The sequence below is a fragment of the Bradyrhizobium sp. USDA 4510 genome (genome assembly GCF_054059095.1).
On record NZ_JBSSBT010000001.1, the window covers coordinates 623,430 to 738,772 of the forward strand.

Here is a 115,343-nt window from a genome sequence, read left to right on the forward strand (position 1 = left end):
TGCGCCTGATGCGGTCGGTTTACCCAATGCTACCCAGATGGTGAACTCGTACGCCGTGACCAATCCGACATCATCTGAATAATTGCGACCGGCGGCCAGAATTCCGTTCTGATCTCTTGGGTCCGCTGGCAGACCGGCTCGTCTGCTTTCTCCCGAGACTTGAGCCGCTGCCGGAGAAAGCCCGGCAGCGGTTTTTTTAACCTTCATCATTGCAGTCGACAGAGTGAGCTGATTGCAGCCAGGCAGATCGACGGGACAGCGTAACGATGGTCGTGCCTGAAACACCTGGCCGTTGCGCAATCGCATTTCAACGAAAAGAAGTGACGGCTGCGAACGAGATCATTTGGACAGGGCGGCACCGGAAACGATGTGACAAATGCGCCAGCGTGAGAATGGTTTATCAAGGTCAGACGAACCAGGCTTTTTCACGAAAAGGCGGCCAGTGTTGTGGTGGGTTTTTCAAGAAAAACCTCTCATCAGGAAGCTGCGGATCTTGGAGAGCAGTCCCGCTCGTCACTTTGCTCAAGTTGGCCGTGTCGAAGCCGTGCCATCCAAGAGCGCGAACATTGGCAGTGACGATCCATGTTGGCCAAGGCTTACCAGCTCCATCTGCCCGCTCATCGTCCGGGTAAGAGCCTCCGCTGGTAGATGGATGAGTCCGTCCAGATGGGAGCCAAGTCGCGTCTCCGCCGCGGTAATTTCGGAATCGCTCGCGATCGCAAACAACGCCTTGAAACCAAGGCTTGTGAACCATTCCATCCGCCGAAGTTCGAGCTCCTGTCCGGCATCAATAGGTACGCCCGCCGCCGACCGCTCGATCATGGATGCCGGCGGAAAATTTGCGACGCCGGTGATGCCGGCATCCTTCAACGATTCGGCAATATCCTCCCAGCACGCGAAGGGATCGATCATCAGGATCGCCGCATAGACATGAGGAGCGGACGTTGCCTTTTCGAGGGTACGCAAGTCTCGCATAAGACAGTCGTTCCAGTCGAGGATTGGCAGGGTCGCCATGACCAGCAGGGAGCCTTCCGGAAGGCTGCGCAAAGAGGGCGCGTAGACTTGCAATTGTGCGCATTTAGCTATGTCCGACATGCGGGTGGCAAGTTTGCCGGGAACTCTCGCTCTCACCGCTTCTACCCAATCTTACCCATTTGGAGGCCTCACCGATCTTATACCCGGGTATAGCCGGGTCTAGACCACCTGTTGTTAGGAATGGTTCTGGGAGGAAGATCGTGTCTCACCATTGTACGGACGGCCAGAGGTCGGCCCGGGATGGTAGCCTGTCCGAACTGGCGACTGGATCCGCGACTACGGACGCGGTCGCGATTGTGGCCACGCTGGATACCAAGGGCCGCGAGGCATCTCATCTCGCCGACATTATCGAGGCCTGTGGCCGCACGACCATCCTGATCGACGTCGGCACGAAGAGGGATGACGTCGACAAACAAGCCGATGCGAAGGCTCCGGCCGAACTCTTGAAGCGGATTGCTGAAAGGACACGCGTTAGGGTTGGTGACCTCCTGGGCTCAGGAACGATCAGCGCGATTGTCGGGGTTGCGGGGGGCAGGGGGAGCGCGGTTTTCGGCGAGGTTGTGTCCGAGCTGCCTTATGGCTTTCCGAAACTTCTGGTGAGCAGCGCTAGGCCTGCGCTACTCGCCGAATTGGCCACTCACAGCGACATCATCCTCTATCCGACGCTGGTCGATCTTTTCGGCGTCAACGCCTTTACCACAAGGGTGCTCGAGAATGCGGGGCGGGCCATTGCAGCCACGCGCTATGCTCCCGTCAAGCTTGGACGAGACAAGAAGATCGTTGCGATCACTGCCTTCGGCGTGACCACGCCAGCGGCCAACCAGTGCGCAGCGCGCCTTGCCGACGCCGGCGTAGATGCCATCGTCTTTCCGGCGAACGGGGCGGGCGGCCGTAAGATGGAACAGCTGATCGCGGCTGGCGAATTCGACGCCGTCATTGATTTGACCACAACGGAGCTCGCAGACGAAATCGTTGGAGGCACCGCAAGCGCCGGTCCGGATCGGCTCAAGGCAGCGTCGCGGCAAAACATTCCGCAAGTGATCGCGCCCGGTGCGGTCGATATGGTCAATTTTGGCCTGCCATCGAGCGTTCCTGATCAGTTTCGCGCTCGCCAGTTCTACGCCCACACGCCTTACACGACGCTCATGCGCACAACTGCATCTGAGAACGCGAGCATTGGCCGGTTCACGGCAGAGCGCCTATCGCAAGCAAAAGGACCCGCAATTGTCCTTTGGCCGGCGAAAGGGGTGTCCGATTACGACCGCCCAGGCGGCATCTTCTACGATCCCGTCGCTGACAAGGCTTGGCTGGATGCGGTCAAGGAACATCTCCCCGCGCACGTCAGGGTCCGCGACCTGAACTGTCACATTAACGATGGCGAGTTCGCCGAGGTTGCCGCGGCATGGATCCTGGAACAACTCACGCAAGGAGGTTCATCCCATGCGGATGTTTGAGCGAACCGAAATTCTTTCCAGGATCGAAGGACAGGTGGCGGAGCGAAAAGCAATTCTCGCGGCAGGTAGTAGCTGCGGCCTGGTCGCCAAATGTGCCGTTCTTGGAGGTGCCGACATGCTGGTGGTCTACTCGACCGGCCTGTCGCGCCTGATGGGGCTGCCCACGAGCCGGATTGGCGATTCCAACGCACGCACGCTCGAGCTTGCGGCTGAAATTCGTAATGTGGTGTCTAGCGTGCCCGTGGTTGGCGGCATCGAGGCTTGGGATCCTCTCCGGCTCGACCTCGATGCTCTTTTGGACAAGTTCTGGGCTGCTGGGTTCTCCGGCGTCATCAACTACCCAACGATCTCCACCATGGGTGACAACTGGCGTGACCGCCGCGGCCGCATCGGCATGGGCTTTGAACGTGAGGTCGAACTGATCGCTCTCGCGCGCAAGAAGAATATCTTTTCGCTCGCCTATGTCGCAAGCGCTCAAGACGCCAAAGCCATGGCAAGTGCGGGGGCCGACTGCATCGTCCCACATGTCGGCGCAACGCGCGGCGGCCTGGTTGGTCACGAGGACGGGCAATCCATAAAGGAGGCGATCGGGCGCATCAATGAGATCAACGCGGCGGCGCGAAGCGTCCGGTCGGACGTTCTCTCGCTTTGTCATGGCGGGGCAATTGCCGAGCCTGAAGATACGATCGAGGTCTATCGAACGACCGAGTGTGTCGGCTTTGTTGGCGCATCCTCAATCGAAAGAATTCCAATTGAGCGGGCAGTGAAGACAGCGGCGGCGGAATTCAAAGCTGTCCCGCTTCCGCAAACCCACTGATTTCACTGCAATACGTGCAGCGAGGCCGCATGACCACACCAAATGACCGAGCTAAACCTGACACGATCGCGTTCACCTCAAAAGGAGGAACGAGGCCGGATCAGGACTGGGAAACAGATGTCCTCGTGATCGGCAGCGGCGCGGCTGGATTGTCGGCGGCGCTCTATGCGGCAAAGGCGGGGCTGCGCGTCATTGTGTGCGAGAAATCTCCACGTCTTGGTGGAACGACGGCTCTGTCGAATGGCATGATCTGGGTTCCTTGTTCTGCTCAGGCGCGCGCGGCTAACATCGCTGACACCATCGCCAATGCGAAGACATATCTGCAGCACGAACTTGGCGTTCATTATCGCGCGCAATTCATTGATGCTTATCTTGAATACGGCCCAGCGGCGCTAACCGCCCTCGAGAACGGCACGAGCGTCAAATTTACCCTGGCCTCTACGCCTGATTATCACTCGAGCCAACGTGGCGGCGCTGATAGGGGGCGGGCACTGAGCCCGGCCGCTTATGATGGGCGGCTTCTAGGCAAGGATTTCGATTTGATCGGCGACCCCATTCGGGTTGTGCTCGGGGGCATGATGATCTCATCAAGTGAGGTGAGAAGCTTTCTCAACCCGCTCCAATCTGTTGCGTCGCTCAAACACGTCCTAACTCGCCTGAGCCGCTATGCGCGGGATCGGCTCAGCTTCAGGCGTGGTACTGAGCTCAGCGGAGGGAATGCCTTGATCGCGCGGCTGCTGGTGAGCCTGCGTGAGTACGGCGTGGAGATTTGGCCATCTTCTCCAGCGCTCGAACTCATCAAGGAAGGCGGGCGCGTCACGGGTGCCGTCGTCAAGCGGGTCAACCTCGATGTCCACGTGCGTGCCTCGCGTGGGGTTGTTCTCGCAACTGGCGGCTTTGCCCGGAACGCGCAGTTGAGGACGCACCTCAGTGGTGCACACCAGCATGATCTTACCTTGGCCCATACCGATGTTAACGGTGACGGCATTGGGCTTGCAACCGCGCTCGGGGCCGCCATCGACAAAGATGTTGCATCCGCCGGCTTCTGGACCCCAGTCTCAATTCTGAAACGCGGTAGAGGGGCGCGGGTCGTCCCATACGGCTGGCTCGACCGCGGCCGTCCTGGGGTCATTGCCGTCGGTCCAAATGGAAGACGTTTTGTCAACGAATCGAATTCGTACCACGATATTTGCCTGGCAATGTTTGAGAACGGATATCCAGCAGATAAGCGATTTTACTTCATCTGCGACCACCATTTCGTGCGATTGAGGGGCATGGGACACCTGCTGCCATGGCCCTGGACGTTGAGCATCGGCAAATATGTCCGGCTTGGCTACATCAAGACAGGTGAAACGATTTCGGAGCTCGCAAAGCAGCTGGGACTAGATTCCGCTGTGCTTCAAAAGACGATCGAGGAACACAACGCGCACGCTGCCCAAGGGCGGGATCCGATCTTTATGCGTGGGGAATCGGCTTTCAATCGCACCCTCGGCGATCCGGCCGTGGGAAAAAATCCAAATCTAGGACCAATCAAAGACGGGCCATTTGTCGCGTTGCCAATCGTTCCGGCAACGCTTGGCACGGCGACCGGATTGGCGACCGACAGTTACGGAAACGTCCTGGATGCACAAGGCAATACAATCCAGGGGCTTTACGCGTGCGGCAACGACATGACTTCGCCGATGCGCGGAGTGTATCCCGGGGCAGGCATAACAATCGGTCCCGCCATCGTATTCGCATATCGCGCCATCAACGCAATAATGCTTTCCGCAGATCAGGAGCAAAAAGCCGTCGCTTCGGGAGCTTGATCGTCAACCACATTCGTGCGTCGCGGGGGAATATGTGTTCGGGCCCGGGCGCGCATCGATAGAACCGGACTCGGACGGCCTTCTCATCAGCAGCTCTCGGCGGACGTGGGTCCTGGCGGCCGGGTTCGAGCGTGCTGAGCCCGGCGGACGGGAGATCGCCGCGCCAACTGTGTTCGATGTATCGCAAAGAGCTGGGGTCCCAATGGGTGTTCCAAGGCATATGACAGCGGAAATCGATCGTTCAACAGCTTGGCTGCGCGGTGACGAATCGAAAATGTCAGGACAACCCGCGCAGGCGTCCGTTTCCCCGGCGCGATCGCCATCAGCTGGCCGCGAGACAGCGATGCAACTCGACAAGATCGATTTTCGTCTTCTTGATCTCGTCCAACGAGACAATCGCCTCTGCAGCGAACAACTTGGAGCAAAGGTCGGCCTATCCGCATCCGGAGTGCAACGTCGGCTGAAGCGCCTTCGATCCAAGGGTATCATAGAGGCCGACGTTTCCATCATTTCTCCAAAAGCAATTGGGCGGAATGTGACGACAGTGGTCCTCATTTCCTTAGAGCGCGCGCGTGCCGACACTGTTGATCGCCTCAAGCGGCAAATTCGTAAGATGCCTGAAGTGATGAGCGCATTCTACGTTACAGGTCTGGCCGACGTTGTCTTGTTAGTTACCGTGAACGATATGGAAGATTACGAGCGGTTTGCCCGGCGCCTTACCGAAGAAAGTTCAGACATAAAGCGCATTGAAACTATGGTTGTCATGGATCGATTCAAAGCAGGATTCACCTTGCCGATAGCGTCCATCGCATGGTGTTGAGCGACTGACGAGGGGAGGGCATTGGGGTGCTCAACTGCCGTCAAACGCAGTCCGCAAGCGTCTGTTTTTGATTTTATCGCTAGATCGATCTCATTCTTTCAGATGGGGGATACGTTGCATCGCTCGCGTCACGCCAAGATCGTGGCAACCGTCGGTCCGGCAAGTGCCGAGCCTGAGAAGATACGTGCTCTCTATCTTTCCGGTGCAGATGTCTTTCGGCTAAACTTTAGTCACGGAAGCCATCAAGACCATGCCAAGGTCTATGCGTGTATCCGTGAACTCGAGCGAGAGTTCGGCCGGCCGATAGGCGTCCTGCAGGATCTACAAGGCCCAAAGCTTCGTATCGGCTCCCTCGAAGACGGCGGGCTGGTTTTGCGTGCTGGTGAAACGGTCCGCTTTGTGATCGATGGAGCTAAAGGAGCAAAGCAATCGATACCCTTGCCTCATCCGGAGATTTTTGCAGCCGCGCACCCCGGACAAGAACTTCTCATTGATGATGGCCGGGTGCGCTTGCGGATCACCGAGCCAGGAGACGCAGAAATCGTTGCGCAAGTGGCGGTTGGAGGCCGGATCTCGGACCACAAGGGGGTCAACGTACCGGGGGCGATGCTCGACCTATCTCCGCTCAGCAGGAAAGATCGCGCCGACCTCGCGTTCGGCATTGGGCTTGGGGTCGACTGGGTGGCCTTGTCCTTTGTTCAGAAACCGTCCGACCTGATCGAGGCACGCGCCCTGATTGGCGAGGCCGCAGGTTTGATTGCCAAAATCGAGACGCCGATGGCGCTCGATCGCATCGACGACATCATCAGCCTGTCAGACGGCATTATGGTAGCGCGCGGTGATCTTGGCGTCGAAATCCCGCCCGAGGAGGTGCCAGGCCGGCAAAAGGAGCTCCTACGCGCCTGTCGGCGTGCCGGAAAATTCGTCATCGTCGCAACGCAAATGTTGGATTCCATGGTGGCCGGGCCGACGCCGACGCGGGCCGAAACCTCAGATGTCGCGACCGCGATCTATGATGGAGCCGATGCTGTGATGCTGTCTGCTGAATCGGCAAGCGGGGCCTACCCGATTGAATCGGTGGCCATGATGGATCGCATCATCAAGAGCACTGAGCGGCATCATCTCTATCGGCCACTGATCGAGGCTTCTCGAGCCGACGTGGAGAGCACCCCCTCGCATGCCGTCGCGGCCGCGGGGGCAGATCTTGCCGCTACAATTGGCGCCGAGGTCATCATCGGCTTCACGGCGGGCGGGACGACGGCCGCGCGGATCTCGCGCAGCCGGCCGCCGGTGCCGATCCTTGCCCTTACTCCGGATGAAAGAGTGGCGCGGCGCATGAGCCTGTTGTGGGGGGTGCACAGTGCCGTGTCCAGCGATCCTTCTGGCTATGAGGAGATGACGCGGATCGCCTCGTCGACCGCGCAGCGCGAAGGCTATATTCGGCTGGGCGAGTTGGCTGTGGTCGTCTCTGGAGTGCCGTTTGGACTTAGAGGCGCGACAAACAATCTTCGCGTTGTCGTATGTTAAGACTGGTCCTTGAATGGCTCTGGCTGCTCATGATGCAGATCCGTGATGGGCACGCAGCAGAGCTTTGGTCGGGGCAATAGCTTGATTGCCCGTTTGGGAGGCGCCGCCGAAGCGATGAATCGTAAACCGCCCTTAATATGCTCAGCGTTCTGAACCTTCGCGGTGTCGGGCAAGACAGCGTCAAATGCCCCTCGAAATGTATGGCGGGTCCGGGTGCGCCGCGCTGATCCAGCGCGGATTATCGCGGCAGCTACGGCGCGGCGCGCTCATAGATCCTCAGCGCACGCTGCAGAAGAATGGCGGCCGCGTCTTGCCCTCGGCGGATTTGGCGCGGTACTCGATCTCGGTGAGCAGCTTCGGCTCAATCCAGATGGCGTTCTGTACTTGGATGGGCTTGGTAACCTGCACGGGCCTCTTTTCGCAATCGCTCCGTCTTCCTCACAGCAATGCTTGTCGAGAGGATCAATTTGCTTGGAAAGCAAGGAGCTCGCTCATGGCGCTCGCCTCCTATGTTGCGCAGGCGGGAGCACTACCGGGCTGTCTGCCACCGACGCCCACGGATTACCCACGGCCGATGATGATGGAACAATGATCCCTCCCGGAAATAGTTGGAAGGAGCTTTGCTCTCCCATGGAGAACTCCGGGCACAATCTAGGCAATTCGCTGCGGGGATTAGGACACTTGATGCCGTCTGACCTGTCCGGCCGTCATGTCCAACGCTGCGATGTGCTCAGCGCTCAATGGTCGTTGAACCAAGCCAACCGCCCATCCTTCCGGGACAACGTCCAGCACTCGGTCAAGGGCCTCCTGGCGTGGGGTCGCGGCAAGCCAAATCTGAACTTCGCCGTCATCGGTTGTCACGCGGACCAAATGAATTTCGCTAGCCGGCTGCATAACCGTAAAACCGTGTCTGAGCGGGTTGTCTCTAAGCAGAAACCAAGGCCTATTTTTGGTCAGTTAGGAACAGGACCCCGCTGGAGCGGTTTTGACCAAGTCCCGATGCTGTCCCCCACGGCATCCGGAACCAACGGAAGCTGAGCCCCAGCGACGTGCCCCCGCGCTGGGGCTACTTCTTTGAGCTCTCACGCGAAAGGATCCTTACCAGCCTGGGTCATTCTGACCAAGGTGCCGCTCTCGGGGCCACTTCTTCTCATCGACCGCGTCTTAGCCCGGCCCAGTATTGCGCCGGCGGCGCCGCGTCCTGGTGGATCATCGGGTAGCTGATCTTCTCAAACTAGATCCTGCCATCCCGCATCGGGTGGTCCGGCCAGCGCTTTCTCGGGACCGGCGTGATGCCCGTCATATTCAGCGGCCACCCATTTCCAGTCAGAGTGACTATAGAGCCCGGCCCAATGTTGGACTGGCTTTGGCGCACTGCTCGCATTTGAGGGCGCCTGAAATGATGGTAGCGCTGAGCAACGCTCTTGAGACGCCGTGATGACATGAAAACTGTACCATGATCATCTAACGACTACGTAGCGGTACGGCAGGGGCAGGCGTCTCAGAACCATTCGCCCGGAATATACTGGTCCAACAGCAATACGATCAGACCCGTCAGAAGGCCAACACCGCTGAAGATTGCAACGGAGACCAGCGACTCGATTTCTGCGATAGACCCTGACGACGCCCGGGGAAAAAATCTTGCAAGCACTGCAGCCATGTCAATCTCCGGTCACCGGAGCGGAGCTCCGACAAAAATCGCAGCAATCATTTTCAAAATCGGTCTGACTGTTACTTTCGTCGAATAAGAAGTCAAGCTACCTACCGTGGCTGCGCAAACTCACGACCTCAAAACTCATTCAGTCCGCTGCCTTGGCGCCGTTTCACTTCACTGGAATTTTCCTTTCGTCCTCGTCATGCTGTTCCCATCTTTGGGGTGCCACAACATGCGGCCCGACGTCGGCCCCGCGACGACCGCAGGGCTTACAGGCAAATGGAGATCGAGGCGGGAGAGCCCGGTGCGATCGGGCCACTGGCCGATCTTGGCTGGCGTGAGCTCGATCGAATGGCTACAGCCATAGCCCGAGTAGTAGGCGAGGAGACCGCGGGCGGCAAACTGGCGCGTCGCCCAGGGCGATCTTGCGCCAGCCATGACGGTCGCTGCCTATGACGGTGGGCCAAGAAGGGCGGCGCCGGCTCACTCATCTTGTGGATTTAGTACTGTCTCCGCGGATGAACTCACGGAGCTTTTGCACGATCTCGTTGGCTATTTGTTGATTAATCAGGAACTCGTAGTGCCCGACCGGGTGTCACCACGGTGAATATGCCAGTCTCGGAGTCATCGTCGATTGCCAGCACCCCCGAGGCATGAACTTGGATATCCTTCAAGTCCTCACTGGAGCTAAGCGCGGGATTGGTGTCTTCATTGCTTGCCATCTTTGCAGGCTAGCAGACCATCCTTGGCATGTCTCAGGTCTGCGGCCGACGAAATGGGACAACGTCGCCGTCAGCCGCGCGGATCGCCACGCGGGCCATCTCGAGCGGATCGAACCCGAGGTCAGCCACGGCTTCTGCCACACCCTGGCGGTTCAGTTCGGCGACGATTGCCTCCATCACCTTCATCAGTCGGGCTGTTTGGGCGGTGGTGTCCGTCATGAGGCTTGGCCTGTGGCCGCCGACCAGGAGGTTGGCGGCAGAAGAGGGTTAATTTTCCGCTATTTGGCTATGGACTAGGCGCTGACCCGAAAACATCACAGCGATGCCAAACCACAAGCGCCGCCCTGCGGTCTTGTCGTCAAAATGGCTCATATAAATAAGCTAGGTCAACAACTGCATCCTCGTTCCATATTGCGTTCCTTGGCCGCCAAAATACCTCGTTGAACGAAATCAGGAAGCAGCCGTTCTTTAGGCCGCCGCCTTGCTGTTTCCGATCAAGTGGCCAGAGGCGTTCGGGTTCGTCCTTGATCGAAGCGATGACGTGCGGAACGCCTGTGATTGCCTACCGAGCGGGCTCGGTGCCCGAAGTGGTGGACGGCATCACCGGCTTTATCGTGGATAACGAGGGGCAGGCGATCAGGGCGGTGAACGAATGGATCGGTTCAACAGAAGAGTGCTCCGCGCCCGGTGCGAGGAGCGCTTCGCTGCGAGCCGGATGGCGAAGGGGTAAGAACGCCGATATCGCGAGCTGCTCGATCGGGACGGCGCGAAGGGTTGGAGAAAGGGGCAGCCACATCTCGCCGGGCGGTCCGAACGGCTTCGTTGAGTTGCCGGACTCGCATGAAAACTATTTTTTCAGCCACGGCGACTTCGTTCTTCTCGCGACAGGCGCAATTGAGGCGAAGTGCTTCCTCTCCCAGCCGAAGGTCCAGCTAGCCCGGCGACTGCGCGAAGCAACCGAAAGACTGTTCGAAGCCGGTGGTCCGCGCTTCCGCCGGCTTGCCTCTGCTGCGAGGGCGAGGCAATTGCCGTCCGGCTCGTGAGCACCGAAAGTCGACGGCGGGCCTCAGTCCCGATCCTATGAAGTATGGAGCGAATCCTTTGCGGACGGCCGTTTCGACTGAAAGAGCGATCAGGAACTAGTGGCAATCGCGGGCGTTGGGGCCGTGCATCTGAAAGGTGCGGCTCACGTTGGAGGAGATAATCGATGAAAAGCTTTCTTGCCGTCGCTCTGCTCGGCACTGCCGTAATCGGCGGCGCTGCATTCGCGCAGTCCACTCAGCCGGCCGATCGCGGCGCGCCGGCGGCCACCGCCCAGCCGGCCGATGCGAAGATGGCGCTCAAGGGCAATTGGCGCGCCTCGAAGCTGATGGGCCTGAAGGTCTACAACGAGGCCAACGAGAAGCTCGGAGACATCAACGAACTGCTCGTCGACAAGAGCGGCAAGATCAACGCGGTGGTGATCGGCGTCGGCGGCTTCCTTGGGATGGGCGAGCACGACATCGCCGTCTCGATGGACAAGCTGAAGTTCGTCGAGGAGCCGGTCCGGACCAGCTCGAGCAGCACCTCGACCACCTCGACCGACACCACCACCGGGGCGGCTTCGACTAACACGACGAACCGCAATGCGAACGATTGGGTCCCGGACCACGCCGTCATGAGCGGCAACAAGGAGCAGTTGAAGGCACTCCCGCAGTTCAAATACTCGGACTACAATTAGGACGACGAGAGTTCACGGAAAAAGGGCCCCATGCTGGGGCCCTTTTTTCTGCCCGGCGGCCAGCGCCCAGTGGGTCCAGAAAAGCTCGCCTGGATTGCGGGCGAGCCTTTCATGCGAACGACCGTTCGCTCAGTGTATGTGAACTATCCAACAGCCGCCGCCGCCAACAACGAGCGCGACGGGAATGGCCCATAAGATCAGTACGGGCGTCTTCTCCTCCAGTGGCTGTCAGAATGTTTTCGCGAGGCCGGCTCGGCCCCGCGATAGCCGTTTACTGTTCGGTGCAGACCTTGGTGGTCTTCACGGCGGTCTCGGCTTCCGTCTTGGTCTTGTAGACGCCGTCGCCCACGACCGTCGTCGTGGTCGTCGTCGGCTTGGTGTCGACGACGGTGCATTTCTTGGTCGTCGCGTCGCGAACGATGTAGAACTCGGCGGCGCTGGCGGCCTGGGCGCCGAGGGCGAAGGCAGCGAGAGCGCCGCATACGATCAGCTTCTTCATGGTGTCTCCTCCAATGGCTTCTAAGTAGTCACTTCCAACGAGGAGGCGCGCGCGAAGTTCCGTTTCTCCCGGTAGCCGGAAGGCACGCCGCCGCGTCACTGGACCAATTTCTCGCGGCTCGAAGAACGTCTGGCTGCGCCCGTCCAGCTAATTTGCCGAAACTTCTCCAGCAGGAACCCGGCCCGTCGTCCGATGTTGTTCGGCGACCAATTAGGAGGATTTCAGATGAACAAGCGTTTATTGTTGGCTACGACCGCCGCAGTCGCGCTCGCGACTTCGGCTCTCGCACAATCTTCTCCGAGCACGTCGAGCTCCAATCCGCCAGCTGCGCAGCGTCAGCAGGATTCCACATCGGCACCGCCGTCGTCTTCGACGTCGACACCGACGTCCAACTCCGCTTCGGGATCGGCGCAAACCAATCCTTCGACGAATTCGGCCCAGACGCAGCCTCCGCCAGCGACCGGCCAGAGCGCTGCAGGCCAAACCTCCAACTCCGGTACGGGCACCAACACCACGCAGGCGCCCACGTCGAATAACTCTACCAACCAGGCGCAGACGAGCCAGCCCTCCAACCAGACTATTCCGCCTTCGAACCAGGCACAGACCAATCCGCCTGCGAACAATCAGACGCAGAGCGCGAACCCACCGGCTTCGGGCACCAGTCAGGCGCAGTCTCCGACGGGTAGCAATTCGACCACCACGGCCCAGCAGCCGAACAGCCAGCAGAACACGGCCGATCGCTCGTCGAACACGAACGTGAATGCGTCCGTGAACATCAACGATCAGCAGCGGACCCGGATCAGCACGTCGATTTCACACCTAAACGTGCAGCCGCTCAACAACGTGAACTTCTCACTGTCGGTCGGCACGGTCGTGCCGCGCGATGTACGGCTGCAGCCGCTGCCCGCGGAGGTCGTCGAGATCGTGCCCCAGTACCGGGGCTACGACTTCGTGCTGGTGAAGGATGAGATCGTGATCGTGGAGCCCTCCAGCTACAAGATCGTCGCGGTGCTGCCGTACTCGGGTCGCTCCACGGCCGCGGCGCCGGCGCGCACCGAGCAGCGCAAGACGACGTTCACCGATAGGGACCGCGAGGTGATCCGCAAGCACGCCAAGGCACGGCCGGTCGAGCGCGAGCGTCGCACCACCGGCAGCACGGTTCGTACCGAAATCCGCACCGGAGAGCGCGTGCCGGAAGACGTCGAGATCGAAGCGTTCCCCGAAGAGGTCTATCGGGATGCGCCGACCCTTCGCGAGTATCGGTACATCAACCGGGACAGCCGCACCTACATCGTCGAGCCCCATGAGCGCCGCATCATCGAAGAGATCGACTGACCTGGCTAGGGAAGGAGAACACCCCATGAAAACCATCATACTAGGAGCTTTCGTTGGTGCCCTGACGGCGTCGTCTGCGACCGCCGCCCCTCTGGCGCCTGCGGCCATCGCGTCGACGGAGGTCGCGGGCATCGAGCAGGTGCGACTGGTCTGCAATGAGTATGGCCGCTGCTACCGGACCCGCAGCCCCCGCTATGTCCAACGCTACTACGACGAAGACGACGGCTATGCGGTCCGCCGGAGCTACGGCTACTATAGCGGGCCGGGCTACTACGATCGCGGCTACGGCTACTACCGCGGCGGCCCAAGCATCGGTTTTAGCTTCGGCACAAGGAGCTGGTGATCTAGCAAGAGGGCCGCTCCCAGAGCGGCCCTTTCCACGGGATTGCGTTCCCGCGGGGACAAGATGTCTGCTGTTGCGAAGCTCCTGGGATAGAAGGACAGTCGCTGGCGCGGCTCGAAGGCGACCCCGTCCCGAAAGAGCGCGCCGAAATCCAGGCGCTCCTCGCCAAGATCGACCTGCGCTGAGTTGCTCGCTACCTCTCGGCACCCATGGTGGCGCCGCTGCACGCGATGATGAATAACCCTCTAGGGGAAGAGATCGAGGGCTGGATCTTCGCCTCGCGGATTATTTGGCGGATGGAGGCCCGATTCGGGGCGCTTGAGGCTGTGAGGCGGGGCCAGTTCGGGGTTCGCCCCTTGGGGCGGGGCAAACCCGGTGCTCGCGCCAGCGTTCCCCCTGCGCGCAGCGACGTTTTTATCGAGCAGCCCCGAAAGGGGGGCCGTGCGTGGCCGCCACGGCTGTCTTCCGCCCGGCGCTGGCAAGCAGCCCGGACGCAGGCGGGGGGGCAGTCCGCGAAAGCTCAAATTGGCTGCCAAGATGCATGCTCGCTCAGCACGGTGCTATGCTGCGCTCTGCAGGGAACAATAATGGCCATCTACCGAATACTTCAAAACTCGCCGCTGGGGCCGGAAGAGATCACCCGGCTTTCGAGAGCCTACGAACAGGCCCTGCGCACGATCGGCGTGCAGGATCGCAATGACCCGCTGACTGAACTGATTGCCAAGAAGATCATCGAGATCGGTCAGACCGGCCTCAAGGACCCCGCCGAGATCTGCGGTCGGGCCGTCGAGCAATTAGGCCTGCCGAAAGGATGATCGAGGGAAAGGGCGTGGTGATCAAAGCGACGGATCAGATCGCGGTCCAGGCTACGGCGATCGCGGCCAAGGCTCGGCGGTGAGGAGAGCGGCTAACCCGGCCGCGCCCCCTTTTCTGCGCCGAACTCCCTGATCATCCGAACAATCTCGTCCGGATGGAAGGGCTTATGCACGATGCGGCTGCCGGGGACGGGACGGGGTGTGGCAGGCGAGAAGCCCGTTGCGTAGATGACCGGCAGTTCCGGATCGTGCTCTTGGCAGCGTTCCGCGATCTGCCATCCATCGAGCTATCCGGGCAGCCGGACATCGGTGACCAGCACGTCCGCAACGTGGCGCTTGCACCACGCCAGTGCCTCCTCCCCGGTGCTCACGTGGATCACGTGGTAGCCTGCCTCGCGCAGCGCTTCGACGATCAATTCGCGGATCAGAGGGTCGTCCTCGATAAGAAGTACGCTCACTGGTAGCTCATATCCGATAGCTTTGTTACGCATGTCGAACGGCCAAAATGCGGAGCCGTTCCTGACGGATAGCCCCCGATTGGGCCTGTTCTGGCTTGCCTCGCGGCGCCGTCGGGGGGCCGCTTTCGTGCGTGGCGAAGGTGGCGGCGCGGATGGCTGCGGTGCACGGGCAGGCTGCTGGGGAAACGCGGCTGACGACTGATCGGCTCCGCCATGCGAGGCTCAGCAGCCATTGGCTGGAGGCTACATCCTTCGAATACTCACGTCGGCGGTGGACTTCTCTTCATTCGGCACGAGGCCGGTCGGCACGCTACAGCTTGGCCGCCGCCGCGGACGCATCCGTCGGTTTGGTGAAAGAGGGCAGCAAAGGCGGTGGCTGCTGCTGGGCACCGCCCGGCTGGAGATCCCGATTCCCGACGAGCCGTCATCCGAGGCGTCGGTGATCGGGCCTGGATCGAGCCGCTGTAGGAAACTACCCTGGTTCTTGTTTGGTTGAGGTTCTGATCGTTATGCCCTTCGGCCGCTGCAGCGTCCTGCTATCGTTCGAACCTACATGGTTTTGGAACATCAACTGCGGATCGCATCCTGTGTGCTGTTTCGTACACAAGGCGTCCGCCGCGTCGACAAGCACGTGCCGTCATGCCGGTTGCCTCGCTGTTCGAAAGCTGCAACATAAGAACGGAGGTGCGTGGCGCATGCGCGGTTGGGCAAGTCTGATCCTCCTGTTGCTGATCTGCGGGAGCGCTGCGGCTCAGGAGGACAAGAAGACCGACGATCTCAAGCCGAACGATCCCGACACGGGAGAGAGCACCGTCCAGGAGACGACGCTCGGCGTGTTGCCCAATCCGTTCGAAAAGCAGGGCGTCAAGTTCGCCGTCACCTACATCGGAGAGGTGCTCGGAAATCCATCCGGCGGCGCGAAGCCCGGCGCCGTCTACGAAGACCGCTTCAATTTCGCCGCCGACCTCGATTTCGAGAAACTCGTCGGCCTTCAGGGACTAACCTTTCATGCCAACGTGTTCCGCATCGACGGCGGAGGTCTGTCGCGCGGATCGCTCCTCAATTATCTCGATGTTAGCGGCATCGAAGCGCTGCCGACGACCCGTCTGTACGAGATGTGGTTCGAGAAGAAGTGGAACGACGATAAGATCGCCTTGCGAGCGGGCCAGCTCGCAGCCGACTCGGAGTTTGCCACCTCCAAATATACCGACGTCTTCACGAACGCGTCGCTCGGCTGGCCGGCGATATTCGCGCTGAACATGCCCAGTGGGGGTCCATCGCCGCCTCTCGCCGCTCTAGGCGCTCGCTTCCGCGCCGACGTGACCGACAACCTGACGCTCGTCGGAGCAGTCTTCGACGGCAACGCCGCGGGCCCTGGGCCCGACGACCCGCAGCTTCGCAATCGCTACGGCGTCAATTTCCGGATCAACGATCCGCCACTAACGCTGTACGAAGCCCAATTTCAGTGGAACGCCAAGAAAGGCGATCCTGGCCTGGCCGGCAAGCTGAAACTAGGCGGTTGGCGGCACTTCGGGAACTTCAACGACCAGAGGTTCGACACGTCCGGGCTATCTCTCGCTGATCCCAGCACTACGGGAATCCCCGCAACTTTCGCCGGCGACTATGGGCTTTATGCCGTCTTCGAGCAAAAGCTCTTCCGCGTAGGACACGATTACGAGCGTGGCATCGGCGTCTTCGCGCGAGCATCCTATAGTCCGCCCGCCCAGAACCTGATCGACTACTATGCGGATGGCGGCGTTGAGTTCATCGGTCTCGACGAGGCGCGTCCCCACGACAAGCTGGGGATCTCGGCAGCCTACGCACATGTCTCGCCTCGGGCGCAGGCTCTCGATCGCGACTTTCAGGCGGTCTACGGACCCGCCTGGCCCGTTCGGACTTCGGAGACGCTTTTAACGGCAGTCTATCAGTACGAAGTCCATGCCGGAGTCACGCTGCAGCCGAACTTTCAGTTCGTGCGCCGCCCCGGCGGCGGCGCAACGGATCCGCTCAGCAACATGAAAGGTCTCCGACTCAAGGACGCATCGGTCTTCGGTCTGCGGACCGTGGTGAAGTTCTGAAGGCGTTAGGGCCCGGTTCTGCCGCAGACGTCCACAAGGTTTGTTGCGCCAACCGAGGATTCAAAAAGAGCGTTCGTTACGGGCCGGTCGTTCCCGATTAGGAGGCGATGGGCGGAAGACCGTATCGAACAATCGAGGAGGGCTCCGCCTAAGCAAACCCAAGAAGCTTGATGACATTTCCCATGATACGTTGAAGGACATCTGTTTCGCAGAGAACAAGATCATCAAGACACTGCCGAAGATGGTGAGGGCCGTGCAATCGGCCGTCGTTAACCCGAGGAACGCCACGCGGTTGTTCGGCAGCATGGCAATCCATTCATAATGGCAAGTTCGTAGGGCATGATTCGAGCCCCAGTTTGGAAGCTTGAATCACAGGGGCTGGCCAAACGCAACGCTTCAACGCTTCCCCGCAGGCCCCGGTGCGACGCTTCCGGGAAAGAGGCGGACATCAGGCAGCCGACAAGCACCGCTGAAACCGTCGAAAATGACCGTCTCGGAAGTCGGCGACCAAGTTTTGCTGTGCTGCGATAGAGCCACTTCCGGTAAGCTGGCTTCACTGACTACAAAGGAGATATGTCCATGCTGGACCGCATTCTTGATGCAGCAACCGACAATTTCAGGTTCGCGAAGATTCTGGTCCAAATGGGTCTCGATCCAAACAACGTGACCTGGGACGCCATCTTCAACCGCCTGCTGGAAATCTTTCTGCACAACATCACGCTTGCCAATATGTTCGCCCTGGTCGGCGCGATCTTCTTTGTCGCTACATTGCTGACGCACACGATGGTGCCGCTGCGGGTCGCGAACATGATCGGTTGCGCATTCTTCGCCATCTTCGGTGCGCTCACCGGAGCCGTCACGACCTTTCTTCTTTATCTCCTGATGATTCCCATCAATGCCTACCGTCTCCGTCAAATGCTCGCTCTCGTGAAGAAGGCGCGCACCGCAACAAAGGGGGACATGTCGATGGAGTGGCTCAAGCCGTTCATGACCGACCGCAAGTATCGCAAGGGCGATATCTTGATGAAGAAGGGTGACCCAGCCAATGAAATGCTACTGACTGTGACCGGCAAATTCCGGGTCATCGAAATCAACGTTGAGGTTCCAGCGGGGCGTTTGATGGGCGAGCTTGGTTTCCTTACGCCCGACAACCGCCGGACTGCGACGATCGAATGTATCGAGGATGGCCGCGTCCTGACTATCAGCTATGAAAAGCTGCTCGAGATCTACTTCCAAAATCCGCAGTTCGGCTATTACTTCCTCGTTTTGACCAGCCAGCGTCTGCTGGAAAATCTCGCGCGTGCCGAAGCCATCATCGCGCAGAACAAGATCGCGCCGCATACGCCTTTCGCCAACTGACAGCGGTTCGGGGCGATGGATCTCGGCCGTCGGATACTCCGCCGCCGTCAGCGCGGCCACGACCTGAGCTTCGAAGAGCTTCATCCGCGCGGTCGCCCTTGCTTTTGTTGAGATCGTAACTGCGACGTCTGACAATCTGACGGGATCGAGAGGAGAGACGTTCATGGGGACCCGCCCGGTGATCTTCCCATTCGGCAATCCCTCACCGATCAGGCGATGGCGAATATCGAGAGTCTGAAAGTTGTTCACCTGCAGAGACGAACGGACGATGTTGCCGAGGCAAGGCGTAGCGAGCGGCGAAAGACAGCAGGCAAGCTTATTGGATCACCGTGTCGGCGGTCCGACAAGCTGTCGCGCATCGTCGCATGCCCGGTGACTATTTGACCCGGGCCTACTATGCGGTGCAGTTCTAGTCCGTCGGCCGGGGCATGTTCGAACTTGACGCGCTATTGCGCCCACCATTGGTTAAGGGTTCCTATCTCTCCACAGGGCCGAGCCTGCCCTGGCGGTAAACGGCCACGATCGGGAACGAATTTTTTCAAACGACGTTTGATGACGCGGAGCCATCGCCCGCCGTTCACAACGGCGCCTGTCGCGGATAGCCAAAGGTCATTTTGACCCGCTGTTATTCTCCACTAGCGCTCGCGCGGATAGCCAAAGGCGATGGCTGCCACTGCTCAGCCAATCGACGTGTCGGAATGCGATGGATGACCCATACGATCTAGTGCTGGCCATGTTCGGCGTGGTGGTCGCCGCCGTCATGCTGCTAGCCGGCGAGCTCTATCTTGTAACACGGCAGGACCCGCCAGAAAAAAACTTGAAGCCTCCCTCCATCGTCACATCCTCGATTGAACGGCAACGGCTGTAACGAGCTTCGGAATTGTTTTGGCGGTTGCGATCGGTTGGAAATTCGCGGTGCACGCTTCCTTCAAATCTCTTTGTCGAGCTTCGTCACGGTATTCGTTGCGATCGGACCGACCGAAACCGCTGTCATATACCGGTCTCCACCGCTGGAGACCAATTTCGGTGATCTCCTGGCGCGCATCAAATCCGGACGTTACATCGCGCCGCCGGTGCGACGGCACTACATCCCGAAGGCGGATGGGACCGAACGGCCACGCGGCATACCGACATTGGAAGACAAGGTGGCACAGCGGGCTGCTGCTGGAGCCGATCTATGAGACCGACATCTTGTCGTGCTCGTACGGCCTCCGACCGGAACCGATCGGCCCATAATGCCCTATAGCCCGCTATATGGCCAGTTTACTGAAGGGCTTGGGACACCAGCTCTGTCGGCTGCCAGCGCAATGCTTCGAGAGACCAGTGCCAGCTCCGAGCCGAGGCGGATCCCAATTCGAGCTTGGACAGGAAATCTCGCCGGTTTCAAGTAGTGACTCCGACCTCTGAATGGCGGCTCCAGGGCCAAGTAGAGACATGGCTCTAGCACATGGCTGGACTAGATCACGGGCAACGCCGTCCAACTCAGATGGCGGCTCCGGCCAGCAAGGAAGCGCCGCCAAGCGCGACCATCACAAGTCCAGGCCAGTTCGATTTGATGCCGAAGCCGCTACCCGGTCCTTCAGGTTCCAGCGTGTCGCGCCCAGAACGAAGCCATCTTCCACCGCTGAATCGGCCTCGCCAGATTGGCTGATACGCCATCTGGAGTACGCCGCCGAAAACAAGGAACACACCAAGCCATATCAGGGTCATGCTCTCCTCCTACGCACCAGTGAACGCCAACAAGGAACCGTGGTCCGTTCAACGTCTGCACGCTGCTCTCGGAATTAGAACGACCTTGAAAGCCGCCGGCCGAGCGCGCCGCGCGTAGATTGAGGATGGTCCCGGGCGAAGTGCAGGCTTACGTCAAACATAAGCATCCTGCTCAGTCTTCGTCCGGCTCGCGCACAACCGGCTGTTCGTCGGTTCGATTCTCTTCGTCGTCTTGCTCTTCGTCCTCTTCGTCGTCGTCGTCGGGATCTCCGGGGGGGCATCGTGTTGCCCACGATCGTGAAGACACGCCAGTCGATCCTGGTGGAAACTATCTCGGGGGTTTGCAAGGTCATGTTGCTGCTCCTCGATGTGACCCCGGGGCACTTTACCCCTTTGTCGGAGGGGCAGTTACGGAATTAGCCGGCGCGGCCGAGGTCCGATTTTATCTCCGTCAAGTGTCCCTAAGATAAGTGTTCGAGATCGTCGGATCCGGGGCCAAACTCCGACGGCAATCACCCTCCGTCCGGGCGAGCAGAACGACGGTCGAGCACAGCAGCCGCAGCCATTCCAGGAGCCGAAAGGGCCTTTCCAGGCTGGCGCCTTACTGTGGCCCGGCTTACAGGGTCTGCCATAGTTGCCGAGGTGCGTCACGGACACTGGCCCAAGTCCTGACTAGTGCTGGCCCTTGGCCGGTCCTTTTAATTGACGACACCAGTGCCGATCGCGGTGTCAGGTTTCGCCCGGCCGGATCATCCTTGCGGCGTGAGGCTGCGGTGTATCGCCCCGCCGCGAGCCTGTTTCGGGCTGCGCCCTTTGCAGCTCCACTCGCCGCTCCACGATGGCATGCCTCAACAATTCGAGCACAAGGCCAAAGGCTGCGAGTTCCTCCTCCTCGATCGCGCCGTCATCGTAACATTCGAGGGTTTCACTGATGATGGCATCGGCCTCTCCCTGCAAAGCCAGCAGTTGCTGATTTGACTCCGCGGCCCGCGCGCTGGAGACCATCGCCAGAATTCTATTGCGATGACCGGTATTTTCTTCCCTTTCGTCCCGATTCAAATAGCGACGCAACCAAGCTCCGGCCGAACCGATCCCGGAGAGAAGCAGGAGCGCGAACCAGAAGTAGTCGCCGTACCTGTCGAGGAAAGTGCGTTCGTTGCCGTCGATGACGGCCGCCGCTCCGCGATGTACCGGCAGCTCGGCGTCTTTCTCAGTGTCTGGCTTGGTGATGTGCGCAGCACCAGGCACTTGCCTGGCAATCGCCTGACGGATGGCGAATAGCTGCCGGAAAAAGGCCGCCACGGTCGCTTCAGACAGCGTCTTTCGCGCCACGACTAGGTGGCTGACGCTGACCGTCTCAACCTTGTCGTCCGGCCAAGCCGGCTTCGCATTAAAGACGCTGGGTGGAATTTCCTCGGATTCATAACGAGGGTGCTTTAAAGCGATGGCTTCCGAAGCGTCGATCGGGAGAAACTTCGGCTCACCTCGCGCGCGGGCCGTTGCGGCGATGGCCTCGGACGTGATTTTACTGTCGAGCGGACCGACCGCCATGAACGCATCGATGGTCAGGTCGCGCGCCAGCTCATCGATGTGGTCCGTGCCAAAGTGCGAAAGCCCGACCTTGTCCACCTCAACGCCGGAGGCGCTCAAGATGACCCGCAGCAGCGTCGCGTTCGCTGGTGTCCGGCCGATCACGCCGACGCGATGCCCTGCGAGGTCGGCAATCTCCTTGATCTTCGGTCCGTGCCTTCTCCTGGAGCTCTGGCCCGCAAGTCCGGAAGACGACCACAGCACGACGAAGTTCTTGCGTACCGTGGCAACTGTCTGCGCGTCGGCCGGCATCTCCAGATCACCACGGCCGACCGCAAGGTCGACCTTGCCAGCACCAAGCAGAGCGATGGCTTCGACTGCCCCCTCTGTCGCGATCGGAGATAACCTGATAGTTCGGCTTTCGCTCGCGAAAGCATCGGCCATCGCCTGAACTACCTTATGATCGTTGCTTCCCGGCGGTCCAACTGCAATCCGGAGAACTTCCGGCTGCAACGCATAATACAGAGCGCCCGCTGCGGCCCCAAAAAACAGAAATCCAACGACTAAGACCAGCAGTAAGGAATTGCTCCTTCTCCGCAATCGGCGGGCCGCCTCACTGGTTTTACTCGCATCGTTGGACGAGAACATTGCCGCTGCCAGTCGGGATCCAAAGCAATTCCTGCTTCCCAGATACTGCGTTTTTCCGAGAATAACGTCGTGGTGGATGCCTTGGTTCATGTTCATCCGGCGAACTGAATGGCTTTTTGGGGCGACTTGCCGGGCTGCGGAGCACTCCTGTGCTGCGGGAACGAGCGCAGTGGCCGGCGGCGGCCATTCCTGTCGATAGCCGTTTGGCTCCTGTCGCGCGGATCTTGGAATAAAGTCTGGCGATCGGCAGAAAGTGGCGCGACGCGATTTACCCGTGGGATTCTAGAAACTCGCGCTTACTCTGATGATTCGAAAAGTTCTTTAAACCGAGTTGGCCTTCGATCTTGCGGCAGCCCGCGGTCCCTGACGGCATAGGTGCCGTGCTTCCTCTTTCCCGCTCGGCCAAATGCCGGACGGTTGCGCCGAACATGTACTCCTGGGGGGCGCGCCCAATGAGGAGCAGGAATCGAAGAGTGGGCAAATCGTCAATAAGGTTGAGATACGGAACTGAGCAGGTCTATCGCAAGTCGGGGGTGTGGACAGGAATGACTCGGATTGTTCCTAACTGTCATCCAATTCGAGGTAGCTTTGATGCAGGCTAACCGGGGACTTCATTCCGTCAAATAGGACTCGAAATGCTAGTTTGCTTGCTTTGCCGGCGCCCACCACGCGTCCCGTCTTTGAGGGGGCTTTCCTGATCCGGTCGGCCCCGAGCTGGCTAAGACGCACTTTATCGCCAACTCGAAAAGTCGCTGCGTCGGCTTGCAAAAGATCGATCCCCTCTGCTGAGACAGCCGCAGCTTACGTGATTCTCACGCTCGGACCGCTATTTAGGATCGTTACTCGTAAGTGGCGGATTTCCGTCGGTAGGCGCCGAGCGCTCATCCCTTCGTGGCCGTGAGTCGAGAAGATCCGGTAGCGGAGGCAGTTGCTGACGCGGTTTAGCACTCGGAGCGCTGGCAGGATGCTTCTGGGCCATCTCCGTCTGCCTACGATTCATCGCAAGCCCAATTAGCCCGGCGATCACCAGTAATGCTCCCGCAGCGATGAGCCAGTGGGGTAGCTCCAACCATCCAATCGCGGTCTTGACTGCATCCATCTATTTTTGCCTTTAGACCGCCCTCCAGCCTCGTGTAGTCATCCCTTAATAATGAGACGACCCAGAAACGCATTGCAGGCACGCTCGGCTTCAGCGAACGTGCTAAAAGGCGATCCGGCTACTTGAGCCGCGGGCATATTCACAAAGTCGGGGCGGTATGACGCAACAAAGCCCGGTTCTCCGTGCAATCCCGCTCCACTTCGGCTCTCACTGCAGATAACGAATGAATAGTCATCGCTGCTTGCGATCCATATCTCCAGATCGCCGGTGTTGACGCGGCTGAAGTGCAGGGCCATTTCACCCTCCACCGGCTGGGCCAAACTTGGTCCTCCGTGACGCTTAATCTGTCTTGGTGCGGCCGGCGGCTTTGGCCTCCCGCGCCAGCCGCTCTGCCTTTAGGCGTTCTCGATTCTCGTGGAATGCCTTCTGCGCTTTAGCGTAATCGGTCAAAGCTTCCTTGGCTTCTGCCTGTCTGAATACCTTGCGGGCTTCTCTCTCTGCGCCTGTTGGTGTGCTCCTTCGCTCTCGAACGTTGACCATTGCGCTGAACTCCTTTCCAGGCTCAAAACAACGCGTGGCGCTAGCGTTCGATCCTATTGGTCAACTCATCTGACCTTAGTCTGCACACCCAACTCCACCAGCCGGCGGCCTCGAGTGGCCGGGGGCGTCTGGCCGCTGGGGGCACATGCGGTTACGGCGCCAATAGTCATCAGAGAGCCGCAAGGTGCGCGCGGGGGCGCGTCCCGTTGCGGGCGTACTGGACCAGCGGTGCGCCTCCATCCAGTGCGTCGGGGAGGAGACGGTAGACCACCCAAGGGCTCTCGCGGCAACCCGTCCTGCTACCGTTGCCCGCGTCGCCGTGTTCTCGCGTATATTAACGAAGTCGAGGACCCATGGCGCGGAACGGCCAGACACCGACCTCGCCGGCCGGAAAGGCTCGCACTGCCACCTAAGGAGGCGATCGCCGTTGATCAGCTTGGCTACTCTCTAAGCGGCGGCGGCAAAAAAGTACGCCGGCGGGCCCGAAATGGCGGCGGCGTCCCTGTCATTCCCAGTGCTGGGGCCCTGAAATTCCCAGTGTCATTTCCTTTAGCGGGTACGCGAAGAAACGGCAGTTGCCCACCTCACACAACTTTTAAAAGAGGAGCCGACGTCAGGGCCTACACGCCAGCTCCTCTGAAACGCGACCGTACTGCGTCCCCAACGGTCCCGTCCCTCAAAGGAGGGTGCGGTAGCTCCTAATGGCATTGCTCGGCCACGAACAAGAGGCAATATCCGCTCGTCGATGCCTGTGATCCACGACGCTGAGGCCGTCAGATGGCTCGTTCAAGTATTTGCGCGCAGCACACGCGCGGCCAGGCCTGGTTGCACCGTCTCGAGCTCGATGGCGACCGGAATTGCGGAGGCCGTCGGCCCATGACCTTTCGCCACGCACAAGCTCACCAATCGAACCGTACCGCATACCGCTGTTTCAGCCTCTTGGTGGTCAGGCTGACGGCATACTGGATGCGATCGAGATCGGCGCCGTCGCGGGCTATTGTCGTTATCGCCCAATCGCTGCCAGCCGGTTCGACTTCGACGTGGCAGACGTACTCTGCGCCGGGGAAGCTGCGGATTTCGCGCAGCGCGATAAGCTCAAGATCCTTCGCGGCTACCATTGTAACGGGCACCGGAGCATTCCTCGCCTTTTCAGAAGTCAACCGGGATCGATCGGTGCTGTTCCTAAGCTGAAGCGCAAGCGCGAAGCGGGAGCTGTCCGATGACACCGAAGCAGCAGCACTCCACCCTTAAGGGTGCGATCAACCGTGGGATCGTAGTGCTCGACGCGCTCGGCGACTCCGAGCTCAAGAGCGTCGCAGGTCTGGAATTGGACGGCAGCCGATGCTGTCTTGGCCTAGGTGTTCAGTCCCGAGGTCAAGTGGATGGGATCGATCCTGAAGCGGTTTGGTTCGTCGGCCCATGCTTTGCAGATAGCTTCATAGGGCGTGAGACCACGCAGGGTCTTAAGGCGTCTGGCGAAGTTGTAAGCATCAAGGAAGGCAGCGAGGTGATCTTCCAATTGCTCGTGGGTCTCGTAGTGGTATCGCCGGACGGTTGCCTCCTTGAGCGTGCGGTTCATTCTCTCGACCTGACCGTTAGTCCAAGGATGATTGGGCTTGGTCAGGCGATGCTCGATGCCGTGTCCCAGGCAGGCCCGGTCGAAGGGATGGCCGCGCCAGCTTGCAGTGGCGCCATCACGATTCTTAGGCAGGTCGGCGAACTGGATACCGTTGTCGGTCAGTACAGTGTGGATCCGGAAAGGGACGGCCGCCACCAGTTCTTCGAGGAAGGCCCTGGCTGCTGCACCCGTGGCCTTCTTCACCAGCCGGGCGAAGGCGTATTTGGCGGTCCGGTCCACCGCCACGAAGAGATAGAGTTTGCCTTCCTCGGTGCGGACCTCAGCGATATCGATGTGGAAGTAGCCAATGGCGTAGCGCTTGAAGGGGTGCCTGGCGGGCTTGTCGCCGGCGATCTCGGGTAAGCGGCTGATCCCGTGACGTTGCAGGCAGCGGTGCAAGGACGAGCGCGTGAGATGCGGGATCGTCGCCTGCAGCGCATAGAGACAGTCATCCAAAGGCAGGAGCGTGTGCTTGCGGAAGGCGACGACCATCGCCTCTTCCTCGGCAGAAAGCACGGTCGAGCGCACGGTCTTTGGCCCCATCGGCGCATCGTGGACAAAGGTGCGCTTACGCCACTTGGCGACCGTCTTTTGGTTGAGCCCGTGCTGGGCGGCTAGCTCTTTGAGCGGAGCCTTCGATCGCTGTATTGCCGCTCGGATCGCGTGCGTGGTCGTGGCGCTGCCATGGAGTATCTGGCCCATAGGTCCTCCCGGAATGAAGGACCAGTTTGGCTGATTCCCCCACACTCCGGGACCAGACACCTAGGGCTACAACGAGACCCGCGTCCGGATCGTGCCGAAGGCTGGTGAGATCGCCCAGGCCCAGACCGTGGCCGATTGGCTAGCTTGGCTAGGACACCACCACGGCGGCGTTCAGCGGCTCGTGGCATGGGCGCACGATGACCTATCTGGCCATGGCTGAGGGGAGCGATGCAGCGCGCGGACGGTCCACAACCGCATCGGCAAGTCGGTCGCGTGATCCTAGAGCATTTCGGCGGGGCGGAGCTCAGCATCGAGATGGTCGACGAGCCGGCCGGCCGGGCGCATCTGCAGAACTTCTTGACCGGACGGGCTATGGCCGGGGTTAACCGGGTCGTTATCTCACACGGCAAGATGTGGATCGGCGGCGTCGGCTGGATGAAGGTTGGGAAGCGCTGGAGCGACCGCCGCGATAGGGCGGCTGGATTTGAGGGGCGCCGATGATCGACCTTGCCGACTATACCAAGCCGATACGGGACCAGCTGAAGCGCGGTCGGTTCGGCTGTGTCTACGTCGCCGGCATGGAGAGCCCGAAGGCCTGCCGTATCGGCTACGCGGAAGATTTGGCGCCAGCCGTTGCAAGGCTGCGGCGCTCAGCGGCGGCAGCGGTCACCATTGAGAGCGCATTTTGGGCACCTGATCGCCGTATCAGCAGCCACCACAATCGCCAAGGCGGTTCAGTGCGACCTGGCCCACCATGCAAAGGCCGGCGGATGGTTCGTTGTTGAGCCTGAAACGGCCACAGCAGCCGTCGAGCTGGCCTCAGTGCTTATTTTGGCTCGCTCGCGGCCATGGCGTGGCACGATCAGCTGATACGGCAACACAGGGATAGGAACCATCCCCTAGCAGGTCAGTTGATGGCCTGTTCAGTGCCGACCGTCATCGGCGTTGAGCGAGGGATATGGACTCGGTCTCGGCACTTGCACCCCTCGTGCTGAGGCCTTTTCTTTGCGCTCAATTTCGCGACCGGAGAATCCGCATGACCCCCAGAGAACGCCGTGACATGCCATGGATTATTGGGGCCGCTGCATTGGCTTTTGTCCTATCGATCGTTGTCGGCGGCATGACGTACTTTCGGTAGCGGCCAGGGCTAGCCCGGGCGAATATCGGGACCATTCGCGAGTTGCTTCTCTAATTGGGAAGCGCGATTTTCCAAATCGTCCATCTCGAGCCGGATTTTGAGAGCTAAATCCGTGTCCTTGCTTTGCCGAGCCAGGGCGAGGTCCGTCTCCAACTCGCTGAGGTCCATCAAAACGCTGCCCAATTCCACGCTTGTTGCGTAGGTCGGATCATTTTCAAGGTGGGTGTACCGGCTGCCGAGCGCTGTAGGAGAGCGGGCCTCGTCACCGCGTTCGGGGGCGGCGATTGCGGATGGATGGTTTTGCGGGCCAGCGTTCGCGTCACGTTCATCGGGGATATGTTGTCTTTGGCTATTGCGCCCACGCCGGGTTTTGCTCACCAGCAGGTAAACGATCATCCCAGCGGCTAGGCCGATGACGAGCACAATGGCTAGACCGATGACGCTCATGTTACACACCCTATCGTTCTCCACAGGTCCGGACCACAAATTGACTTCTGCAGCGACGTAGCCGAATTCGGTCGCAAATCAGCTTGAGTGAATAGATGCGCCCGCCCGGCACCGCCGCGGCGGGTTTTCATTTGCCGTGTTTTCAAACGAGCACGGCAGAAGACGTTCCAAAGTAGAGAGAAATAGATGGCGCACGGGATCAAGACCAGCGGCTGGCAGAATGGCAAGCCGAACAAGCCGTCGGATCAGCCCGTTACTGATCCTGCAGAGAATGAACGACGCCCCGAGCGCTTGTTCAGGCCAGGCCAGTCTGGCAACCCGGCCGGCGGTGCGTGGCAAGCGTTTCAAATCGGAAGATCTGCCGAAGCTGCTACGCCGCGTTCGCGACGCTGGAGTCCGGATCGCGGTTGCTTCCTCGGCCAAGAAGAATGAAGTCGATGAGTATCTCGGCATCGCTCGCGTCGTTGATCTCGTGGACCTCACAACTTCTTCAGACGACATAGAAGAACAAAGCTGGCGCCGGACATCTTCAATGTCGTTCTCAAGAAGCTTAAGATTGAGGGCGCCGGCGCGATTTGTGATACGCGATACGATGCGGAAGCGGCTGGTAGGGCGGCAGTTCGCACGGTCGGCGTGTTCTGTGGAGGCTTGACGGAACACGAATTGCGGAAAGCCGGGTGCGCCGAGGTGTATCCGGGGCCCGCTGCGCTACTGGCCTGTTTCGAACGATCTTTGCTGTGCAATTTGCCAGTCGGCGCGCCTTTACTCGTCGCCTGCTCAGCTCTCGATTGCCCCGCAAATAGGAGCGATAGGCCTGCGGTGAAAAAGACTCTCAGGAGATCTGAGCGCGGGCATTCTCGCATACCGCAAGGGCGCTCGGGGTCTGCTCGTTCACCTCGGCGGTCCGTTCTGGCGTTAGAAGGATGATAACGCCTGGTCCATTCCAAAGGTGAAACCAATGCCGTGGCTGCCGCGATCTTTCTCGCCGCCGCAATAAAGCACGGCTTCGTGCTGCGATTCATGGTGCTCGATGATGTTGCTTCGAGCTTCGATGCAGGACATCAGTTCGCCTTGATGGACGCGTTAGGCACGTTATTGCGATACGCACGGCGGCTGACGGCTTGCATTTCTTCATCTTGAGTCACGACACAAGCCTGGAGAACTATTTTGACAAGCTCAACGGTACCGATTGGCATCATCAGAAACTGCAAGGATGCCGCCGAAGGGGCGCCTGATGGTATCGGCCCAGGAGGCGGACCGTCTCAAGCCCAAACGCAACAGCACCTCAATGCGGGCCAGGTCGATATTGGTTGCTCCGTCTCTGCCACGATCTCGAATACAAGCTCGGCCAACTCATCTCGAAACTCGAAGTTCCCGTGCCGCCCGATTATGCCACGCGCGGAGCCAGACGGACGCTCTGGACCTATATCGAGGCGATCACCGATGCCCTGAAACTGTACCAAGCGGCTAACCGATGCGTGATGTCATCACAGCAGATCAATGATCTGCCGAACCATCATGCTCCGTCGATTTTGGGCAACTTCGTGAGCCATTACGAGACCGGAGCTGGCACGCCGTTCAATGCCTATGCCCTGCTCGGCGTGCTTCAGAGCATCGACCATCTTGCCGACGCGGCAAACGGCCAGAAGTAATTATTCGTCGTCTCGATCGGCGTTGAAGGGAAGCATCACCCGAGCGGTCCACTTGGCGTAGAACTACTATATGTTCGAGGCCGGTAGCGTTGCATGCGGCTACTTTGTAAGATGGGTCATGAAGCCAACCGCCCGCTGTTGCAATTCGGGCTCTAGACTGGTTGCCTTGATTCTCTCAATAATCAGTTCGGAATTGAGGGGCCGAGCGGCGTGGTAGGCTTCGACGAACTCCGTGTCCTTATCCGACAACCGCGCGAGTTTGGACACAATCACGTCCTCAGGGCAGGGCGCAACCGCCAAAACCGTTCGATCGTCGACCTCTACCTCCCTATAGATCGCCCTCGTGTTCCAGTCAGACGGAAGACGGGCCGTATTTTCGTCCACCCCATCGATATAGAAGCCGTGATTCCGGTGAAAATCAGAGCCTTCGCCAAAGAGCGCGTTGATCTGTTCGGAAGCTTCCGGAGGGAAATCCGGATCTAGTTCTTTTTGAGTGATCTCCCACAACCTAGCATTCTCAGGATAGGCGTCGATTTCGCCAGATGTTCTCAAGATGACCGGAGCGTCCGGCCACGAGAGGAGAATGCTTTGACTGCCAATAATGAAGACCTTGTCGGTTTCAAACAGCCGGGCTATCGCCCTGACCGTCTCGATAAGGTCTTCAAAGGTTCGAACAATGATTGCTGCGTCACGCGACAATCCGCGCACCCGCGGGTTCATGCGCAGCCGATTTCACGGCGAGACGCTTCGCTGCCTGCCAGATACGACGCCTTAGCGCAACGTCGCTAAAGTCAATCCCATCGGCAATCACGAACGGGGACGACAGACGCAAACGAGTCATTTCCTCGTCGCGGCTCGTTAACCGGCGGCGTACCTTCGACGGCGGAAGGCGAAGCAAATCATCCCATTCGCTGACGAATGAATAGCCCGCGTAACGCTCCGAAGCGCTACGATCGTGCGAAATCTTCGCACTGTCGATCAACGAAGGGTCGCGACCGATCGCCCGCGCAATAAGCCGATGAATTATCAGCTTCGCGGTGTCGTTTACGTGCTCCTGGTTGACCCGAATGGTCATCGTTTCCGTTGCCTCTAGGGGAGCATAAGCATCAGCTAGTAAAAATCCAACTAGCCGCGCCGATCCTTGTTCCCTTTGCGTTCCTGTCAGTTCCACTCTACGTTACAACACCGCTCAAGGACCAGCCTTCAGCTCCTTTAGGCCTTCACTTTTTATGCCGGCCCCTTGAGGGTTCGTTACGTAAGATTATCTTACCAGATGTCGGAGGTCCGAAGGAGGCAAGCATGGACCCCGTTATCGTTAAAGAAACACTGATCAAGGTCCTCAGTCAGATCCAGACTGATAGCGGCCTGGAATGCCCGCCCCTTAGCGGGGCAATAAAGCCGGTCGAGAACATCCCCAAATTCGACAGTAATGTCTGGCCGGTCGCGACCAGAATCCTTGCGACCGAGATAAAGGCCGAGATTCCCAAAGACGTGAATATTTTCGTCGACGGGACGACCAAACTGGCCCGAACAATCGACGAGACGGCGAGCTTTATCTGCGACCTTCTCAAGAAGCAAAGCGAGCAAAAAGCCGCAGCAGCATGACCGAGGTTGATTCAATCAAGCGCCGCCAAATTGCTGAGCGCCTCAAGCAGGCACGTAAGCTCGCGGGCCTATCACAAGGTCATGTCGCAAAAATACTGGGCCTGCATCGTCCTTCCGTCACCGAAATGGAAGCCGGCAACCGCCGCGTTTCAGTTGACGAACTCGCTCGGCTTGCCGAGATCTATGACGTCAGCGTCGCTTTTCTGCTTGGCGAGGCGCCAGAAAAGCTCAATGCCCAGGACCCGCGGGTCGAGCTTGCCGCGCGCGAACTCTCCAAACTCAAGCCTGATGATCTGGAACGCCTGCTCAAACTGTTGGCCGCAATGCGCAGCGATCCGAACCCAAGCGGAGGCGATCGCTGATGAGCGTGACGCGCACCACCAAGTTCAGCTTCAACCGTCGTGCCTTGGCGACTGAGGGCATGCAAGCCGCCGCGGCCACACGGGCCAAGGCCAAGCTCGATCAGGCCGGCTGATCTGCATCTACGGATTGTGCGAGACGCTGGGCGTAGTGGTGCCCTTCAACAACATCAATATGGAAGGGATGTATCAGCGCGGCCTTCCTCCGCGCATCCACCTCTCAGCGCGACGGCCACTGCCCTGGCGCACTTACAATTGTGCGCAGGAGCTCGGCCATCACGTATTCGGTCATGTCTCGTCGATCGATGAACTGCGCGAGGATGCGAAAGCGCAACCCTGGGACGATCCAAAAGAGTTCTTGGCGGATACATTTGCAGGGTTCGCCCTCATGTCATCGGCTCGCGTCGCGCCTTTGCTGTGCGACGCTGGACGCCGGAAACGGCGACGCCAGCGCAGATATTCACTATCGCCTGCGGGTTCGGTCGGCTACGCGACACTTCTGCGCTTTTCGGCCAGGGCCGCAAGCAAGGTTTCAGATTGCAGCAGGTCATTGTCCGGCTCTGCAAACCTGCAAGCGCCTGCAAGATGATGAGATTGTGGGCGGCATAGCGCGCCGGGGCGGGACATGCACGGAGATGCGGGCGGCATGCAGGATGACCGCGGGCTCGGGGTCGCCGATCAAGAAATCGAGGACGCCGCGGCCGACCGCCGTGAGGGCGGGCAGCTTTTGGAGGCGGCCGGTCTCCTTTCCCCCTCGACGTGCAAGCCGCCTTTGGAGGCGTAGCTGGTCATGCACCGGCCGTCAGATCCGTGAGGAACGGCACGAGGGATTTATCGGCCTCCTTTAGCACGTCCAGAAGGGGCGGCGTTGAGTCGTCGACAGCCATCGAGACATCTTGAACTGGGCGATGTCGACGTCGCCGGTCTGTCGCGAGCCGGCGGAGCGGCGAACACCAAGCATGGCGGCATAGGTTTGGTGGGCGATCGCGCCAATGAGCATCCCGCGAAGGCGAAAACGCCGGTCTTGGCAAGCGCCGCGATGACATCGCCGATCCCACGTTGAGGCGGGGAAAGCTGAAAGATCAGAGCCGCGCGCTGCCAGCAATGTTGAAATGTTGGCTTTGTTATTTCCCATACCAGCTCGTCGCGCTTCAGACGGATTGTCGCGAAAACGCCAGCTCATTTGTTCGGACAGGGGATGCGGGAGCGCAAATCTCGACACGTGCGGGTTTGATCATCTGGTCAAATTGCTGAGCGCTGGGCGATGGTACGAAGCTTGCGTAAGAGCTGGTCCATCTCTTCGGATCGGCGGAGTACATCCGCCTTGTGACGGGCTCGGGACACGGGCGCTACATGAAGGTTGCCAGCATGTCAGGTATCGCTGCCGCTTTTCTATTGCCTTGGAGCAGCTCCCATCAGACGGTTTATGATCGGCTGAAGCACATGCTTCCGAAGCTCTCGCTTCGTGGACAGGCAGGCGTCGGGATCGCCGCCTTCATGCACAACAAAGGCGTTCGATATAAAACCGCGTCTCGGCCATCACACGAACTTCGTGCGATCGACAAGGACGAGCAGGATCTGGAGTTCATTCCCCATGTTGCAATCGCTCATGTTCGCGATCGTGTTTGCACGCAGGGTGAGAGTGACGATCGACCAACTTCCAATCGCAGGGCCGCCTCCCGCCAACTGACAATTTCGTTGGACGGAGCGTTAGTAAATGCTCGAGAGATTAGAGCAGAAGTGATTGCCCAAGGTCACACCTTTGAGGGTCGGACAGATGCCGAACTCTTGCTCAAGCTAGTTGAACACATTTGTGAAAGGGATTATTGGCGCCAAGGCCTGCGCGTCAACTATGAGCACGTATTTCGTGAGGTTGATGAGCGCATTGATGGTGCTATTAGTGCGCTTTTGCTGGACACCGAAGGAAATCTGGTTGCGTTCCGCAATAGGTATGGTTTGCGTCCTTTGGAGTTCATGCAGACGGACGATGGGTGCTTGCTCTTTGCGTCGGAAAATTGCGCCTTTGCCGGACTTCGGGGCAAGTCTGACCAAATCGTGCCGGGCTATATCAAATATGTGGACGGAAAAAACGGAGATTGCCTCGATCGTTCTGTCGGCGATTCTCGATGTGCCGCCAAGCTTTGCGCCTATGAAGCGCTTTACCTCGGAAGTCCAGATACATCGATCCAGGGGCGATCTCACCTCGAAACTCGTTACAGCATTGGCGTCTCGCTGGGGGACCTTGTTGCGCGTCAGCTTCCTGCAGAGCCGGGCGCCGCTCCAATCATCATCTCGTCCATGCCTGATACTGGAGGGCCCTACGCTGACGGCTTATTCGCATCTCTCGTAGCACGTGGGATTAGCGCCGAACGGCGTGAAGTCATCGAGACTCAAATCACTGAGCGAACTCTCATCGGCCCAAGTAGTGAGCGCAAGCGTCGTATCGCTCACAAATACCATCTGGCTTCGACTGACGTCGAAAAACGCACGATACTCATTGCCGATGAAGCCCTCATTCGTGGCGACACCAGTCGGACCGTAACGAATATACTTCTTGCTGCGGGCGTCGAAGCTGTCCATTGGGCAATCGGCTCACCGCCTATCGTGGCTCCGAATTACTACGGCGTGAATATTGAGACCATCGATGAACTGGCCTTCTGGCGGACATGGAAGAGGCTGTCCGCTCAACAGCGGAAGCAAAGTCTACTATTTAAAGATATCGAGCCGCACGTCCTCAAAACCATCGAAGCAAGAATCGCCGTTTCGATCAACGCCGCCACTGTGACCTACTTGCCCTTCCCGCGTCTCACATCGTTGCTGCCGCGGGAGAGCGAAGGAATAGATTTGTCGCCCTTTACATTCGAAATGCCAACTCCTGCGGGGCAAAGGCGCGCAAACAGAGACCTGCATAATCTTATGGCCGACCACTATAGCGCCGCCTGAGGCCCGAATCATGAAGCCAGCTCTCGTTTTTGATTGGAATGGTACGTTGCTTGACGATGCCCACGTGCTACTGCAAACGACCAACACTATCTTGGAGCGCTTCGGACGCCCGACGATCGATCTGGACACCTTTCGGGATCATTGCGATGTTCCACTATCCATTCTTTTCCGAAATGTCGGGATATCAGAAGCGGAAGTCGCAGCCGTAGATCGCGATGGCGGCGCAATCTTCCATGACACCTACGAGCCGCTAGCCGACAAAGCAGAGTTACGCGTAGGTGCGCGCACAATGCTGGAATTGGTGCGCCAAGAAGCGGCTTCGTCCATCATCGTGAGCAACCATATAGTCGCGCCCCTTACTGCTCAATTGCGAAGGCTCGGAATCGACCGCTACTTCAATGACGTCCTGGCTTTTGAAAGCCGTCTCACCCAGTATAAAACGATGAGCAAAGGGGAGCGGCTTCGGAGGTACATGGAGGAGAATGACCTAAAGCCTGACTCAACTTTCATCATCGGGGATATGCCAGTGGAAACCAACATTGCGCGAAGCCTCGGACTGATAAGTATATCCATCACCGGCGGATTTGTTTCCGAATCGCGCTTGCGAGCAGCGAAGCCGGACCACATCATCCACAACTATCACGAGCTGTTACCAATCGTTCAAGCGCATGGCTTTTTCTAAATGGATAGCTGGTGTGTGCGAAGTCGAGATGTCGCACTTAAGCCAGCGGTGGGAAGGAGTAGGCCTTGTCGGACTGGGGCCCATGGGAGGGTATTGGTATCAGCCTCTTGCGTCATCAGAATGAAGCTTACAAGGATCATTCTGCGACGGACCGTCCGAACATAATTCCATCGCCGAGTTGTCGTGGCCCGTAAAAGCCTGTCCTCTTGCCCTTGGCGCCGGCAGATTAATTTAGGCAGATCGATGTGTTCAATGGCCGCCGTGGACGCTGCTGAGAACGCCTGATCCGCGAGCAACTTGCGTGCTTCAGTGCTTCACGGTCGGCCAACCGGCCAACTGTTCTACTCGGCGCCACCGACGCGATCTCTGTGCTTGGCCAACAGCCAACAGCTGCTCGTTGAACCGGAACAAATGACGCTTGGTTGAACCCCACAAGGTTCTGGGACGCCGCGACGAAAATGGGTGGCCAGTATGCCGCAATTGTCCCGTTCTTCTTGCTGACGGACATCGTCAGCAATGAGTCCTCGAACTTCTTGGAGGACGAATTATCATGGGCCCGGATGGGGCAGCCCATGATGGAGTTTTTGATCGCGCCGATGCGCTTGGATGGGCTATGGCGCCCCGGACCGGTGTCGTCCGTCGCGAAAATCTTATTCAGCGTCGCTCATCAGCATCAAAGCAGCATCTCGCAGCCACCCCTGGCTACGCTATGATAGCCGAACTGATTCGGCGGCCCAGCCTGGCCTTGACCCCAAGTCCGGCTGCCGTAGCGCCCCAGCCGAAAGGGTGGGGCGCCTTTTTTGCATTGCCCTTGCTGGCCCTAGGGAGCATCAGATGGCGCACCACGCGCGCCGCAACATTAGCCCGCCCCCGATGCGAGCAAGCTTAGGAGGTGGTCCGACCGTCTTAAAAATTGCGATGCGCGTGGCAGTACGACAAAATTTGGGCAGATATGCGCGGATTCGGCTAGCTGGAATAATGCTCGTCAACTGACCGATTTTTGCCATTCGGCGGCTGGCGAATTCGACAATTTCAGTTTGCCTTGATGCAAAAGCGCTGGACCGGACTGATTGCCAGCTCGCGCTCTGCTTTTAGCATTTCTTTTGCTCATTCAGTGGCCGCAATACTCATCGGCGTTGCCAAGTCGCCCAGCAGAGCAAACCCCGCCAATTCAATGTCGGTGAGGCAGACTTTTGCGGCAGCGCCCCATGGTTTTACGGGGCGCGATTTGTGAACCATTTCACAAATGCAGGGCGCGATGACTGCTAGATCGTAACGCGCTGGGGGATTTCAGGGGTCCAGTGACGGGGCGCCGCCGGGACACCATATTTCGACCCCCACGGCGTAGCTTTTTTATCGGCATTGAAAACGGCGTTGGAAGCGCAAGGATGGTCCTTAGACTGGCAATCGGACCTCTCAAATCCCTTGCGATCGTCGTTGCTCTTCCATTGGGGATCGGTTTAGCGGTTCAAGTCGCCGTGTTCGCGCTGTTCGACCGGGATGTTGGCGGCGCGTTCGGTTCAGGTCTGGCCAGGATTGTTGCTGGCATATTTGGTTTGGTCATCACCATCGTGATCATTCTCAGGCGAATTGCCGATGTCGAGGATTGACTGGAGAGCCCGGATCACGCGCGTGTCACAAAGCCTTGGCGGAAAAGTGCCAATCTCGCCGAGCTGGAATTTCAGGATCCAGACTGGAATGCGTGGCGGGTGCCGCCGAGCGAATATACTCCGCTCGGCGGCGTTCAGCATCAATCTCCAATTGGAGGGAAACGCATGTTCGACGCCGAAACGACTGCGCTGCTAAGGGCAGTGCTAGAGGAAGTTTGCGAGAATATTTCAGTCTTTGAAATCGGCGCCAGGACGCATGTTGCTTCCAAGATCCTCGAAGCCGCGGCCAACGGGCGACTCTCAATAGATGAATTAAAAGCAGCGGGTCACAGCGCGCTGAACGCGCCTCCGGGGCGCTGAGTTTCGTCCCGGTCGGCCACGCTAGAAGATGTTGAACTTCACGGTGAGGCGCTGTTCAAGATGCCGCTCACTGGCACGCCCTTACAAGAACCGGCCCGCCACGCGCGTCTTCGCGATGGGCCGTTCCGGGCGGATGGCACGAAAACGAGGGGGAGCCAGCCGTTGCGCCACGGACCTTTCGTCTCGAACGGTATCTCGAACGTCGGATCGGAGATTTATTCCAACGGAGGCGGTCGAAGACAAAAGCAACGCCGCCCGTTTGAAGCTCCTACAGGCGCGACCTTCCAGCCGAGAGGTACTAACAAGCCTCCGGATATTGATCCATCTTGTCGTTGCGAGAAAAGATTCAGCCTTCAGACAGTATACGCTTGGAACGAAATGGAGCAGCGGGTATCGATTCAAAGCTTCCGGTCTCAAGCCCCCAAGCCCGCCGGGAGTAGCGGCCCTCGGCGCCATGAACCTCCGGCGCCGGGGGTCGTTGGTTGAGGAATCCTACATGGCGTCAGCCGTCTCTGCCGGTATCCATCATCGGCACCACTTAGTCGCGACGTGCCGACAGGTAGGGGCTTTAGGCCGGGCGAAGTCAGCCTTTCGTTTATGTGTGCTGCAGTTTCAGCCTGTCGCGCTGGGCGAATAAGATTGTCGCGCTCCACACCTGGTGTGATGCCACGAGCTTCTGTCCGCAGGCGCTCGGCCGTTTCTCCGAGCCGCTGGTCGAGGAGATAAAACTTGCTTGGTGCGGTTTGTCTGGGCGTCCGCGGCGCAGGTAAAAACGAAGAAAATAAAGACGAAGGATCGAAGCATTATTTCCTCCCTCAAAAGCGCTGATCAAAATTCATTTTGTCCATCGCGAAATGCGATGTGCAGCCAACCGCGTCTCCAGAGCCAGCGCAATGATCGGCCTGCCGACGCGTGAAAATTGAGGCGTCCATTGCCCGCTAGGCCTTCTGGGATTACGACACGGTCCTGGAGGCAGGACGCCGCAGAATTTACATCACGATAGCTTTCACCTTTTCCTTCCAACCCGCCGAATGAAGGAAGCGCGTCTTTTGAAGAGACGCCTCGAGGATTGCTTTTCAGATGAGCGAGAGGCGGCCTCCAATCGCTTTCAAATACGTAAATCGCATTGGTCACGATGCATGCTCTCCAGCACAACTAACCCTTGGCGCCCAATCATATGCGATGTAAGCGCCAAAGCCATTCACTGCGACGTATATGGTGGTGGTCCAAATGAAACGAGTGTGTCTAGGGTACTTTAGCTTTCAGAAGATCAATCCGCGTCGATCTGAGCCACGCTCGGGGACGAGGTAGGTCGGATTCTTGGAGCTATTCACCAACCTTTCGGACATGTCGCACTCGCCGATCGGTCGGCAGGTATGAAGAACCTCAACCTTGTCGTCTTGGCAATTTGGGCAGGGGTCATTCATTGGGGGTATGGAGACTGCCGCTGAGCGTTGGACGAGACTGGCCGGGTCGCGCTCAGCGCGCTCTCTGAGTTGCGTGATAGCGCGCTCGCGGTCGCTCTCATCATCCGAAATTAGGAGCGGGTACACTGTAGTATACATATCGAGCGGGACAATCACCTCGCCGAGATCGGGCACGTCCACGATCGCAGGGGCCGTTAGTCCAGCCAGGGAAGGGACTCCGATCATGCGACCGTGAAATCTTACGAACCGTTCGGGAGCTCGACGCACCGGATTGGCGTAGGTTGGGTTGCGTGACACGGAGATTAGGCGATGCACTGTCGACCTAGTGTAGATCGCCGGGACGTATCTGGGGTGAGCGTATTGCTGCCTGGGTACATAAAGCCGAGCCGCCGGCGGCGCCCGATAGCCAGGTGCGGAGCGCATGACAGGAGTGGCACGAAACGTTGCGGCAGATCTTGCGCCACCACCATAGGAATGAGCGCCGCCGCCGGCTCTCGCTAAACATGGCGATGAGGCTACCAACGCCACGGACAGCGCCGCAGCAAGAACCAAGAACTTTTTCATATTGATCGCCCTAAAAACAACTTTGCTCAAAGAGCGACAGTCTTCAGCAACCTGCGGGCGAGTTCAAGAGGTTATTTGGTCTTCACCGCAAGCCCGATCTCGACCAGCCGGCGGATAGCCTCAGGTCGGCCAGGCAGATCCCCCTGATGGCGCCGTCAATCATCAACATCTCGCGGGGCATATGAATCATTCGCGGTAACGGGCTCGTTTTGTACGGGAAGGCGCCCCCGCCTCGATTTCTGTCATTTATTCTTGATGGCACGTCATAAAGAGACAAGCCGAGCAAGTGCTGGAACACCCGCTCGGCTCTAGCCCAAGCCAAGGAGTGAGCATGGCCCAAGCAATCTAATACAAAGCCGGCTTCTTCGCTCTTCGGCGATCCAGTGCTCCGCGCTGCCTTCAAGGCGCTGAGGACGATGGGCAGACCGGTGAGCTGGTTGGGCCCGGCTGGATGGTGGCGCCGCCGAGTCCTTCCGCGTTCTCGAGAGGGCGTAACGGAGGGCGCGATGATGCTAAGCGCCGCTCGATGGCGGCCGCTTTTTGTACGTTACGAAAATTCGAATTCAAGTTTTGCCTTGGTCTTAGGCTTGGCGTCTGAAACCACGATACGCACGTTCTCTCCCAGCGCGTTGAGTAGATTAAATAGACGCTCATAGGAGAAGCCGTCGAAGTTCCCACGCATAAGTCGAGAGACATCGGGCTGCGCAATCCCGATCGTCTTCGCGGCTTGTGATTGTGTGAGCCCTTTTGATCGAATGATCGCGGCGATGCCGAGGACAAGGTCGGCCTTAGCAAGATGCATCTCTGCATCCGGCACGCCAATATCGGCGAAAACATTACCGCTGCCTTTTGTGCTTCTTGCTTTGCTCATTTTCCTTCTCCGCGTGTAACTCAATTGCCGCGTTCAACCGGGTGCGTATCAAGTCCTTGTCGTTCTGGGATGTCGTTTTCCCTTTAGTGGATTTCTTCTGAAAGGCGTGGAGTACGTATATGGCGCCTTTCAGCTGAACCGTGTAGACAGCCCGGAACGTATCTCCGTCAAAACTAGACTTGATTTGAAGGACGCTAGCTCCGCCAAAACCTTTCAGCGGCTTTACATTCTCTCCTTTTCCGCCCTTCTGGGCGGCACGGAGCGCAAAACCGATCTCCTTCTTGCACGGAAGGGGAAAAGCGGAAAGATCCTCAAGCGATGAGCCGACGAACTCGAGAGGCACATCCTCCTTGCGCTCAGACGACTTTATAGCAGATTTACTATTGGCCATGTCAACGAAAATATTGTGGTCTGGTTCCAGGAAATTGGACGGCGAATCTGGTTGTTTTGCGGGTCAGATACAATCTCAACGGGGGCGCGGCCGCAAGTGGGACTACACCTTCGCCTTCAGCCCGATCTCGACCGGCCGGCGGATGGCCTCGGCCCGGCCCGGCAGATGGGCTTGGTTGCGGCGCCAGTCGTCGAGCCTGCCCCAGCCCGCAGGGTGCCAAAGCAGCCGGCGATAGGGGGGACTCGTCTGTGTGATTGCGGGGCCGGCAATCCTTGCTGCCGCATGGAACCGCGCATGTACGGTGGAACCTTCGCGGGCATTCCCGATCGATTGGAATTTTGAGCCCGGAAGAATTCAGGAGAGTTATTATCCGATCTGTATTGGCTGCCGGATTGGTTGAATTCTTCTTATCAACGACGTTGGCCGGAAGCGCCTGTGCCCAGACCGCAAAGGCGAAGCCGAAAGAAAGTCAGGCGACCGGGCAAGTCATATGCTCATCATCTGGAGTAGGCCGGTCAAACCGGGCTGTCGCCTTGAGGCGGTCCGAACCGGGAAGGCCAGCATTACGTCTAACGTGGAAGTTTGCAAATAAACAAGGCGCGCAGCTCTGTCCGTCGCTGGGGCCCCTTTCTTTTTGGACAGGAACGGCCGACGCGCATTCCGGTTACCGGGAGGTACAAGTGCTGCCCCTGCCGAAAGCACTTGGACGATCCACTTGGAATGTCGGCCTCAGCGTCTCCCGGGCGCTGGGCGTTTCTTTTAGGAACGAAGCGCAAGCACTCGCATTGGTCGCCCTGTTCGGTGCCGCACCGCTACCGGCACTGCGACGCCCAGCTACATACTGGCTCCAGCATGTGCCTCGCTGGGGCCGTCTCTTTCTTTCGGTGCGTCTATTTCACGGGCTCCATCATGGGTTTGCCCTTATCGACGATATGCACCGTCAACATCTTCAGGGTCTTGTCGCCGGCGAGCTTGAATCCACCGTGGGGAACGTCGCGAATGTTGATCGTCGCTGCTCCCGTAAGAAATGGCACCTCTTCGCTGTCAGGTAGTGCCAACGTTGCACCCTCCAGAACATAAACGGCTTCCTCGCCATGGTGCGTGTGGCGAATGAGATTGTTTCCGGGCTGTACGTCGACGACGCTGACTACAATCTCCATATTTGTGCCGGTCAAATCGGCGCGCTTTAACTCGGTGCGGTTGGTTTGAGCATTGGCTGCCAGGTAAGGGCGAAAAAAATCAAAGCGAGATATCGAAGCATCATTATCTCCTTTAAAAAATAGATGAATGAATTCGGCACGTTGTTTGCCATCGCATATGGATGGGAATAGGTATTCAACCGCAACTCCGGGGCGAGTGTAACAATGGGGTTAGACACGCGGGAGGCCCGCGCCAACGCAAGTAAGGCCGGCAATCAGCAACGCGCCCGCGCACGTCTCCAAGACGATCGAGCGATGCTGACTTGCGTACAGGGCGAGCACAGATCCCATGATCGTGCTCACGATACCGAATTCCACGATCATTGATTCAAATCACTGAACTTTTGAAAATGGCTTTGACGAATTGAAAACGAATATCTCTCACGATGCCAACGCGGTCCTCGCGGCTCTGCTTAACGTTAAGGCCTCAGCCCGTGGTTTACGGATGCGCCGCCGGGGACGCGCCGTTAGTTCATCATCCGGTTTCGGCCCCTTGCATTTTGGGTAGGCGCGCCAGCGCCGCCGCATCGGCAAGTGCGATTGCCGGTCCAAAACGGCGGTCGTGTGCCGCAGAGCGGGCTCTATCGCCTGTGTTCAGGATGTTTGTCGACGCACCTCTTCGCTGCGGAAATCGCTTCCAGCGTGCTCTGATAGGTCATCGTCCTAACGGTTTGGCCGCCCCCGAGAGGCGTGATCTCGACCAGGAAACCGCCGCCAGGCTGTTCGATGACCACTAATCGGTGCGCCGAATATTCGAGTTCGTCTGCCACGTCCGCGGTTCCGACCCTGTTTCCAGACAAAACAGCTGTAAGGTCCTGGCGTTCCAATAGAGGAATGGCGACTTGACAGTATCACGGCTCCCATGGCCACTAGGTCGACTGACGGTTCAGGGCGAACACCCGTCCGCAGTTTCCATTGGAAGGCTCCCGAATTAATGTCACTCGCCAGCGATTGACCGGTTCATGTAGAAATTCCCTGTCCGGCTTGAGGGCGATCAGTGCCAAGAGCGCAGCCAAACTCAGAGCCGACGTGACCGCAAGCGTATAGCCGCCGAGCGGCGAAATCAGGAATCCGAATACAAGGGGCGCGAGGGCTTGAGACAGTCGCGACGGCGCGCCGAGCAGTCCCAGGCGGTAACCGTAATCCTTCGGACCGAATATCGCCAGCGGCAGCGTGCCGCGCGCGATGGTCAGGATGCCGTTTCCGGCACCGTGCAACAGCGCGAACACCCCCGCGAAGCCACCGCCGAACAGGCCGATGACGCAGGCGCCCAAGGGATGTGTGATGCAGGCCAGGCGCGCCGACCAGAGCGGGTGGAAGCGCTTCAGCAGGCTCGCTTCGACAATGCGCGCCGCCACCTGAGCCGGGCCGATCAGTGCGCCCGCCGCGATCGCCTGCGCCTGCGTCGCACCGAGCGACTCCAGAATTCGCGGCAGATGAACCGCCATCGCCGACGTCACGCTCCAGGCGGCGGCGAAGGCAAAGGCGAGTAACACCATGGCGCGGTCGATGGCGATGTGCGGCTTCGGCGTGTCGGCCGCGATCCGATGCTCCCGCTTTAGCCTGGGGATCAGGAGGCCGTTGAGCGGCAAGCAGATCAGGATGTGCGCCGCAGCCCAGCCGAAACAGGTCCAGCGCCAGCCGATGGTTGCCAGCCCCCACGCACTCAGCGGCCAGCCGATCGTGCTGGCAAAGCCCGCGATCAGCGTAATGCCGGTGATGGAGCGACGGGCGGCGTTGCCGTAAATGCGCCCGAGCGCCGCGAAGGCTGCATCATACAGGCCAAGACCCATGCCGACGCCGAGCAACAGCCAGCTCACCGCCATCAGCACGCCGCCCTGCGACAGCCCGAGCAGGATCAGACCGGACGCCAGGATGAGGTTGGACGCGCAGAGCACTTCGCGTCCGCCCATCCGGTCGATCTGGCGGCCGACGCGCGGACCGAGCAGCCCGGAGATCACCAGCGCCATCGAGAACGCGGCGAACAGCCAGTTGGTCGAGATGCCGAGGTCCCGCGCGATCGGGTCCGCGAGGATGGCGGGCAGATAATAGCTCGACGCCCAGGCAAGGGTTTGCGTGGTCCCGAGCGCAACAATCAGGACGTTGTCTGCACGGCGGCTCATCCGGCGCGCGCACCCGGCGTCCTGGGCGGGACCACTTCTCCGTCCTCCTTGACGAATTGGCCAATGTCAGTGGCGAGAAGTTCAAGCACAGCCTCGGACGGCCGGCACAGTTTCACGCCGTTCGGCGAGACCACGATCGGCCGATTGATCAGGATCGGATGCGCGATCATGAAATCGATCAACTCGTCGTCGCTCCATCTCGGATTGGCAAGGTCGAGCGCTGCATAAGGCGTGCCTTTCTCGCGGAGCAGCGCGCGGGGCGTCATGCCCATGGCCTTGATCAGCGCGATCAGCGTGTCGCGCGCGGGCGGCGTCTTGAGATACTCGACGATCTCCGGCTCCTCCCCGCTTTGGCGGATCATGGCCAGCGCGTTGCGCGACGTCCCGCAAGCGGGATTTTGGTAAATCGTGATCGTCATCGGATTGCTTCCATCTTCGTTTCGCTCTGCCGCAGGAGCCACGTCATCAGCGCCAGCGCGGCCATCGCCCCCAGAATCTCGGCGACGATGAATCCCGGCAGGTCCTGCGCGCGGATACCGGAAAACGTATCGGTGAATGATCGCGCGATGGCAACGGCCGGGTTGGCGAAAGACGTGGAGGCGGTGAACCAGTAGGCGGCGGTGATGTAGAGCCCGACCAGCCATGGGATAGCGGCCTCGCGAAACCGCACGCCACCGATGATCGTTGCGACCAGTCCGAACGCGGCAACGAATTCCGCAAACCACTGCGGGAACCCGGTCCTCGCCTTGGCGGAGAACACCAGGAGCGGCAGGCCGAACATGGCATGCGCGACCATCGCACCCAGGATTCCCCCGAGCACCTGCGCCGCGACGTACTGCGCGGCGTGCGGCGGGCGGAGCTCGCCCTTGAGCGTGAACACCAGCGTCACCGCCGGATTGAAATGCGCGCCGGATATCGGTCCAAGGATCGTGATCAGCACCACCAGGATGGCACCGGTCGGCAGCGTATTGCCGAGCAGCGCCAGGGCCACGTCCTTGGTCAGGGTTTCTGCCATGATGCCGGAGCCGACGACGGTCGCGACCAGAAGCAACGTGCCGAGACATTCCGCCACAAGGCGCCGTGGCAGATCGAAATCGCGCATCACGCACGCGCCTTCTTCTTGCTGGTGGAAGGCTTGCACTGGGCGGCGGCGAGCGCCGGCGCGCAGATCTCCGGGTGGCCCGCGCAGCAATCCTTCATCAGGAAGGCGATGAGGTCACGCAAACCGGTGAAATCCGCCGAGTAGATGATCGAGCGCGCCTCGCGGCGCGGCACGATCATGCCGGCGTGCTCGAGGTCCTTCAGATGGAACGACACGTTGGATGGCGACACCTCGACCGCCTCCGCAATCGCCCCCGCGGCCATCCCCTCGGGACCCGCCTGGACCAGCAGCCGCACGATCCGCAGCCGCGTTTCCTGCGACAACGCGGCGAAGGCGGTTCGGGCTTGACGCTCCTCCATCTTTCGATAATCCTACAATTCAACAATCGTTGAAATGAGGATAGCAGCCATGGACACGCTTGCCAATACCCGTTCGATCGTCGGCGCCCTGCTTCCGGTGGAAGAGCTGTCATCCGCGGCCCTCCTTTCCGGCCTTGAGGCGCACAAGGAGAAACCGCTGATCTTCAGCTACGACGGCCGGGACGTCTGCCCCAGCTACCACGTGACCGAAGTCAAGACCGGTTCGTTCAGGGCGCTCGACTGCGGCGCAAATCCTGAGAGCTGGAGTGAGACCTTCATCCAACTTTGGGACATTGAGGAGGAAAACCGGCACCACATGCTGTCCGGTAAATTCCTTGCCATCATCCGCAAAGTTGATGAGGCGGCCGGCTTCGATCCGCAAGCCAAGTTGACCTTTGAGGTGAGCGACGGTGCGCGGCCAATGCAAATCTAGGTGAAGACTTGCGGCTGACCTATGCGGAGCGACAGCTGCGCAAGATCCGAACTATCGGCAGCTTCGACATCGATAAGGTCGCGTAAGAAAATCGCCAAGACCAAACGGCGCGAGCGGGATCGTCTGCGTGCTGCAGCGAAGCGGTTGGCCAACGGCGTCGCACCAAGAGCCAACAGCCTCTCGCAGACCAAACCTTGGGTGCTCGAGGGGATCAGCCGTCGGACCTATGAACGGCGACGCAGAGCAAGTGAGACCAATGGTGTCGCAGTTTCGTCGCCCCATCCTTCTACTGACGGGCGACGAACTTGCGACGGCGCCTTGTCTCTCCAGTCTCAACCTTGGTTAGAGCTCGGAGTTAGCCGGGCAACTTACTATCGCCGGAGGTCAAAGGAGAAGGGCGCTTTTGGCATCGCCTTGGCGGCGCCCGAGGCCCGCGCGCTTTAAGCGCCGCGGGCCCTGCACGGGCCGGACATGCTCGCAGGCGAGAGACTGAGGGGCCGGCGTCGCCTTAGCTCCGCCCGCGGTCCGGAGGCTCGCCGGGGTCGCGGCATTCAACCGATGAGCGAAGGGAAGGCTGTTGGAAACGGCATGTCTTGTGGTACGTTTGCAACCTACTTTTTATTAGCAATTTCGAAGTCGATTTTTGCGCGAGGAGTTTTTGCCAATGTTCAAGCTTTGTCGTCGTCGCAACTTCATGTTTTTTACGATTTTGATGTTGGCCAATCTGGCAGGAGCAACTGCGCCGGTTCATGCGGCTTGCGACTTGCTACATCCCCAAGATTGCCTCCCAAAGGAGGTGCCGAGGCCGCCGATGCCGCCGACACCACCGATCCCGTCTCATATCCCTCCAACACCACCGTTCCCACCGGTCCCACCGATCCCAACTCATATCCCGCCGATTGATCCGCTGCATCCTCCAAGCCCGGGGCAAGTCATTCAGATTGTGGCTGACGCAATCAATGCGCTTCAGTCGCAAACCCTCACGGGCCCGCTTCTCGCAAATGCGATCCAAGCATCACGCGATAGCGCCTACGGGCAAGCGATGCCCATCCCCCAGGAGATGAGGTGGGCGCTAGTTGGCTACGCAAGTCAGGATTCGCTGGATCGTGTCCGCTACAAGATTGGCGACAATGGCTTCGCCAACCTAGCACGTCTGATAGAGCAGGGAGGGCAAGCCTCGGCCGTGACCTTAGTTGATGTCATCATCTTTAGAGGCCCTACCGAAGCAAATGATCCGTCGCTCTGGGCGCACGAACTGACCCACGTCGATCAGTACGCAAGCATGACTGTGCAGGGCTTCGCTGCTGCTTACACCCAAGATTATAGGGCACTAGAAGATCCGGCCTACGCGAAGCAGGCAGGATGGCAGGCGTGGTATGATGCCTCGCATCAACAGGCAAACACCCCGCCACCGCCACAGCCGTTAGGGGAATTTTGCATTACGCAAATGGGACGCTTCGGGCCCGGTCCCGCCCAACCTATAGGATCACCTTGCAGAGCAAACGTGGGCGGCGGCTTCATCATTGGGCAGATAGGTCTATAACTCGAGGTGCTCAGAGGAACGCCCCTGTCATGCTTGACCTTGTGACAGGTGGCCTACCGAACTGACGGGAACCGCGCGCCCTCAAGCGCGCGGGCTCATCATGAGAGGGGTGTTTGGGAGCGGGGCAACAGACGCGGCCCGACCAGATTTCTTTTTTGCGGCGGGCCGGTGCACAGCCGGGGATCGCCGCTTGGTCAGGGACGGCGGCGTTGTTCTTCGACCAGCCCCAAGTACTCAGCCTCAAGGTCACGAATAGTCTTGAGCGCGGTCTCGATATGCGCTTCTCGCGCGGCAGGCGGAAAATCTCCGGACTCAATCGAGTGCACGGACTTTTGAGCCTGCTCGACGGACCAACGGTTCTTCGTGATGACTTCCTGTAGCTGTTGGTCCGAAAGATGGCCGTACCTACTCATACCGATTATCCCTCGCCCAAAGTGTGTGTGGCTCGGCATATAATGCGAGCTGGACCACATTTGTAGCTGATGGGCTTGACCCTTGTGGCCGTTACGTCTAGATCAACTTTTGTTGATTGAAACGTAACAGGTGATGCCATGGCCGGTGGAAAGTGGATTTCCTACCTCCGAGTGTCGACCGGGCGGCAGGGAAGGTCCGATCTGGGCATCGAGGCCCAACGCAACGGCGTCTCCGAGTTTCTCAACGGTGGCGATTGGCGGTTGGTCAAGGAATACGTGGAGATCGAGAGCGGCAAGCGCACCGATCGGCCGCAGTTGGATGCAGCCATTGCTGCCTGCCGCGTGCATGGCGCCAAGCTGGTGATTGCGAAGCTAGATCGCCTGTCGCGCGATGCCCACTTCCTGCTCGGCCTGGACAAGGCCGGTGTTGAGTTCGTTGCAGCCGATATGCCGAGCGCCAACCGGCTCACCGTCGGCATCATGGCCATGGTCGCCGAGGAAGAGCGCCGGATGATCTCCAAGCGCACCAAGGAAGCGCTCGCCGCTGCCAAGCGGCGTGGCGTCAAGCTCGGCGGGGATCGTGGCGTGGTGCCGTCCAAGCGCACGCGCAAGCTCGCTGGCGAGGCCGTACAGGCGCGCGTCACCGAGCGGGCCGCTGATCTCGCGCCGATCATCGCAGAGCTGCGGGCGGGCGGCGCTACAAGCCTGAGGGAGATCGCAGACGGGTTGAACGGGCAGGGTATCCCGACGTCCCGGGGCGGCAGCTGGAGTGCAGTGCAGGTCGCCCGCGTGCTGGAGCGCATCGCGTAACCCTCTTTTGGGTCTCAGGATACAACTATCGCTTTGGTTGTTCTGGTCGCGCGCATGGTGCGACGCAACAATGCGCGCCCCCGGTTTTCACAGGATTCGGCCAACCCCCACAGCCACAATGGAAAAATTCGTGCTATTCACGCGCCCGTAAGGGGGCGCCATGGCCGATAATAGACGCATTGTTCTGCTTAATCGCTTGATCAGCCGATCCATTTCACACGCACCGAGAGAACATAAGCCGCCGCTGATTTCGGGTCGCGATCTGTTCGACATCATCCAGAAGCGTCAGCGGAAGGGATTTGCCGTCGAATACCTGGGTGCTGACGACGACAGCGACGACACTGCGCGCCTCAGGAAAGGCGAAGGACATGATTGCTTTCGGTTGAGCCAGCTTCGCGTCGACACCGATGGAAGCTCACGCTTCATAGTGATGCTGTTCGAGTTCATCGACGACTCTCAGGGCACCTTTCCGGTCGTCGATCTCGAAACGTTTGCCGGCCGAGAGATCTCCGGCAAGGACATGGAGCGCGGCGCGAGCAGTGCGCATGTCGTGGTGCGCCTCCCCAATGGGGAGGACTTCGACGATGGAAACTATCGCTGCGCTTTGGAGAACGTGCAGCCTATCACGCGGAAGGCTGTCGAACGGTTTCTCAACCGACAGATTCGGCGGGACGGGTCGCAGGTATACTCGGTCACTTCGATCGACAAGAAAACCAAGCGGTCCGGTTCAAAGGACTACAGCTATCACGGTAGGTTCGATCTGGTCAGCGATCTCGGTCGAAGCCTCACTCAGGGAGCCGGCGAGAAGCTCCTATCTCAGGTCGTCTTCACGCGCCGGCAGGAGAGGGTCGCGATTGGACAGCCGACCGCTGTTAACCACGAGGAGGTTATCGCCGATATGGAGGTTCGGATTTCTGGCAAACAAGCGCCAGCCGAACCTGAAGAGCGAATCGGATGGATCACCAGGCTGCGCAAGAAGTGGGAAGATCAAGGCTATCAGACGAAGCTCTATTTCCGGACCGTCGGTGGCGGAGTAATGGGCGGAGACATACATAGGGATGTCGAGAGTGCGACGGACCTGATGCTTTGCCCAAAAGAGTACGTTACACTGTCGAAGCCACCGAAGCGTTGGACGGAGCGGTTCAACCCAGAAATGGTGAACAAGCTCAAGGATATCCTCCGGAAGGAAGAGCTATGGCAGCGCCCTGGGTAGGTCTGCGAGATGTGACGCAGCGTCGCGGCAGTAGGCTTCGCCTGCTTGCCCCGTTGCGCTATCTCTCGATCCACCACCCTGAGAAAGCAACGTACGACATCATCGTGCCGTTGGGCGTGACTGCGATCGGCTGTCTGATCTACTTCGCTGTGCAGCCTCATCCGGCGATTTTCGGAGAAGCGGGTATTCTCAAAATCACCCGCGACCTGCTTATCATGGCTGTGCCGTTCATGGTGGGAGCGCTTGCGGCTGTAGCTATGGGATCGCCCGGGACGCATATCGACAAGCGGCCAGCGGGCGCCGATCTGCTGCTGGATGGCGAAGTGCTGACGCTCCGGCAGTTCGTTTGCTATCTGCTCGGTTACCTGAGCTTTGTGAGCCTCGTGGTGTTGCTTCTCGCGATACTTGCAACTGTGTTGCACGATCCCATGATGCTTTGGCTCTCGAAACACCCGAGCCTTCTCGAGCCCGTCAGGGTCGGTGGCGTCGTGGCCCTATGCTTTCTGTTGAGCAGTCTGACGGTGACCGTATTGTGGTCGCTCTACTTCCTCACCGATATCGTCAATCGCAAAATCTGATCTCCGGTGCACTGCCCGGGTACCTAAGCGTCTGAACGGCGCGCGCGTCGCGGCGGCGAAGAACGCCGCGCGAAATAAGCGCTGAACGCCGCGCGCCGATTAACTTTGGTTTTACTCGAAGCACGCAGCTTGATTATGTGATTTGGCGCCACCGGGGAAGGCCGCTTTGCGAAACTTCAAAGAGATCGACGATCGCGACGGTGCGCAGGTGGCTGCGCGAGTAGGATTGCGCCCACTGACATCGCGGAAGCTCCGGTCGCGCCGGAGCCACTCTTGCCCCGCTGCGCTAATTAGCGCGGCGCCGAAGGGATAATAGGGGAAGGTGATTGGCGTCCTCCCGGCCGTTCAACGCGTCGTGAGGCCGGCAGCCATAACTCCCCGAGGGTGGACACGAGGCAGGTAGGCCAATCCTCGATCCGTGTCTCCCCAATCCAACCGCACCAGCTTGGCCGCGGGCGCGCGAGCGCCCCGGCCGCCTCTTGGCCTGAACCAATGACGCTCGTCCGGGCGTCATCGGCCCATGCCTCGCCAACAGCCTCCGAGGAGGAGACGACTGTGACCTTTGAACCCGGTGACCCGAAAGCGAGCCGAGGCAATCGGCGCATGCGCGAGCTCGCCGAGCGCGATCAGGCCGATATCGGAGAGTTGACGAAAAGCCTGCTTGCGAGCCTGGGCCGTACTCCGACGCCCGTCGATACGATCGCTGCCGAAACTCTAGCGGCCGCTGCAGTCCGTGCTCGCCGTTTGCGCGAGAGCGGCAAAAACGATAGCGAGGAACGCAAGACGATCCTGCAAGCCATTCGCGCGACCGGACTGCGCCCGTCAGCTTGAACAACTCGAGCACGTCGGCAAGTCGGAGCTTCGTCCCCTTGGGCATGTGTTGCAGAAGGATGTGCCGGGTGTCAGCTGCGATCCCGTCGCGCTTAAGTGGATCGTGCTCGGCGTGAAACGCCTGCATCTTGGCGGCGAATTTTCGGGCCACCTCGGGCGGAATTTCGAGCGGCTTCCGGATGATGGGCATGGATTTAGCGGCTCTATTGCTTCGGCTTCTTCGGCCGCCGAAGCTCAGTCTGCCGCTGCTGCTTTTTGGCATGGCGCTCCTGATGGCGCCGTTGTTGTCTGTTCAAGCCCGGCGGTTGTTCAGAGCCAGACCGTGCCGAATCCGGATAGGGTTCTGCTCCGGTCCAGTAGGTATGGACCTGATCGATTAGAGTATTCAGATCCAGCGTGGCATTCACTGAACAACTGGCTAACAACGAACACAGCAAGCCGGCCAGGATCAGGGGGCCGCGCGACGAGACCTTGCCCTGAATGGCGCGGGCTAGTTCCGGGGAAGTTTCTTCGACTCGAGAAATGACCTCGGCGACTGGCTTAGCCTGCTCGGCTTTCCTCAGCGCATCTTGCAGGGCTGACAACAGCTCAATCGTGCGTGGCGGCGCATCCAAGACGCGAATTGCGTTGCCCACGAAGTCGAATGTACCGTCTATCCCTTCAGCGACGTGACGACAGCGCGGACACTGTGCGACATTCCCATGAGCCACAATTGGTCCGAGTGCCAAAAATCCAATCGGGGAAAATACAAGTCCGCAATGTCGGCAGTGAAATAACAGCATTCGTCGCTATTCCGTTGCGAGGCAAAATAATAGAGTAGCCACCATGTCAACCAAACGCGAGTCCCACTGTCGCGGACTGGGGTCCAACCTTCACGCTTTCCAATTCCTCGTGAACGGCACCGCCTGACCGACCCTGTCATGCCAATTCGGAAAGATGTGCACGGCGCCGGCCGTGCCACAGACCGTGCAAACTAGGCGCCAGCCGACGCGGGACCACGGTTGATCTTGGGGTAAAGCATCCAGCCTGAAGTCGACCATGCGGCCACATCCGCCATGGCACTGAATGTTGCAGGTTACGTGACCGTCCGCGAGCCAATCGGCAGGGCTGCCGGTGGGGAGGTGCCGGCCGGACCATTTTGTGTATCGCTGGCGCATGCCCAATTGATTCCGCGGCTGCGGAGCGCACGCAAATTATCAAGGCGTTGGGGGAGGGAAGGGCGGCCAGCCACTGCGCGTCGTGGGTGTGGAAATGTTGTGATAGTCGCCACGAACGAAGACGCTCCTTACATCGTCGTCGGCAAGTCTGATCCGCGCAACAGCACGCCGGGCGTGAGACGATCCTCACGCCCGGCGGTCGTTTTGGGGGAACGTCCGCTAGCGTAGTTGGACCCTTATTGCGGAAAGTATCAGCAACAAGGTCATCGGATCGACGTAGATATGAATCGAGAGCATGGGACTGGGCCTCATGTATCAATCCGAGCTGTGGTGTTGGTTTCGGTCAGCGCACTGACAGAAATCGCCTCCACCGCGCAGATCGCGGTTGAAGATGATTTCCGTCACCAAGGGCGCCTTGGACCCGGAAGCGTCTCTTGTTCAATAGGCCGGTCTGGCCATCAAGAGCGTTGAACCTGCTGTTGCTCTTAAGAACTCATGCTCCTAGTGCAGGCCACGAATCTTATAGCATGTCCGGGCCGAAAATGCACAGCAGAGACACGCGGGGGCGATAAAGTGAATACTAGATGGATGACGGCTGCTGCGCTTGCCGTCCTAACCGGGCTCGTAATTCATGTGCTGACTAAGCCGGTTGCGGTCTTGCCGACTAATCGAAACACCGCAGTGAGATTTGAGGAGCCAGTAGAAGACCCGGATAACCTTCTGCCACACGCTACGCCCGACCAAGGTTCTCAAGGTGGACGATGATCCAAAGCATGACAGGATAGGTCGCAAGCCAGCATCTGCCGAGTGACGGGACCGCTCCACAGCGATTTGGTGTGCATCGAGTCAGAGGTCACCGCTTCCTTTAGTTCCGATGAATGGCGCTATAGCGGGGAACACACCTCGATCTAGATCATCAACCGCTTGAAGAGCATCTTTTGTCGGCGGGAAAAAGATCGGTGTCGTTCTTTCGCCAAACCGATACGTAAAGTCATCATTCTCTGAAGCTAGATCATCTATGAAGCGGCGCGTTGTGTCAGTTATCACTAGACCAAGGTCGATGCTGGCGTGAAGCAATCCGCCGATGGAATGATTTCGCCAACCAGGCGTGTCCTTTGGTCCTTTTCCGTGTGCGGTCAAGAACGCTTTTAGCAGCAGTTCGGATGTGTGAGCTAAGCAATACATCAGCGGAAATTGAAGCTCGTAGAATTTGTAGTGCTCAGGCACGTCCTCGAGCCATATCACATCCTTTTTTGGCATCGGATGGAGATGAAGCGTTCGCCCAGCCTCGAGGTATTCGCGCGCAGTTTCGAGATAGGCCCATGCCGGGTGATAGTTGCGAACGGACATCGTTCCGTATCGCTTCCATTTATCGAGCTCGTCAGTCATATCGCGGCCCGCCATCTTGTTTTTCTGGTTTGATCAACCGCCTTTGGTCGTCGCCCAGACTTTCCAGCTGGATAAGGCACTCCCAGCGCTGGTCCCCTTGGCTTCTCGCGTTTCACCCATATAGGTGCCCACCGCGATCCAAACGGTTTTTGATTTTTGGTAGGTGGTCACCGAGCAAGTCTCGCTGCAAATCGTGACCTTGTGTTCGCGCTCTGCGCCAATCATGATTTCAGGCCGAGCAAAGTCTCTAAGTATTCAATTTCGCCAGCGAGCCGCACTGCATCCCACTTGAGGTTTGCGAGGCCCTGCTGTGATCCTCGCCGCTCAAGCTCGGTGCGTTCGGCGCGGACAAGGTCCAATTGTGCCCGGCAGTAGTTGAGCCGGGTGATCTCCGGAAAACGAAAGGCAAGGAAATCGTCTATCGATTCCCGATCTTTGACCGGATCTGGTTTGTGGTCATAAAGGCGGCGCAGCATGCGTGGACTCCGATGATTCCCTCAATTTACTCTCCTGGCTTCTGACTGGCGAGTAGGGCTGGGGTCTATTTGCCGTTAAATGCAACAGTGATTTTGCCGCCGATATCCTCAACCGCAAGGGGTGGGCGGCCCTATTTGCGGATTCCGATGATCTCGCCCGGGTGTACCGATTTGATCTCGCCCAGGATTCCGAGATGATCTCGCCCACCATTCCGATTTGATGTCGCCCGGGGCGCGAGGCGTTCTGGCTGTTTGGTTTCTGGCATCGGTGAAGCCGCGGGGTCAACCTTGAATCGCGGCTTGAGGCCCTTCTTCGTCTGCTGTTGGTCTGCTGTGGGCATGTGGCAACGCTCTTTGCGTTGTCCAAGCGCAGCGGCATGTCCACAGCGCCACTGGCTCAGGCCTTTCGTTCGGGTTTGCGGGTTCGCCGCAGGCTCTCGCCGTTGAGATCGATCCGGTGGGCGTTGTGGACCAGGCGGTCGAGGACGGCATCGGCGTAGGTGGGATCGCCGATCAGCGCGTGCCATTGATCGACGGGGAGCTGGCTGGTGACGGTGGTGGAGCGGCGGCCGTAGCGGTCCTCGAGGATCTCGAGGAGGTCGTGGCGGGCTGCGGCGTCGAGCGGCTCGAGGCCCCAGTCGTCGAGGATGAGCAGATCGATGCGGCCGAGCGCCCGCAGGAGCCGCGGGTGGCGGCCGTCGCCGCGCGCCAAAGCGAGATCGGTGAACAGCCGCGGGACACGCTGATAGAGCACGGAGCGATTGTCGCGGCAGGCCTTGTTGCCGAGCGCCGAGGCGAGCCAGCTCTTGCCGACGCCGGAGGGCCCGCAGATCAGCAGGTTGGCGTGGTCGTCGATCCATTGGCCTTCGACCAGCATCGTCAGGAGGCTGCGGTCGAGGCCGCGCGGGGTGCGATAGTCGATGTCCTCGACGCAAGCCTGCTGGCGCAGCTTGGCGTATTGCAGCCGCTTCGATAGCCGCTTGTCGCGTCGCAGCGAGGCTTCGCGTTCGAGCAGCAGCGCGAGCCATTCGGCATGGCCGAGGCTTGCGGCATCGCCGCCGGCTTCGATGTCGGCAAAGGCCTTGGCCATGCCATGAAGGCCGAGCGCGTGGAGTTGATCGAGGGTCGGATGCGTGAGCAAGGCGTGATCTCCTAGTTGTAGTAGCGCGGCCCGCGGATGTTGGGATGAAGGACCGGCGCGTTGTCCGCGGGGCGCTTGGGTGAAGGACGCCGATCGAGGTTGTTGGCAAGGATCGATTTGACCGAGCCGTAGGTGCGCGCGCCGATGTCGATCGCCCGCATGGCGGCAGCATCGAGCCGCTCTTGCCCGTAGGATTGGCCGAGCCGGATGATGCCGAGGCAAGCGCGGAAGCCCTGCTCGGGGTGCGCCCGCTCATCGAGGATCAGGTCGCACAGCGCCGCGGTGGCCGGCCCGATCGTGGCGGCCTCCTTGCGAATGCGCTCGATGGTCCAGCCGGCGTAGCGCCGATGACTGGACGCCATGTGTTCCGGCACGGTGGTGTGCTTGTGGTTGCCGCTCATGCGCTGATGCGCGGCGATCCGCTCGCCCTTGTGGAAAATCTCGACGGTGCGGGCGGTGAAGCGCACCTCGACCTCGGCGCGGACGAAGCGATGCGGGACGCTGTAGTAATGCGCCTCGACCTCGACGTGATAGTCGATGCTGACCCGGCAGATCCGCCACTCGGCGAACACGTAGGGGCTCTCCGGCAAGTCCTTGAGCGCCGGCCGGTCGATCTCCTCCAATAGCTTGCGGCGGGTCACGCCGAGCCGCCGGATCGGCCGCTCCTCGTTGAGCCGGGTCATTAGCTCGGTGATCGCCGCGTTGACCTCGGCGAGGCTGTGGAAGGTGCGGTGGCGCAGCCGCCCGAGCAGCCAGCGCTCGACCATGAGGACCGCCTGTTCGACCTTCGCCTTGTCCCGTGGCCGTCGCGGCCTCGCCGGCAGAATGGCGGTGCCGTAATGCGCCGCCATGTCGGCGTAGCTGCGGTTGATCTGCGGGTCGTAGAAGCAGGCCTTGATCACTGCGACCTTGGTATTGTCCGGCACCAGCAGCGCCGGCACGCCGCCGATCGCCTCGAAGGCGCCGACGTGGCCGCCGATCCAGTCGGCGAGCCCCTGCGTCCAGGTCGCCTGCGCGTAGGTGAAGCTCGATGCGCCGAGCACCGCGACGAAGATCTGCGCGGCGCGTCGCTCGCCGGTGAACCGGTCGATTACCACCGGCACGCCGTCGCCGGCATAGTCGACGAACAGCTTGTCGCCGGCCGTATGCGACTGGCGCATCGTCACCGACAGGCGGCCTTCCCAGGCGCGGTAGAGCTCGCAGAACCGCGAATAACGATATCCGCCGGGTTCGCCCGCGATGTACTCGTCCCACAGGATCGACAGCGTCACATGCTTGCGCCGGAGTTCGCGGTGTACCGCCGCCCAGTCCGGCTCGGCCTGCCGGCGATGGCCCCGCCGGGTGCCGGGACCGGCTCCCGCGCTGGCGAACAGCCGGGCTTCCAGCGCAGCGTCGGTGATGTCGTCGGGCAATGGCCAGGTCAGCCCCGCTGCCTCGAACCGGTGGATCGTCAACCGCACCGTCGAAGGGGCTGTCCCCACCCGCCGCGCAATCTCGCGGGTCGGCATCCCGGCCGACTTCAATCTGATCACATCGCGCACATGGCGCATCGCAAACCTCTCCGTCGGCATCCAGGTCCCCCTTCGCAAAGCCGAAAGGCGGGACCGTATCGGAGCCAGAAGAGGCCTCGTCACCCCGGGCGACATCATCCCGGAATGGTGGGCGAGATCATCTCGGAATGGCGGGCGACATCAAATCGGAACGGTGGGCGAGATCATTCCGGAATCGTGGGCGACATCGAGCGGAATCAGCACCCTATTTTTCGCTTATGCTCCCGGTGGCAGATTCTTTTGATCGAATCAGGGGGGCATCAGATGGCACGTGACGCAAAGGCCACTAAAGCAGGCCCGCGTAAGATGCTTGGTTGTGAGACAGGTGCTTGCGCTCGTGCCGTTCAGCCGTGCCACCCTCTACAACGAAATGACTGCGGGCCGTTTTCCTAAGGCGCATGAGATCGCGCCTCGCCGGATTGCCTGGTACACGGATGAAGTTAAGGCTTGGCAGGAAGGTTTGGGTAGGAAAGATACGCAGAGAGTGTGAACACGATGCATGACTTGTCGTCGCTGGAGGGGATGCTGCCGGCCCTGAACCGGCAGTTCTTGCAACAGCGCATGGCGATTGAGCCAAATCACCGACGATTCATGGCGCGCAAAAGAAGGTTTCCCAACCGTCGAGTAATTTGGGACTATCGCATGCCGGACGATGTGCCGCGTGAATGCCAATACTGTGGTGAGATATTTTTGCCCAATCTTGACAGACGAGTTGGGCTGATAGCTGCGCCGCCATCAGTGGAAGAGGCTCACCGTCGAGCGCACTGCGGCGCGATCTGTGACATGACGTACCTAGCAGGTCTGAGAAGCGTCAAGATCAATCGAGAGCGCATATTCGAGAGCGCGAATTGGCGTTGCTACCTTTGTGACCAGCTCACGCCGCCGGATCTACGCGGTTTTGCTTACAGACCTAACGCCCCGAGCATTGACCACGTAGTACCCAAGGGCTGCGGCACAGATGAGGCCGATAACCTGAGATGCTGCTGTAGACTTTGCAATCTCGAGAAAGGGACCGCTGCTCTATGGAATAAGATATCTATCTATGTGAGTCCGCCTGACGTTGATGTTTTACCAGAGGTGTTGGCCTCGATTTTGCCGAGGCAGCCAACGTTGGAAGATCTGGTTCAGCTATGGCGCACTAACTTTATGTTCGAAGGAAAGCGGGTCGACGTGTACGATCAGAACGCATTCTTGAAGTTCTACAATCTTCTCTCGAGCAAGACCTTATAAACACCTGCGCCGACAAGACAGCCAACAAACGAATAGATCGCAGCGGCGAAAATCCCCTTGCGAAATAGGGCAGAATGTCACCAGCGGCAGATCCCGTTGGATAACCCGCAATTGACACATCCACCGCGCCCGCGATGACGGCAATTGTGACGCTGCACGGCAAGATCCAACAAGCGGCAGTTAGGTTGATGCCCCGGTAAAAGGCTAACATCGTCAATGTCAGCACTACGCCTGAGGTGAAGGATAGCCGTTTGACCAGCGGGCTAAGCGCATAAAGGCTGTACATTGAATAGCCGATCGGTTGATGAATCTGCTGCCTGCTGCCGTCATGGCTGCACGCTCGTGAACATCATGCTTTGCTCATGCCCTTTAGATAGGCCTCTAGGTCTATCGGATGGATGAGATAGTGTTCCTGACCGTTGATAAGATTGAAGTAGAATGTCAGGAGGCCATTTCCGTCCCGGCCGAAGAGTTCGGCGGGAGTGCGGAAGGCCTGCTTGGCGGCAAACCAATTCCGGTCGAGAACACAAACGCCGTGCACGTGAGAGTGGTCATGCTGCGCCAAGAATTGTAGGCCATCGAGATAGATATTCTGGCTCGCTGAAGGCGGCGAGTCTGCGCGCCGACCGTCATGGCTAATCCGATTCATGAGTCCTTGCCCAGTTATTGGGATGGCTTCGGCAGTGACGTTGGGGCAAGAGCTTCGAGAGCAAGCTTCACGAAAGAGGGGGGAAGTGCACCCTGCTTAGCTTTGCTAGTGAGATAAGCCGGCATCTTGTCCTGCAAATAGACGTCTCGCATCCAGCGACGAAACTCACCGAGACAGCTATCAGGATAGCAGTATGCAGGCTGCGGGTTGGATGCGGCTTGCGGGAAGTAGCTTGGGTAATTGTGCTCATACTGGATGCGGGGCCCATGGATGATTTCTAATCCAGCATCCCGCCAGTGATTGGCCCAATGCTGACCGACGCTGATGTCCGGAATGAACTTGTCGTCTACGTTCGCGCCTTGTCGGATCAGCGTTACGATGATGTCGGACATTTCCTTGAAGACGCTGAAGTAGCCGTGAGGAACCGTGTGAAAGACCAGCGAAACACGGTCGTGAAATAGACTCCAGCTATCAGGAACTCGTGCGCTCGGACTATAGCCGAGCTGGGTATAGATGAACTCTCGCAATGCCATCCCGGCCAATTGCCGGAAGTTTTGTATCGCTTCGGTTTTGACATTGGCGCCAGCCTCGAAAGCGTAATATTCGAGGATCGCAAGACAGACATAATCCGGATAGGCGTAGACTTGCCGCCGCTCATCCGACATATCGAAATACGGAGCCGGCGGCGTTTGTCCTCGCGCCGAGAGTAGATTCTTAATTGTGGTGATGCGCGGCTTCTGGACTTGCTCGTCCCATTCGGCCCCGATGCTGCCGATATGCGCGTTTTGAACGCCACACAATCGCGCCAGCCCACGCTGGGTTAAGAACGGGGTGCCATCGCTAAGCACGCCCATTTCGATCCCTTGTATCTCCGTCTGCTTATCAACGTAAATGTCAAATGACCCCTGCGCGGGGTTGATTTCCTTCGGGCCTGTTTTAGTAGGTAAGTGCTTGATTTCTTTAGCCATGGGGCCGATTTCCTCAGAGGCGGGCTCGCGAATCAACGCAAGCAGGTTGCATTGAGGTATACCTCGATCATGAGAGCGTTGATCGAGTAGCGAAGAGAACCGCCGATCCACAGGACCGGCGGCCAAGTCAAGGGAGGAAACGCCCGTTAGGGCAGCGGTACCGAGAGTACCGCCTAGGCACCGCCAATCTGTTGGCGGATCTCGAATAAACGTTTTCGCTAAGAAGCCAGAAGATGATCCCGACTTGCCGAATGGAGGTGCTGCGAAGAGGCCGACGCGGCTCCAAGTACTTCAATTGAGGCGGCACCAAAAGAGAAAGTTGCGTACGTAGAGTACCAACTGAGCTATTTCCGCTTTCTCGTTAGATACGACGGCTCTGCCGAGCGTTTCACGAATACGCAGCTCGCCATTCGACGAAATCTCCGTTTTCACGTTTCGAAATTGGCCGCCAATCGCAAGAAGTTCATAAGCAACAAGTGCCCCAGTTGAGTAAGTACTGACTCCGGGTGGAATTGCACGCCATAGGTTGGGTGATGCCGATGTGACAAAGCCATAATCTCACCTTCATCTGAGCGGGCCGTCACCATGAGATCCGGTGCTTCTGATAGATCGAGTTCGACCGCTAAAGAATGGTACCGCCCAACGCAAAGTGGAGATGGGAGTCCCTTGAACAACCCACCACCGCCGTGCGTTATGGGTGAGGCTTGGCCGTGCATGGGACGATTTGCACGCACGACGCGTCCCCCGAAAACGCTCCCGATACACTGGTGACCGAGACAGATGCCAAGGACTGGGACACAACCCGAAAGTTCGCGGACAACCGCGGTGGATATACCGGCCTCCATGGGAGTGCAGGGGCCGGGAGATATGACGATTGCGCGCGGCTGGAGCGCAGCGAGTTCAGTGACGCTGATCGCATCACTTCGGATTACTTGCGTCTGTGCACCAAGCTTGCGGAAATAGCGCGCAATGTTGAATACGAAGGAATCGTAGTTGTCGATGATGACAATCAAAATGCACCATATGGATCGGCATCAAAGGCCTCGAACAATCGTTTTGCCTTGGCAAGGGTCTCCTCATATTCGGCTTCCGGATTCGACATCGCCGTTATTCCACCGCCTGCATGAAATATAGCCAGGCCGTCCTCGATCACGACGGTGCGGATCGCAATGTTCGTGTCCAGGTGTCCATTGAATCCGATGAAGCCGATCGCCCCGCAATACACCTCTCGGGCCACTTTCTCGATGTCCGCAATGATCTCCATTGCTCGCACCTTTGGAGCGCCAGTGACGGAGCCGCCGGGAAAGCAGGCGCGAAGTAGACTGACAGCGTCTTGGCCTGCAGCAAGCGCGCCTCTCACCGCCGAGACAAGATGGTGCACTGAGGCATAGGTTTCGAGGTTGCACAGTGCTGAAACTTCGACCGAATCGTCTGTGCAAACGCGTGACAGATCGTTGCGCAACAGGTCGACGATCATAATGTTCTCGGCGCGATCCTTCTCGGACGCGAGAAGGAGCTCGGCACGGTGCAGATCTTCCTTGGAATCAGCGGAGCGCGCGATTGTGCCCTTGATCGGTCGTGTTTCGACCTGCCGTCCGTCAAGTCTCAGAAATCGCTCAGGAGAGCTCGACGCGATCGTCAGCGTATCATAGTGCAGGAGAGCTGCAAACGGGGCCGGGTTCAAAGACCGAAGCTGGCAATAAAAGGTGAGCGGATCGAATAAGGGCGACACTTTGGCACTGAAGCGTTGCGCGATGTTTGCCTGGAATATATCTCCGGCCAGGATCAAATCGACGACGCGCTGAACGGCCGCTATGAAGTCTTCACGGCTAAAATTCGACTGCCATCGCCCTGCGGTGCTGGGTATTATGATCCGCGGCGGCTTTGGCCTGGCAAGCAGTGCCGCAAACTCGTCGGCGCGACGACGCGCGTGCTCGGCTCGTCGAGTGGGGTCCTGCTCCGGCCAGCCGGTCGAGACGATCCAGCACCTCTGGTCCCGGTGATCGAAGCTGACCACCAAGTCGTAAAAGTGCAATATTGATTGCGGCAACCGCAGACCCGCAACTGACGGTGCCGGCAGCCGCTCCAGTGTTCGATTTAGATCGTAGGCAAGGAAGCCGGCTGCGCCGCCTTGAAATGGGGGGAGATCGGGGCGATACGCTTCTTTGTATCTGGCAAGAAGGTCGCGGAGAACCTCCCATGGATCCCCTATAATTGTCTCTCCGTTCCAACTTGCCTGTCCATCCGCGACTAAGTAGGTGCTGAACGGCTCGCAGGCCAGATATGAGTAGCGGCCAAGCAGTTCGTGCCTTGCGGCGCTGTCGAGAAAGGTAAGCTGGGGCCGCTGCGCAAGACATCGCAGCGCCTTGACGGGCTCAATCCACTGCAACTCGCGGACGTGCATGGCTGTCTGCTACGACAACCGGCAGGTTGCGAGGCCTGCGCTGCGTGATGCGCTCCGAAGGAGAGTTATTTCCGTGCCGCACGTACGAGACATGCGGCTGATCATCAAGCTATTCACGGCGGGCCGGTCCACTACGCCGAGCGACTTGCGTTAGCCCTGCCGTTCCAGCGAAATGCACGTCTTTCGACAGCTCATAGTCAGCAGCAAAGCGCAACTCCCGGAGCGGGCGTACGCATCGGATCGCTTCTCGATACAAATCGTGCGTCTTGTACGCAGCGAGATCCGTCTCGCTGTCGAATTCACCATACACGACGACATCAATATCATTGCCGAGCTGGTCGCTCTTGCGGTTGCGGGCAATCTCGAGCCGGCGTGCATATGGGATTGAGGTGAGAACCGATAGACCTTCGACGACTTGGTCGATATCGGCCTTTTCCTTGGCTGTGAAGAAGACGATGTGACGGATCATGATGGCCGTAAACGTGACGCCGCAACTTGACCACTTGTTATATCGGGATCTAGCTCAAGGCAATGCCGAACGCATCGACAGCCGGAGCGGTCTTTGACGCTGTACGATGCCGCGACTATGCAGCAGACCTTCCTGATATATGTCAGCGGGATCTGACAATTGCCGTGCCGAATGCTCTGGATATGGCTTATGTAGGTGAGGCGAGATCGTCGGGCGCTCTAAGCGCTTGTAAAGGCGCTACTGGCCCTCAAATATCGAACATTGCCGGGGACCGGTGCCGTTCAGAAAGAGGCCACCGGAGCATACGAAGCCGCCAGCGAGGCGTCGACGTCTTGTTTGGCAGGGATCATCCAGATCGCTTATACGACATCGGCCGAGCCTGCTCGCGCTTCGGCGGAAGCTCGCGCAACGTCGAAAACGCAAAAATCACCCTCGCGGCAGCTAAAAAATCACCCTCGCGGCAGCTAATATGGCTCGATCGCTGTTTCCTGGCCGGAACGAATCCGCTCATTCGATCGACCACACCACGTGAAGTCAGTCATCAATCGTACAGCTTCGCTCGAATCGTACCGTTCTGCGTCTATTGGGATACATTCTACGGCACGTGAATGCCTCCGTCCGATCTGGACAGTATTTGCGCGCCGATAACAATCTTAACCTGCCACAAGGCATCAAACGCAACTCTGGGAGGACGCAATGGCGGGCGTCACAGCCGTCTATGGTTCAAGGTAACAGTCGGTATCCAGAACCCATTCAGAGCGGTGCAGCGGACACCTATCGCGACGGGTATCTTACGTGCTGCCGTTAGCCTCGAGGGAGCGATGCACGCAGCAGGATCGCTGAGCAGCCTTTGCTCTAACCGGGAGCGAGGGCACCATGCGTTCAACGTCTTACGAAGAGTAGGCGGTCCTGTCGACCGGCGTCCTCTTTGTGAGGTCGCTGCAAATGGAGAATGAGGTGCGTACAACGTCGGACAAGAGGTCAAGCTCGGCGAGCCGGCAGCGGATAGTGGTCGCGGGTACAGGGGTCGGCGTTGGAAAGACGGTGTTCTGCGCAGGGCTTGTCAATCTTCTGGGCGCGAAGTTTTGGAAGCCGATTCAAGCCGGCCTCGAAGGAGAAACGGACACACAGCGTGTCGCTCGGTTTGCAAGTCTTTCGCCAGATCGCATCGTGCCTGAGGCGTACCGACTGGAGACGGCCGCTTGGCCGCACTGTTCCGCGGAAGTTGACGAGGTCTACGTCAAAGCGGAATCGCTGGAGCTGCCGGACACTGAAGGACAGCCCCTTGTGATCGAGGGGACCGGAGGACTAATGGAGCCGCTCAATTGCGGCTTGCTTTACATTGATCTTTTGGAGAGATGGCGGCTTCCTGTAGTACTGTGCACTAGCACAACTTTGGGCACAATTAATTGTTCGCTGCTCTCTATAGAAGCGCTCCGCAGACGCCAGATCGACATCCTTGGAATCGCTTTCGTTGGCGAAAAGAATTCGGATGCGGTGAGAGCCATTTGCGAGATTGGACGGGTGCGGTGGTTAGGGCGGCTGCCCTGGATCGCGCCTCTGGCGGCGGATACGCTGCAAGCTGCGTTCAAAGCATCCTTCTGGCGGGATGATTTCAAGTCATGACACACAGGGCGCATCGTGTAAGGCGCCTTCTCGCAGGCTGCTGAGGCTTGGCCCCAGCAGGCATGAGAAGGTCCGGTTGCCTCTGCATAATCGTCGAGAGTAGCGGCAAGCCGAGATCATTGCATTCTTCGCAAACCCAGCAACTTGAGCTTGTTGAGGTTGGCCGTCCTCGGTAGTCACACCGGTTCGTAGTTGCTGCCCTGGTAACGGCATCGTTTCAGGTCGTATTCGGCTTCGTAACTGTGATCCTCGTTGTGCATTCTAGCGGGCATTGGACTGAAGCGCTGTACGTCGGCGGATCAAGATTGCAAGGGCAAATGTCCGCGGCCGCCTTTTGGGAAGATGTAGCTGCGCAGATTGTGGGAAAGCTAGAGAGATCGTCAAGTCGCAGACTGCCTGGCTTCAGAGTGGAGAAAGCGGGCGCATCTGCTGTGATTTCCCGAAGACGGTCAGCTTCTCGAAAGCAAAGCTTGCGACCATGCGAACGTGATCGCTCGATCACAATGCTGCCAGTGACCGGACTGGTTATGAACCGAGCGAAGAAACTGGCGGATGCGGCCTATATTCTCATAGGAGGAGACTATATGGATTTGAATCCGATCAACGGTGCCGGAGCGCATAGGTCCCCAGACCTCGAGGAATTGAATGAAGCGGATCAGGATATGCTCAGGCAATTCTTCAGTGAAGCCGGCTCATCATCGTCTGCAGCCCCAGAGGAGACGGTCTATGATGTCTCGCACGCTGCTCCGCGGGAATTCCGGCACCGCACCGAAGCACGACCTATGCCAGAGCGAATGGCTGATCGATTGAGCCATTTGGGTCTTGTTCCGGATGCAGACCAGCCGACCATGACCTACGATATTCGGGGACACCGGTACACAGCTGCCTTGGACCCGTCTGGCCATGTTCGCCTCATTCACAACCCGCCGGAGGCCCAAGTGCTTGGAGCCGGCCGAGCGGGAGCGCCAGATTTCGGAGCGTTCTTCATTGAGGCTCGGGACCATGGTGCTGTTGTCCCGGAGCAATGGGCCCCATTGGCCTTAATTGAAAAGCTGCGCGACGAAGGACTCATGCCTAGCCCAAACCACCCGACAACCATTTCTCTCAATGGCAAGCTCTACAATGCCGAGTTGGCGGAAGGAGGGTTCGTTAGGCTTACGCGGCGGCAAGTGTGAAACTGTTGGGCGATAGCTGAGCAAAGTCGGTGAGCTAGGGCGCGTCTGCTTGAACTACGTGGACAGTTCACCGCTTGTCGGTGAATTGTCCGCGTTTCAGAGGGGCTCGCAACCTTCCGGCCGCTGGCACATTCGAAGCATCAAAACTGCCTGACTTGAGGACACGACTGCAGAGCCTCCATGGCGGTCTGGCGGATGTCCTGGACCCAGCAGCGCCGCATAGCGATGCTGCGCTCGCGATCTGACATTCGCAACCGTGTTGAGCCGACCGCGGCCCCGGGCCACGGCCACGGCACAGGCCCGATATTCATTCTCAAAATTCATCTTTGAACGAGGTGATGTTCTCGAGCCTTCGTCCGGTCCGGCGCCGCAAGCGCACATCTAGCGGTCATTCGACTCATGGCGAACCGCCGCTCGACGGGTGGCCGCGGCAAGCGCGCCGTACGGAGCTTTAGCTCCGGGAACTTGACATCAAAGACATCAACGATACCGACGAGGCGCCGCTGCGAGTAGATCTGGCCTTCATCAAGGCCTCTGTCAAACGCGGTCCGGAACTGGCCCTTTGCCTCACGAACTATCCCCACCCGCGGTTCATGATGTCGCTTGAAACTTCGTCGGCGGCCGACGGGAAGGTCGGAGGCGAGCCGCCGAAGGGCCGTCAGCGGCCGGCGGCTGATGAGGCAGCTGTTTCGCTCGGCTCGGAGCCGGTAGTTGTCGCCGCGGATAGTCAGCACGTGACTTTAGTGCAAGAGCCGGTCGAAGATCGCAGGTGGCGGCCACCGGATCGGCGAACACGGTGCCCCATTCGGTAACGCTCGGTTCGGCGTGATCAACGTAGCGGCGGTTGATCAGCTAAAGGTGTTGCGCTGCGACGGAGCTTCGTTCTGTCTATTTGATTCCAGCTTTCGCCTTGGCCTGGCTGGTGGCGAACGCCGGAACTGCCGTGGCCCAGCCGGACGGCGGCCCAGCATACTGCTATAGTGGTTGTGCTTTGTAAGATGCTGCCTGTCGGGCAACTTGCCTCTAGCGCAGCCGAGCGGCTCCCCGTCGAGCGCCTCCCGCGGAGCGCCGACGACGCTACCACTTATTTCCGCCTTTCGATGGGGCCGGCGCGCTGGAAAAGACTTTGATAGGGCGGCCACACGGAGCGACATGGACCAGGGGAGGCCGGCATTGTCGAACATCATCAAGGAATTGCGGAACAGTACCCCGCGCAAGCGCGCCGGCGGACGCGTCTTTCCCTGCATTCGAGATCTCCTGGCCGACCATGCGCAACATGCGCCCGAGCGCCACGCCGTTCTAGCCCCGAAACGCCTCCCGATGACGTATGGCGCGCTGTGGATGCAGGCAAAGACCGTGGTTTTCGGCTTGCGAAACGTCGGCGTGCGCCGAACTGACAGGGTCGCGGTGGTTTTGCCCGACGGACCGGAGGTTGCAGTAGCGGCGATCACCGTTGCAGCCGGCGCAGTTTGCGTACCTCTCAATCCCGGCTTCACCTGTGATGAATACCAGCGTTATTTCGGCGAATTGCAGCTGGCGGCGCTCATGACGCACGCTGACTTGAATGCGGCCTGCCGACGCGCCGCCCGCATCCAGGGCGTTCCCGTGATCGACGTGTCGATGCGGCCCAATGAGGCGGCCGGCGCGTTCAGTGTTGCCGATCGGGCACCGCAAGAGCTGCCTGACGATGAGTTTGCGTCCAGCGCCGACGATGCATTCATACTGATGACCTCCGGCAGTACGTCGCGGCCCAAAACGGTTCCTCTGACCCAAGCGAGCGTCTGCCTGTCAGCCGGCAATGTTGGCGCCGCCCTGGAGCTTGAGGCTCGTGACCGCTTGCTGAGCGTGCTGCCCCTCTTTCATGGGCATGGCTTGATCTCGGGACTTCTGGCCGCGCTTGCGGCGGGCTCCAGTGCAGTCTGTCCTGCCGGCTTCGATGCAAGAGCGTTCTTCGGCTGGCTGACGGAGTTTCAACCGACCTGGTACACGGCGGTACCGGCCATCCATCGCGCTATATTGGAGGCCGCGGATTGTCACAAGCAGGGTGCACTGCGATCCTCCTTGCGGCTCGTTCGTTCGGCTTCGACCTCTTTGTCGACGGAAGTGCTCGAGCGATTGGAAGCATTGTTTGGTGTTCCCGTTATCGACACCTACGGCATGACGGAAGCCGCCACCCAAATCGCTTCAAATCCCTTGCGGCGGCGCAAGCGCGGTTCAGTCGGGCCGCCAGCCGGCCCCGAGATTGCGATACTGGACAGTGCAGGTCACCACTTGCCCTTCGGCAAACGTGGCGAGATCGCGCTGCGAGGCCCCACCATAACGAGAGGATACGACAATGATGTTGCCGCTACCGCGTCCGCCTTTCAGGGCAGCTGGTTCCGGACCGGCGACCTCGGATACCTGGACGCCGATCGGTATCTGTTCATCGTCGGTCGCATCAAGGAGATCATCCATAAGGGCGGGCAGAAGGTTGCCCCTGCCGAGGTAGAGGGCGCCTTGCTGAGCCACCCGGATGTGATCGAAGCCGCTGTTTTCGCTGTTCCCCATGAGCGACTAGGCGCGGACGTCGCCGCCGCTATCGTGCTGCGCCAGGACGCAAATGTGAGCCCGCACAGTCTGCGGGACTTTGCCCGATCGCGCCTTGCCGCCTTCAAGGTCCCGGGCCTCATCCTGATTGTGCCACAGATCCCGAAAGGCGCCGGCGGGAAGATCAAGCGCAATGAACTTGCGGCCCACTTTTCAAAGACCTGTTTGTTGCAGGATGGCGGCGAGGCGGTTGTCCCCCGCTCGGAATTGAAGCGTCAACTGGCTCGCTTTTGGAAGGACATTCTGGGCATCGATCGGATCAGCGCTGACCAGGATGTCTTCGCGCTCGGGGTGGATTCACTTGCCATGACGCAGATGATTTTGCGCGTGGAAGAGCACTTCGGCATCACGCTGTCCATCGAGGATATCTTCAATTCGCCTACCGTTGCGGCTCTTGCGCTTCGTATCGCATCATCAAAAGATGGCGCCGGCCCGTTAGCGCGCAGGCAGGATCCGCTTACGGAAGTCGCACGCGCTGACGCAGATGGCCCGCAGCCGGTGTCCATCGTTCAGGAGCGTATGCTGCGCATCGAGCGAAAACTGCCTGGATTACCGCAGTTCAACCTGCCGTTCGCTTATCGATTGCAGGGCCAACTCAGCATTCCTGCGCTTGAGCGGAGCCTTGGTGAGCTCGTGCACCGGCACGACATGCTGCGCACGGCGTTTATCTGGCAGGGTGAGGTTCCTCTCGCCCACGTCGCGCCAGAGGTCGATGTCGGATCGATCCTCGTCATTAAAGATTATGCAGCCTTGGCGCATACCGCAGACGCCAAGGCCAAGGAATTTCTGCTGGCAAGGGTGAAGTTGGAAGCTGAGCAGCGCTCGTTGGAACCGATCGACCTAAACGATGCGCCACTATTCCGGGCCTATGTCTTTCGGCTCGACGCCTGCGACCACGTTTTACTTCTGGTCATGCACGACATCATCATTGATGGCTGGTCGATGGCAATCTTCATGGAAGAGCTTTTGCAGATCTATGCCAGCTCGATTGCCGGTGCAAAGGCGCAGCTGCCCGCGCCATCGTTTCAATTTTCAGACTTCGTTCGCTGGCAGCGTTTGTGGTCCAGCACCGAGGAAGCAAACAGGCAGCTGGCTTACTGGACGCGGCACCTCGACAAAGCCTCGCCTCCCTTTGTGACTCCGAAAGGCAGCGTAGCAGGAGAATTGAGCTCGCGCGTTCTCCAGGAACCATTTCAAATTTCGAACAATCTGCTGACGCAGCTAAGCGCCATGAGCCGTGATCGGGGCGTAACTCTGTTCATGAGTTTGCTTGCCGGCTTCAAGACCCTGCTGTTGCTCCGGAGCGAACGGAACGACATTTGCGTCGCGACTTTAATGGCCAATCGGTCTCAACTGAGAACAGAACGCGTGATCGGTCCATTCGCGAACACAACGATCATCCGCACCCAACTCGATGCTGATCTAACTTTTGTTGAAGCCCTTGATCGGGTGCGCAAGGCCGTCTTGGACGCTCATGCCAGACAAGAGCTTCCGTTCGATATCATTGCCGGCCGATTAGCGGAAGCAACCGGCTTGTGCCCAGCATCACTCGTTCAGGTCTATTTCGTTCTCCAGGTCGCGTTCCGCCGAGCGCTCCAGGCGCCCGATCTGACGGTTCTGCCATTCGGCTATCAGGAAGAACGCTCAGCCATGCCGATCGACCGCGCTTGGCTGTCGATGACCATCAAGGACACGCCGCTGGGAATGAGCGGCATATGCGGACGCAAGGAAGACTTGTTCGCGCCAAACACCATTCAGAACTGGATTGCCGATTACATCACAATTTTGGCCAATGCGGCCGCGCGCCCCAACAAGCAGCTTGGCCGATTGATTGATCCTTGAAACGATCAGGTCAGTCGCACCGAGCCCGTGAAAGAAAAGTGCAACGCTTTGTGCCGATGCCCTACCACGCGCAAGGCCACCCAAAATTCGTCCGATCCGAGTATCATCCAGCTTGATTATCCACTAGAAATTGTCGACAATTCAGCCGTGTATCGGACAAGGGATTGTCAAATCTAGTTTCTGCCACTTGGAGGCGGCGATGTGTAGATTTGCAGTGGATCTCATTGACTTCGAGAAATTGACCGCGGCGCAGAAGAAAGCACTCTTAAAGGACTTGCAGAAGCGCAGGGACGCCCTGCAAGCGCAGCTGGAGGGTGTCAATGAATCGCTAAAGGGCGTCAACCAAGCGCTCAAGACCGTCCAGAAAGGATCAAAGCGCCGTTAATGCCCAGGGCCATCAGCGCCCGACAAGACTGCAGTGGTCTGCTTGCTTCATTCATGCAGGGCTCCGTGGTCGGGGCGTCGGGCAGCGCTAAAACTTTGGCTTTCCGTACACTGGAAAACGTGGTGGAGCGCTTGAGGAGTGAACGCGAAACGCAACTCATTTCGAGCCCAGTGTATTAAGCCCTAGTGACGTCATGCCGACCCCTTGGGGCGGCAGCGTCAAGATGAATTGGCAGCAGCTTTATGCATTGACGAGCGGCGATTATCTCTCATGGATCGTTCGTGCCTCGGCATCGACTGCATGCAAAGTTCGGATCCGACATTTTGCGGTTTGAGCGGCTCTCGCCCGCTGGCAGAAAGTCTCGGAGCATCAGGCGATCTCGTCCGCTGATATTTGACGGCGGCGCAAAGATGCCGGTCCCACAGTCCTCAATCCCGCCGTCCGTGGGAAACCTATTGTGGAAACCCGAGAAGAGGGAAGCAACAATCGCAAGCTAAACCAGCCCCAAGGACGCCGGGGCCGCAACAGGAGGTCGAAGCCGCAAACCTGCAATCATGTAAATCTTGCGATTATTGGCCCGCATTTCGGACGTGCCCATCGCGCCTGCGAACCTCACAGGCGCCACATCAAAGCAGGCAAATCTATACGTGGGATATTGCAGATCTCGCGCGGTCTGGTAACGCCTTACGGACAGCAATGTTCGGAGCCCGATAGACACCTCCTGCCTCCGACAATAGACTCCTAATTAAAGACCGGTCAGATCCGATCAGGGCGAGCTTTTATGGCCGCAGACCGCGTGGAACGGCGACTGAGTGCTATTTTCGTAGCCGACGTGGCTGGCTACAGCCGCCTAATGGGTGCTGACGAGGAGGGCACGCACGCCCGGCTGAACGAGCATCTATCCGCGCTCCTCTATCCCGAGATTGAAAAGCATGCCGGACGCCTCATCAGAAGCGCCGGCGATGGAATCTTGGTGGAGTTTGCGAGCGTGGTTAGCGCGATGCGATGCGCCATCGCGATACAGCGTGGCATGATCACCCGAAACACCGATGTGCGAATGGAGCAAAGGATCGAGTTCCGCATCGGCATCAATGCCGGCGACATCATGATAGATGAGGGCGACATCTTCGGGGATGGGGTAAATGTCGCGGCTCGGCTCGAGGCGCTCTGCGAGCCGGGCGGCATCTGCGTGTCGAAACGCGTACGAGAGGATACGCAAGATAAGCTTGACGTCGAATTCGAGGATCGTGGCGAGCATCAACTGAAGAACATTGTCCGGCCGGTGCGGGTCTATCGCGTGTCGTTCGGCAACGCTCCGCCGCGACCGCCTCTTACACTTCCCGAGAAACCCTCGGTCGCTGTCCTGGCTTTTGAGAACATGAGTCGCGACCCGGATCAGGAGTACTTCGCGGATGGAATCTCTGAAGATATTATTACCGAGTTGTCTCGCTTCTCCGACTTGTTCGTCATCGCCAGAAATTCGAGCTTTCGATACAAAGGCAAAGCGGTTGATTTACGTCAGGTGGGTCAAGAGCTCGGCGTGCGCTACGTTCTTGAGGGCAGCGTTCGTCGGGGCAATGACCGGGTTCGGATCACGGCGCAATTGATTGACGCTGCAAGTGGTGTCCATCGCTGGGCCGAGCGGTATGATCAAAAGCTACAGGATGTATTTACGATCCAGGACGACGTCGCGCGGACGATCGCCGCAATTCTGGTCGCCCATGTGAACATGGCGGAAGCCGAACGTACCTTGCTCAAGCCGCCCGCGACTTGGCAGGCCTACGATCACTACATGCGCGCGGCTGCGGCCTGGATATCCTTCCAGTCCTCCTGGCAAATGGCAGAATTGTTGCGCACGCGAGGGCATCTTGCCGATTCGCTGGCCCTCGATCCGAACTATGCACGTTGCTATGCAATGCTGGCCAGCACTCACAGGGTGGCTTGGCTCAATCCCTTGAACGATGAATATTTGAGCCCCACTATCCTTGACCTGGCCATCAACTTGGCCCGCACGGCAATTACGCACAATCCGGGCCTGCCCGAAGCCTACGCCGAGTTGGGCTATAATATCATCCGCAAGCGTGACTTCGATGCAGCAACCGCCGCCGCCGAAAGAGCGCTTGCGCTAAACCCCAACTTCGCGGACTACCGCCTTGCGCAAATATTCTACTCGGTAGGGGACCCGGCCAGAGCTATTGCCATCGCCAAGTTGCAAATGCGCCTTGATCCATTCCATCCGCATTTTGCGCCGTTGATGGCTGGCGTAGCTCACTACCACCTCAAAGAGTACAACGATGCCCAGCATTGGTTGGCTGAAGCGGTTGGACGAGCGCCCAATCACCAGTATGGCCACGCCTTTTTGGCCGCGACCTACGCCCAGCTGGGACGAATGGAAGATGCTCGTGCAGAGGCAAGCGAAGTTTTGCGCCTAAATCCAAGATACAGTATTGGCGGCACCCAGAAGCAGGTGTCCATTCTCAAACGCGCTGAAGACTTGGAGCACCTGGTTGACGGGCTACGAAAGGCCGGCCTTCCATTATAGTCGTTGGCGAATGGGTTCGGCAAGCAGCCGCCATCTAGCGTCGTGGTCGCTCTGTCGCTCGCAGGCATCAACCGAATTCTGTTGAGCAGCAGCCGGCCATTGCCAATCCGCGCCAGAATCACTCAAACCAACCAGGCGATTGAGCTCTTCGTGCAGCACATGAGGGTGGTTCTCGGCCTGTCCAACGAGAAGCGGGCCAACCGCCAGGATGTGTATTCGATCGGCCTGATGCCAACCGTCGCTTCCGACCAGTGTCGCGGCGGTCGTGGCGGTGAAGGATATTCTGCGAGCCGAAACTCCAGAGCGGAGCTGAACGCAGCGTAGACTTAGACTTCATTTCGCTGGATCGAAGGCTTACCTCGAGGGATCATCGACACTTAATCGTACCATCCGCCAGTGCCCGCCTTATTTGTTCTGCCCGTTCCTTGGACAGCTTTTCGGCCAAGCTGTGGTCCCTCAAGAGCGCCGGCCCCTTGCGCTCCCGATCGTAAACCATCCAGCCGGAGGTCCCCATTCGAACGAAGAACCTGGACTGTTGCGGAGGTAATTCGTGGTTCAATAATTCCTCCTTCATTGCCTGCTACGTGCAAGTCGCGCCAGTGTCCCAGGGAAAGACGATACTCGTGTCAGGAAAATACGCTCCGCGCTTTATTCCTGAACCGGGACACTGAAATTCCCAGCAACGAACGTACTGCACGGCCCGTGCCACTGGCCGAGTCATATTCGATAGCGCGTTCGTGGTATCCCTGCAGACGGGCATGCAAACGCCTCGTGAAATTGATCACCTCTCCCGAGTCTAGCCGGCCCATGCATCCGGTGGCTGTGTCCTGTAGGCCGGCAGAACTGGTCCGGTGCTGACCGGATCGGCCCGGAAGAGTTGCCCGATCAGCTAGCCGAAGATTGTCGCTGCGATCCTCAATCCAGAGCGGCAGCAGGTCCGAAAAGCCTCGCCCTTCGCTCCCGCGAGTCTTGGTCTATGACTTGTCTCGTCATCAAGTGCGCGTGAGATGTGAGGCCGGTCACACGTGATGATCGCGAGATGACTTAGGCGGGCGTAGCAGCTTCGGTCTTGGAGACCATGATGTCACTAGTCAGCAACGGAAGCTGGTCGGGAACAGCTACAGTATCGGTGCTCGGCATTCTCATTGTCGTCGCGCTTGTCTTTGCACTCGTTGGTTATTTGGAGTGGTCCTCAAATGCCAATCTGAGCGAATTCATCAGCCGGACCGAGGTCGTGGCGGCTGCCTCAACTCCGATCCTACCGCTCAATGGACGAACAGCTTGTGAGCACGGCAGGAAGTCGCCGGCGCTTTCCGTGCCTCTCGAATGAAGCCGTCGAAGCGACTGCGCCAATCAATCGTCAAGAAAGCACGTCTTCGAGCTTGAATACAGCGTGCCAGCAGCACGATTGCCCATCCGCGAACGACTAAAGGCCGCAGCATATTATGGAAGTATAAATTCCGATGGCCCATCAATTCTGATGACTTCTCGTTTCAGAGAGTCATCATTAATTTCGCCAGCCTTTACAAGAAGCCACACCGGCCGTCTGGGCATCCAACCGGGTCAGCGCCGCCAAGATGGGATGGAGCCGCGGAACAGGGGCTTGCCTCCTGCTGGGTGCGCGGTTCTGACGTTGACGGCGGCGCACTCGGTCGACCGCCCGACCTGACGATTTGCGGCGGGCAAAATGGGGCGGCGAGTTGACGCCATCGAATCCAGGCGGGCTTTCTGGGGACTGCGATTTGCGAAAGGCGCCGCTCGTCCCGAACATAGCGTCGGGTGATGCGGAGGAGCTTACTAAGCCATACGGGACCAGGCTCCGGATCCGTAATCGAGCATGCTCCTGCGCGCTGTTGGGCTACAAAGTGGAAGACGAAGTCCTAGCATGGGTGCGGTGGGATCGCCCTTGCCATGTTACGAGACGGGCGGGCAAATTACATGACCAACTGATCTTCAATCGCGCGGCTTGGATCCCATGAATAGGCTCTACCCGCTAGCTCTGGAGCACCGGCTTCCGAGCCTGGTTCGGTACTGTATCTCAGCGTGCATTATGGTGATGTGCGCGGTACTGCAGATCGCGCTTCAGATGGAGACCGGGGCGCCAGGATACTTCTTGCTACTCCCCGGCGTGTTTCTGTCGGGCCTGATTTTCGATCGCGGGTCCCGAATATTCGCGGCGATCATCGCGATCGCTGTGGGCGCCTACGTCACCTACGCAGGCCACCTCGGCATTGATTTCCTTGCACCGAATGCGCTCTTTGTTATCACGGCCGCCGGGACAGCCACCATTGCCGAATTCCAGCGAGCCGAGCTACGGCGGGTCATGCTGGCGGACAAGACGAAGACTGTGCTGCTGCAGGAGATGGCGCACCGGACGAAAAACAATCTTGCTATTCTCGGCACGTTGAAAACGTGCGGCAACGCGATAGCGTCCGCGCGAAGGGCCCCGTTAGCGAAACTGCCGGGCGTGCACGGCGGAAACTCAGAGGCCGACGGTCGCAAAGCTCCTTGCGCGGAAGCAGGCGCTCAGACAGCGCGGACGCTTATCGATGCCGATGACCTCCCGGGAGCCGAGTAGTTCCAGTAGTTTCTTCAATCATCCGCCAACGAAAAGCGCGCGTGAGCGACGACATCGTTACGCGCATCGGCTTCTCCCTACATGGAAGCTAGCAGTCTGTGAGTTCGACCGCCGCGAACGTCCGAGCGCGGAGGGAGCGATTGACCTTCGGACCGCGCTGAGGTTGTCCGGCAGCTCCGCGAGCTTCCGGATCAGCTTGCTGTGCGCCGAACTCGCCTCTGGACGGGGTCTCCAGTCCGCGAGGAGGCGACGGCGCCAGAGCCAGAGCGCTTCCGCGCTCATGACAGTGGCGTTCGTGCTCGGGAACTCATTCTCCATCTTGTATGCGCGCGCTAAACGGCAGAATCGTTCTCCTTGATCTCGGCCTGTGGGCTGCCACCACTGATCGTCCCGCTTGGCTAACGGAAAATTGGGTTCTTCGTTCTTGAGGGCAAAGGTCAGGTGCTCCTCAAGCGAGGCCTCGGGAGCATGGTGGGGCGTGGGTGCGCCAACCATCCTGTTCAATTATGCTGTGCGCGGTTGCGATGGTCGAAGGGTTTCGGAGTATTGGCTCGGATAACTCCTAGGCGTCGGTCCGATTGATCTACTGCTGCTTTCCGTCGCGAAACAAGCCTCAAAAGCCGGAATTATTCGCCGTTTGAGCTTGCGTCCGCGAACAACCAGAGGTTATATATTCTTATTATTGCCTATTGCTCATGTGCGAGGTGCGGGCATGAGAAAAGTACTTTTAGCGTTCGCTACGCTCTTGCTGCCGACTGCCGGCGTTTGTCAGCAAAAAATTGAGAATGGGGTTCGTGCCGAACTGAATACAGCGCCTCTCGTGCGCGTGCTGATCGTGACGCGCCCCGACCCGGAACAGGCAAACGGTGGTGCCTCTTTTGCGAGTGCCAGCAGCTACGTTTCGGATGCTCTCTCCGATTCCGCCAAGAACGTTCGTCCGATCGGATCGCTCCCGGTGGCTGCGGCGGAGATATCGGCAGCCGCGTTGCCCCGTCTGCGCGAGGATCCGAACGTCGTTCTCGTTACTCGCGACATACCCATGCCGCCCACACTGATGGATTCGGTTCCGTTCATCGGCGGCGACAAGATGCACGGCCTGGGTTACAGCGGGACCAACGAGACGGTGGCCGTCCTGGACACGGGCGCGCAAGTCGATCATCCCGCACTAGCTGGCGCCATCGTAGGCGAAGCCTGCTTCTCGACGGATCATTCCAACGTCTACAACGTGAAATCGCTTTGCCCGGGCGGGTTCGACGTCGGAACTGTTGCCGGATCGGCTGGTCAATGTCCGGCCGATGTAGTCGGATGCGATCATGGGACGCATGTGGCAGGGATTATTGCCGGCCACAACATGAAGTTCGCGGCAAAGAACTTCGGCGGCGTTGCGCCGGCGGCGAAGCTTCTATTGATACAGGTCTACTCGCTCTTCGATGATCCCAGTGTCTGTAAGGCGGCGGGCAAGTGTATCCGAAGCTTCACTTCCGACCAGCTTCGGGCATTGGAATACGTGTTCAAGCATCGGGCAGAGTTCAGTGTGGCCGCCGTCAACATGAGCCTGGGAAGCGGATACTTCGATGCCGCTTGCGACAAGAGTTCGGCCCTGACCGAGATCATCGAGCGCTTGAGGTCCAAGGGAGTTCCAACCGTCGTCTCTGCGGGCAACGAGCATTTTTTTGACGGGGTCGCAGAGCCGGCCTGCATCTCATCGGCGGTATCGGTCGCAGCTACCAAGAAGGATGGCTCGCTCGACGTCTCCTATTCGAATGTAGCCTCTATGGTCCATATAGCGGCGCCCGGCACCGACATAGTCTCAAGCGTTCCTGGGTCGGCCTATGCCACCATGAAGGGCACGTCCATGGCAGCTCCCCATGTCGCAGCAGCACTTGCATTGTTGCGTCAGGAGTTTCCCGGCGAAAGCGTCAGCCAGCTAGAAAGCCGTCTGACGAGCGGAGCGCCGATCACTGTCGACGTGCGGACCGGAACCAAACTGCCGCGCCTTGAACTCGTCCATCAGGCTGCCGCCAACTCAAGCTCCACGGGTTCGAGTCCAGCTGGATCTTCTAGTTCGATGGAGAGCACGCCGACGCCGGACACGGCTCCGTCCTCACCAGCCAGCGGAACGTTCATATTGAAGACGGCGCGACCGACAGCGGACATTGAGTGGGCACTCGACAATAACTGCGGGAACCTGAAATGTGATCTCAAGCCGATCGGAGAGGACACCTTCAAGCTAGACGTCACACCGAAGCCGAGCGTGGCGCCCCAGGATAAGGCGAAAATCATGACGATCGATACGAGCACCGTGAAGGGCCTGCTGAAGGACATCCCCTCGGTAGCGGTTTTCGATAACCGGCTATCCTCTCCCTTTACCAAGTGAGCGCAGCTAGGCATCTGCTCGGCACTCCAGCCGCCGACGTCTTCGAACTCCTTCATCGATTTGGAGCGATAAATGCGCAAATTCGTACCGGCCTTCGTCGCCGGCCTACTTTATATGACGTTGCCAAGTGAGCTCAGCGCGCAACAAAACATCAGGCCCGAGCCACTGGGTCTGCCACTGGCGGAATTTCCGCTTGCGAGCTCCGTCATCGATGGGCACGTTGCCGCCAACGATACTGCTGCATTGCGTGCGCATGCTTGGAAACTGTGGGCCGGCCTCACAGCAAGATCCACGCAATCATATCGAGGGCAACCGCTTCCCATTTGGGAAACATGGTTATCGGAAGAGGAGGCGTTCTCAACCTTAGCCGCTCCTGCAGCAGCCGGAGAGGAGCGGATTTTGCGGCCGTTTTCACCGCTCCGCCAGCTTCGTCATGAGTTCCTCAGCGCACCGCAAGGACTGTCGTTGCAACTGGCAACCGATGCCGACAGAACCAGGTTGCTCGCCTTCGTGAAGCTGAGCCCGGATGCTGCCGGATTCGTCGCGGCCCAACATCCGATGCCGGACAATTCCGGCACCGTCCGATACAACAGAAGAGCCGATTTGTTGAAGCTAAACACCTATTTCGACAAGGTTGATGCAAAGATTGCCGATCGCAAGGTCCTGGACTTTCCCGCAGCGGCAGTCGATCTGAAGATCGTTTTCCTTCCCGTAAAGGCGAAAGGTTTGACGGCCATTCCCATTTGGGATGGGCCTGGTAGCAGTTCGAATCCCAACAATCCGACTGTGGACACGTGGACCAAGTGTGTCGCTGTCGACCCCACGAACAACCGTTCCGGGCAGACAAAGATTGATTGCAACGGCAGGCAAATCGACGCGCAAGTCGTTGGGCTCGATCGCTTCTATGCGATTGAATTGGACTCCGCTCGGGCAGCGGTAGTTTCGGCCTCTTTGGGGCTCAGCGGGCCCGCGGCCCTCGAAGCCGGAGATTATCAGGTCGCCGTCGCGATGCACGTGACTACAAAGGAAATCGCCAATTGGACCTGGCAGACATTCTGGTGGCAGGACGGAAAGAACCCGCCGGACAAATTTCCAGGTTCGGTCGATGACATGCCTGACAGCAACACTGTGGTCGGTCCTTGGCGCAACTATGCCATGTGCATTGCGGATTCGATCGTTGTTCCGGCAAACGATCGCAACGGAAAACCGATCGTCTGCTTTAACCCCTACCTGGAGCCGGGGCTGAGCGAAGGCACATCTTCTAACTGCATGTCCTGCCATGCGCGCGCGACGGTCCCGGGCGTCCCATATCCGTTGACGTATCGTCCCAACGGATGGATCGATCCGGCCGATCAGCTATTTGCGCGCCAAACGAAGACCGATTTCGTCTGGGCGGTTCAGAACTCGGCGCGTTGAGTATCTGCTTCCCTAAAGGACCGAGATTGCAGCCTAGAAGCCGCTGAATTTGTTTCCGATGACGCGCTCCAGCGTCAATTGCAATTGCGTCGCGGCGATGTTGGTGTTCTCCGAAGGCGGAAGGGCCGGGACTGGGGCGCGAGTGACACGTACCCCCTTCGGGTCCGACTCGATCGCCTGGATCCTCCCCTGGTTCTCTGCGATCGTATTCTCGCCTGTCGTCCGCTCGCGTTGCTTCCTCTCCAGTTCGGCCCCTCCGGTTGTCGCAAACTGATTCTTGAGGCCCTGCAGCTCTGAGAATTCGCTCCGAGCCTTCTCCGCCAGCGGAGCGGCTAGGTCGTTCGGCACCTCCAGGTTATTGGGTGCCGCCAGCCCGCTGGGTAATGCAACACCGAGACTGGTGATCGCTGCTTCCTTGCCTTTTATCTGTGCCTGAAGCTGCGCGAGCCGGCGGCCGTCCCCCGTATCGAGATAGGCATCCGCCTGCGCGATCGCCTGTCGGGCGTTCTCATTTTCTCTTCTGTACTGTTCGACCTTCTTCACCTGGTCGGGCGTTTTCACCTTTGAGACTGTTGTAGTGCCGCTACCTCCGGACGATTTCTTGGCTAGCACGACGTCGACACTGTTGTCTTCCTCCCGCGACACGCCGACAGACGGGTTAATCGTTATCGGCCGCGGCGCGATCGTGAACGTTGGATTAATGCCGGCCGTCGCGAGCACGACAAATTGGAAGGTATGGCCGATACTGGTGAGGCGGTCCGGATGGCTTGCAATGAAGCCATCCGAGATGCTCGTATCGAGCGCCTCGTTCAGCCATTGACCAAAGCCGATGTTGCCGCGCAGAAAAGGATGAGTTCCTGTTGCATAAGTCTCGGCGCAAGGGGCAGCACGAAGATCGATATCCGAGACGTTCAGGCTGAATTTGAGGACCGCGGTGCGGTTTGCTGTGCCCTTGACATCGGCACCGGCCGAGATGAGGACGGAAGAGGCACCCCTATCGAAGGGAAGCGGAATTTTGTTGGCATCTGCCGCGAGTGTGCCGGTCTCGTTGCCTTTAAGTGTAATTGTGTAAGCAGCTTGCCAGTCGATCAGGAATCGGCGATCGGGCCTGTGAAGAAGCTGTTCCCGGATGGCGTCGGCGAGTTCGCAGTGTATTGCGCCGATCAATTGCTCCCGAGGAAGTACCTGCTGGCTAGTCAACTCAGGCAGTTGAGTTCCGCAGCCCGCAAGTGAAAATGCTACCAAGAGCGAAAAGGGTTTATCGCAATGCATGTATCAGCCCCCAAATATTTCAATAAGCTAAACGTTGAGTTGCATCAGGTAAAGAACTTGCTTGGCACTCTTGATAACGTCGCGGGCGTTATCCAACGAGTTCGCGGCCTCTGCAGTCAATCGGAGCGGAGAAGGGAGGTTGAGCGATCAGGTGTCAGATCCGCGAGAGGTGACGGTGCCGCCACTCGCTGTTCTGGTTTCCAAGGGCAAACTTACGCAACTGCAGATCATCCAATCTCACCAGGACACGAGTGGCCGTACGAAATGGCGCTTATGCATGCGGTGCCATAGCTCACGACCGCCATTGCCCAGCGGCGGTCGCAACTGTTCGCCGGATTGCGGCGGGTTGCCGCGCGAGATTGCAGAAAAAATGCAACTTCCTTACAGATTGGCGAAATCAATGCTCCGTGGCTAGCTACTTTGTTTTGTGTGTCCCGCATGTGATCAGATACATTTAAACGGGGTGCGGACATTCTTCGCGGCCCGATACGACGCTCAGGTATCTACGCGTGAAGTTACGCCTCCGAAGACGAAAGTGCCGTCGGCCGGCCTTCTGTGTTTTAGTCTAGGAAAACCGACGAAGCTATCCGGTCTTTCGCTTGACGATCTTCGCAAGCGCTTCGTCAATTCTGCTTCGCCAATTTGGGCCGCCGGCCTTGAAATGATCCAGGACAACCGGGCTGAGCCGCAGCGAAACCTGCTTCTTGGTCGGCGCCTCATTGGTGCCGCGCCCCTTGCGCATTGTTGGAGACGACCTCGTCGAAGGCTTTTGCCTTTGCGAAGTCGTTCTTAGTCCATTCCGGGTTGTCACGTACGGCGCAGCCGTGCCGTAATGCTGCGCCATATCGCTGTAGCTGCGATTGACCATAGGGTCTTAGAGGCAGGGCCCTGCGCGCCATCAAGTCGGTACGGTGCGCACCATCATCCCGGAATCGGCAATTAAAGTCCTCCTTCAATGCGGTGGCGCGGCTGGCCGCAAGTCCGAGGCCTACGAAGCTACCGGCGTTGGAGTCCCTGCGGTATCGTGGAGGCGCGCATCGACACCTGGAGCCGTCCATTAGTCTAGCGTGAACTCGGCAAACTCGTTGCGGGCAGCTTTAGAACGTCGTCTGCGGATTCCTATGGCGGCATCCGGTTCAGGAAGGCGCCTAGCACCTGGTGACGGGCGCCTGCGTGGCGGTCGATTCGAGTGGGCCGACATCGGGAAGAATATCAGCGGCGCCGCGCGCGGGCACTGGCGTACCATCGGGTGTGAAGTCAATGTCCTTAGAATGCCAATAAGCATGTTGGTTGTGATCTGAATAACCGATGTTCTGGCCGACCGTCGGGCTGGTGACCGCATCGCGCGTATAGCCATACTCCTTGGTCTTGATGTCGTCAGCCCAAGTCGCGGCATGGACGAAAGTGTGTACATCTTCGCCGTCTTGTCGTCGGCGGCGGTCCACTTCACGTAATCCTTGTTGAGCTTCAACAAGGCGCCGGCCTTGTCGCGGACAGGATCGGAGAGGCGCTTGTACGCCAAGTAAGCGATCTGCATCAACCATGAGGACGCCGCTTCAACCTGTAAGAGAGCCGCCGATCCTGGTAGGACCGGCGGCCAAGTCAAGGGAGGAAACGCCCGTGAGGGCAGCGGTAGCGAGACTACCGCAAGGCACCGCCAATCTCTTGGCGGATTTCGAGTAAACATTTTTGCGGTTGGGCCAGAGAGTGATCCGCCTATTTACCCAATGCAGGTGCTGCGAGGAGGGCTACGCGTTGCGGGCTTCAGGTAGTTCAATCCAGACTGCACTAAAAGAAAAAATTGAGTACGCAGCGTACAAAGTGAGCTCTTTCGCGCATTTGTTACATCTTGCTCAGGTCAGTGCTGTCTCGCACCACGTTGCGGCGGGCTGTATTCTGCCGCAGCTTGTCATTTCCTTTTGCGGAAAAGAGTCCGTTGCAGATACATACGGTGAGTTTCCGGTGGCGGCGGTTTTCCGGCAGCTCTGCAACGTTCCAGCTCTGACCTGCCCCTGAGTATTTCCTCCAGATGGAGTTAGAGTCCGGCCTGAGCAAGGACGGACAGATGAAGCGAGCAAGGTTCACGGAAGAGCAGATTATCGCAGTGTTGAAGGAGCATGAGGCTGGAGCGACGATAGCTGATCTGGCTCGCAAACACGGGGTCTCGGAGGCGACGATTCACAATTGGAAGGCCAAGTTCGGCGGCATGGAAGCTTCCGAAGCCAAGCGGCTGAAGTCGCTGGAGGAGGAGAACGCGAAGCTGAAGAAGCTGCTGGCCGAGCAAATGCTCGATGCGGCGGCACTGCGCGAGCTTCTGTCAAAAAAATGGTAGGGCCCGCCGCCAAGCGCGCCGCTGTGGCGCACAGAAGGCCGTGATGGGCCTGTCGGAGCGACGGGCCTGCATGATCGTCGGCGCGGATCGGAGGATGATCCGCTACCGATCTCGCCGCGCTGCGGATACGGAGCTTCGTGCCCGGCTGCGCGACCTCGCCCACGAGCGCCGACGGTTCGGCTACCGTCGGCTGTTCATTCTGCTGCGACGAGAGGGCGAGCCATCAGGGCTCAACCGCATTCACCGGATCTATCGGGAAGAAGGACTGACGGTCCGCAAGCGGCGGGCTCGCCGCAAGGCCATGGGGTGCCGGGCGCCGATCCCGGTGGAAGCGACGCCGAATGCGCGCTGGTCGCTGGACTTCGTCCACGACCAGTTCGCCAACGGGCGTCGCTTCCGCATCCTCAACATCGTCGACGATGTCACCAAGGAATGTCTGGGCGCCATTCCTGACACATCGATCTCGGGCCGGCGTGTGGCGCGGGAACTGACGACGGTTGTCGCGCGGCGCGGCAAATCCGGCCTGATCGTCTCCGACAACGGCACCGAACTCACCTGTAACGCCATGCTGGCCTGGTGCAAGGAAACCGGCGTCGACTGGCACTTCATCGCACCGGGCAAACCAATGCAGAACGGCTTCGTCGAGAGCTTTAACGGCCGGATGCGCGACGAACTCCTGAATGAGACGCTGTTCTTCGGTCTCGACGATGCCAGGGCCAAACTCGCGGCATGGGTCGCCGACTACAATGGCGAACGCCCCCATCCCTCGCTACAATACCTCACGCCCGCGGCCTACGCCGCCTCTCTCACCGCAACGGACGCTCGGCTGCGCAACCCCGACCAGCTCCGCCGATCGCCCGTTGCTTCCACCGCGCCGCAAGGCGTACAACCCCCCGAGACTCTAACTGCCGCTGGATGAAAATTCAGGGGCAGGTCACATGGCGTGCTTTTGACGAGCGAGCCGCGCGAGCAGTAGTGTTGACCTACAATCACGCCTTGGCTTCCGACGTTCGGCGCTTGCTGGCCCTCATGAATGTCCCCTCCAGTCCAGAAGACGGAGGAATAGCGGTCAGGACCGTCATGTCGTTTGTCACTTCATGGTTGGCTCGCCTGGGATTACTCGACGAAACCAGCGATTGGCTGGAATCGGTATACGAGACGCAATGTGGGGATGCTTTGGACATGATCCGTTGCGGTGCATTGAGGAGCGACATCGAAGCGATTAAGCAGGAAGATCCTGCAAATTTTGCATTCGATTATGTCGTGGCAGATGAGGCCCAGGATTGGCCCTTACCTGAACTCGAGTTGCTTAAGGCACTTTACGGGCCAGAACGCCTATGTCTTGCCGATGGTGTCGACCAGCTCGTAAGAGGCGGCGCTTCCAACTGGGAAGTAGGTGTGCCGGAAACCCGACGGATGACTGTTCCGTTGAAGCATTGTCTGCGCATGAAGGCGAATTTGACTGTATTTGCCAACGCTCTTGCGGAGCAGGTAGGTGTTAACTGGAGAGTAGAGCCAAACCGCCTAACAGGCGGCGGGCGGATTATTTTGGTTGCAGGTTCAATACGGCGACGCCGAGCCCTTGTCGAAGAATTGCTCCAAGATGCGCGTCAGGCAGGCAACGAAGCAATAGATCTCTTGTTTTGTGTTCCTCCAACGGACGTTGCTCGTGACAATGAAGGTCAACGGTTTAGTCAACTCGCAATGACCTTGCAGGAATGGAGTTACGAGACCTGGGACGGAACTGGCGATCGCTGCCGCCGCGATTTTCCTCGCGGCGGCAGCGTTCTCCGCGTTGTGCAGTATGCGTCGTGCAGGGGATTAGAAGGCTGGACCGTTGTTCTCGAGGGATTCGACACGTTCTGGCAATCGGCACGAGACCATGCATGGCGAATCGAAGACGCTGAATGCAATGAAAGGCATCTTGAAAAGTCGAAGGCGGCTTGGCGGCAATGCCTGATCCCTCCATCGCGAGCGATAGATACCCTCATCATTTCCATAGAGGACCCTCAAAGTGAGGCGTCGAAAGAATTGCTCAAAATCCCGACGCCGTGGAGGTGATCGAAGCTGCGCTATAGTCGCCGAGTCGCTAGCGTACTGCTGAGTGTACACCAACGCATTCAAATTCGCAGTAGGGCACCAAAGGTCGCGGTGCTTCACCAATGGTAGGCAGAACCGGACTCTCTACGAGGCTGGCGCCTTCGTGCAGATTCATAGAAATATTATCCACCGGCACGGAAGGTGGTCGCCGCGAGCTTGCGCACCTCACGAAGTGGATCTTGAGCAGTGTTAAGGACGCTACTGCGGCGGCGGCCCGTGTTCGGAGAACAGAGTAATTCGAATGGCTGAATTTTCTCGATTTGCTTAGTCTTCATTGAATCAATGGGCGCAGGTTAGGACGAACTCGCGGGGGCGTCGTTGTCGTGGTTACAGTGGTCTCGGGCCCTGCCGAGTCGGTTGGCCCTCCGGGTGCAGCGGATCTCCGCACCGTCGATGTCGTTGTCACTACAGTTTGCTTCCCCGCTCCGCGGCCATATTGGGGTGCAAATTCGTCGGCGTAGGCGATGCAATAGACGACAGGATCAGAGAGCCGAAGCTGTTTGAATGCGTTTTCCCTTGTGCGGGCATCTTGAACGCAAAGGTTATAGCGCGCCCGCCACGCAGCAGGCCGCTCAAATGGCGCATTTAGATCTCCGTCGACGCGCGTAACGCCAGCGATACCTCCCTTCGGTACGTCCGGCTGCGGAAAAGCGAGGCTAATAGTCAGTTTGTGGACGTCTAGGCGCGAAGCGCCAACATCGGCCGTCGCTGACACAAGCCGGAACTGGTTCGGCACGGGATCGAGTTTGACGGAAGCATTGGTGTCACCACCGACGCTTGTCGTAAAAGTCAGCGTATCTACAAAATTGTCCTTAGCTCCCCCTTGCAGGTCAATATCGATGAATGTCTCAACAACCCGGCCCACTCCAATTGATCCGGTGAGGGGATCAAATCCGATCGATCCGGTCAGCGGATAGAAGGCGTTCGCTGGCCGCGGACCCGGCCAATTCTCGCAAAGCGACGAGTTGGTAATCAATTCGTCCCAGCTGTCCTCGGTGCCGAATACGCGCGAACCAATGCGAGTCAGATCGAGGGCCGTAGTTCCGCCAACTTCGAGCGTATTCGTTAAACCGGGAAGCTTGAAACCCGCGCCCGCGCTCGCCTTGTTGTTCTCTGTGATGTTGAAGTCAAACGAATAAACCATAGCAACTTTCGTCAATCTGAGAAGCTGTTTTTCGTTCTCAGTCAAAAGGATTGCATTCTTTTTTGCCTTAGCCTTTGTCGCTTCGATCTGGGATCTGATCTCCATCGCGGTGGATCGGTCATCGATCATTCCACGACGGATCAAATGAACAAGAATCGCAGACCTTACCTCACAACGAGCGTAGCGAACGATTTGCTCGGTGCGGAATGGGCTAACGTCGTCAGGAATCGGATAAAGAGAACAGCCCCCGAGCCCGGCCGCAAAAATATAACTGACCCAATTGAACTTGCGCATATTGCCCGCCCACTCGAACAGCCATCCTCGCGCAGTTCGCTTCAAACCAAGATTATTGTGACCAACGATCTTCGCGCCAGCCACCGGCCAATACACGACGCAAACTGGTGCATGTCGCACAGCGTTGGGTGTATAAGCAATCCTAACAAATCAAGCGAAATCTGCCCTGCAGTTGGCCTTTCCTATTGTTGTTGTCGTTCAATCACCGACGGTATGAGTACTGAATGCTGCCGGTCCGCAAATCTGAGCATTCTTCCAGCCAGTGAAAAGCGTGTGGGACCTCGTGACTTGCATAGAGACTCTGCGGCCATTGCTGATCGCCGAGGAAACGAAAGAATGTCTTCTAGCGTATTCCGCGTAACATCAAGCTGTGGGCTGAATCGTCACCTGTTGAGCGAGCTCGGAGGGCGATCTTTGCGCGAGCTGGAGGCGGTTGGCATTGACGGTGACATTTCTGATAACAATCCGCGCTGGCACGCCGTTACCGTGACTGTGCGCCGGAGTTGATGCCGCCCTGGTTGTTGAAGGTACCAGTATTGTTGATCTGGTTTCCTTGGACGTTGGTCTGAGTCCCTTGAACATTGTTCTGAGTCCCGATTGTGCTTTTCGTCGTCGTGCAATTAGAATTGATGGTGACGTTCCCGCCCACTCCGGCGATCGCCGGGCTGCAGGCCTCATCCGTTCTCTGAGTGACGTTACCTACATTCACGGTGTTGTTCTGTAGATCCATGGTGAAATTCGGGAATTGCTGCTGGGCGATTTTGCTAAGGAGTTCAGCAGCAACCCGGCGCTGTTCTTTGTCGGGGAGCAACTGCTGAAGCTCGGCCACGGCGCGGGCGGCGCGCAAGGCCAGTGCTCTCGTTTGCTGCTCCTGCGCCTTTTGCTGCTCCTCAGCTGACTCGGGGGAGGCCGGCGCGGACGCAGGTACCTCGGCAGACACAATCATCCTCGGCCGGCCTGGGTAGAGAGCGGCGTAGGTGCTTCGATCGGTCTGCGACGGCTCGTAGTTCTCCTTGATCTCGCAAACTTGCCCTGATTGCACAAACATCCAGGCTGGGAACGCGTAGTTCATGATCGAAGCGGGATCGAATTGAGTAGCTTGTATCCCAGGAGTTGGCGCGAGCCGTCCAAGGTTGAACCTTGTCATCTGCTCTCCCCAGCCATAGTGGCTCTGATAATACGGGAGTACTTTGGGCCAATCGAACTGACAGCGCGCCAGCGGGCTCTGGTGTTCGTGCTCCAATGCGACCGCGTGGCCCAGCTCGTGAAGAACCAAACGCCTAAGCTCGCGCTGATCGAGCTGATTCAGATCAGTATTGGCGGCGTAGCCGATATTGATCGTAGGACCAGATTCGGCCGTATTGGCGTCGGTTCCGACGTAAGACCAATTTCCCTTATCCCAATTCCCGCCACTCCGCTGATAGCCGAAGGCAATTCGGAGCGCCCGATCTGCTGGGCCCAGGCAATTGCGGTAGGCGGGCGCCTCCCCGAAGTCGATCCCTAAGCCCCCTTGATCGAGCCAGGTTCGCGCGGTCGAAACGAAAAAGCCTCGCAGATCCTGGCCCCCATTCAAAAAACAGGCCGGCAACGTCGTCCCCGTTCGCCAGACTTTGAAGCGATTTACCACGGACTCAACCTGTGGCGGCGCGCCAGGGATCAGCGTTCGAAGTTGTGGCGCGACAGCATCAGGTGAATAATCCTCCGCGGGCGCGCTTGGCGCTGCTGGATCCGGCGGGATCGAGTGAGCGTGCACGAAGGCGAACGACCAGGCTACGAGCGCCGCCGAAACTGAACCTACGAGCGAAATACGCATAAAAGCTCTCCCGACAGTTTTGAATGACGGACAACCTAAGATTCCAAATAATCCAGGCATCAACTTAACGGTTAAGTAGATATTCATAAAGTGCGTTGAGATGGCCGCGAGTGCCGGCTAAAACCGACATCAAATTACTTCGAGAGCACTGGCAATCCCGTCGTATACTCGAATAGCGCGTCCGGCGTTCTCGGCGCTCGAACGTGCGAAGTTCACCGTGATCCTTGGGTGGGCTTCATTCCTTTATGGTTCAGAACCACCCAATTCGTGACGCGCAACAGAGACGGATGTCGAACCCACAACAGCCTCAAGGACTACATCCGCGGTCGCCTTTATCATTGCGTCGCAATATACGGTTCTCGTTGAGGAAAGACTTTTTGTCTCGAAGTACTTATTTGAAGGCGCGCCTCCGCCGCAAATAGGAAAATAGGAGCAAGAGGTTCGACAGGCTTCGACCCCGTCTCTAATCTCCTGCAAGGTCCGCTTAAACGCGGGTGAACGACGCATTGATGCAATCGAGTCATATAGCACATTGCCGTATCTAAAGTTTGCATGCTCCTTCGATTCTGTTCCCATGAGTTCGGGAGAAAAGGTCGAAAGATTGCCTTGCCAATCAATCGTAACTATCGCGAAAGGGGATGTTTGCTGATTTGTTGATTGCTCGCGTGCATTATTGAAAAGGAGGCGAAACGGCGCGTCGATCTCGCGAACCCAATGAGGTTGCCCCGACGCTTGAACGAGCGAAACATACTCTCGGAAGAAATCGCGAAACTGCGCTGGGGCAGAACCTGCCTTGATTAGTTCAGACTTATGAATGCCCTCGGATTCTTCGATATTGAAGCAGACGTGAGATATTCGCTCTGCGCAAAAAAAGTCGAAGATCTCGCGCGCATACCGCATAGATTCACGTGTCAGCACGCATATGACGTGGAAGGGTACGCTGAATTGTCGTAGCAGCCGTATTCCCCGAATGGTCTGCGCATGCGTTCCTGCGCCTGACCTTGTTGTGCGTTCACGATCGTGAAGGACGGCTGGTCCATCAATACTCACACCGATTTTAGCGTTCGTCTCGAGGAAATACCTGCACCAAGCCTCCGAGATTAGCGTGCCGTTCGTTTGGAAGGCGAACTCGGGATTGCATGAAGACGGTAGCAGTCGCCTGATGAGAGCCACCGCAGAAAGGTAATAATCGATGGGCACAGAAAGTGGTTCGCCGGCGTGCCAGCAAACACCGATTCTGTCGCCAATAAGATCCGCTTCCACTAAGCGCTCGATTGCCGAACTGACGACATCCAACCTCATTCTGTGACGAAGGGATCGGTCGGATAGATAGCAGTACTTACAATCAATGTTGCAGAAAGGAGTAGATTGAAGAATTAGCAGTGAGACGACAGGCTTTTCTTGGGTTAAGGTGTTCAAACCTTCCCCCAAGAGCCACTGTCCTTGCTCCATTTCGACCAGGTTTGGAGCCAATCAGCTACCCTAAGATCATCGGCGGGGCCATTAGTCCACTCCCCGCGCTTGTCAACGATCACAGGCCTGATTTCTCCGCTCGAAAGCGCTCGTGATAAGATCTGGAGCTTAGTCTCGAATTCGTTCGTTGAAGCCAGCTCGTTTCGAGCCTCAGAAGATGCGATTACACCAAAAACGCCACCAAAAATTACAGCCCCTGCGATCGGTCCGAGCTTGCGAACCTTATCAGACATATCGCTTCTCCATCGAATTCATTACTATAAAAATCAATTCCCTTCAATCAAACTCCACGTCTGGTTGAATTGCAAGGAAAATGTACGTATTATGGTTCCACTCTTTGGTGGTCATTTTTGAGAGTAGGTTGCGCAAATTTCGTCGAACGTTTTTGCAGTTGCGAGAGAAGTTCCCCTGCGCGCTCCTCGTTCTGCTCGGAAGCGATCTACATCGCTCGTTGACAACTTGACGGGCGCTTTGAGGGGGAGCCGAAGGAGGAAAATGATCGCCGCGTCCGTCGTGATGTCGTAAGCTCCTGACGACTGCTCGAGATGAAATAGAGCGTCGAGAGCGTTTTCAAGCTTGGCTGGCCTTTGCTTGTCTGCGTACGTGGCGATCTGAGCGGCCTCACCAAGAAACTCCCGATAGCTTTGCCAGGGCCCGTCGCTCAGGTTAAGTTTACTGACGGCATTCTCAAAGCTCTTGGAGTTGGCTTCTCCAGCCTTTGTGTCTTGCGCTTCGAGAGCAACGAGAGCACTCCAAAAATTGACAATTGATCCGTCAATTGAAGTATCACCTAAAGCGCCTTCGAATAACCGCCCTGCTTCTGCAAACGCGCTCGCCGCACCGGCAAGATCTCCGTTCCGGTATCTAATTCTTCCGCGTATATCATAAATCCGGCCAAGGCGCAGAGAGTAGGCGCGCGATTGCTTGTAAGCGGGTTCGAAGAAGTCCTGGGCTTCTTGGAGGTGATTGAATGCTGCAGCGTCATCCCCGGACAAATAGTCGAGTATTCCAGCAAATAGTGGGAGAAATCCGCGAAACGGATCGTTCGACGGGAGTTGGGCGATCCGATTGATCGTATGTTGCAGAACCAATTTAGCGTCGCCCCACCGCCCTAGTTCTCGTAACACGACTGCTAGGTTCAATTCCGAAGTGATCGCGTCTCTTTCATTGCTGTTCGAGGATTTGTAGCTGGCAAGAGCGGCACACAAGGATTCTTGTGCTTCACTGAAATTCCCGGATCGAATGGCTGGTCCCGCGGAATCGTTCAAAATTGACGCATATTGAACTTGCGCAAGCGAGCCATCTCGAACAGCTGACCTCGCCAATTGCTTCGCCATTCTGAAGCGATCGATGGCCGTATCCAATTTTCCAATGTCTTGATAGGCTTCTCCCAGCGCGGAGTAAATGTTGGCCAAATCTGCGGGTGTGAGCTTCTGTTGCTTGTCGTCTGTCTTTAGTGCTGCCTCAAGCATCGCTATCGCACTGGAAGTCTTGCTCAATTCGATGAGAACGCTTGCATTCCTCCTGAGGATTTCGCCGCTCGGCGGTAGAGTTCGTATAGCCTCATCGTAGACAGTGGCCGCCCCCGACAAATTTCCTTGAGCTTCCAGCAATTCTCCAAGCCGAACTACGTATGACAAAGCCGTCATCGTTTTTCCCTTGCTTGCAAGCCCATCGATAATGGTCTTCTGAGCACCAGCCTTACCGACTGCCGCCTCGCGAACAGTTCCGAAGCCGATGTCGTTCTCAATGGCGTCTAATTCGCCCAGATATTTCCGTGCTGCGGTTGCGAATGCAGCATAAAGTTCGTCCGGATCATCCAATTTTCGTCGAAGAGCATTCGCCTGAGTGAGCGCATCAACGTCACCGGCCATTCCGCGCTGTCGAAGCTCACTTTCAGTTTTTCTGTAGTTATCGACGAATTCTGTGAATGAGATAAGGACACAGTTTTGCTTTATGTTTACCGGTCCATCGACTGCAGCGATAGCCTGACTGCATGGTCCATAGGTGCGTTGATTGATAGTTTGTGCATCATAAGCAGCCAGGCTCTCGCAAGTGAGAGAGGCCAAAACGAACAATCCAGAAAAAACGACCCTCACCGTCGGCTCAAGTATCACCGCTGCTGCTGCAAACTTCGAGTGCCTGCGCAACTCTTGCTCCGGACCGGGGCGTCCTGGCCGGCATACACGTTAGCACGGATTGAGCACTGAAGAATAGCGTTTGTTGAGCCGGAAAGCCCGGCCCTCCTTGATTCGCGGAGGGCACTCATCTGCAGCCGCGAGGTGGCCCGGCGTTCCGCCCCCTGTTTTTCAGGTGGTCCGGCCTGCTGCGGCCGGTTAACAGACGATCGCCCTACTTGTTGCGGGTCAGTCATTGGGTCCGGTCGAATGCAATACTTCGAGCCTGGTCCTCGGTTGCGCCCGAGTCAAGGAGACCGAAGCCGCCGATGACAAAGTCCAGTGCGCCCTTGAGCGCACGAAGATGACCGAAGGCCGCAAATCCCGGCGTCGCAATCCAGCTTCCGTGAGAGCGTGAACACGACCTGGGCCGAGCTCGCCGACTAACCTTTCTATCGCCGCCAGATCGGCAGGATAGACGGCGAACTCAGTCAGCGTGCCGTCATTGAATTCCTCCGCGACCTCGTAGGCGCGGTCTTGCCAGTGACATTCTGGGACGTCATCTCGATGGAGCTCCAAGAGCAAATCGTAAATCGCTTTATCCGGCTCCGGGCCGGCTGCGTAAGGCGTGCGTATTCCCCGTCGCCCGTCCGAGTCGCGCGTCGCGATGAAGCGTTCGCGGACTGTCTGGACGAGGCGATCAGGTCCTGCAGACGCCAACCGTCCACAGTTGTTTCGGTCTCTAGCGGAGGTTCTGACGCCGGCATGGGTTCGGCCGGTGAGGGCTCCTCGTCCCGCTCGATGATCGGCTCGCCACATTCGCTCCAATAACGATTTGGGGGACTAAAAAAGAGCGCAGCGGAATTTGCGGCTCGCAGTCTTAAGATCCTGACCGGCCGCCACATTGTTCGCTTTCTCTGCGCCGCCGATACGGCAGAAGGGCTCGGCCGGACGTTCGCGCCGCATGGGGGCACCGCGATGACTTTGAGCGCACGGCGTATCTTGGCAGTGCCACGAGCGTCTCCGCGCAGCTCAAATGGCTCCGTGTCGGGCAGTGCGACTCTCGTCAGATGGTGCCACTTGCGTGCGCATCGCATGATCTGAATGGACGCCGCGATCGAGCCTGTTTGACGCTCTACTTCCTCTTTGTTGGAGCATGGTATTCCGGCGTGGTCCGCGCACTATCTTTGTTCTCAGCCGTAATCCGGTAGGAAACACGCTGCGCCTCGTAAGCAAAATCTACCGCCCCCTTGGGGGTAGAGCTCACCGCAAGTCGCAAGTCACTGCCCCAGATCGCCCCGCTCGGTCATGGGGCGGATCTCGCAAATAGATGGAATGAGTCAGTTGTTAAACTGAAGCGGGAGTTGCAGCGTTTAGATTTCGCGTCGCTCTCTCGATCAATGAAGTGAGAAGATTAGGCCCGATGTGACAAGCTGATGAAGCGCGTGCGCATTGAGCAACTCGAAGCGGCGAACAAACGCTTGCGTACCCGCAAGAGTAGTATTATATTTATTGAACATCTCTAGATAGATATGAAAAGTGGAAAAGTGGCCTGTCTTATCGGTTAGTCAGCACGGACCGCCAACTGGTTCCGTTCGTCATTATCGTGCGGCTGAGGCCATGTGGATCGCTTGAGCGGCGTGCGCCAATCATCGTTTCAAGGATTTTCCTAAGGCTTGGCCCGGCGACAAAACGAACGTTGCTCGAGATCGGAAAGAAAGCTGGCTTCGTTTCATGGACTGGACATGGATTGCCTCTATGATTTGCGATGTCAGGGGCGCGGCTGATCATGCTGCAAATCGATCTGGCGGCGTGTCCGTGAGTGCCCCTACTCGGGCCGGAGCCGCACAGGATATGTCCGCATTGAGAGGGAGTCAGATCACAAGATGATCGTGGTTCGTGTCCGAATTTACGGCTTGCATCATTGCACGGCGTGAATCACGTCGCGGGCAAATGGGGAGCCCCATCATGGCCTCGTTGCGTCCGTCGCCAATCTGATCATCATGAATCGCGGAGCTTTTAGGCATCCATAGAGAGAGAGGCGCCGTCATGAGTAATACGATGACCGTTGATAACGTCATTCCGAGAGCAGACATCGTCAGGCAGGCGGTCCGGCTTGGTGCCGAAATCAAGAATATCACACTTTCGGACGATTTGTCCGATGAGGTCATCGCAGCCATTAACCGGCTGCTGCTCGAGCATAAGGTCATCTTCTTCCGTGATCAGGGACATCTCGATGATGCCCAGCAGCAGCGGTTTGCGATGCGACTCGGCTCGCTGATACTACACCCCACAGTGATTGAGACAAAGGGGAGCTTGAGGATCCGGGGAACGTTAGATCGCGTCTGCCGTCGCGTCGATCAGATGAACATGGACGATGGCTTCGGTGCCGTCCGCCCAAAGATCTCGGTGCTCCGCGGCGCGGCAATCCCGCCTTACGGCGGTGACATCGCCTGGTCGAGCACGGCGGCTGCATATCTTGACCTCCCAGAATCGCTGCGGATGCTTGCTGAAAACCTTTGGGCCGTGCGCTGCGCCGCATTCGATAACACTGTGACAGAGAGCGCCATAGAAAATGACAAGAACCGCTTCGATGATGTATTCACCGGAACCATCCACGAAACGACGCATCCAGTCGTTCGCGTTCACCCCGAGACCGGCGAGCGCATGCTCGCGCTCGGTCGTTCCGTGCAGAACTTTATAGGCCTCCAGAGGTATCCCAGCCAAAAGCTGTTCGAGCTGTTTCAATCCTATCTCACAGCACCGGAAAATACCTTGTGCTGGAACTGGAAATCAGGCGACGTCGCAATCTGGGACAATCGCGCGACTGAGCTCTATGGCATCAATAAAGCCGGCGGTTCTCATCGGGTGACGGGCCGGCTTGCGATTGACGGCGACGTGTCGCGCAAAAGGCCAAGGACGGCTGAGGCTGCCTGATCGGGTCTGCTTGTCGAGTTTGAAAAAGTGCAGGCGGTTCAAGTCTAAGTGATGGTTGGCGCGTGCGGGGTCGTCCAATGTCGAGCGGGAGCCGCGTCTTCGGGTCTGTTGCAATTCCCGCCAGGACGGTGTGCCCACAGTCTGCTTCTTCTCTTGTCCATACGAATTGCTGAGAAAGCGCAGCAGACGGCGCCAATTCGTGCGTGAGAGCCCGCACGATGCGAGTCGGTGATTGGACCGCTTCGTGGCTTCTTTAGCTACAAGAAACTTCCACGAAATCGTGCAATGGCTACATCGCGCAAAGTACGAATCGATGACCCCGGCGTTCGCGTTCACTGGATGGTCTCGAGGAGGTGAATTACCAACTCAATTGGCCGTATCGACGTCCATGAAGACGTGGCGATGCTGGTTCAGACGCTTCAGCGGTCTGATCGGAAACGCGCTGATAATTCTACGGTCTTGGCGCGCCACCAACGGACAGGGCGCGACAATCCACGACGGGCTCGGCAGCCTGAGATGAAAGGATTGGCGCGCTCGATGAAGCATCAGACGGCTCCAATGCTCGACTGTCTGGCCGGCGCGAACGCATGTTGGTCTCGATCGCAAAGTCGCCGTTCTGTGCCTGGCGTCGTTCCGCTGCTGCTCGGCGCAGGCTGGAGACATTCCGGCGGCGCCGTCCCAAAGTTGCTCGCGAGACGAATGGGCGATGATGCGCAATCCCCCGGCCCGCGAGTCATGAATGATACCGCAATCGTGTTGCCCTTGGAGCCAAATTGATAATTCATCACGTCGAGGTCGAGTTTGCTCTCCACCAGGACGTCATGCCGCATCACATCGCCAAAGTTGAATTGACATAAAGCCGCTAGGACAACCCACCAAGCTTGGGAGTTGCCGATCAGACGCTTGAGCAGCATGTCAATGCGCACATTCGGCGGTGAAAAGCCATTGCCCGTTACGCGTTCATCTTCTCGAAGAGCGTCAGCGGGTTGGTGCGACGCGGGCGGGAGAACCGTGCAGGTACATCTAAAATAGGAGCGTCCCATGGATTTCACGATGTCAGCGAAGCAGATGGAATGGCTTGACCGAGTACAGTCATTCATGACCAAGCATGTCCGGCCTGCCGTGCCCGTCTACAGGCAGCAGGATGCCGCGGGCGGCCGCTGGAAAGTGATCCCGGTGGTCGAGGACTTGAAGAAGAAGGCGTACGCCGAGGGTCTGTGGAATATGTTTCTTCCGCCCTCCTCACATGAGGATGATGAATTCCGCGGCGCAGGATTAAGCAATTTGGAATATGCGCCGCTTGCGGAAGCGATGGGCCACATCGGCTGGGCTTCAGAAGTTTTCAACTGTTCCGCACCCGATACCGGCAATATGGAAATCTTGATCCGCTACGGTACCAAGGAGCAGAAGCGGCAGTGGCTCAAGCCCCTCATGAACGGCGAGATTCACTCCGCCTTCCTGATGACGGAGCCGGCCGTTGCTTCATCGGATGCCACGAACATCGAGACCCGGATCGAGCGCGACGGCGATCGTTACATCATCAATGGCCGCAAATGGTGGTCGTCGGGCGCGGGCGATCCCCGCTGTAAGATTGCAATTGTGATGGGCAAGACCGATTTCAAAGCGTCGCGTCATCAACAGCAGTCGCAGATCTTGGTACCCCTAGATACACCCGGCATTACAATCGAGAAAATGCTGCCCGTATTTGGCTATGACGATGCGCCTTACGGTCACGGTCAGGTGCTCTTTGAGAACGTCCGCGTGCCGGCGAGCAATCTGCTTCTGGGCGAGGGTAGGGGTTTTGAGATCGCGCAAAGCCGGCTGGGACCGGGCCGCATTCATCACTGCATGCGCACCATCGGCAAGTCTGAAGAGGCGTTGGAGAAGATGGTCAAGCGGCTCGAGACGCGCGTCGTTTTCGGCAAGAAAATCGTCGAGCACTCGGTATGGGAGCAGCGCATCGCGGAGGCGCGCATCGACATCGAAATGTGCCGGCTTTTGTGCTTGAAAGCTGCCGACATGATGGACAAGGTCGGCAACAAAGCCGCTCAGCTCGAGATCGCCATGATTAAGGTGGCGGCGCCCCGTGCAGCGCTTAAGGTCATCGACCAGGCGATCCAGGCCTTTGGCGGCGCCGGCGTCTCCGACGACGCGGGTCTTGCGCGCGACTATGCGTCGATGCGTACCATGCGTTTGGCCGATGGCCCCGATGAAGTGCACTGCCGCGCCATTGCCCGGCTTGAACGTCGGAAGTATGCAGACTCTCTGGTTAGCTAAACGGCTCCCATATTGAAGAGAACGAGAACCGGTGTCGTTCGCGAGATTAACTTAGGGAGCTCCTTGGCTGACGGTTTAGGAAGGACAGGCAGTTTTCAGCCACGAGGCCGATCGAGGGCCGGCATCGCGCAGTTCTACCGCTGTCGGACGCGCCGCTCTTACTGCGGCTTCGGCAGCCTTGCTGGCCGCAATCTCACAGTTATCCCTCTGCCGAGATCCTGCCTCTCGCCATATGCGATCAGAATGGTACTTGATCAGGCTAAGTCTACTTACCTGCCGGTTGCCTCATATGAAGTGCCTTCACAAGAGATTACAGTGCAGACCACTGTCGTTCGCTTACGTACGGCCAGCTTCCGGTGGCGGCGCCGGGCGGCTCTGTGCCTTATGCGATTTCAACGGTCAGCGCGACCTGCTCGAGCCGGTATAGCTTCCTCGTTCCGATCTTGGGCGGGTGCAGCGGGACGTCCGCATTATCAACTGCCGCCAGCCGGCCGGCGCGCAACGGTCGCGGCATCGCGGCTCGCTGAGGTCGTGTTCACTTTCCAGGAGATGCTGCATGACCACGTCCGCCGCATTACGCGGCGAGAAAATCGGGCGTTACGTCGAATTCCAGCGCTCCTTGGCTATACCATCAACGAGCAAGCTGGCCTTGTCCGCTGCGTCGAGCTCAGCTGGATGGGCCCGCCACGCGGACGATGCCGCTGGTAGGTTGCCCGGCAAAGTAATGCTGCGGTGCCGCTCTGGGATCTTTTGCCCTGCCGATCCTACCTGCCGCCTGAGGTATGCAAAGCTCTCATTCGATGGATTGATTGCTGCAAAGCGCAAGCGTGCCCTGGGCGCTGGTCTTATAACCCCAACTCACCCTATATCCCGGTTGTCGTAAGCCTGAGCTCGTTCTCTTCCGCGATTGAGCACGCGCGGCCGAGGAGATGCGGTCAAAACACTTCACGTTGGTTATGTCGACAGGTGATCCCCAGCTCGTCGCCAACAATCGGAAATCCTCGATCGCGAACAGCGCGCTCAGCACAGCGGATTCGCCTTTCGGCGTCTCGCAAGAAAAAATTAGGGAACGGTCCCAATTGGGCCGCCTCGGGAAGCCGCCGCGACAAACGATTGAAACGGCATGAGTCGGTCTCGGCCGCTCAGGCGTAGTACACGAAGAAACGAGCCTCGAGACTCTCGCGAGGCTTTGCACTAGGATGCGCGCGACGATTGTCGAACGCCGAGTGAGCCGTCATCGGATTGCAACGCGCCTCGGAATCATAGCTCTTAAACAGGATTAGCTCGTCCGCGGACATTTCCGGGAAGTAGTACCAGTCCTGAGCGGGATTGAAGTGGACGATACCAAGCTTAAGCTCGTCGCCGAGAAACGTGTAGTCCACCACGTCGATGTCGGTATCATGAACAGAGGCGCCATCGCAGAACGCTAAGGGGAAATCCTGCGGAGGCGGCGACAAGGCCTGCCAAGTTTGGATGATCATTAGCCGAGAATACGATCGAATGGGAACTCCTTGCGATTGGCTCGCAATCGCTGCAATCACAGGGCCGACGATGGGAGCGTAATCAATATGAGCCCATACAATCGGCTCCTTTACTGTGGGAATGGAGCTCCCGACGGCAGAACGAGAAATCACCCCTTGTCGTCGGGCTACGACCCACGATGCATTGAAGTAGTTCTTGATGAACGGAATCATTTCTTCCAGATGCCTATTGTGCATAACCTCTGGGTCACGCGAATTTGCACAGGATGTCTTGTGCTGAATTAGAGTGAAGCCCTCCCGATCAAGGGATAATTCGTTCACGATCGGACGCGCGTTGCGAATAGTGATGTCGTAGCTCACCATGGCCGGCGGATTGTGTATGTGTCCAAACAACATGTTGGGAAACAGTTTCGACAAAGCAACTTCGGGAGCTTTTTCGTCGGATGTGCGTCGAGCAAAGTTAATTTGGCCTTGTACGGACTCCAAATTATCGCGGTTTGCTTTTGCCGTCTGTGAGGCCTGTTTCGCGTTTCCCATAGTTGCTTGTCTCCCTATCAGGATGCTGAGAAAACCAGTCTGGCGCGCCGTCTTACTCGAGAAGCCGTTTCACTCGAGAATACAGCAAAGAGGAAGGGGATCTTCCTACCTGTTCTGGGAGAACGGGCAGAATCACTCTCGATCTCCGGCGAGGACGCTGAACGGGCTGCCAATTTTCAGCTCTAAGCGCCTCCAGCGTTTGTCGATGAACCATGTGGCAAACGACTATCTGCCCCTTATCTGAGGTATGCGGATAGAATGGTGGCATGTCGAGCTCGTCCGAGCCGGGCTTCAGCACCTCTGGTTGATACATGAACAACCAGCGATCATTTCGATCGGCTATCTAGCCCTTGGGCGTTTGGCCGAGACAGCACAAGTGCTCAATCGGCGCCTCGCTCGATCAGGTCACTACGGCTGCATCCGGTGCTCGGCCATGGGCGCCACTTAGCTCAATATCACTACCCAAACTGGTAGCTATACTCCTATGTAGGTAGCGGGAGCTTCTGGATAATCTATGTTCGCTCTCGAAGGTGCAGTCTTGGAAGTTGAGATCGTGGCTAGAACCTCTGTTACCGCACTGGAGTTTTATCTCGAAGAACACGTGCTGCCGATCCGGTCCCGTCGACGTATCCGCCTCAGCCGAGGAGGAAATGTCTTGTAGTGGTGGAAGGCACAGTCGTGTGATGCGACGTCGAGTTTTTGGTCGAATCTTTCGTGGCGGTTCATCCGTCAGGGCCAGGTCACCAGGGCGAGCGCCACACACAAGCGGTGAGGGCTCCGACCATTTCGTGGATGGCAGTGTTAGCAGGAATTTAGTTTTCGGGACCCAGTCGATGTTGGCGACCGCGACGAGAGGATCGATATGGAGAGACTGGCGCTATAAGCGCGATATTCGCTGTGCCTTTGCCTCATATTCGATTCTCGGAATCGACTTTGCCCATCGGCGCCATAACCTTGCCGATGCCGATGAGATCGACAGGCGACGGCCAATCGCAGATCATAGCTAAGCAGCTTCATCAGCTGCCGCTCCGGCAGTCTTCGGTAAGGCACTTGCAACAGCAGCGTTCGCAATGATCGCTCCGGCGGTATCGGTGACCGCGACAGGCGCCGGCCTCAATACTCAGCACCAAGAAGGTACACACGATGGTCGACAGGGTCTTTGATCGCAGCAACGCTTTGTATGTCAAAACTGTGCCACGAAAAGGTCGCGGCGTATTTGCAAACATTCCATTCAAGCTCGGGGATGTCATTGACCGCGCTCCCACGTGGGGATTCGATGATGTTGCAGCCGAGTTGTTAGATCGTACAGGAGTTTTCGAGTATTACTTCGTGAGGAACGATCGACATCCCAAGGGAGCCCCTCCGGTAGGGTACGTCCTTTTCGGTTTGATCTCGATGGTGAACCACTCGTCGACACCCAAATGCGCGAATAGTGTGGGCCGATGAAGAGTCCGGCGCGTGGGCGAGCATTGTGGCTATAAAGGACATAAAGGTGGACGAAGAAATCACGCACCGCTACGCAAATATCTCCGCTTATCCTCAGGCTATCAACTTTGTTGACTAACGTGCCAACACTAGCGCCGATTTGAAGGAGCCGTAGCCTCAGATATCCTTGGTCGTTGCCGTGATGCCTGCTCTGGGATGTGCTGAAAGCGCTTGTCGTCGAACGTCCCGCCATTAGTGGCTCGGCCCTTCGCGCCAGCCATTAAACGAAGGCGGACCGAGATCCTGAACCGCCGCCGCGGCATTCCGCCGCCAAACGACCGGATCTGGTCCACAAATCCTCCGAGAGAAATTGGCCACGTAAGCGGGGCTGTGCTGCGCCGTCGCTGAGACGCGCCGCAAGGATCTTCTCAAATTCAAATCGCCGGGATTTGGTCTAGCTCTCCCGGTTAATGTCTCGAAGCATTCTAAGGTGGTGCTCCCCGGAGTATTGCCAAGAGCCCGAGCGACATTGTGGAGCCGGCTTGATCGCCACGCATGCTCAGCCAACTAGGACAAGCGGGATTGTGGCTCGGCAGCAGAACGATAAAGTTGTCGAGAGGGGCTTCGTCGTACGATTCGAAGAAAGCAGCTGGCCATCATGATTTGCTGCATCGGCTGTCTCCTTGATGCGCCACTGCATGCAGGCGAGGAAGTGCGTGCGTGCCGGATCCAGTCAGCCACCATTTTTCGGCTAATGATATTATCTGTATAATCGCATTGGCTTCGTCGATGCCCTGAATCAGGATGCAGTCGTCCGCCAGACGCACAGCCCAAATGCCGGTGAAAGCTCGGCCAAGCCGTCGCGCGGTAATGTCGTCGAAGCCGAACGGCAGGGGTTCAAACGGACTCGTCATCTTGGCTCCGGCCTTGCCTCTCAAGCGTGGCTGTCGGGATCCATCAATAACATCTTGCCAGATTTGGTCGTCGAAGTGCATGCGGCACGCAACTTAAGAAACATGATCTTAACGGCTCAATCTTCCTTCGAACGCCTTCCCGAAAATGGCCCTCCATAGCTCTGTCGCGCAGCAGCACACAATAGAAGAGCGGCCGGGCCGCTTTTTTGTGAGTTCTATCCGAGTTAGCTAAGAAAATCAGCGCTTACACGGAGTGGATTATTGTTGCCGGGAGAACGTCAGTTGGGAGCCGCCGGCACGGTAGATTCACCGCATCATTCGCTGGGAGGAAGCTCAATCGGAACGGCAAAGCCCGCCTTTACGCGGTCCATTATGACCATCGTCTTGACCGCCTTAATGTCGGAGTTCTCATAGAAGAATCGCCGGGTGAATTGCTCGTAATCTTCCATGGTACGCGCGGTAACGTATAGGACGAAATCAGCGTCACCGGTGACGTAGAATCCATTGACGACTTCAGGCGACGATTTAATGGCCTTTTTGAACTTATCAATAATAGCGGAACGCTCACGCTCGAGGCTCACCAGCACAAGCATTTGTATAGGTCTCCCTACCGCCTTCGGCGAAACGATCGAAACATCTGCCTCGATGATCCCTTCCGAACGCAGTCTCTTCAGTCGCCGTTGACACGCCGTGGCAGAAAGCCCCGCAAATTCACCGATGACCTCAGAAGTTAGACGATTGTTCTTTTGGACGATCTCGAGAATGCGAGCATCTATTCGGTCGTATTGCATAATCGGCTCCCGCGTTTGAGCTGTGTTCCCTCGCAAGTGCCCTTTGTGTTGCAGGAAATCCTCTGAACGCGGGAAAATGCGACGCAAATGCTTTGTGGACCTCAGTATCCTGATTGCCGAGGCAATTTCAACAGATGACTGTGTGGGACGTCTAAATGACCATTCAGACTATTGGGCACAACGCTCCGCATTTAGCTGGTCTTGCAAGAAGGCACCTGCAAAATCTGACCCGTCGCGATTTCATTGCAGGAGCCGCGCTTGTCGATGGTTGCTGGATTGGGGGCGAAAAAAGAGACGTTGTACTCGACCCGGCTACTGGAGAAGAGATCGGGGACGTTGCCCATTGCGGTGCCGCGGAGATGAATCTGGCAATCTCTGCAGCTGAACGATCGTTTCACGATTGGCGGGAGTTATTACCGCAAAAGCGTGGCGCGATGCTTAGATCCTGGGCGTCGTTGATGCTCGACCATTCGGAGGAGCTTGCCGTCTTGATGACGAGCGAGCAGGGCAAACCACTTGCTGAGTCTCGTTACGAAGTTGCGTACGGCGCTGGATTTCTTGATTGGTTCGCTGCAGAGGGCGAGCGTGCATACGGAGAGACGATCCCGAGCCACAAGCCTGGCAGTTTGCTTCACGTCCGAATGCAGCCGGTCGGTGTCACGGCGGCGATCACTCCGTGGAATTTTCCTGTCGCGATGATGACACGAAAGGCCGGGGCGGCTCTAGCAGCCGGTTGTCCGATCATTGTGAAGCCGGCTCCCGAGACCCCGCTATCTGCTCTGGCCGTCGCCCGCTTAGCCAAAGAAGCGGGGCTGCCCCGCGGCGTGTTTCAAGTGCTGGTCGGTGATCCGCTCGAACTCTCGACGCCGCTCTTGCGCGATACGAGAGTGCGGGCTCTTTCGTTCACCGGCTCGACCCAAGTGGGCCGTCTGCTTCTTGAAGGGGCGGCGCATACAGTGAAGAAGGTGTCGATGGAGCTAGGAGGCCACGCCCCTTTCCTCATCTTTGATGACGTCGATCTTGATAAAGCTGTCAAAGGAGCAATGAACGCAAAATTTGCTACGTCGGGTCAAGACTGCCTCGCTGCTAATCGCATCTACGTACAGAGAGGAATCTATGCGTCTTTCGTTGAGGCGTTCGCTGCGGAAATGGCTCAGCTCAAGGTCGGTCATGGTCTAGAACCTGCGACCAATATAGGACCAATGACGAAGTTGTCCGTCGCCAACAAATGCAGGGCCCAAATCGATGATGCCGCGGAACGCGGAGCACGGGTGACTGCCGCAAAGCAAGACCGGAGCCTAGGGCGTAACTTTGTTCCGCCAACGCTGCTAAGTGACGTCACGGACGATATGCTCATTGCCGGTGAGGAGACATTTGGCCCGGTGGCCGCAGTGCTTCCATTCGATTCAGAAGACGAAGTCCTCGCGCGTGCCAACGCCAGCGAAATGGGACTAGCGGCGTACGTCTATACGGATAGCCTGCGTCGAGCGCTTCGGCTTTCTGAGAAGATCGAGTGCGGCATGGTTGGTGTCAATACGGCTTCCTTCACCGGACCAGCCATTCCATTTGGAGGATGGAAGCAATCGGGCATCGGTCGCGAAGGTTCCCGGCACGGCATCGAGGAATACATGGAAATGAAATATGTTTGTTTCGGCGATTTAGCTGCTTAGGAGATTGCCATGACTGATATTAGTACCATCGCTAGGCTTGATCGCGCGAGTGTTCTGCATCCTTTCACCCAGCTTAAGGAATTCGCCAGCGGCAAGCTCGGCGATCCCGCGATCGTCGCTGGCGGTAAGGGTATCCGAATCGAGGATGCGCAGGGGCATAGTTACATCGACGGCTTTGCTGGCCTCTACTGTGTCAATATTGGATACGGCCGGACCGAAGTAGCTGAAGCTATCGCGCGACAGGCTTATCGATTGGCATACTACCACACATACGCCGCCCACACGACTGAAGAGCTGGCGATCCTGTCGGACCGTCTCGTCCGTATGGCGCCCGGTAAGCCCAGCAAGGTATTTTTTGGGCTGTCGGGATCAGACGCCAACGAGACGCAAGCGAAGCTCGTTTGGTATTATAACAATCTACGTGGCCAGCCTAAGAAGAAGAAGATCATTTCGCGCGATCGCGGCTACCACGGCTGTTCAGTGGTCTCCGGTTCGATGACCGGTATGTCGTTTTACCATGATCATATGGACCTTCCACTTCCAGGAATCTTGCACACGGGTGTGCCGCACCACTATTGGGGTGCGGAGCCGGGCGAGACTGAAGAATCCTTTTCTCGTCGGCGTGCAGCCGAGCTTGAGCAGCTGATCATTCGAGAGGGACCGGAAACGATTGGTGCCTTCATTGCAGAGCCGGTATTAGGTACCGGGGGGATTATACCACCTCCTACCGGGTACTGGCGGGAGATTCAGGCCGTGCTCCGGCGCTACGACGTTCTTCTGATCGCCGACGAGGTGATTTGCGGGTTCGGCCGAACGGGCGCGGACTTCGGCAGCACATTGTACGGGATCGAACCAGACCTTGTGACAGTCGCCAAAGGTCTGACATCTGGCTATATGCCGCTCTCCGGAGCGATTGTCGGAGAGAAGGTTTACTCGGTTATGGAAGGCGCGGCGGAACGAGTGGGGCCCTTCTCCCATGGATATACCTATTCCGGCCATCCGATCGCGGCTGCAGCTGCTAATGCGGTTCTTGATATCGTCGAAAAGGAGCGACTAAGCGATCGGGCGAGAATCGTCGGCTCGCACTTCAATAGGCGACTAAAGGAGCGGTTTACGCAGCTGGAGATCGTCGGCGAGGTTAGAGGCATCGGCTTACTCGGCGCCGTTGAGTTCGTTGCCGATCGTCAGACAAAACGCCGATTTGATCCGCGTCTGAAAGTCGGCGCTCGTATCTCGAATGCTGCTCGTGAGCGCGGGCTTATTGTGCGTGCAATGCCGCATGGAGATATTCTTGGTTTTGCTCCGCCTCTCGTTGTATCCGAAGGTGAGATAGATGAGATCGTGGATTTGGCGTATCGGGCGACCAAGCAGGTCATGGATGAGCTTGCTAGACAACCGGCAATCGCTTGAGATGGGTGCGAGTGTGGCGCGATGAAGACGTCGAAGTCGGGCGGTGTTAAGCCGGTGCTCTTGCCGATGTATTTCAGCTCGACCGTTTGGAAAGAAAATGTCCTTGTATCTACACTGACGCTGCTGATCTTGAGAGTTGTCCTGCGTTCCAGGTGAGGGACGATACCCGCAAATATTGCGCCTGCGTGATCTCTGATCTTGCTGTGGATGTCCGCTATGAGATGGTCATGCCAGGTTGGCAAGCTGACGGAGGCAAGGCAGGTGAGCCTCTGGAGCCTATTGCAGGTTTGTCACCGGATACTGCACGGTGCGCGATCTTGATGGGTGCTTCTATGCAAAAGAAGACGCGTGCAAATTGCTGGTTGGTTTCTTCGAGACAGAGGGTAAGCCTTTGGGGATGAACAGGGTACCGCGACAGTTTAGTTTCGATTCGCTGCCTGACAACTTCGAACATATCGAGTCCACCTAGCTAATACCATGCGCCGCATACCTGCGATAGAAAATGCAGGACTGCAGCTGAGCGTCAATGGTCCGGAGAGCGTCACGCCCGACAATCGATTCCTGGGCCTGTGCATCGCAGGCCTCCATGTGGTTTCCGGCGTCACTTCGTGCGGCATTGAGTCTTCTGGCGGGGCCGGCAAAGTTGGTGGCGAGTGGAATGTCGACAGGTATGCTCGCTAGTGACTACTGGGAAGTGGACGTATGGCGTGCCGTGCCATTTCAGCGCAATCGCCGATATTTGCGCGATCGAACAGTGGAGGCAGTTGGGTTCCTTTAGGCGCTGTGTTGGGCTCACAAATCACCCGCCTTGGCTCGTAACGTGCGCGTCTCGCCACTGCACGATCGGCTGGCAGCCGCTAGCGCGAAGTTTGGCGAGGCCGCCGGTGAGAGCGGACGCAATGGTCCGGCGCTACTGAGGCGCTCTCGAACGCCCACGCCACATTTGCCCGGGACGACCGGTTCAAAGCGAGTGGAGCGGAACAGGACGCGGCTCGTCATGGCGTCACACTGTAAGAGACGTCCGTCGCACAACTGCTCGTGCAGGAGCGCGATGCACCTTCCTTTCTTCAGTGCCTCTCCATCGATGGGTTGATGTTGCGGTGGGCCGTATCGTGTACACGCCCTGGCTCAACGTGCGAGGCGGCATAGACTCCGGCGTCACGCTCGCGCGAACGGGTGACGAGGAATCCTTGGTGATCACGGCCACCGTGCACCGCATTCGGGATCTGGCGTGGTCGCGAATGCATGCCCAAGATGCGCGCCGCGTATTCGTCACCGATGTGTCGTTAGGCTACGTATGGCTGTCTGTCATGGGGCCGCGTTCGAGATTGGCAGATTGGCTATGGCGTAGCGTTCTGCTTTCCGCATGACCTTCGTGGGGAACTTGGATGGGAGTTGCACATCCCGATCGAGCAGGCGTTGGCAAGCTACGATGCGCTGATCACCAAACGAATTCACGGACAAAGATCGCTCGGTCAGTCGGACACCTAGCCGCCACGCGTCGCACTAGCGAGAAAGCGCAAATACATTTCCTCACCGTAGGGCGGCGATGGCGATATGTAACAACCTTGAACCGTTCCCGTTTGATGTGAACGAATAACGTGGTTCCGACTCGATGCTGCGGAGGTGACGTGCCGCCGGCTCAGAACGCATCACTCCTCCGAAGGGACCTCAATGGGAATGGCAAAGCCTACCTTCACGCGGTCAATTATCACCATCGTCTTGACTGCCTTAATGTCGGCACTCTGATAGAAGAAGCGGCGGGTGAACTGCTCATAATCTTCCATGGTGCGCGCAGTGATGTAGAGTACGAAGTCGGCGTCGCCCGTGACGTAAAAGCCATTGACGACTTCAGGCGACGATTTGACAGCCTTCTTGAATCTGTCGATTATATCTGAACGCTCTCGCTCCAAGGTTACCAGAACGAGCATTTGAATAGGATTTCCCACCGCCTTGGGCGATACGATTGAGACATCGGCCTCGATAATTCCTTCCGAGCGGAGCCTCTTCAGTCGTCGTTGGCACGCGGTAGCGGAGAGCCCCGCCAGTTCAGCGATCATCTCGGAGGTTAGACGGTTGTTCTTTTGCATTACCTCTAAGATGCGAGCGTCTATTCGATCGTAATGCATAATCGGCTCCAACCTTGAGACGAATTTCACCGCAACAACCGCAAACGACACAGAGAATCATCGGAACGCAGAAAACTGCGAATTAAATGTGCATTAGATAGCACTATTTTGGTGCGCGCGTAATTTTCTGCAGGTCCGCGGTGGACAATTTCTGGTTAAAGCAGGCATTCGACCGTCTTGGTGAGCCCCGGGCGCAGTCCTTGTCGGCGCACGTCACGGCCGACGTGACGATCGTCGGCGGCGGTTATCTAGGCTTATGGACAGCAATCCGCATCAAAGAATGTTTGCCCTCGCTCAAAGTCGCGGTTGTGGAAAGGGATTTGTGCGGGACGGGCGCAAGCGGGCGCAATGGCGGATTCGTCACTACTTACTGGGCCAAATATCTTTCGTTGCACAAGCTCTGCGGTGCCGATGAAGCCACCCGGATTGCAAAAAGGTCGGCGGAAGCGATACTGGAAATCGGCGCGTTCTGCCACGAGAATGGCATAGACGCGGAGTTCCGGGCGGACGGGTGGCTGTGGACCGCAACCTCCGAGCCGCAAATCGGCTGCTGGAATATCTTGATCGACGAGTTGGGCAAGCATGATGTGAAGCCCTTTGAGGTCCTCAACCAGCGGGATGTAGCGCGCTTGGGCGGCACCGATCGTAATCTGGCTGGCGTTTTCGAAGCAGATGCCGCCACGGTGCAGCCCGCCATCCTAGCCCTCGGTCTCCGAAGTCACGCCCAAAAGCTGGGCGTGACGATCTATGAGCAGTCGCCAATGATCCGCCTGGAGCGGACGACGGGGGCGCCTAAAGTAATAACGCGCAATGGCTCGATTACGAGTAAGAAGGTGGTCTTGGCTATGAACGCTTGGGGAGCCCAATTCCCCTATTTGCGGCGTAAGGTAGCGATCGTCTCCAGCGACATGATCGCGACGACGCCCAGGCCCGACAAGCTGAACGAAATCGGTTTTGCAAATGGCGTGGCCATATGTGATTCCCGCATGTTCCTAAACTATTACCGGAATACGCCTGATGGGCGTATCGTTTTCGGGAAATCACTGGGGCATTTTGCGTTTGCCGGGCAGGTAGCCGATCACTATGAAGGGCCATCGTCCAGGGTCCGGGAAGTGGAGCAAAGCTTTCGCAAGATTTACCCGATGCTCGATGATATGGATATCGAATCGTCTTGGGCCGGCCCGGTTGATAGGTCCGTGGATGGACTTCCCATCTTCGGTCGTCTGGACGATCACCCGAGCATATTTTTCGGCATCGGCTTTTCCGGTCAAGGCGTGGGACCAACCGTCTTGGGTGGAAGGATACTCGCCTCGCTTGCTCTCGACGAGGTGAATGAGTGGTCCGGGTGCGGATTGATCCGTGACGATGTGGAGAGATTTCCGATAGAGCCTTTCCGTTATGCCGGCTCCATTCTTGTGCGTGAAGCTTTGCGACGTAAAGAGCGGTTGGAAGATCGTGCGCGGCGCCCCGATCCCTTTACTCTTGCGATCGCGAACCTTGCTCCAGTCGGTTATGTGCCCTCCAAGCGTAACTGACACTGCATTTGCGAACAAAGAAAAGATGATAACTCTAGTTGTCCTCAGAACGTTCGTCGACCTGCCTGCCATCGTCTCCTGACTCAACGCAATCAGGGTCTTCGGATGGTTGCCGATCCGCGCGAACTAATTCCTGGCACTCCATCAGCGGATTCTTTAGACTTCGTGCAATGCGGCTTTAAGTTCAGTAGGTCCGTACGCGCTATGGACGCTCAACGTGAAGTCTCTGCTCAATCGCCGCATAGTAAGTCTGGCACTTTTGCTCGCCTAATGACCCTGCTTCCCGCCGTTTTCCTAGATGCCGTAATGGGCCCTGCTCGGAGCAAGGGGTAATGATGGTGGTTGTCTCCTGAAACGGGGGTCACGACCTGGGTCGGCCCCAAGCATCTGGAGACGGAGGACAGCCGTGGAGAACTATGCCGGAATTGACGTGTCGTTGGAACTGTCGAGCGTATGCGTTGTGGATGCCAAGGTAAAATCCTGAAGGAAGCGACGGTCGCGAGCGAACTCGACGCCTTGGTTGAATTTGTCGAGACGCTTGGCTTTGCAGTGGAGCGGATCGAGTTGGAGGCTGAGCCGCAGTCGCAATGGCTGCATGCGGGGCTGAAAAGAGCAGGGTTCGAGACGGTTCTGCTCGAAACGCGGCATGTGAAGGCCGCATTGTCTGCGATGACGGGGAAGACTGATCGCAAGGATGCGCGCGGGATCGCCCAGCCGGATGGGATGGCTCCGGCCGGTACCGCAAAATCGGTCGATGCGCAGGAGATCCGGGCCCTCCTGATCGGACGCAAACAGCTTCTCGGGCGGCTGATCGACGTGGAGTTGAGTATCCGCGGGATTTTTGCGTGGCTTTGGGCTGAAGGTTGGCCCGGTGACGCGGAAGAAGTTCGAAGCGCGGATCCGAAAGTTAGTTGCGGGTCAGGCGACATTGGAGCGTATTGCCGCGGCGATGCTTTCGGCACGATCGGCCTTGAAGGCAGAGTACGGAAGGTTACACAAGGCTGTGCTGGCAGTTGTGCGTGACGATGCAGTCTGTCGCCGGCTTATGACGGTACCGGGCGTGGGTCCCTGGTGGCTATCACCTACAAATCGGCAATTGATGACCCTTATCGCATCGTAAAATCGAAGGCGGCAGGCGCGCTGTTCGGGCTCACGCCAAAGAAATACCAATCGGGAGAAAGGGACGTCACGGGCGGGATCACGTTGGCCGGCGATGAGACGGTGCGCACGGTGCTGTACGAGGCTGCCAACGTTCTGTTATCGCGCATTACGCGGTTCTCAAAACTTAAGCGCTTGGGGGATGGACGTCACCAAGCGCCGAGGCTCGAAGCGCGCAAAAGTCGCCCTGGCACCGCAAGCTCGCAGTAATCCTGCATCGGACCCGGGTCGACGGTACAACTTATCGATGGGCTGAAGCGGCCACAATCACAGCATAGAACACGTCGAGGAGATCAAGAACGCAACCGGGCTGAACAGAATCCCAGTGCCCGAAGTCCCGTCGCCGGGACGGTGGATCCGGTGAAGCCGTTACACGGCCAGTCGCCGTCATCTGACGAACCACGCGTATCTAGATCGGCTCACCGCTCGCTCTGACAGCATGATGTGGCGGCCAGGCGTTGACCACGGACAGAAGCATGAGCTCGGCGGCGTGACGTTTACCCGGGAGGCTGGACATCATCGGGCCCATTACAGAAGGCCGTGTACCTATAAACCCGGCGGCGTCATGTGACCGGTGACTACGTCCGCTTTGCTCCTATAGCGACGAAATTCCCGCGACAGCGCAGTATGTCGCGATGGCCAACAGGAGACATTCGCGAAATGAAGGAGGCGCCAACTGAGGCGGCCTCATCGGCGATCTTATTCGGGCAAGCTTACGAGATGGTAAGAAGATCTCCCGAATGGGTACATGATCGGCTTTAGTTCGCGACCCAGGGCCGGAACGTAGATGTCCGAGGGAGGCCATCTTGGTGAGCCAGTCAGCCGCAAGAATGCACGCGTGCCGGCATCGCCCTTTGACACAAAATCCGCCCCGTGCTGAGCGCAAAGCATAACAAAGCAACCAGATACAGCTTGAAATGCACGTAAAAGAGCCGCCTTTGCGAAATTAGATTCGCGATCGTGTTTTACATCGTTGTATGCCGCGTACCATACCAAGCTCTGAGTTGGATAGTTCCGGCTCCATCGTTCGAACGGTTTCACCGGCGGGAGCCAAGGGTAATAGTCAAACTCAACCTGATATTCCTGTAATTTCATCGCTTCAGAGAGCATGAAGTAATCGTTTGTACTTCTGCCTTGCACACCGTTAGCCGACAGTATCGTCTTCCAATGCGCCTCGACCTCTGTACACGCTAAAATGAGCACGTTCCGGATTTCGTGCCCAAAAGCTTGCAAATTGAGGTCTTGAGGATGAACGACTCTGCAAATGTGCTCAAGCTGTTCTGTAAGCGCGTGCAACTGTCCCATCCCCGTGGCGCGTGCATTGCGAACTACGCCGGTCTTGTCCGGATTGAAGCCAGGACTTGCGTCTTCAGCCGTCGTCCTGGGCCGCGCCATGCACGGATAGTATTCGCCTGGACCGAGGGACAACTGATGAAATGTTGACCTAGGTTTCGCCTTTTCCAGCGTACCAACCATGGTCTCCCCTGGATCTGCCTGATGCACAGAGAGGGAACTTGGTGTAAAGGTCATTATATCATCGGACAGAACTAGGTTCGAACCGAGAAATCGTGCCGTGTCTCTATCGAAATCCCAGAACCCATTATGCAATTGTGCTTCGCGGTCAGTGTATACTTCTACGTAGTATCCCATCGCGAGTACCCAATCTTGATTGATGTCCTCCGGCGGTGCCACAACCTAGAATGCAGTCCTAGGGAAGTTCGATTCCAAGATCGGAAGGGAGCTTCTGTCAAGCTGCGCTTTCAGAAACAGGCTGCTCGTTCAGCCTGGTAAGGCCACCACAGTTCTCGCGCCGCGACCGGACCGCGAGGCCTAGTTCAAAGTCCCCTAAGGGGCATTTTCGACGGTTTCAGCGGAGATTGTCGGCTGGCTGATGTCTACTTCTACTTCGTAAGCGTGCAACCGGGGCCTCCTTGGAAGCATTGCGTCTGGCCAGACCCCTGTGATTCAAGCTTCCAAACTGGGGCTCGAATCATGCGCTGCGAACTCGCCGATTATGAATGGATTGCCATGAAGCCCATGCTGCCGAACAAGCCGCGTGGCGTTCCTCGGGTTAACGACCGTCGTGTCCTCAATGGAATCTTCTGGGTCTTGCGCTCTGGAGCACCTTGGCGTGATCTGCCAGAGATGTTTGGTCCGTACACCACATGCTACAACCGTTTTGTCCGTTGGCGGCGGGCTGGTGTCTGGGGCCGCATCATAAACGCACTTGCTGCGGCCCGCGATGCCGCTGTCCAAATGATCAACACCTCGATTGTTCGCGTGCATCAACCATGGAGCCTGCATCACTAGGAATCGACGCCAATCGATGCGAAGGTCACGCGGCGGCTTGACGAGTAAAATCCATGCAGTGGCCGATAGCAATGGTTTGCCCGTACGGTTGGCCTTGAGCGCCCCGGCGAGGCCCACGACGTTCGACTTGCCGGAAAACTGCTCTCTCGCCTGAAGCCCGGCTCAATGCTGCTTGCCGACCGTGGCTATGATGCCGACTGGATCAGGGAGCTTGCTGTGAAGACGGGCGCGTGGGCCAACATCCCGCCGAAAAGCAACCGCAGCAATCCAATCTGCTTCAGCCCGTACCTTTATCGCGCTCGCAACCAGGCCGAACGGTTCTTCAACAAGATCAAACAATGTCGTCGTGTGGCGATAAAAGATTGTAAGCCAGGCAGGAGGAGTGGCCGGGTGATACGTCGATGCCGATACCAGCCTATGACCTAACTGGCCTGTAACCTCGATGCATAAGTCAGGCAGCCTGCGCCTTGATTTTGCAGGATTCCTTCAATTCTGCGATCCCTTTGAGGGCTTTTGGTCGCGACTTTACTCTAAACTTCAGAATTGAGATTTCTCTTTGAGAGGATGGCAAGTCTTGGATTTCGAACTGACCGATGCTCAACGCCAGTGGCGCGATGAAGTCCGGGCCTTTCTTAGCGAGAACGTCACCCCCGAGCTGATCCGCGAGCGCGACTCTTCGGTGGAAGGTATGTTGCGATTTGGGCCCGAGGCCCGCGCATTCCGCAGGAAGATCGGCGAGAGGGGGTGGCATGGCCTGACTTGGCCGAAGGAATACGGTGGAATGGGAAAGGGGTTGATAGAGCAGTATATCCTGGTCAAGGAGCTCGACTACGCCAAGATCAACCCGCACACGGCTTACGATATGACGGTGACGTCCGTCGCGCCGATGATTATGCGTTTCGGTACCGAGCAGAACAAGCGGGAGTTTTTGCCGGCAATAGCTCGCGGGGAGATCCTTGTTGCATTGGGGTACTCGGAGCCCGACGCGGGCACGGATCTGGCGAGTCTGAGGACGCGAGCCGAACTCGTTGGTGACGAGTGGATCATCAACGGATCAAAGATCTGGAATAGTGCCGCGCATGGCGCCACCCATGAGTGGCTTCTGGTGCGTACGGACCCGGGGGCGCCGATGCGCGAGGGCATTTCCGTGATCTTGGTCCCTATGGCCTCGAAAGGGATCGAGGTGCAGGCGCTGACCTCATGGAGCGACTATCGAACTAACCAGACATTTTTTACTGACGTTCGGGTTCCGCGTGGCAATCTAATTGGCGAAATCAATAAGGGCTGGCGCTATATCATGGCGGCGCTCGACCTCGAGCGTGGTGGTCTTGCGGATACGGGCGACTTCCAGCGAGAATTCGACGAGTTGGTCGAGATCTGTCGCGTGACCCGAATCGGGGGTGGGCGTCTTATCGATCGACCCGAAGTGCGGCAGCGCCTCGCCGAGCTCGACGCTGATGTCGAAGTTGTTCAGCTTTATGGTGTGTACGGGGCATCCTTGCTGGAAGATGGTGACATCCCGACGACCACTTTGACCGCTCAGAAGATTTACAGCAGCGAATTGCGTGCGAAGTTGGCCGACTTTGGAATGCAGATCTTCGGCATGTATGGGCAGCTCAGCTGGCGAGACCCCGATGCACCCGGCCGCGGAGCCATGGAGCGCCTCTACAGGACTGCGCCAATGAATCGTTTCGGTGGGGGCACTAACGAGGTGATGCGGGACATCATCGCGCAGCGCGGATATGGAATGCCCTCCTATGGGAGATCGAAGCGAGGCTGATGTGCTGTGTCCTGTATTACTTCGAAGGTTTGATGTATGAAAGTTTCGCTTTCTGACGAACAGAAAGAGATCGTCCGCTCGATCCGGAGCCTCTTCGCCCACGAATGCCCGCCGTCCCTGATCCGGCAGCTGCAGAATCCCGGCGTCGATGCGAAGCCGGCCTCACTTTGGGCGCATCTCGCCCAGACCGGTGTATTCGGCTTGGTGCTTCCTGAGGAGGTCGGCGGGCAGAATGCCATGCTCTTCGATCTGGGGCTTGTCTATGAAGAGGGGGGGCGTGCGCTCTGTCCGACACTCGTGCACAGCACGATCGAATTCGGGCTTGCGCTCTCTCGTCTCGCGTCTCCGGCCAAGGCATCTCGGTGGTTGTCCAAGGCTGCCGCCGGAGAGCTCCTTGGAACGATTGCGCTGGCGGACCCCGGCGACGGGTCCAACACAACTCCGTCTCTCCATGCGGACCTGCAGGGTTCGCACTGGACGCTTGCCGGGTCGCTTGACTTCGTGCCCAATGCCGACGCCGTCGACATGCTTTTGACGACCGCTCGGGTCAGCGGTGCCGATTCAGTGAGTTCTCATATTGCCGTACTCGTGCCAAGGACGGCCATTAAGGCGCAACGAAGGTCCACTTTCGCCCGAGATAACCAATGTCGCGTTGATCTGGATGGAGTGCAGCTAGATGGCGCGCATGTGTTCTGTGGACCAGAAGGTGGCATAAAGGCGGATGATCTGCGCTGGATCGCCAACGCTACAACTTCGCTTCATTGCATGGACATGGTTGGTGGAGCGCAGGCGGTCATCGAACGGACCGTTGCGTATCTGCAGGATCGCCATCAGTTTGGCCGGCCCATCGCAAGTTTTCAGGCCGCACAGCACCACATTGCCAATATGCATATCGCCGTCGAAGGTGCTCGGCTTGCTGCATATCAGGCAGTATCGCTTGTGGGTAAGGGGCGGATCGCAGAGCGGGAAACGGCTATCGCCAAGCTGAAAGCTAACGAGGCGTACAAGTTCACGACTCTGACCGCCCATCAGTTGCACGGGGGCATGGGCTTCATGCGTGAGTTTGATCTGCATCTCTGGTCGGAGCGCGCGAAGGCAATGGAACACCGTGACGGCGCCTGGGACACGCAAATTCGCCGGATCGCGTCCGTTCTGGCACTCGAGCCCGGACGGGAGTGAAAGAAGAGAGCATGAGCTACCAGTTCGCGAAGTACGAGAAGCGCGGCCATCTCGCGGTGGTCACAATCAACCGGCCGGAGGTGATGAACGCTCTTCATCTGAAGGCGCACCTGGAGCTCAAGGAGATCTGGAACGATTTCCGCGACGATCGCGACCTCTGGGTGGCGATTCTCACCGGAGCTGGCGATCGGGCATTTTCAGCGGGCAATGATCTGAAAGCAGCTGCGGCCCGGATTAGGGATGGCGGCGAGGAAGAGGTCCTTGAGCCACCGCCTTTCGGAGGAATCTGCAATGACTTCGACTGCATGAAGCCGATCATTGCGGCCGTTAACGGGTTTGCGGTTGGCGGAGGTTTGGAGAT

Annotated in this window: 99 protein-coding genes and 6 pseudogenes (2 of these 105 cut by a window edge); 53 read left to right on the plus strand and 52 right to left on the minus strand. The window is 58.2% G+C overall.

What is annotated here, in order from left to right; all coding sequences use genetic code 11:
* Together ACVMDN_RS02820 and ACVMDN_RS02825 are read right to left on the minus strand one after the other, a co-directional pair.
* On the minus strand, window positions 1-300 hold the 5' portion of the coding sequence (locus ACVMDN_RS02820; RefSeq protein WP_456813757.1) for a hypothetical protein. It extends 18 nt beyond the left edge of the window; 300 of the gene's 318 nt are visible here — the first part of the coding sequence; its start codon is at window positions 298-300; its stop codon lies off the left edge, out of view.
* 222 nt (window positions 301-522) lie between these two features.
* A complete protein-coding gene (locus ACVMDN_RS02825) occupies window positions 523-1,095 on the minus strand; it encodes a hypothetical protein (RefSeq protein WP_456835755.1) in 573 nt (190 codons plus the stop codon).
* Window positions 1,096-1,235: 140 nt separating this feature from the next.
* Between ACVMDN_RS02825 and ACVMDN_RS02830 the strand changes: the two genes are divergently transcribed.
* The 5 genes from ACVMDN_RS02830 (at window position 1,236) to pyk (ending at window position 7,461) form a co-directional block, all read left to right on the plus strand.
* Entirely contained in the window at window positions 1,236-2,489 is a 1,254-nt protein-coding gene (locus ACVMDN_RS02830) for a Tm-1-like ATP-binding domain-containing protein (RefSeq protein ID WP_456835754.1), read from the plus strand.
* Complete coding sequence (locus tag ACVMDN_RS02835; RefSeq protein ID WP_069276338.1) at window positions 2,476-3,306, plus strand: phosphoenolpyruvate hydrolase family protein; 831 nt, start codon at window positions 2,476-2,478, stop codon at window positions 3,304-3,306. The genes ACVMDN_RS02830 and ACVMDN_RS02835 overlap by 14 nt, the downstream gene beginning before the upstream one ends.
* A gap of 29 nt (window positions 3,307-3,335) precedes the next feature.
* A complete protein-coding gene (locus tag ACVMDN_RS02840; RefSeq protein ID WP_456835753.1) occupies window positions 3,336-5,114 on the plus strand; it encodes an FAD-dependent oxidoreductase in 1,779 nt (592 codons plus the stop codon).
* A gap of 343 nt (window positions 5,115-5,457) precedes the next feature.
* Entirely contained in the window at window positions 5,458-5,934 is a 477-nt protein-coding gene (locus ACVMDN_RS02845) for an Lrp/AsnC family transcriptional regulator (protein WP_069276339.1), read from the plus strand.
* A 114-nt stretch (window positions 5,935-6,048) separates the two neighbouring features.
* Complete coding sequence (pyk, locus tag ACVMDN_RS02850) at window positions 6,049-7,461, plus strand: pyruvate kinase (protein ID WP_456835752.1); 1,413 nt, start codon at window positions 6,049-6,051, stop codon at window positions 7,459-7,461.
* A gap of 276 nt (window positions 7,462-7,737) precedes the next feature.
* On the opposite strand, the pseudogene ACVMDN_RS02855 reads toward pyk, so the two are convergent.
* The 4 genes and pseudogenes from ACVMDN_RS02855 to ACVMDN_RS02870 form a co-directional block, all read right to left on the minus strand.
* Window positions 7,738-7,833: pseudogene (locus tag ACVMDN_RS02855) on the minus strand (DNA ligase); the annotation flags it as partial.
* A gap of 1,129 nt (window positions 7,834-8,962) precedes the next feature.
* Window positions 8,963-9,121, minus strand: a complete 159-nt coding sequence (locus ACVMDN_RS02860; RefSeq protein WP_176731286.1) for a hypothetical protein — start codon at window positions 9,119-9,121, stop codon at window positions 8,963-8,965.
* Window positions 9,122-9,289: 168 nt separating this feature from the next.
* A complete protein-coding gene (locus tag ACVMDN_RS02865; protein ID WP_456835751.1) occupies window positions 9,290-9,553 on the minus strand; it encodes a hypothetical protein in 264 nt (87 codons plus the stop codon).
* Between the two features lie 317 nt (window positions 9,554-9,870).
* Window positions 9,871-10,056, minus strand: coding sequence for a hypothetical protein (locus ACVMDN_RS02870; RefSeq protein ID WP_456835750.1), 186 nt, complete (start codon window positions 10,054-10,056; stop codon window positions 9,871-9,873).
* 253 nt (window positions 10,057-10,309) lie between these two features.
* Between ACVMDN_RS02870 and ACVMDN_RS02875 the strand changes: the two are divergent.
* Window positions 10,310-10,773: pseudogene (locus tag ACVMDN_RS02875) on the plus strand (glycosyltransferase); the annotation flags it as partial.
* A gap of 271 nt (window positions 10,774-11,044) precedes the next feature.
* On the plus strand, window positions 11,045-11,557 hold the full coding sequence (locus ACVMDN_RS02880) for a PRC-barrel domain-containing protein (RefSeq protein ID WP_253603894.1): 513 nt from the start codon (window positions 11,045-11,047) through the stop codon (window positions 11,555-11,557).
* A 271-nt stretch (window positions 11,558-11,828) separates the two neighbouring features.
* Here the strand turns inward: ACVMDN_RS02880 and ACVMDN_RS02885 are convergent, their stop codons facing one another.
* On the minus strand, window positions 11,829-12,056 hold the full coding sequence (locus ACVMDN_RS02885) for a hypothetical protein (RefSeq protein WP_057019402.1): 228 nt from the start codon (window positions 12,054-12,056) through the stop codon (window positions 11,829-11,831).
* A 225-nt stretch (window positions 12,057-12,281) separates the two neighbouring features.
* Between ACVMDN_RS02885 and ACVMDN_RS02890 the strand changes: the two genes are divergently transcribed.
* The 3 genes from ACVMDN_RS02890 (at window position 12,282) to ACVMDN_RS02900 (ending at window position 14,549) form a co-directional block, all read left to right on the plus strand.
* A complete protein-coding gene (locus tag ACVMDN_RS02890) occupies window positions 12,282-13,391 on the plus strand; it encodes a DUF1236 domain-containing protein (protein ID WP_456835749.1) in 1,110 nt (369 codons plus the stop codon).
* A gap of 25 nt (window positions 13,392-13,416) precedes the next feature.
* Window positions 13,417-13,734 carry a hypothetical protein gene (locus tag ACVMDN_RS02895; protein ID WP_456835748.1) on the plus strand — a complete coding sequence of 106 codons (318 nt, stop codon included), beginning with the start codon at window positions 13,417-13,419 and terminating at the stop codon, window positions 13,732-13,734.
* Between the two features lie 587 nt (window positions 13,735-14,321).
* Window positions 14,322-14,549 carry a hypothetical protein gene (locus ACVMDN_RS02900; RefSeq protein WP_225648806.1) on the plus strand — a complete coding sequence of 76 codons (228 nt, stop codon included), beginning with the start codon at window positions 14,322-14,324 and terminating at the stop codon, window positions 14,547-14,549.
* Between the two features lie 287 nt (window positions 14,550-14,836).
* Here the strand turns inward: ACVMDN_RS02900 and ACVMDN_RS02905 are convergent, their stop codons facing one another.
* Entirely contained in the window at window positions 14,837-15,007 is a 171-nt protein-coding gene (locus ACVMDN_RS02905) for a response regulator (protein ID WP_456835747.1), read from the minus strand.
* Between the two features lie 695 nt (window positions 15,008-15,702).
* On the opposite strand from ACVMDN_RS02905, the gene ACVMDN_RS02910 reads away from it, so the two are divergent.
* The 3 genes from ACVMDN_RS02910 (at window position 15,703) to ACVMDN_RS02920 (ending at window position 19,312) form a co-directional block, all read left to right on the plus strand.
* Window positions 15,703-17,085, plus strand: coding sequence for a carbohydrate porin (locus ACVMDN_RS02910; protein ID WP_456835746.1), 1,383 nt, complete (start codon window positions 15,703-15,705; stop codon window positions 17,083-17,085).
* A gap of 573 nt (window positions 17,086-17,658) precedes the next feature.
* Window positions 17,659-18,444 carry a cyclic nucleotide-binding domain-containing protein gene (locus tag ACVMDN_RS02915; RefSeq protein WP_092089236.1) on the plus strand — a complete coding sequence of 262 codons (786 nt, stop codon included), beginning with the start codon at window positions 17,659-17,661 and terminating at the stop codon, window positions 18,442-18,444.
* 703 nt (window positions 18,445-19,147) lie between these two features.
* Window positions 19,148-19,312, plus strand: a complete 165-nt coding sequence (locus tag ACVMDN_RS02920; protein WP_176731287.1) for a hypothetical protein — start codon at window positions 19,148-19,150, stop codon at window positions 19,310-19,312.
* Window positions 19,313-19,926: 614 nt separating this feature from the next.
* Here the strand turns inward: ACVMDN_RS02920 and ACVMDN_RS02925 are convergent.
* The 6 genes from ACVMDN_RS02925 to ACVMDN_RS02950 form a co-directional block, all read right to left on the minus strand.
* Window positions 19,927-20,154, minus strand: a complete 228-nt coding sequence (locus ACVMDN_RS02925; RefSeq protein ID WP_082653959.1) for a hypothetical protein — start codon at window positions 20,152-20,154, stop codon at window positions 19,927-19,929.
* Window positions 20,155-20,883: 729 nt separating this feature from the next.
* Window positions 20,884-22,332: a TAXI family TRAP transporter solute-binding subunit gene (locus tag ACVMDN_RS02930; RefSeq protein WP_456835916.1), complete on the minus strand. Its 1,449-nt coding sequence runs from the start codon at window positions 22,330-22,332 to the stop codon at window positions 20,884-20,886.
* Between the two features lie 1,137 nt (window positions 22,333-23,469).
* Entirely contained in the window at window positions 23,470-23,727 is a 258-nt protein-coding gene (locus ACVMDN_RS02935) for a hypothetical protein (protein WP_092089301.1), read from the minus strand.
* Window positions 23,728-23,770: 43 nt separating this feature from the next.
* Window positions 23,771-23,971: a hypothetical protein gene (locus ACVMDN_RS02940; protein WP_253587969.1), complete on the minus strand. Its 201-nt coding sequence runs from the start codon at window positions 23,969-23,971 to the stop codon at window positions 23,771-23,773.
* Window positions 23,972-24,870: 899 nt separating this feature from the next.
* Complete coding sequence (locus ACVMDN_RS02945; RefSeq protein WP_456835744.1) at window positions 24,871-25,089, minus strand: hypothetical protein; 219 nt, start codon at window positions 25,087-25,089, stop codon at window positions 24,871-24,873.
* 236 nt (window positions 25,090-25,325) lie between these two features.
* Window positions 25,326-26,291 (minus strand): IS481 family transposase, encoded by a 966-nt coding sequence (locus ACVMDN_RS02950; protein ID WP_069280608.1) that lies wholly within the window; start codon window positions 26,289-26,291, stop codon window positions 25,326-25,328.
* A 228-nt stretch (window positions 26,292-26,519) separates the two neighbouring features.
* Between ACVMDN_RS02950 and ACVMDN_RS02955 the strand changes: the two genes are divergently transcribed.
* Complete coding sequence (locus ACVMDN_RS02955) at window positions 26,520-26,792, plus strand: hypothetical protein (RefSeq protein WP_456835743.1); 273 nt, start codon at window positions 26,520-26,522, stop codon at window positions 26,790-26,792.
* Between the two features lie 646 nt (window positions 26,793-27,438).
* Here ACVMDN_RS02955 and ACVMDN_RS02960 read toward each other — a convergent pair.
* Entirely contained in the window at window positions 27,439-27,876 is a 438-nt protein-coding gene (locus tag ACVMDN_RS02960; RefSeq protein ID WP_456835742.1) for a hypothetical protein, read from the minus strand.
* 915 nt (window positions 27,877-28,791) lie between these two features.
* The gene (locus tag ACVMDN_RS02965) at window positions 28,792-28,938 is read right to left on the minus strand and encodes a hypothetical protein (RefSeq protein WP_456835741.1); all 147 of its coding nucleotides are present in this window, start codon (window positions 28,936-28,938) and stop codon (window positions 28,792-28,794) included.
* A 314-nt stretch (window positions 28,939-29,252) separates the two neighbouring features.
* Here ACVMDN_RS02965 and ACVMDN_RS02970 point away from each other — a divergent pair, with 314 nt between their 5' ends.
* Window positions 29,253-29,528 carry a hypothetical protein gene (locus ACVMDN_RS02970; RefSeq protein WP_253587966.1) on the plus strand — a complete coding sequence of 92 codons (276 nt, stop codon included), beginning with the start codon at window positions 29,253-29,255 and terminating at the stop codon, window positions 29,526-29,528.
* Window positions 29,529-29,627: 99 nt separating this feature from the next.
* On the opposite strand, the gene ACVMDN_RS02975 is transcribed toward ACVMDN_RS02970, so the two are convergent.
* On the minus strand, window positions 29,628-30,227 hold the full coding sequence (locus tag ACVMDN_RS02975; protein ID WP_456835740.1) for a DUF6036 family nucleotidyltransferase: 600 nt from the start codon (window positions 30,225-30,227) through the stop codon (window positions 29,628-29,630).
* Window positions 30,217-30,603, minus strand: a complete 387-nt coding sequence (locus ACVMDN_RS02980; RefSeq protein ID WP_456835739.1) for a hypothetical protein — start codon at window positions 30,601-30,603, stop codon at window positions 30,217-30,219. The genes ACVMDN_RS02975 and ACVMDN_RS02980 overlap by 11 nt, the downstream gene beginning before the upstream one ends.
* Before the next feature lie 224 nt (window positions 30,604-30,827).
* Between ACVMDN_RS02980 and ACVMDN_RS02985 the strand changes: the two genes are divergently transcribed.
* From ACVMDN_RS02985 to ACVMDN_RS03000, 4 genes are all read left to right on the plus strand, one after another.
* Window positions 30,828-31,133, plus strand: a complete 306-nt coding sequence (locus ACVMDN_RS02985; protein WP_456835738.1) for a hypothetical protein — start codon at window positions 30,828-30,830, stop codon at window positions 31,131-31,133.
* Window positions 31,130-31,495 (plus strand): helix-turn-helix domain-containing protein, encoded by a 366-nt coding sequence (locus tag ACVMDN_RS02990; RefSeq protein WP_057019389.1) that lies wholly within the window; start codon window positions 31,130-31,132, stop codon window positions 31,493-31,495. The genes ACVMDN_RS02985 and ACVMDN_RS02990 overlap by 4 nt, the downstream gene beginning before the upstream one ends.
* 181 nt (window positions 31,496-31,676) lie before the next feature.
* The gene (locus tag ACVMDN_RS02995; protein ID WP_456843684.1) at window positions 31,677-32,081 is read left to right on the plus strand and encodes an ImmA/IrrE family metallo-endopeptidase; all 405 of its coding nucleotides are present in this window, start codon (window positions 31,677-31,679) and stop codon (window positions 32,079-32,081) included.
* Between the two features lie 57 nt (window positions 32,082-32,138).
* The gene (locus ACVMDN_RS03000; protein ID WP_456843596.1) at window positions 32,139-32,276 is read left to right on the plus strand and encodes a hypothetical protein; all 138 of its coding nucleotides are present in this window, start codon (window positions 32,139-32,141) and stop codon (window positions 32,274-32,276) included.
* Window positions 32,277-32,336: 60 nt separating this feature from the next.
* On the opposite strand, the gene ACVMDN_RS03005 is transcribed toward ACVMDN_RS03000, so the two are convergent.
* Window positions 32,337-32,627, minus strand: coding sequence for a GSU2403 family nucleotidyltransferase fold protein (locus ACVMDN_RS03005; RefSeq protein WP_456835737.1), 291 nt, complete (start codon window positions 32,625-32,627; stop codon window positions 32,337-32,339).
* 218 nt (window positions 32,628-32,845) lie between these two features.
* On the opposite strand from ACVMDN_RS03005, the gene ACVMDN_RS03010 reads away from it, so the two are divergent.
* The 4 genes from ACVMDN_RS03010 to ACVMDN_RS03025 all read left to right on the plus strand — a co-directional run bounded on the left by ACVMDN_RS03010 (window position 32,846) and on the right by ACVMDN_RS03025 (window position 37,087).
* Window positions 32,846-34,435: a hypothetical protein gene (locus tag ACVMDN_RS03010; RefSeq protein ID WP_456835736.1), complete on the plus strand. Its 1,590-nt coding sequence runs from the start codon at window positions 32,846-32,848 to the stop codon at window positions 34,433-34,435.
* Between the two features lie 10 nt (window positions 34,436-34,445).
* Window positions 34,446-35,117, plus strand: coding sequence for an HAD family hydrolase (locus tag ACVMDN_RS03015; RefSeq protein WP_456835735.1), 672 nt, complete (start codon window positions 34,446-34,448; stop codon window positions 35,115-35,117).
* Between the two features lie 1,388 nt (window positions 35,118-36,505).
* Window positions 36,506-36,727: a hypothetical protein gene (locus ACVMDN_RS03020; protein WP_253587962.1), complete on the plus strand. Its 222-nt coding sequence runs from the start codon at window positions 36,506-36,508 to the stop codon at window positions 36,725-36,727.
* 165 nt (window positions 36,728-36,892) lie between these two features.
* Window positions 36,893-37,087, plus strand: coding sequence for a hypothetical protein (locus ACVMDN_RS03025; RefSeq protein ID WP_092089273.1), 195 nt, complete (start codon window positions 36,893-36,895; stop codon window positions 37,085-37,087).
* 828 nt (window positions 37,088-37,915) lie between these two features.
* Here ACVMDN_RS03025 and ACVMDN_RS03030 read toward each other — a convergent pair.
* From ACVMDN_RS03030 to ACVMDN_RS03070, 9 genes are all read right to left on the minus strand, one after another.
* Window positions 37,916-38,221 (minus strand): hypothetical protein, encoded by a 306-nt coding sequence (locus ACVMDN_RS03030; protein WP_456835734.1) that lies wholly within the window; start codon window positions 38,219-38,221, stop codon window positions 37,916-37,918.
* Window positions 38,222-39,625: 1,404 nt separating this feature from the next.
* Entirely contained in the window at window positions 39,626-39,949 is a 324-nt protein-coding gene (locus ACVMDN_RS03035; protein ID WP_092089278.1) for a helix-turn-helix domain-containing protein, read from the minus strand.
* Window positions 39,915-40,340, minus strand: a complete 426-nt coding sequence (locus tag ACVMDN_RS03040; protein ID WP_092089280.1) for a type II toxin-antitoxin system RelE/ParE family toxin — start codon at window positions 40,338-40,340, stop codon at window positions 39,915-39,917. Before ACVMDN_RS03040 ends, ACVMDN_RS03035 begins: the two co-directional genes overlap by 35 nt.
* Before the next feature lie 890 nt (window positions 40,341-41,230).
* The gene (locus ACVMDN_RS03045; protein ID WP_245311690.1) at window positions 41,231-41,515 is read right to left on the minus strand and encodes a cupin domain-containing protein; all 285 of its coding nucleotides are present in this window, start codon (window positions 41,513-41,515) and stop codon (window positions 41,231-41,233) included.
* 605 nt (window positions 41,516-42,120) lie between these two features.
* Window positions 42,121-42,309 (minus strand): hypothetical protein, encoded by a 189-nt coding sequence (locus tag ACVMDN_RS03050; protein ID WP_456835733.1) that lies wholly within the window; start codon window positions 42,307-42,309, stop codon window positions 42,121-42,123.
* A 99-nt stretch (window positions 42,310-42,408) separates the two neighbouring features.
* Window positions 42,409-43,662, minus strand: a complete 1,254-nt coding sequence (locus ACVMDN_RS03055; RefSeq protein ID WP_456835732.1) for an MFS transporter — start codon at window positions 43,660-43,662, stop codon at window positions 42,409-42,411.
* Window positions 43,659-44,081, minus strand: coding sequence for an arsenate reductase (glutaredoxin) (gene arsC / locus ACVMDN_RS03060; protein ID WP_456835731.1), 423 nt, complete (start codon window positions 44,079-44,081; stop codon window positions 43,659-43,661). Before arsC ends, ACVMDN_RS03055 begins: the two co-directional genes overlap by 4 nt.
* Window positions 44,078-44,764 (minus strand): aquaporin, encoded by a 687-nt coding sequence (locus ACVMDN_RS03065; protein WP_456835914.1) that lies wholly within the window; start codon window positions 44,762-44,764, stop codon window positions 44,078-44,080. Before ACVMDN_RS03065 ends, arsC begins: the two co-directional genes overlap by 4 nt.
* The gene (locus ACVMDN_RS03070; RefSeq protein ID WP_057020839.1) at window positions 44,764-45,123 is read right to left on the minus strand and encodes an ArsR/SmtB family transcription factor; all 360 of its coding nucleotides are present in this window, start codon (window positions 45,121-45,123) and stop codon (window positions 44,764-44,766) included. The genes ACVMDN_RS03065 and ACVMDN_RS03070 overlap by 1 nt, the downstream gene beginning before the upstream one ends.
* A gap of 49 nt (window positions 45,124-45,172) precedes the next feature.
* Between ACVMDN_RS03070 and ACVMDN_RS03075 the strand changes: the two are divergent.
* Window positions 45,173-45,553, plus strand: a pseudogene (locus ACVMDN_RS03075) (DUF6428 family protein); the annotation flags it as partial.
* Between the two features lie 667 nt (window positions 45,554-46,220).
* Window positions 46,221-47,099: an eCIS core domain-containing protein gene (locus ACVMDN_RS03080; RefSeq protein ID WP_456835730.1), complete on the plus strand. Its 879-nt coding sequence runs from the start codon at window positions 46,221-46,223 to the stop codon at window positions 47,097-47,099.
* Window positions 47,100-47,293: 194 nt separating this feature from the next.
* Here the strand turns inward: ACVMDN_RS03080 and ACVMDN_RS03085 are convergent, their stop codons facing one another.
* Entirely contained in the window at window positions 47,294-47,512 is a 219-nt protein-coding gene (locus tag ACVMDN_RS03085) for a hypothetical protein (RefSeq protein ID WP_456835729.1), read from the minus strand.
* A 138-nt stretch (window positions 47,513-47,650) separates the two neighbouring features.
* Between ACVMDN_RS03085 and ACVMDN_RS03090 the strand changes: the two genes are divergently transcribed.
* The 4 genes from ACVMDN_RS03090 (at window position 47,651) to ACVMDN_RS03105 (ending at window position 50,944) form a co-directional block, all read left to right on the plus strand.
* On the plus strand, window positions 47,651-48,322 hold the full coding sequence (locus ACVMDN_RS03090) for a recombinase family protein (RefSeq protein ID WP_456835728.1): 672 nt from the start codon (window positions 47,651-47,653) through the stop codon (window positions 48,320-48,322).
* 160 nt (window positions 48,323-48,482) lie between these two features.
* Window positions 48,483-49,535 carry a hypothetical protein gene (locus ACVMDN_RS03095; protein WP_456835727.1) on the plus strand — a complete coding sequence of 351 codons (1,053 nt, stop codon included), beginning with the start codon at window positions 48,483-48,485 and terminating at the stop codon, window positions 49,533-49,535.
* The gene (locus tag ACVMDN_RS03100; protein WP_456835726.1) at window positions 49,517-50,113 is read left to right on the plus strand and encodes a hypothetical protein; all 597 of its coding nucleotides are present in this window, start codon (window positions 49,517-49,519) and stop codon (window positions 50,111-50,113) included. The genes ACVMDN_RS03095 and ACVMDN_RS03100 overlap by 19 nt, the downstream gene beginning before the upstream one ends.
* Before the next feature lie 555 nt (window positions 50,114-50,668).
* On the plus strand, window positions 50,669-50,944 hold the full coding sequence (locus ACVMDN_RS03105; RefSeq protein ID WP_456835725.1) for a hypothetical protein: 276 nt from the start codon (window positions 50,669-50,671) through the stop codon (window positions 50,942-50,944).
* Window positions 50,945-51,147: 203 nt separating this feature from the next.
* Here ACVMDN_RS03105 and ACVMDN_RS03110 read toward each other — a convergent pair whose 3' ends face one another.
* The 5 genes from ACVMDN_RS03110 to istA form a co-directional block, all read right to left on the minus strand.
* Window positions 51,148-51,726, minus strand: a complete 579-nt coding sequence (locus ACVMDN_RS03110) for a hypothetical protein (RefSeq protein ID WP_456835724.1) — start codon at window positions 51,724-51,726, stop codon at window positions 51,148-51,150.
* 1,221 nt (window positions 51,727-52,947) lie between these two features.
* Entirely contained in the window at window positions 52,948-53,505 is a 558-nt protein-coding gene (locus ACVMDN_RS03115; protein ID WP_456835723.1) for a hypothetical protein, read from the minus strand.
* A 206-nt stretch (window positions 53,506-53,711) separates the two neighbouring features.
* Window positions 53,712-53,966, minus strand: coding sequence for a hypothetical protein (locus ACVMDN_RS03120; protein WP_456835722.1), 255 nt, complete (start codon window positions 53,964-53,966; stop codon window positions 53,712-53,714).
* Between the two features lie 397 nt (window positions 53,967-54,363).
* On the minus strand, window positions 54,364-55,107 hold the full coding sequence (istB, locus tag ACVMDN_RS03125) for an IS21-like element helper ATPase IstB (RefSeq protein ID WP_253640537.1): 744 nt from the start codon (window positions 55,105-55,107) through the stop codon (window positions 54,364-54,366).
* 11 nt (window positions 55,108-55,118) lie between these two features.
* Window positions 55,119-56,657 (minus strand): IS21 family transposase, encoded by a 1,539-nt coding sequence (gene istA / locus ACVMDN_RS03130; RefSeq protein WP_456835896.1) that lies wholly within the window; start codon window positions 56,655-56,657, stop codon window positions 55,119-55,121.
* 316 nt (window positions 56,658-56,973) lie between these two features.
* On the opposite strand from istA, the gene ACVMDN_RS03135 reads away from it, so the two are divergent.
* Both ACVMDN_RS03135 and ACVMDN_RS03140 read left to right on the plus strand, forming a co-directional pair.
* Window positions 56,974-57,147 (plus strand): helix-turn-helix transcriptional regulator, encoded by a 174-nt coding sequence (locus tag ACVMDN_RS03135; protein WP_456843597.1) that lies wholly within the window; start codon window positions 56,974-56,976, stop codon window positions 57,145-57,147.
* A 1,146-nt stretch (window positions 57,148-58,293) separates the two neighbouring features.
* A complete protein-coding gene (locus ACVMDN_RS03140; protein WP_456835720.1) occupies window positions 58,294-58,461 on the plus strand; it encodes a hypothetical protein in 168 nt (55 codons plus the stop codon).
* Window positions 58,462-58,550: 89 nt separating this feature from the next.
* On the opposite strand, the gene ACVMDN_RS03145 is transcribed toward ACVMDN_RS03140, so the two are convergent.
* From ACVMDN_RS03145 to ACVMDN_RS03160, 4 genes are all read right to left on the minus strand, one after another.
* The gene (locus ACVMDN_RS03145; RefSeq protein WP_456835719.1) at window positions 58,551-59,504 is read right to left on the minus strand and encodes a hypothetical protein; all 954 of its coding nucleotides are present in this window, start codon (window positions 59,502-59,504) and stop codon (window positions 58,551-58,553) included.
* A 428-nt stretch (window positions 59,505-59,932) separates the two neighbouring features.
* On the minus strand, window positions 59,933-60,517 hold the full coding sequence (locus ACVMDN_RS03150) for an anthranilate synthase component II (RefSeq protein WP_456835718.1): 585 nt from the start codon (window positions 60,515-60,517) through the stop codon (window positions 59,933-59,935).
* Window positions 60,514-61,908, minus strand: coding sequence for an aminodeoxychorismate synthase component I (pabB, locus tag ACVMDN_RS03155; RefSeq protein ID WP_456835717.1), 1,395 nt, complete (start codon window positions 61,906-61,908; stop codon window positions 60,514-60,516). The genes ACVMDN_RS03150 and pabB overlap by 4 nt, the downstream gene beginning before the upstream one ends.
* Window positions 61,909-62,017: 109 nt before the next feature.
* Window positions 62,018-62,377, minus strand: a complete 360-nt coding sequence (locus tag ACVMDN_RS03160) for a Dabb family protein (protein ID WP_456835716.1) — start codon at window positions 62,375-62,377, stop codon at window positions 62,018-62,020.
* A gap of 945 nt (window positions 62,378-63,322) precedes the next feature.
* On the opposite strand from ACVMDN_RS03160, the gene ACVMDN_RS03165 reads away from it, so the two are divergent.
* The 9 genes from ACVMDN_RS03165 to ACVMDN_RS03205 all read left to right on the plus strand — a co-directional run bounded on the left by ACVMDN_RS03165 (window position 63,323) and on the right by ACVMDN_RS03205 (window position 78,904).
* Window positions 63,323-64,003 (plus strand): dethiobiotin synthase, encoded by a 681-nt coding sequence (locus tag ACVMDN_RS03165; RefSeq protein ID WP_456835715.1) that lies wholly within the window; start codon window positions 63,323-63,325, stop codon window positions 64,001-64,003.
* 527 nt (window positions 64,004-64,530) lie between these two features.
* The gene (locus ACVMDN_RS03170; protein WP_456835714.1) at window positions 64,531-65,178 is read left to right on the plus strand and encodes a hypothetical protein; all 648 of its coding nucleotides are present in this window, start codon (window positions 64,531-64,533) and stop codon (window positions 65,176-65,178) included.
* A gap of 1,173 nt (window positions 65,179-66,351) precedes the next feature.
* A complete protein-coding gene (locus tag ACVMDN_RS03175) occupies window positions 66,352-69,606 on the plus strand; it encodes an AMP-binding protein (protein WP_456835713.1) in 3,255 nt (1,084 codons plus the stop codon).
* Between the two features lie 214 nt (window positions 69,607-69,820).
* The gene (locus ACVMDN_RS03180) at window positions 69,821-69,991 is read left to right on the plus strand and encodes a hypothetical protein (RefSeq protein WP_156436445.1); all 171 of its coding nucleotides are present in this window, start codon (window positions 69,821-69,823) and stop codon (window positions 69,989-69,991) included.
* A 781-nt stretch (window positions 69,992-70,772) separates the two neighbouring features.
* A complete protein-coding gene (locus tag ACVMDN_RS03185; protein WP_456835712.1) occupies window positions 70,773-72,533 on the plus strand; it encodes an adenylate/guanylate cyclase domain-containing protein in 1,761 nt (586 codons plus the stop codon).
* Between the two features lie 1,078 nt (window positions 72,534-73,611).
* Window positions 73,612-73,863, plus strand: coding sequence for a hypothetical protein (locus tag ACVMDN_RS03190; protein ID WP_456843598.1), 252 nt, complete (start codon window positions 73,612-73,614; stop codon window positions 73,861-73,863).
* A gap of 726 nt (window positions 73,864-74,589) precedes the next feature.
* Window positions 74,590-75,111, plus strand: a complete 522-nt coding sequence (locus ACVMDN_RS03195; protein WP_456835710.1) for a histidine kinase dimerization/phosphoacceptor domain -containing protein — start codon at window positions 74,590-74,592, stop codon at window positions 75,109-75,111.
* A gap of 712 nt (window positions 75,112-75,823) precedes the next feature.
* Window positions 75,824-77,488, plus strand: a complete 1,665-nt coding sequence (locus tag ACVMDN_RS03200; RefSeq protein WP_456835709.1) for a S8 family peptidase — start codon at window positions 75,824-75,826, stop codon at window positions 77,486-77,488.
* A gap of 72 nt (window positions 77,489-77,560) precedes the next feature.
* The gene (locus ACVMDN_RS03205) at window positions 77,561-78,904 is read left to right on the plus strand and encodes a hypothetical protein (RefSeq protein ID WP_456835708.1); all 1,344 of its coding nucleotides are present in this window, start codon (window positions 77,561-77,563) and stop codon (window positions 78,902-78,904) included.
* Window positions 78,905-78,937: 33 nt separating this feature from the next.
* On the opposite strand, the gene ACVMDN_RS03210 is transcribed toward ACVMDN_RS03205, so the two are convergent.
* The 3 genes from ACVMDN_RS03210 to ACVMDN_RS03220 form a co-directional block, all read right to left on the minus strand.
* Window positions 78,938-80,071, minus strand: a complete 1,134-nt coding sequence (locus ACVMDN_RS03210; RefSeq protein ID WP_456843599.1) for a hypothetical protein — start codon at window positions 80,069-80,071, stop codon at window positions 78,938-78,940.
* Between the two features lie 688 nt (window positions 80,072-80,759).
* Window positions 80,760-81,044 carry a BrnA antitoxin family protein gene (locus ACVMDN_RS03215; protein WP_456843600.1) on the minus strand — a complete coding sequence of 95 codons (285 nt, stop codon included), beginning with the start codon at window positions 81,042-81,044 and terminating at the stop codon, window positions 80,760-80,762.
* A gap of 280 nt (window positions 81,045-81,324) precedes the next feature.
* Complete coding sequence (locus ACVMDN_RS03220) at window positions 81,325-81,720, minus strand: hypothetical protein (protein ID WP_456835706.1); 396 nt, start codon at window positions 81,718-81,720, stop codon at window positions 81,325-81,327.
* Window positions 81,721-82,241: 521 nt separating this feature from the next.
* Between ACVMDN_RS03220 and ACVMDN_RS03225 the strand changes: the two are divergent.
* Window positions 82,242-83,427, plus strand: a pseudogene (locus ACVMDN_RS03225) (IS3 family transposase).
* Between the two features lie 59 nt (window positions 83,428-83,486).
* Window positions 83,487-84,569 carry a hypothetical protein gene (locus ACVMDN_RS03230; RefSeq protein ID WP_456835705.1) on the plus strand — a complete coding sequence of 361 codons (1,083 nt, stop codon included), beginning with the start codon at window positions 83,487-83,489 and terminating at the stop codon, window positions 84,567-84,569.
* 310 nt (window positions 84,570-84,879) lie between these two features.
* Here the strand turns inward: ACVMDN_RS03230 and ACVMDN_RS03235 are convergent, their stop codons facing one another.
* The 5 genes from ACVMDN_RS03235 to ACVMDN_RS03255 all read right to left on the minus strand — a co-directional run bounded on the left by ACVMDN_RS03235 (window position 84,880) and on the right by ACVMDN_RS03255 (window position 91,482).
* A complete protein-coding gene (locus ACVMDN_RS03235) occupies window positions 84,880-86,046 on the minus strand; it encodes a hypothetical protein (protein WP_456835704.1) in 1,167 nt (388 codons plus the stop codon).
* A 481-nt stretch (window positions 86,047-86,527) separates the two neighbouring features.
* Window positions 86,528-87,859 carry a hypothetical protein gene (locus ACVMDN_RS03240; RefSeq protein ID WP_456835703.1) on the minus strand — a complete coding sequence of 444 codons (1,332 nt, stop codon included), beginning with the start codon at window positions 87,857-87,859 and terminating at the stop codon, window positions 86,528-86,530.
* A gap of 243 nt (window positions 87,860-88,102) precedes the next feature.
* Window positions 88,103-89,311, minus strand: a complete 1,209-nt coding sequence (grrM, locus tag ACVMDN_RS03245; RefSeq protein WP_456835912.1) for a cyclophane-forming radical SAM/SPASM peptide maturase GrrM/OscB — start codon at window positions 89,309-89,311, stop codon at window positions 88,103-88,105.
* Complete coding sequence (locus ACVMDN_RS03250) at window positions 89,275-89,565, minus strand: hypothetical protein (RefSeq protein WP_456835928.1); 291 nt, start codon at window positions 89,563-89,565, stop codon at window positions 89,275-89,277. Before ACVMDN_RS03250 ends, grrM begins: the two co-directional genes overlap by 37 nt.
* Window positions 89,566-89,676: 111 nt before the next feature.
* Window positions 89,677-91,482 carry a tetratricopeptide repeat protein gene (locus ACVMDN_RS03255; RefSeq protein WP_456835702.1) on the minus strand — a complete coding sequence of 602 codons (1,806 nt, stop codon included), beginning with the start codon at window positions 91,480-91,482 and terminating at the stop codon, window positions 89,677-89,679.
* Between the two features lie 2,016 nt (window positions 91,483-93,498).
* Here ACVMDN_RS03255 and ACVMDN_RS03260 point away from each other — a divergent pair.
* Window positions 93,499-94,386, plus strand: a complete 888-nt coding sequence (locus ACVMDN_RS03260) for a TauD/TfdA dioxygenase family protein (protein WP_456835701.1) — start codon at window positions 93,499-93,501, stop codon at window positions 94,384-94,386.
* A 545-nt stretch (window positions 94,387-94,931) separates the two neighbouring features.
* Here the strand turns inward: ACVMDN_RS03260 and ACVMDN_RS03265 are convergent.
* Window positions 94,932-95,300 carry a hypothetical protein gene (locus ACVMDN_RS03265; RefSeq protein WP_456835700.1) on the minus strand — a complete coding sequence of 123 codons (369 nt, stop codon included), beginning with the start codon at window positions 95,298-95,300 and terminating at the stop codon, window positions 94,932-94,934.
* A gap of 127 nt (window positions 95,301-95,427) precedes the next feature.
* Between ACVMDN_RS03265 and ACVMDN_RS03270 the strand changes: the two genes are divergently transcribed.
* Window positions 95,428-96,663: an acyl-CoA dehydrogenase family protein gene (locus ACVMDN_RS03270; RefSeq protein ID WP_456835699.1), complete on the plus strand. Its 1,236-nt coding sequence runs from the start codon at window positions 95,428-95,430 to the stop codon at window positions 96,661-96,663.
* Window positions 96,664-97,805: 1,142 nt separating this feature from the next.
* On the opposite strand, the gene ACVMDN_RS03275 is transcribed toward ACVMDN_RS03270, so the two are convergent.
* The 3 genes from ACVMDN_RS03275 to ACVMDN_RS03285 all read right to left on the minus strand — a co-directional run bounded on the left by ACVMDN_RS03275 (window position 97,806) and on the right by ACVMDN_RS03285 (window position 101,811).
* Window positions 97,806-98,681 (minus strand): CmcJ/NvfI family oxidoreductase, encoded by an 876-nt coding sequence (locus tag ACVMDN_RS03275; protein WP_456835698.1) that lies wholly within the window; start codon window positions 98,679-98,681, stop codon window positions 97,806-97,808.
* A 2,081-nt stretch (window positions 98,682-100,762) separates the two neighbouring features.
* Window positions 100,763-101,101, minus strand: a complete 339-nt coding sequence (locus ACVMDN_RS03280; protein WP_456835696.1) for a hypothetical protein — start codon at window positions 101,099-101,101, stop codon at window positions 100,763-100,765.
* A 233-nt stretch (window positions 101,102-101,334) separates the two neighbouring features.
* Window positions 101,335-101,811, minus strand: a complete 477-nt coding sequence (locus ACVMDN_RS03285) for an Lrp/AsnC family transcriptional regulator (protein ID WP_456835695.1) — start codon at window positions 101,809-101,811, stop codon at window positions 101,335-101,337.
* Window positions 101,812-101,966: 155 nt separating this feature from the next.
* Between ACVMDN_RS03285 and ACVMDN_RS03290 the strand changes: the two genes are divergently transcribed.
* The 3 genes from ACVMDN_RS03290 (at window position 101,967) to ACVMDN_RS03300 (ending at window position 106,261) form a co-directional block, all read left to right on the plus strand.
* Window positions 101,967-103,481, plus strand: coding sequence for an NAD-dependent succinate-semialdehyde dehydrogenase (locus ACVMDN_RS03290; protein WP_456835694.1), 1,515 nt, complete (start codon window positions 101,967-101,969; stop codon window positions 103,479-103,481).
* Between the two features lie 9 nt (window positions 103,482-103,490).
* Window positions 103,491-104,891 (plus strand): aminotransferase, encoded by a 1,401-nt coding sequence (locus ACVMDN_RS03295; RefSeq protein WP_456835693.1) that lies wholly within the window; start codon window positions 103,491-103,493, stop codon window positions 104,889-104,891.
* Between the two features lie 1,100 nt (window positions 104,892-105,991).
* Window positions 105,992-106,261 carry a hypothetical protein gene (locus ACVMDN_RS03300; protein ID WP_456843601.1) on the plus strand — a complete coding sequence of 90 codons (270 nt, stop codon included), beginning with the start codon at window positions 105,992-105,994 and terminating at the stop codon, window positions 106,259-106,261.
* 282 nt (window positions 106,262-106,543) lie between these two features.
* On the opposite strand, the gene ACVMDN_RS03305 is transcribed toward ACVMDN_RS03300, so the two are convergent.
* Complete coding sequence (locus ACVMDN_RS03305) at window positions 106,544-107,020, minus strand: Lrp/AsnC family transcriptional regulator (protein WP_456835691.1); 477 nt, start codon at window positions 107,018-107,020, stop codon at window positions 106,544-106,546.
* 140 nt (window positions 107,021-107,160) lie between these two features.
* On the opposite strand from ACVMDN_RS03305, the gene ACVMDN_RS03310 reads away from it, so the two are divergent.
* Entirely contained in the window at window positions 107,161-108,555 is a 1,395-nt protein-coding gene (locus ACVMDN_RS03310; RefSeq protein ID WP_456835690.1) for an FAD-dependent oxidoreductase, read from the plus strand.
* A 406-nt stretch (window positions 108,556-108,961) separates the two neighbouring features.
* Window positions 108,962-109,991 (plus strand): annotated as a pseudogene (locus ACVMDN_RS03315) (IS110 family RNA-guided transposase).
* A gap of 421 nt (window positions 109,992-110,412) precedes the next feature.
* On the opposite strand, the gene ACVMDN_RS03320 reads toward ACVMDN_RS03315, so the two are convergent.
* Window positions 110,413-111,189, minus strand: a complete 777-nt coding sequence (locus ACVMDN_RS03320) for a hypothetical protein (protein WP_456835689.1) — start codon at window positions 111,187-111,189, stop codon at window positions 110,413-110,415.
* A 516-nt stretch (window positions 111,190-111,705) separates the two neighbouring features.
* Between ACVMDN_RS03320 and ACVMDN_RS03325 the strand changes: the two are divergent.
* From ACVMDN_RS03325 to ACVMDN_RS03340, 4 genes and pseudogenes are all read left to right on the plus strand, one after another.
* Window positions 111,706-112,383, plus strand: a pseudogene (locus ACVMDN_RS03325) (IS5 family transposase); the annotation flags it as partial.
* 214 nt (window positions 112,384-112,597) lie between these two features.
* Entirely contained in the window at window positions 112,598-113,803 is a 1,206-nt protein-coding gene (locus tag ACVMDN_RS03330) for an acyl-CoA dehydrogenase family protein (protein ID WP_456835688.1), read from the plus strand.
* A 36-nt stretch (window positions 113,804-113,839) separates the two neighbouring features.
* A complete protein-coding gene (locus tag ACVMDN_RS03335; protein ID WP_456835687.1) occupies window positions 113,840-114,982 on the plus strand; it encodes an acyl-CoA dehydrogenase family protein in 1,143 nt (380 codons plus the stop codon).
* Window positions 114,983-114,993: 11 nt separating this feature from the next.
* On the plus strand, window positions 114,994-115,343 hold the 5' end (the start) of the coding sequence (locus ACVMDN_RS03340; protein WP_456835686.1) for an enoyl-CoA hydratase-related protein. The gene runs 439 nt beyond the window's last position; the window shows 350 of its 789 coding nt (coding positions 1-350); its start codon is at window positions 114,994-114,996; the stop codon falls past the right edge of the window.

Excerpts from the sequence above, each read along its gene's own strand:
- ACVMDN_RS02825 (WP_456835755.1), bottom strand. The coding sequence starts at position 1,095 with ATGTCGGACATAGCTAAATGCGCACAATTGCAAGTCTACGCGCCCTCT.
- ACVMDN_RS02835 (WP_069276338.1), top strand. The coding sequence starts at position 2,476 with ATGCGGATGTTTGAGCGAACCGAAATTCTTTCCAGGATCGAAGGACAG.
- ACVMDN_RS02840 (WP_456835753.1), top strand. The coding sequence starts at position 3,336 with ATGACCACACCAAATGACCGAGCTAAACCTGACACGATCGCGTTCACC.
- ACVMDN_RS02845 (WP_069276339.1), top strand. The coding sequence starts at position 5,458 with ATGCAACTCGACAAGATCGATTTTCGTCTTCTTGATCTCGTCCAACGA.
- ACVMDN_RS02860 (WP_176731286.1), bottom strand. The coding sequence starts at position 9,121 with ATGGCTGCAGTGCTTGCAAGATTTTTTCCCCGGGCGTCGTCAGGGTCT.
- ACVMDN_RS02865 (WP_456835751.1), bottom strand. The coding sequence starts at position 9,553 with ATGGCTGGCGCAAGATCGCCCTGGGCGACGCGCCAGTTTGCCGCCCGC.
- ACVMDN_RS02870 (WP_456835750.1), bottom strand. The coding sequence starts at position 10,056 with ATGACGGACACCACCGCCCAAACAGCCCGACTGATGAAGGTGATGGAG.
- ACVMDN_RS02880 (WP_253603894.1), top strand. The coding sequence starts at position 11,045 with ATGAAAAGCTTTCTTGCCGTCGCTCTGCTCGGCACTGCCGTAATCGGC.
- ACVMDN_RS02885 (WP_057019402.1), bottom strand. The coding sequence starts at position 12,056 with ATGAAGAAGCTGATCGTATGCGGCGCTCTCGCTGCCTTCGCCCTCGGC.
- ACVMDN_RS02890 (WP_456835749.1), top strand. The coding sequence starts at position 12,282 with ATGAACAAGCGTTTATTGTTGGCTACGACCGCCGCAGTCGCGCTCGCG.
- ACVMDN_RS02895 (WP_456835748.1), top strand. The coding sequence starts at position 13,417 with ATGAAAACCATCATACTAGGAGCTTTCGTTGGTGCCCTGACGGCGTCG.
- ACVMDN_RS02900 (WP_225648806.1), top strand. The coding sequence starts at position 14,322 with ATGGCCATCTACCGAATACTTCAAAACTCGCCGCTGGGGCCGGAAGAG.
- ACVMDN_RS02910 (WP_456835746.1), top strand. The coding sequence starts at position 15,703 with ATGCGCGGTTGGGCAAGTCTGATCCTCCTGTTGCTGATCTGCGGGAGC.
- ACVMDN_RS02915 (WP_092089236.1), top strand. The coding sequence starts at position 17,659 with ATGTCCATGCTGGACCGCATTCTTGATGCAGCAACCGACAATTTCAGG.
- ACVMDN_RS02920 (WP_176731287.1), top strand. The coding sequence starts at position 19,148 with ATGGATGACCCATACGATCTAGTGCTGGCCATGTTCGGCGTGGTGGTC.
- ACVMDN_RS02925 (WP_082653959.1), bottom strand. The coding sequence starts at position 20,154 with ATGACCCTGATATGGCTTGGTGTGTTCCTTGTTTTCGGCGGCGTACTC.
- ACVMDN_RS02930 (WP_456835916.1), bottom strand. The coding sequence starts at position 22,332 with ATGTTCTCGTCCAACGATGCGAGTAAAACCAGTGAGGCGGCCCGCCGA.
- ACVMDN_RS02935 (WP_092089301.1), bottom strand. The coding sequence starts at position 23,727 with ATGGCCCTGCACTTCAGCCGCGTCAACACCGGCGATCTGGAGATATGG.
- ACVMDN_RS02940 (WP_253587969.1), bottom strand. The coding sequence starts at position 23,971 with ATGGTCAACGTTCGAGAGCGAAGGAGCACACCAACAGGCGCAGAGAGA.
- ACVMDN_RS02945 (WP_456835744.1), bottom strand. The coding sequence starts at position 25,089 with ATGGTAGCCGCGAAGGATCTTGAGCTTATCGCGCTGCGCGAAATCCGC.
- ACVMDN_RS02950 (WP_069280608.1), bottom strand. The coding sequence starts at position 26,291 with ATGGGCCAGATACTCCATGGCAGCGCCACGACCACGCACGCGATCCGA.
- ACVMDN_RS02955 (WP_456835743.1), top strand. The coding sequence starts at position 26,520 with ATGCAGCGCGCGGACGGTCCACAACCGCATCGGCAAGTCGGTCGCGTG.
- ACVMDN_RS02960 (WP_456835742.1), bottom strand. The coding sequence starts at position 27,876 with ATGAGCGTCATCGGTCTAGCCATTGTGCTCGTCATCGGCCTAGCCGCT.
- ACVMDN_RS02965 (WP_456835741.1), bottom strand. The coding sequence starts at position 28,938 with ATGTCCTGCATCGAAGCTCGAAGCAACATCATCGAGCACCATGAATCG.
- ACVMDN_RS02980 (WP_456835739.1), bottom strand. The coding sequence starts at position 30,603 with ATGACCATTCGGGTCAACCAGGAGCACGTAAACGACACCGCGAAGCTG.
- ACVMDN_RS02985 (WP_456835738.1), top strand. The coding sequence starts at position 30,828 with ATGGACCCCGTTATCGTTAAAGAAACACTGATCAAGGTCCTCAGTCAG.
- ACVMDN_RS02990 (WP_057019389.1), top strand. The coding sequence starts at position 31,130 with ATGACCGAGGTTGATTCAATCAAGCGCCGCCAAATTGCTGAGCGCCTC.
- ACVMDN_RS02995 (WP_456843684.1), top strand. The coding sequence starts at position 31,677 with ATGTATCAGCGCGGCCTTCCTCCGCGCATCCACCTCTCAGCGCGACGG.
- ACVMDN_RS03000 (WP_456843596.1), top strand. The coding sequence starts at position 32,139 with ATGCAGGATGACCGCGGGCTCGGGGTCGCCGATCAAGAAATCGAGGAC.
- ACVMDN_RS03005 (WP_456835737.1), bottom strand. The coding sequence starts at position 32,627 with ATGGGAAATAACAAAGCCAACATTTCAACATTGCTGGCAGCGCGCGGC.
- ACVMDN_RS03010 (WP_456835736.1), top strand. The coding sequence starts at position 32,846 with ATGAAGGTTGCCAGCATGTCAGGTATCGCTGCCGCTTTTCTATTGCCT.
- ACVMDN_RS03015 (WP_456835735.1), top strand. The coding sequence starts at position 34,446 with ATGAAGCCAGCTCTCGTTTTTGATTGGAATGGTACGTTGCTTGACGAT.
- ACVMDN_RS03020 (WP_253587962.1), top strand. The coding sequence starts at position 36,506 with ATGGTCCTTAGACTGGCAATCGGACCTCTCAAATCCCTTGCGATCGTC.
- ACVMDN_RS03025 (WP_092089273.1), top strand. The coding sequence starts at position 36,893 with ATGTTCGACGCCGAAACGACTGCGCTGCTAAGGGCAGTGCTAGAGGAA.
- ACVMDN_RS03035 (WP_092089278.1), bottom strand. The coding sequence starts at position 39,949 with ATGAGCAAAGCAAGAAGCACAAAAGGCAGCGGTAATGTTTTCGCCGAT.
- ACVMDN_RS03040 (WP_092089280.1), bottom strand. The coding sequence starts at position 40,340 with ATGGCCAATAGTAAATCTGCTATAAAGTCGTCTGAGCGCAAGGAGGAT.
- ACVMDN_RS03055 (WP_456835732.1), bottom strand. The coding sequence starts at position 43,662 with ATGAGCCGCCGTGCAGACAACGTCCTGATTGTTGCGCTCGGGACCACG.
- arsC (WP_456835731.1), bottom strand. The coding sequence starts at position 44,081 with ATGACGATCACGATTTACCAAAATCCCGCTTGCGGGACGTCGCGCAAC.
- ACVMDN_RS03065 (WP_456835914.1), bottom strand. The coding sequence starts at position 44,764 with ATGCGCGATTTCGATCTGCCACGGCGCCTTGTGGCGGAATGTCTCGGC.
- ACVMDN_RS03070 (WP_057020839.1), bottom strand. The coding sequence starts at position 45,123 with ATGGAGGAGCGTCAAGCCCGAACCGCCTTCGCCGCGTTGTCGCAGGAA.
- ACVMDN_RS03080 (WP_456835730.1), top strand. The coding sequence starts at position 46,221 with ATGTTCAAGCTTTGTCGTCGTCGCAACTTCATGTTTTTTACGATTTTG.
- ACVMDN_RS03085 (WP_456835729.1), bottom strand. The coding sequence starts at position 47,512 with ATGAGTAGGTACGGCCATCTTTCGGACCAACAGCTACAGGAAGTCATC.
- ACVMDN_RS03090 (WP_456835728.1), top strand. The coding sequence starts at position 47,651 with ATGGCCGGTGGAAAGTGGATTTCCTACCTCCGAGTGTCGACCGGGCGG.
- ACVMDN_RS03095 (WP_456835727.1), top strand. The coding sequence starts at position 48,483 with ATGGCCGATAATAGACGCATTGTTCTGCTTAATCGCTTGATCAGCCGA.
- ACVMDN_RS03100 (WP_456835726.1), top strand. The coding sequence starts at position 49,517 with ATGGCAGCGCCCTGGGTAGGTCTGCGAGATGTGACGCAGCGTCGCGGC.
- ACVMDN_RS03110 (WP_456835724.1), bottom strand. The coding sequence starts at position 51,726 with ATGCTGTTATTTCACTGCCGACATTGCGGACTTGTATTTTCCCCGATT.
- ACVMDN_RS03115 (WP_456835723.1), bottom strand. The coding sequence starts at position 53,505 with ATGGCGGGCCGCGATATGACTGACGAGCTCGATAAATGGAAGCGATAC.
- ACVMDN_RS03120 (WP_456835722.1), bottom strand. The coding sequence starts at position 53,966 with ATGCTGCGCCGCCTTTATGACCACAAACCAGATCCGGTCAAAGATCGG.
- istA (WP_456835896.1), bottom strand. The coding sequence starts at position 56,657 with ATGCGCCATGTGCGCGATGTGATCAGATTGAAGTCGGCCGGGATGCCG.
- ACVMDN_RS03145 (WP_456835719.1), bottom strand. The coding sequence starts at position 59,504 with ATGGCTAAAGAAATCAAGCACTTACCTACTAAAACAGGCCCGAAGGAA.
- pabB (WP_456835717.1), bottom strand. The coding sequence starts at position 61,908 with ATGCACGTCCGCGAGTTGCAGTGGATTGAGCCCGTCAAGGCGCTGCGA.
- ACVMDN_RS03160 (WP_456835716.1), bottom strand. The coding sequence starts at position 62,377 with ATGATCCGTCACATCGTCTTCTTCACAGCCAAGGAAAAGGCCGATATC.
- ACVMDN_RS03165 (WP_456835715.1), top strand. The coding sequence starts at position 63,323 with ATGGAGAATGAGGTGCGTACAACGTCGGACAAGAGGTCAAGCTCGGCG.
- ACVMDN_RS03170 (WP_456835714.1), top strand. The coding sequence starts at position 64,531 with ATGAACCGAGCGAAGAAACTGGCGGATGCGGCCTATATTCTCATAGGA.
- ACVMDN_RS03185 (WP_456835712.1), top strand. The coding sequence starts at position 70,773 with ATGGCCGCAGACCGCGTGGAACGGCGACTGAGTGCTATTTTCGTAGCC.
- ACVMDN_RS03190 (WP_456843598.1), top strand. The coding sequence starts at position 73,612 with ATGATGTCACTAGTCAGCAACGGAAGCTGGTCGGGAACAGCTACAGTA.
- ACVMDN_RS03195 (WP_456835710.1), top strand. The coding sequence starts at position 74,590 with ATGTGCGCGGTACTGCAGATCGCGCTTCAGATGGAGACCGGGGCGCCA.
- ACVMDN_RS03200 (WP_456835709.1), top strand. The coding sequence starts at position 75,824 with ATGAGAAAAGTACTTTTAGCGTTCGCTACGCTCTTGCTGCCGACTGCC.
- ACVMDN_RS03205 (WP_456835708.1), top strand. The coding sequence starts at position 77,561 with ATGCGCAAATTCGTACCGGCCTTCGTCGCCGGCCTACTTTATATGACG.
- ACVMDN_RS03215 (WP_456843600.1), bottom strand. The coding sequence starts at position 81,044 with ATGGTCAATCGCAGCTACAGCGATATGGCGCAGCATTACGGCACGGCT.
- ACVMDN_RS03220 (WP_456835706.1), bottom strand. The coding sequence starts at position 81,720 with ATGGTTGATGCAGATCGCTTACTTGGCGTACAAGCGCCTCTCCGATCC.
- ACVMDN_RS03235 (WP_456835704.1), bottom strand. The coding sequence starts at position 86,046 with ATGCGCAAGTTCAATTGGGTCAGTTATATTTTTGCGGCCGGGCTCGGG.
- ACVMDN_RS03240 (WP_456835703.1), bottom strand. The coding sequence starts at position 87,859 with ATGCGTATTTCGCTCGTAGGTTCAGTTTCGGCGGCGCTCGTAGCCTGG.
- grrM (WP_456835912.1), bottom strand. The coding sequence starts at position 89,311 with ATGGAGCAAGGACAGTGGCTCTTGGGGGAAGGTTTGAACACCTTAACC.
- ACVMDN_RS03250 (WP_456835928.1), bottom strand. The coding sequence starts at position 89,565 with ATGTCTGATAAGGTTCGCAAGCTCGGACCGATCGCAGGGGCTGTAATT.
- ACVMDN_RS03260 (WP_456835701.1), top strand. The coding sequence starts at position 93,499 with ATGAGTAATACGATGACCGTTGATAACGTCATTCCGAGAGCAGACATC.
- ACVMDN_RS03265 (WP_456835700.1), bottom strand. The coding sequence starts at position 95,300 with ATGCTGCTCAAGCGTCTGATCGGCAACTCCCAAGCTTGGTGGGTTGTC.
- ACVMDN_RS03270 (WP_456835699.1), top strand. The coding sequence starts at position 95,428 with ATGGATTTCACGATGTCAGCGAAGCAGATGGAATGGCTTGACCGAGTA.
- ACVMDN_RS03275 (WP_456835698.1), bottom strand. The coding sequence starts at position 98,681 with ATGGGAAACGCGAAACAGGCCTCACAGACGGCAAAAGCAAACCGCGAT.
- ACVMDN_RS03280 (WP_456835696.1), bottom strand. The coding sequence starts at position 101,101 with ATGCACTTCGACGACCAAATCTGGCAAGATGTTATTGATGGATCCCGA.
- ACVMDN_RS03285 (WP_456835695.1), bottom strand. The coding sequence starts at position 101,811 with ATGCAATACGACCGAATAGATGCTCGCATTCTCGAGATCGTCCAAAAG.
- ACVMDN_RS03290 (WP_456835694.1), top strand. The coding sequence starts at position 101,967 with ATGACCATTCAGACTATTGGGCACAACGCTCCGCATTTAGCTGGTCTT.
- ACVMDN_RS03295 (WP_456835693.1), top strand. The coding sequence starts at position 103,491 with ATGACTGATATTAGTACCATCGCTAGGCTTGATCGCGCGAGTGTTCTG.
- ACVMDN_RS03305 (WP_456835691.1), bottom strand. The coding sequence starts at position 107,020 with ATGCATTACGATCGAATAGACGCTCGCATCTTAGAGGTAATGCAAAAG.
- ACVMDN_RS03320 (WP_456835689.1), bottom strand. The coding sequence starts at position 111,189 with ATGGTTGGTACGCTGGAAAAGGCGAAACCTAGGTCAACATTTCATCAG.
- ACVMDN_RS03335 (WP_456835687.1), top strand. The coding sequence starts at position 113,840 with ATGAAAGTTTCGCTTTCTGACGAACAGAAAGAGATCGTCCGCTCGATC.